The sequence below is a fragment of the Enterococcus sp. AZ140 genome, assembly GCF_051714405.1.
GTDB classification, from domain to species: domain Bacteria; phylum Bacillota; class Bacilli; order Lactobacillales; family Enterococcaceae; genus Enterococcus_B; species Enterococcus_B pernyi.
On sequence record NZ_JBIORU010000001.1, the window covers coordinates 1,676,885 to 1,792,227 of the forward strand.

At 38.6% G+C, this 115,343-nt stretch carries 82 protein-coding genes, 1 pseudogene and 1 other annotated feature (1 of these 84 cut by a window edge); of the genes and pseudogenes, 13 read left to right on the forward strand and 70 right to left on the reverse strand.

Features of this window, described 5'->3' with window-relative positions:
• A protein-coding gene (locus IGJ39_RS07830) for an alpha-galactosidase (RefSeq protein ID WP_019723380.1) crosses the window boundary here: on the reverse strand, positions 1–2,169 show its 5' portion. Its footprint begins 66 nt before the window's first position; the window shows 2,169 of its 2,235 coding nt (coding positions 1–2,169); it begins with the start codon at positions 2,167–2,169; its stop codon lies beyond the left edge, outside the window.
• 113 nt (positions 2,170–2,282) lie between these two features.
• Between IGJ39_RS07830 and IGJ39_RS07835 the strand changes: the two genes are divergently transcribed.
• Positions 2,283–3,311: a LacI family DNA-binding transcriptional regulator gene (locus tag IGJ39_RS07835; protein WP_019723379.1), complete on the forward strand. Its 1,029-nt coding sequence runs from the start codon at positions 2,283–2,285 to the stop codon at positions 3,309–3,311.
• 787 nt (positions 3,312–4,098) lie between these two features.
• Here the strand turns inward: IGJ39_RS07835 and IGJ39_RS07840 are convergent.
• Positions 4,099–5,229: a 5-methyltetrahydropteroyltriglutamate--homocysteine S-methyltransferase gene (locus IGJ39_RS07840; RefSeq protein ID WP_019723378.1), complete on the reverse strand. Its 1,131-nt coding sequence runs from the start codon at positions 5,227–5,229 to the stop codon at positions 4,099–4,101.
• Between the two features lie 83 nt (positions 5,230–5,312).
• Positions 5,313–5,544, reverse strand: a binding site (T-box leader).
• A gap of 45 nt (positions 5,545–5,589) precedes the next feature.
• Positions 5,590–6,354 carry a MerR family transcriptional regulator gene (locus tag IGJ39_RS07845; protein ID WP_019723377.1) on the reverse strand — a complete coding sequence of 255 codons (765 nt, stop codon included), beginning with the start codon at positions 6,352–6,354 and terminating at the stop codon, positions 5,590–5,592.
• A 97-nt stretch (positions 6,355–6,451) separates the two neighbouring features.
• Here IGJ39_RS07845 and IGJ39_RS07850 point away from each other — a divergent pair, with 97 nt between their 5' ends.
• Both IGJ39_RS07850 and IGJ39_RS07855 read left to right on the forward strand, forming a co-directional pair.
• Entirely contained in the window at positions 6,452–8,200 is a 1,749-nt protein-coding gene (locus IGJ39_RS07850; RefSeq protein WP_019723376.1) for an ABC transporter ATP-binding protein, read from the forward strand.
• Positions 8,187–9,974: an ABC transporter ATP-binding protein gene (locus IGJ39_RS07855; protein ID WP_195339208.1), complete on the forward strand. Its 1,788-nt coding sequence runs from the start codon at positions 8,187–8,189 to the stop codon at positions 9,972–9,974. Before IGJ39_RS07850 ends, IGJ39_RS07855 begins: the two co-directional genes overlap by 14 nt.
• A 65-nt stretch (positions 9,975–10,039) precedes the next feature.
• On the opposite strand, the gene IGJ39_RS07860 is transcribed toward IGJ39_RS07855, so the two are convergent.
• On the reverse strand, positions 10,040–13,057 hold the full coding sequence (locus tag IGJ39_RS07860) for a bacterial Ig-like domain-containing protein (protein WP_195339207.1): 3,018 nt from the start codon (positions 13,055–13,057) through the stop codon (positions 10,040–10,042).
• A 189-nt stretch (positions 13,058–13,246) separates the two neighbouring features.
• Between IGJ39_RS07860 and IGJ39_RS07865 the strand changes: the two genes are divergently transcribed.
• Positions 13,247–14,734, forward strand: coding sequence for a helix-turn-helix domain-containing protein (locus IGJ39_RS07865; RefSeq protein WP_019724168.1), 1,488 nt, complete (start codon positions 13,247–13,249; stop codon positions 14,732–14,734).
• Between the two features lie 315 nt (positions 14,735–15,049).
• Here the strand turns inward: IGJ39_RS07865 and IGJ39_RS07870 are convergent, their stop codons facing one another.
• The 11 genes from IGJ39_RS07870 to IGJ39_RS07920 form a co-directional block, all read right to left on the reverse strand.
• Positions 15,050–16,705, reverse strand: a complete 1,656-nt coding sequence (locus IGJ39_RS07870) for a DUF3114 domain-containing protein (protein WP_195339206.1) — start codon at positions 16,703–16,705, stop codon at positions 15,050–15,052.
• A gap of 201 nt (positions 16,706–16,906) precedes the next feature.
• Positions 16,907–17,266 (reverse strand): hypothetical protein, encoded by a 360-nt coding sequence (locus tag IGJ39_RS07875; protein WP_141566847.1) that lies wholly within the window; start codon positions 17,264–17,266, stop codon positions 16,907–16,909.
• A 19-nt stretch (positions 17,267–17,285) separates the two neighbouring features.
• On the reverse strand, positions 17,286–17,729 hold the full coding sequence (locus IGJ39_RS07880; RefSeq protein ID WP_019724074.1) for a hypothetical protein: 444 nt from the start codon (positions 17,727–17,729) through the stop codon (positions 17,286–17,288).
• A gap of 90 nt (positions 17,730–17,819) precedes the next feature.
• Positions 17,820–20,681 (reverse strand): HAD-IC family P-type ATPase, encoded by a 2,862-nt coding sequence (locus IGJ39_RS07885; RefSeq protein ID WP_438764420.1) that lies wholly within the window; start codon positions 20,679–20,681, stop codon positions 17,820–17,822.
• A 940-nt stretch (positions 20,682–21,621) separates the two neighbouring features.
• Positions 21,622–22,839: a PTS sugar transporter subunit IIC gene (locus IGJ39_RS07890; protein WP_019722701.1), complete on the reverse strand. Its 1,218-nt coding sequence runs from the start codon at positions 22,837–22,839 to the stop codon at positions 21,622–21,624.
• Positions 22,832–23,593: an HAD-IIB family hydrolase gene (locus IGJ39_RS07895; protein WP_019722702.1), complete on the reverse strand. Its 762-nt coding sequence runs from the start codon at positions 23,591–23,593 to the stop codon at positions 22,832–22,834. Before IGJ39_RS07895 ends, IGJ39_RS07890 begins: the two co-directional genes overlap by 8 nt.
• Positions 23,565–24,713 carry a glycosyltransferase gene (locus IGJ39_RS07900; protein WP_019722703.1) on the reverse strand — a complete coding sequence of 383 codons (1,149 nt, stop codon included), beginning with the start codon at positions 24,711–24,713 and terminating at the stop codon, positions 23,565–23,567. Before IGJ39_RS07900 ends, IGJ39_RS07895 begins: the two co-directional genes overlap by 29 nt.
• 12 nt (positions 24,714–24,725) lie before the next feature.
• The gene (locus tag IGJ39_RS07905; protein ID WP_019722704.1) at positions 24,726–26,000 is read right to left on the reverse strand and encodes a glycosyltransferase family 2 protein; all 1,275 of its coding nucleotides are present in this window, start codon (positions 25,998–26,000) and stop codon (positions 24,726–24,728) included.
• Positions 25,975–26,280, reverse strand: coding sequence for a nucleoside triphosphate pyrophosphohydrolase (locus IGJ39_RS07910; protein ID WP_019722705.1), 306 nt, complete (start codon positions 26,278–26,280; stop codon positions 25,975–25,977). The genes IGJ39_RS07905 and IGJ39_RS07910 overlap by 26 nt, the downstream gene beginning before the upstream one ends.
• Positions 26,273–26,896 carry a hypothetical protein gene (locus tag IGJ39_RS07915; RefSeq protein ID WP_019722706.1) on the reverse strand — a complete coding sequence of 208 codons (624 nt, stop codon included), beginning with the start codon at positions 26,894–26,896 and terminating at the stop codon, positions 26,273–26,275. Before IGJ39_RS07915 ends, IGJ39_RS07910 begins: the two co-directional genes overlap by 8 nt.
• Positions 26,886–28,097 (reverse strand): aminotransferase class V-fold PLP-dependent enzyme, encoded by a 1,212-nt coding sequence (locus tag IGJ39_RS07920; RefSeq protein ID WP_019722707.1) that lies wholly within the window; start codon positions 28,095–28,097, stop codon positions 26,886–26,888. The genes IGJ39_RS07915 and IGJ39_RS07920 overlap by 11 nt, the downstream gene beginning before the upstream one ends.
• 226 nt (positions 28,098–28,323) lie before the next feature.
• Here IGJ39_RS07920 and IGJ39_RS07925 point away from each other — a divergent pair, with 226 nt between their 5' ends.
• Positions 28,324–29,199, forward strand: coding sequence for an Rgg/GadR/MutR family transcriptional regulator (locus tag IGJ39_RS07925; RefSeq protein WP_019722708.1), 876 nt, complete (start codon positions 28,324–28,326; stop codon positions 29,197–29,199).
• A 483-nt stretch (positions 29,200–29,682) separates the two neighbouring features.
• On the opposite strand, the gene rlmD is transcribed toward IGJ39_RS07925, so the two are convergent.
• From rlmD to IGJ39_RS08015, 18 genes are all read right to left on the reverse strand, one after another.
• A complete protein-coding gene (gene rlmD / locus IGJ39_RS07930) occupies positions 29,683–31,047 on the reverse strand; it encodes a 23S rRNA (uracil(1939)-C(5))-methyltransferase RlmD (protein WP_019722709.1) in 1,365 nt (454 codons plus the stop codon).
• Between the two features lie 163 nt (positions 31,048–31,210).
• Entirely contained in the window at positions 31,211–32,257 is a 1,047-nt protein-coding gene (locus tag IGJ39_RS07935) for a diacylglycerol kinase (protein ID WP_019722710.1), read from the reverse strand.
• Between the two features lie 9 nt (positions 32,258–32,266).
• A complete protein-coding gene (gene gatB / locus IGJ39_RS07940) occupies positions 32,267–33,697 on the reverse strand; it encodes an Asp-tRNA(Asn)/Glu-tRNA(Gln) amidotransferase subunit GatB (protein ID WP_010735264.1) in 1,431 nt (476 codons plus the stop codon).
• Positions 33,694–35,166 (reverse strand): Asp-tRNA(Asn)/Glu-tRNA(Gln) amidotransferase subunit GatA, encoded by a 1,473-nt coding sequence (gatA, locus tag IGJ39_RS07945; protein ID WP_010735263.1) that lies wholly within the window; start codon positions 35,164–35,166, stop codon positions 33,694–33,696. Before gatA ends, gatB begins: the two co-directional genes overlap by 4 nt.
• Positions 35,166–35,471 (reverse strand): Asp-tRNA(Asn)/Glu-tRNA(Gln) amidotransferase subunit GatC, encoded by a 306-nt coding sequence (gene gatC / locus IGJ39_RS07950; protein ID WP_010735262.1) that lies wholly within the window; start codon positions 35,469–35,471, stop codon positions 35,166–35,168. The genes gatA and gatC overlap by 1 nt, the downstream gene beginning before the upstream one ends.
• A gap of 93 nt (positions 35,472–35,564) precedes the next feature.
• Positions 35,565–37,607: an NAD-dependent DNA ligase LigA gene (gene ligA, locus IGJ39_RS07955; protein WP_019722711.1), complete on the reverse strand. Its 2,043-nt coding sequence runs from the start codon at positions 37,605–37,607 to the stop codon at positions 35,565–35,567.
• A 20-nt stretch (positions 37,608–37,627) separates the two neighbouring features.
• Complete coding sequence (gene pcrA, locus IGJ39_RS07960) at positions 37,628–39,871, reverse strand: DNA helicase PcrA (protein ID WP_019722712.1); 2,244 nt, start codon at positions 39,869–39,871, stop codon at positions 37,628–37,630.
• 270 nt (positions 39,872–40,141) lie between these two features.
• The gene (locus IGJ39_RS07965) at positions 40,142–40,513 is read right to left on the reverse strand and encodes a hypothetical protein (protein ID WP_019722713.1); all 372 of its coding nucleotides are present in this window, start codon (positions 40,511–40,513) and stop codon (positions 40,142–40,144) included.
• 42 nt (positions 40,514–40,555) lie between these two features.
• On the reverse strand, positions 40,556–42,736 hold the full coding sequence (locus IGJ39_RS07970) for a hypothetical protein (protein ID WP_195339203.1): 2,181 nt from the start codon (positions 42,734–42,736) through the stop codon (positions 40,556–40,558).
• A gap of 705 nt (positions 42,737–43,441) precedes the next feature.
• Positions 43,442–45,634: a hypothetical protein gene (locus tag IGJ39_RS07975; protein WP_195339202.1), complete on the reverse strand. Its 2,193-nt coding sequence runs from the start codon at positions 45,632–45,634 to the stop codon at positions 43,442–43,444.
• A 223-nt stretch (positions 45,635–45,857) separates the two neighbouring features.
• Positions 45,858–46,109, reverse strand: a complete 252-nt coding sequence (locus tag IGJ39_RS07980; RefSeq protein ID WP_195339201.1) for an LPXTG cell wall anchor domain-containing protein — start codon at positions 46,107–46,109, stop codon at positions 45,858–45,860.
• Positions 46,110–46,127: 18 nt separating this feature from the next.
• Positions 46,128–46,739 carry a hypothetical protein gene (locus tag IGJ39_RS07985; protein ID WP_195339200.1) on the reverse strand — a complete coding sequence of 204 codons (612 nt, stop codon included), beginning with the start codon at positions 46,737–46,739 and terminating at the stop codon, positions 46,128–46,130.
• A gap of 28 nt (positions 46,740–46,767) precedes the next feature.
• Positions 46,768–47,232: a hypothetical protein gene (locus IGJ39_RS07990; protein WP_081308311.1), complete on the reverse strand. Its 465-nt coding sequence runs from the start codon at positions 47,230–47,232 to the stop codon at positions 46,768–46,770.
• Between the two features lie 65 nt (positions 47,233–47,297).
• Positions 47,298–49,454 carry a hypothetical protein gene (locus IGJ39_RS07995; RefSeq protein ID WP_195339199.1) on the reverse strand — a complete coding sequence of 719 codons (2,157 nt, stop codon included), beginning with the start codon at positions 49,452–49,454 and terminating at the stop codon, positions 47,298–47,300.
• A 731-nt stretch (positions 49,455–50,185) separates the two neighbouring features.
• Positions 50,186–52,117: a PTS fructose transporter subunit IIABC gene (locus IGJ39_RS08000; protein ID WP_019723909.1), complete on the reverse strand. Its 1,932-nt coding sequence runs from the start codon at positions 52,115–52,117 to the stop codon at positions 50,186–50,188.
• An 18-nt stretch (positions 52,118–52,135) separates the two neighbouring features.
• Positions 52,136–53,050, reverse strand: a complete 915-nt coding sequence (gene pfkB, locus IGJ39_RS08005) for a 1-phosphofructokinase (protein WP_019723908.1) — start codon at positions 53,048–53,050, stop codon at positions 52,136–52,138.
• The gene (locus IGJ39_RS08010; protein ID WP_195339197.1) at positions 53,047–53,799 is read right to left on the reverse strand and encodes a DeoR/GlpR family DNA-binding transcription regulator; all 753 of its coding nucleotides are present in this window, start codon (positions 53,797–53,799) and stop codon (positions 53,047–53,049) included. The genes pfkB and IGJ39_RS08010 overlap by 4 nt, the downstream gene beginning before the upstream one ends.
• 254 nt (positions 53,800–54,053) lie before the next feature.
• A complete protein-coding gene (locus IGJ39_RS08015) occupies positions 54,054–55,379 on the reverse strand; it encodes a hypothetical protein (RefSeq protein ID WP_066025343.1) in 1,326 nt (441 codons plus the stop codon).
• Positions 55,380–55,505: 126 nt separating this feature from the next.
• Here IGJ39_RS08015 and IGJ39_RS08020 point away from each other — a divergent pair, with 126 nt between their 5' ends.
• Positions 55,506–55,655, forward strand: a complete 150-nt coding sequence (locus tag IGJ39_RS08020) for an SPJ_0845 family protein (protein WP_019724257.1) — start codon at positions 55,506–55,508, stop codon at positions 55,653–55,655.
• A gap of 68 nt (positions 55,656–55,723) precedes the next feature.
• Here the strand turns inward: IGJ39_RS08020 and yihA are convergent, their stop codons facing one another.
• The 7 genes from yihA to IGJ39_RS08055 form a co-directional block, all read right to left on the reverse strand.
• Complete coding sequence (yihA, locus tag IGJ39_RS08025; RefSeq protein WP_029594239.1) at positions 55,724–56,311, reverse strand: ribosome biogenesis GTP-binding protein YihA/YsxC; 588 nt, start codon at positions 56,309–56,311, stop codon at positions 55,724–55,726.
• 115 nt (positions 56,312–56,426) lie between these two features.
• Positions 56,427–57,674 carry an ATP-dependent Clp protease ATP-binding subunit ClpX gene (clpX, locus tag IGJ39_RS08030; protein WP_065097099.1) on the reverse strand — a complete coding sequence of 416 codons (1,248 nt, stop codon included), beginning with the start codon at positions 57,672–57,674 and terminating at the stop codon, positions 56,427–56,429.
• Between the two features lie 187 nt (positions 57,675–57,861).
• Entirely contained in the window at positions 57,862–59,148 is a 1,287-nt protein-coding gene (gene tig / locus IGJ39_RS08035; protein WP_010735252.1) for a trigger factor, read from the reverse strand.
• 151 nt (positions 59,149–59,299) lie between these two features.
• Positions 59,300–60,235, reverse strand: coding sequence for a hypothetical protein (locus IGJ39_RS08040; protein ID WP_019724419.1), 936 nt, complete (start codon positions 60,233–60,235; stop codon positions 59,300–59,302).
• A gap of 88 nt (positions 60,236–60,323) precedes the next feature.
• Positions 60,324–61,001, reverse strand: a complete 678-nt coding sequence (locus IGJ39_RS08045; protein ID WP_066025367.1) for an RDD family protein — start codon at positions 60,999–61,001, stop codon at positions 60,324–60,326.
• 188 nt (positions 61,002–61,189) lie between these two features.
• Positions 61,190–62,215 (reverse strand): signal peptide peptidase SppA, encoded by a 1,026-nt coding sequence (sppA, locus tag IGJ39_RS08050; protein ID WP_195339196.1) that lies wholly within the window; start codon positions 62,213–62,215, stop codon positions 61,190–61,192.
• 11 nt (positions 62,216–62,226) lie between these two features.
• Entirely contained in the window at positions 62,227–62,517 is a 291-nt protein-coding gene (locus tag IGJ39_RS08055) for a hypothetical protein (protein WP_019724353.1), read from the reverse strand.
• Between the two features lie 391 nt (positions 62,518–62,908).
• Here IGJ39_RS08055 and glmS point away from each other — a divergent pair, with 391 nt between their 5' ends.
• The gene (gene glmS, locus IGJ39_RS08060) at positions 62,909–64,717 is read left to right on the forward strand and encodes a glutamine--fructose-6-phosphate transaminase (isomerizing) (protein WP_019724352.1); all 1,809 of its coding nucleotides are present in this window, start codon (positions 62,909–62,911) and stop codon (positions 64,715–64,717) included.
• Between the two features lie 94 nt (positions 64,718–64,811).
• Here the strand turns inward: glmS and IGJ39_RS08065 are convergent, their stop codons facing one another.
• Positions 64,812–65,570, reverse strand: a complete 759-nt coding sequence (locus IGJ39_RS08065; RefSeq protein WP_019724351.1) for an ABC transporter permease — start codon at positions 65,568–65,570, stop codon at positions 64,812–64,814.
• Between the two features lies 1 nt (position 65,571).
• Positions 65,572–66,501 (reverse strand): ABC transporter ATP-binding protein, encoded by a 930-nt coding sequence (locus IGJ39_RS08070; protein WP_195339195.1) that lies wholly within the window; start codon positions 66,499–66,501, stop codon positions 65,572–65,574.
• Between the two features lie 95 nt (positions 66,502–66,596).
• Between IGJ39_RS08070 and IGJ39_RS08075 the strand changes: the two genes are divergently transcribed.
• Positions 66,597–67,556, forward strand: a complete 960-nt coding sequence (locus IGJ39_RS08075; protein ID WP_019724440.1) for a helix-turn-helix domain-containing protein — start codon at positions 66,597–66,599, stop codon at positions 67,554–67,556.
• A gap of 74 nt (positions 67,557–67,630) precedes the next feature.
• On the opposite strand, the gene glmM is transcribed toward IGJ39_RS08075, so the two are convergent.
• From glmM to nifJ, 4 genes are all read right to left on the reverse strand, one after another.
• Entirely contained in the window at positions 67,631–68,986 is a 1,356-nt protein-coding gene (glmM, locus tag IGJ39_RS08080) for a phosphoglucosamine mutase (RefSeq protein ID WP_066025337.1), read from the reverse strand.
• A gap of 23 nt (positions 68,987–69,009) precedes the next feature.
• Entirely contained in the window at positions 69,010–70,185 is a 1,176-nt protein-coding gene (locus IGJ39_RS08085; protein WP_108145457.1) for a CdaR family protein, read from the reverse strand.
• The gene (gene cdaA / locus IGJ39_RS08090; RefSeq protein WP_010735241.1) at positions 70,182–71,066 is read right to left on the reverse strand and encodes a diadenylate cyclase CdaA; all 885 of its coding nucleotides are present in this window, start codon (positions 71,064–71,066) and stop codon (positions 70,182–70,184) included. Before cdaA ends, IGJ39_RS08085 begins: the two co-directional genes overlap by 4 nt.
• Positions 71,067–71,236: 170 nt before the next feature.
• Positions 71,237–74,914 carry a pyruvate:ferredoxin (flavodoxin) oxidoreductase gene (gene nifJ / locus IGJ39_RS08095; protein WP_195339194.1) on the reverse strand — a complete coding sequence of 1,226 codons (3,678 nt, stop codon included), beginning with the start codon at positions 74,912–74,914 and terminating at the stop codon, positions 71,237–71,239.
• 293 nt (positions 74,915–75,207) lie between these two features.
• On the opposite strand from nifJ, the gene IGJ39_RS08100 reads away from it, so the two are divergent.
• Positions 75,208–75,723 carry a DsbA family protein gene (locus IGJ39_RS08100; protein WP_019723107.1) on the forward strand — a complete coding sequence of 172 codons (516 nt, stop codon included), beginning with the start codon at positions 75,208–75,210 and terminating at the stop codon, positions 75,721–75,723.
• A 75-nt stretch (positions 75,724–75,798) separates the two neighbouring features.
• On the opposite strand, the gene IGJ39_RS08105 is transcribed toward IGJ39_RS08100, so the two are convergent.
• The 9 genes from IGJ39_RS08105 to uvrB form a co-directional block, all read right to left on the reverse strand.
• Positions 75,799–77,295 (reverse strand): hypothetical protein, encoded by a 1,497-nt coding sequence (locus IGJ39_RS08105; protein ID WP_438764431.1) that lies wholly within the window; start codon positions 77,293–77,295, stop codon positions 75,799–75,801.
• Positions 77,296–77,676: 381 nt separating this feature from the next.
• Positions 77,677–79,380 (reverse strand): hypothetical protein, encoded by a 1,704-nt coding sequence (locus IGJ39_RS08110; RefSeq protein WP_065096809.1) that lies wholly within the window; start codon positions 79,378–79,380, stop codon positions 77,677–77,679.
• 203 nt (positions 79,381–79,583) lie between these two features.
• On the reverse strand, positions 79,584–80,519 hold the full coding sequence (gene whiA / locus IGJ39_RS08115) for a DNA-binding protein WhiA (protein WP_010735234.1): 936 nt from the start codon (positions 80,517–80,519) through the stop codon (positions 79,584–79,586).
• A 36-nt stretch (positions 80,520–80,555) separates the two neighbouring features.
• Positions 80,556–81,551, reverse strand: coding sequence for a gluconeogenesis factor YvcK family protein (locus IGJ39_RS08120; protein ID WP_065096810.1), 996 nt, complete (start codon positions 81,549–81,551; stop codon positions 80,556–80,558).
• The gene (gene rapZ / locus IGJ39_RS08125; protein WP_010735232.1) at positions 81,548–82,432 is read right to left on the reverse strand and encodes an RNase adapter RapZ; all 885 of its coding nucleotides are present in this window, start codon (positions 82,430–82,432) and stop codon (positions 81,548–81,550) included. The genes IGJ39_RS08120 and rapZ overlap by 4 nt, the downstream gene beginning before the upstream one ends.
• A gap of 375 nt (positions 82,433–82,807) precedes the next feature.
• On the reverse strand, positions 82,808–83,512 hold the full coding sequence (locus IGJ39_RS08130) for an amino acid racemase (protein ID WP_019723110.1): 705 nt from the start codon (positions 83,510–83,512) through the stop codon (positions 82,808–82,810).
• Between the two features lie 3 nt (positions 83,513–83,515).
• The gene (locus IGJ39_RS08135) at positions 83,516–84,781 is read right to left on the reverse strand and encodes a D-aspartate ligase (protein WP_065096988.1); all 1,266 of its coding nucleotides are present in this window, start codon (positions 84,779–84,781) and stop codon (positions 83,516–83,518) included.
• A 262-nt stretch (positions 84,782–85,043) separates the two neighbouring features.
• A complete protein-coding gene (gene uvrA, locus IGJ39_RS08140) occupies positions 85,044–87,863 on the reverse strand; it encodes an excinuclease ABC subunit UvrA (RefSeq protein ID WP_065096989.1) in 2,820 nt (939 codons plus the stop codon).
• Positions 87,864–87,872: 9 nt separating this feature from the next.
• Positions 87,873–89,867 (reverse strand): excinuclease ABC subunit UvrB, encoded by a 1,995-nt coding sequence (gene uvrB / locus IGJ39_RS08145; protein ID WP_019723722.1) that lies wholly within the window; start codon positions 89,865–89,867, stop codon positions 87,873–87,875.
• Positions 89,868–90,162: 295 nt separating this feature from the next.
• Here uvrB and IGJ39_RS08150 point away from each other — a divergent pair, with 295 nt between their 5' ends.
• On the forward strand, positions 90,163–91,656 hold the full coding sequence (locus IGJ39_RS08150) for an amino acid ABC transporter substrate-binding protein/permease (RefSeq protein ID WP_081277475.1): 1,494 nt from the start codon (positions 90,163–90,165) through the stop codon (positions 91,654–91,656).
• A gap of 1 nt (position 91,657) precedes the next feature.
• A complete protein-coding gene (locus tag IGJ39_RS08155) occupies positions 91,658–92,395 on the forward strand; it encodes an amino acid ABC transporter ATP-binding protein (RefSeq protein ID WP_019723724.1) in 738 nt (245 codons plus the stop codon).
• A 60-nt stretch (positions 92,396–92,455) separates the two neighbouring features.
• Here the strand turns inward: IGJ39_RS08155 and IGJ39_RS08160 are convergent, their stop codons facing one another.
• The 5 genes and pseudogenes from IGJ39_RS08160 to lacG all read right to left on the reverse strand — a co-directional run bounded on the left by IGJ39_RS08160 (position 92,456) and on the right by lacG (position 97,537).
• Positions 92,456–94,087, reverse strand: a complete 1,632-nt coding sequence (locus tag IGJ39_RS08160) for a glycoside hydrolase family 53 protein (RefSeq protein ID WP_065096990.1) — start codon at positions 94,085–94,087, stop codon at positions 92,456–92,458.
• Positions 94,088–94,107: 20 nt separating this feature from the next.
• Entirely contained in the window at positions 94,108–94,506 is a 399-nt protein-coding gene (locus IGJ39_RS08165; RefSeq protein ID WP_396349502.1) for a lactose/cellobiose PTS transporter subunit IIB, read from the reverse strand.
• Positions 94,506–95,790: pseudogene (locus tag IGJ39_RS08170) on the reverse strand (PTS transporter subunit EIIC); the annotation flags it as partial. The gene IGJ39_RS08165 and the pseudogene IGJ39_RS08170, both read right to left, overlap by 1 nt.
• A gap of 18 nt (positions 95,791–95,808) precedes the next feature.
• Positions 95,809–96,120: a PTS lactose/cellobiose transporter subunit IIA gene (locus tag IGJ39_RS08175; RefSeq protein ID WP_010735223.1), complete on the reverse strand. Its 312-nt coding sequence runs from the start codon at positions 96,118–96,120 to the stop codon at positions 95,809–95,811.
• Positions 96,121–96,136: 16 nt separating this feature from the next.
• On the reverse strand, positions 96,137–97,537 hold the full coding sequence (lacG, locus tag IGJ39_RS08180; RefSeq protein WP_065096992.1) for a 6-phospho-beta-galactosidase: 1,401 nt from the start codon (positions 97,535–97,537) through the stop codon (positions 96,137–96,139).
• 226 nt (positions 97,538–97,763) lie between these two features.
• Here lacG and IGJ39_RS08185 point away from each other — a divergent pair, with 226 nt between their 5' ends.
• Positions 97,764–98,540, forward strand: a complete 777-nt coding sequence (locus IGJ39_RS08185) for a DeoR/GlpR family DNA-binding transcription regulator (RefSeq protein WP_023519826.1) — start codon at positions 97,764–97,766, stop codon at positions 98,538–98,540.
• A 10-nt stretch (positions 98,541–98,550) separates the two neighbouring features.
• Positions 98,551–99,249, forward strand: coding sequence for an HAD family hydrolase (locus IGJ39_RS08190; RefSeq protein ID WP_065096993.1), 699 nt, complete (start codon positions 98,551–98,553; stop codon positions 99,247–99,249).
• Between the two features lie 28 nt (positions 99,250–99,277).
• Here IGJ39_RS08190 and dnaJ read toward each other — a convergent pair whose 3' ends face one another.
• The 10 genes from dnaJ to IGJ39_RS08240 form a co-directional block, all read right to left on the reverse strand.
• Positions 99,278–100,444 (reverse strand): molecular chaperone DnaJ, encoded by a 1,167-nt coding sequence (gene dnaJ / locus IGJ39_RS08195; RefSeq protein ID WP_438764436.1) that lies wholly within the window; start codon positions 100,442–100,444, stop codon positions 99,278–99,280.
• A 354-nt stretch (positions 100,445–100,798) separates the two neighbouring features.
• The gene (gene dnaK / locus IGJ39_RS08200) at positions 100,799–102,628 is read right to left on the reverse strand and encodes a molecular chaperone DnaK (RefSeq protein WP_010735218.1); all 1,830 of its coding nucleotides are present in this window, start codon (positions 102,626–102,628) and stop codon (positions 100,799–100,801) included.
• 55 nt (positions 102,629–102,683) lie between these two features.
• Entirely contained in the window at positions 102,684–103,232 is a 549-nt protein-coding gene (grpE, locus tag IGJ39_RS08205; protein WP_010735217.1) for a nucleotide exchange factor GrpE, read from the reverse strand.
• Between the two features lie 79 nt (positions 103,233–103,311).
• Positions 103,312–104,355: a heat-inducible transcriptional repressor HrcA gene (gene hrcA / locus IGJ39_RS08210; RefSeq protein ID WP_023519830.1), complete on the reverse strand. Its 1,044-nt coding sequence runs from the start codon at positions 104,353–104,355 to the stop codon at positions 103,312–103,314.
• A 233-nt stretch (positions 104,356–104,588) separates the two neighbouring features.
• Complete coding sequence (gene hemW, locus IGJ39_RS08215; protein WP_065096995.1) at positions 104,589–105,770, reverse strand: radical SAM family heme chaperone HemW; 1,182 nt, start codon at positions 105,768–105,770, stop codon at positions 104,589–104,591.
• A 90-nt stretch (positions 105,771–105,860) separates the two neighbouring features.
• Complete coding sequence (locus tag IGJ39_RS08220) at positions 105,861–106,019, reverse strand: hypothetical protein (RefSeq protein WP_229048840.1); 159 nt, start codon at positions 106,017–106,019, stop codon at positions 105,861–105,863.
• A 117-nt stretch (positions 106,020–106,136) separates the two neighbouring features.
• On the reverse strand, positions 106,137–106,505 hold the full coding sequence (locus IGJ39_RS08225; protein WP_438764440.1) for a hypothetical protein: 369 nt from the start codon (positions 106,503–106,505) through the stop codon (positions 106,137–106,139).
• Between the two features lie 35 nt (positions 106,506–106,540).
• On the reverse strand, positions 106,541–111,919 hold the full coding sequence (locus tag IGJ39_RS08230; protein WP_438764442.1) for a QWxxN domain: 5,379 nt from the start codon (positions 111,917–111,919) through the stop codon (positions 106,541–106,543).
• A gap of 53 nt (positions 111,920–111,972) precedes the next feature.
• Positions 111,973–114,060 (reverse strand): QWxxN domain, encoded by a 2,088-nt coding sequence (locus IGJ39_RS08235; RefSeq protein ID WP_438765022.1) that lies wholly within the window; start codon positions 114,058–114,060, stop codon positions 111,973–111,975.
• Positions 114,061–115,152: 1,092 nt separating this feature from the next.
• Complete coding sequence (locus IGJ39_RS08240) at positions 115,153–115,314, reverse strand: hypothetical protein (RefSeq protein ID WP_171845032.1); 162 nt, start codon at positions 115,312–115,314, stop codon at positions 115,153–115,155.
• Positions 115,315–115,343 lie beyond the last annotated feature (29 nt).

Here is a 115,343-nt window from a genome sequence, read left to right on the forward strand (position 1 = left end):
TTGAAAATCTCCGTGAAAATCAGGGAGATAAAGCCCCATCGTCATTAACTCCGAGCCTGAATAAATCAATGAACTTTTACGTTCACGATACATCCCTTCCTCCAAACCAACCAAGCGGATCTCATGAAAAGGCGGTTGTCCAGAAGTTAATCGTCGTGCCATAAAGACAACGATCTCCTTTTTATTTGGAGAAACAAATTGCCACGCCGCAATGTTTTGTTCAAAGGGATTTTCTAAGCGGTCAAACTTTCCTTGTTGGATGGTTTGACGAATTTCTTTATACGTGCTGATCTGTTCTTTGATGATTCTCTTTTCTTGTTCGTCTAATGCGGTCAAATCAAGTTCATAACCAAATACCCCGCTCATCGCTACATCCCCGCGTGTCTTTAAATCTGTCACACGTCCACTTTGATGGTTAGGTGATGCGGAGACATGGGCACCCATGGATGAGATGGGATAGCCGAGACTCGTGCCATATTGGATATCGATCCGTTCCATTGCATCGGTATTGTCACTTGTCCAGGATTGTGGCATATAATAAAGGATTCCTGCGTCAAAACGGCCACCTCCACCTGAGCATCCTTCCCATAAGATATCTGGATAAGCTGTGGTCAACTCTTCTAAAAGGTCATATAATCCTAAAACATACCGGTGATAGACCTCTCCTTGATTCTCCACGTAAGCAGAGTAAACATCTGATAAGGAGCGATTCATATCCCATTTCACATAATCGAGCGGTACCTCATCCAAAATTTTTCGTAATTGCTGACTGATCGAATCTCGCACTTCTTTTCGTGTAAAATCCAAAACAAATTGCGACCGAGATGCCGCAGGCGTGCGTGCTGGTTCTTGCATCAAATAATCAGGCGTCTGACGATACAATTCAGAATCGATCGAAATCATTTCAGGCTCCACCCATAGCCCAAATTTTAGGCCCTTTTCATGGGCGTACTCTGCAATGCCTTTCAATCCATTCGCCAATTTCCCTTCATATTCAAACCAGTCTCCTAAAGAAGAAGTATCTGCATCTCTTTTTCCGAACCAGCCGTCATCTAAGACGAACATTTCCATACCTAACGCTGCTGCTTCATCGATCAGTGCTTCGATTTTTTTGCTAGTAAAATCAAAATAAGTCGCTTCCCAATTATTGACCAAGATCGGACGTGGTTCGTACTGATGTTTCCCACGTGCCACACGTTCTCGCAGCAGTTCATGATGTATGTGGCTCATGCCATTTAATCCTTCGTCTGAATAAGAAAGGATCATTTCCGGCGTTTGAAACGCTTCATCGGTTGAAAGTTGCCATTGGAACTGATACGCATTGATGCCACCAACAATTCTTAGTTGATCGATTTGATCTTTTTCGATCTCGAACGCATGATTGCCAGAATAGATAAACTGTAGACCGATGGCTTCCCCAAGACTTTCCGTCGTATGAGTATGTGTCAAAGCGATAAAATTGTTCATTTGGTGACTACTGCTTCCTCGTCGACTTTCAAATGATTTCACCCCCGCAGTGATCCGTTGTCTCGAAATCAAACGCTCTCTAGCGTGGGCGCCAGGTAAGGCGATCACTTCAGTAAATCTGCCTGAATTCGTCAAATCTAATTGAAAAGAAGCTGCTTTATCTAACCAGATCATTTGCTCCGTTTGATTGCGATACTTAGCGGAGCGGATAATGACCCCTCGTTTTTCGTAAATCGTATAAAAAAGATCCACATAGATCGGTAAATCTCGGTCTTTCAATGTGATACACAACGTTTGTGCTTCCTGTTCCTCCAATATATAGGTTTGTGGTAATCCTGTAAGCTTTGGTTTACCTTGGTTGATCTGGTACGTTTCATATCTTAAATCAAGCAAGCTAGAGCCATTCTCACGTGTGATGATCGTAGCTGGAATGCGATAATCCATACTTCCGTGTCCCGAAAATTCTTGTGGCAGCGTATCTTTTGAAAATGCCCGCTCATCATGCAAAGGAACATTTCCTGAAAAACCCCGATCTCTTCTTGGGTATTTTTTGTTATCGGTATAGTTACTCACTTTTTTACCAAAATGAACATGGGTCAACACACCAGATTCTTCAATTTTCATCACATAAGAAATCAATGGATTCGACAAATGAAAAACATTTGTTTCCGAATCGAATGCAATCAATGATTGTCTTTTCATTTCTTCACCTCACAAATTTTTAGAAACCGTTTACTTTTTAACTAACTCCTGTATACTGTTTACTAAACATATTTGTCAATAACTTTTTTTATATTTCTTAAAGGAGTGATTTTATGGTAGGGATTCGTGATGTCGCTCGAAAAGCGAATGTCTCTCCTGCAACTGTTTCACGCGTATTGAATCAAGATAAGACAATCCATGTCGCACCAGAAACAAAGAAACGGATTTTTGAAGTTGCAGAAAAATTGAACTATGATATCAATAAACGAAAATATATCAAAAAACGAATGCCATCGATCGGTGTGATCTCGACGATCAGTAAGGCAAGTGAAGCACAAGATGTCTATTACAAAGAATTACGTATGGGATTAGAAGAAGAAGCAAACCGCCTGCATATTGGCATGAATCGCATCTACAATCTCTCTGACAATCCCAAGGAATGGAAAGACTTAGATCAACTAGGAGCGATCATCGTAGTTGGAACAGTGACGAAGCAGTCGATCACTGATCTATTGGCACAAAATCAGCATTTGATCGTTGTTGATAATCCTGATATCCAACAAGAAGTCGATATGGTTTATGGAGATTTGGAGCGAATGACCAAAGCTGTTTTAGAGTTGTTTCTAGAGAGTGGGCATCAACGGATCGCCTATATCGGTGGCTATCAAGTCGATATGGATGAACGAGGAGGCAAGACGATCAATCCAGATGAAAAACGCATCCGTGCCTATTTGCATTTCATGTCTGATCACCAGTTACAAGATTACAGTACGCACTATCTGGGAAATTGGACCGAAGAAGACGGTGAACGATTAGCTGAAGAGCTGATCCAAAGCTCTGATCCACTTCCAACCGCACTCCTTGTAGGAAGCGATCCAATGGCAATCGGCGTCTATCGCACAATGAAAAAGCACCATTTGGCCATTGGTAAAGACATCATGATCGCCAGCTTCGACAACATTGAAGCAGCCAGTAAACTAACTCCTGGCTTGACCACCGTCCAAATCAATGCCAAATCCATCGGTAAAGCCGCCGTACGCTTAGCCGTCGAAAGAATCGACCAAGTCCGCGACGAACCCATAATTTTGACCTACCCCACCCGATTAGTGGTAAGAGAAAGCTTTGTGCCAAAGAGGTCGTGAAAGGCGCGTTCAGCACTGAAGCATAAGATAAAAAAAATAGAAAATGGCTCTTTCATTTTTTATTTTTTTGGCTTATGTCCGAAGTGTTGCGCCTTGAACACCGTTTATCAGAGGTTGTGAGAAAGCCGTTCAGCTCCCAGCAGTAAGGCGGAAATTGAGAAAATAGCTTCTCATATTTTTTCAATTTTCGACTTAATGTCGTAGGAGTTGGCTTTCGAACACCGTTTATCGAAGGTCGTGAAATGAGCGCTTTGACCTGAGCAGTAAGATAGAAAATCGGAAAATAGCTTCTCATATTTTTTGATTTTTTAGCTTAGTGTTGAAGGTCAGCTCATTGAACACCGTTTATCGGAGGTCGTGAAAGGCGCGTTCAGCACTGAGGCATAAGATAAAAAAAATAGAAAATGGCTCTTTCATTTTTTATTTTTTTGGCTTATGTCCGAAGTGTTGCGCCTTGAACACCGTTTATCATAGGTTGTGAGAAAGCCGTTCAGCTCCAAGCAGTAAGGCGGAAAATGGGAAAATAGCTTCTCATATTTTTTCAATTTTCGACTTAATGTCGTAGGAGTTGGCTTTCGAACACCGTTTATCGAAGGTCGTGAAATGAGCGCTTTGACCTGAGCAGTAAGATAGAAAATCGGAAAATAGCTTCTCATATTTTTTGATTTTTTAGCTTAGTGTTGAAGGTCAGCTCCAAGAATTGATTTTTTTCAGCAAAAAAACCGCTATGAACACAACTGAGTTGTTCTTAACGGTTTTTCTGAATACTTGGTTTATCGGCGTTTACTTAATTCCAGACCTCTTCTGCAATACTCTTGATCAACGCAATTTTCTGCCATTGCGCTTCTTCTGTCAAGATATTCCCTTCTTCGGTGGAGGCGAACCCGCATTGTGGGCTTAAACATAATCGATCTAAAGGGATGTAACGAGTAGCTTCATAAATACGTTCGATGATTTTTTGACGATCCTCAAGTTCGCCAGATTTTGAGGTTATCAATCCTAATACTACGAGTTTTCCTTCACTAACTTTCGCAAGTGGTTCAAAACCGCCTGAACGATCGTTATCATATTCTAAATAATAGGCATGAACATTTTCTTCCGTAAATAATGGCTCAGCTACAGCATCATACCCGCCAGCTGCCGCCCAGGTGGAGTGGTAATTCCCTCGACAGACATGGGTATTCAAAATCAAATCTTGTGGTTGATTTCCAAGAACCGCATTATTGATTTGTAAATAGGTCTGCGCCAACTCTTTGCGAATCTCGCTTTCCTCTTTATCACTCTCTGCTAAAAATCCTTCTGGTAAAGGTGCTACTAATACGCCCCACGTACAATCATCCAATTGGATCGTTCTGGCGCCTGCTTCATATAAATCCGCGATCACTTGCCGATAAGCTGTTACGATATCTTGAAAAAGTTCTTCGTTTGTCGGATAGATGGCACGAACATGAGGCAAAATGTCTGGACGTAACAACTCCACTAACAGTTGAGCTGGGGCTGGAATGGTTTGCTTTACTTCGACGCCCTCGGTCGTATGGGTACGTGTAAACCGAAAATGGTCCACAAAAGGATGGCTCTCTCCTGTGATTTTTTCTGTTACAATCACCGTTCCTGGACGTGTCTCTTCTCCGTGAAACTGATAACCACGCTCAGGTACAAAAAAATCGATACCTTGTAAACCAAAGAAAAAGTCCAAATGCCACCAACTCCGACGAAACTCACCATCTGTCACCGCATGTAAGCCAGCAGCTTCTTGTTTTTTGATCAGATCGATAATGGTTTCATCTTCTATCTCTTTCAAATCAGTAGCAGAAATAAGCGATTCGTTATATGCTTTTCGTGCTCTTTTTAACTTTTCTGGGCGCAAAAAGCTCCCGACGATGTCATAACGAAATGGGGATGTTGAACGAGTAGTCATAAAAAAATTCCTCCTTAGATTGCGTAGTAGATAAAGACCTGATGAAAACAAAAAAACACTCATCCCTTTTGCCAAGTCTTGACAAAAGGGACGAATGCGTCGTGTTACCACCCTTATTTGCATTATCCTCACAAATAATGCCTCAACGATACCATCAGATATCCGGCGAGTTAACGGTCGCAGTCCGGTTTTACTCATTTACTAGTAAAACAAGCTCCAAGTTCATCTTCACTAAGGTTTCTGGTCTCCTTTTTCACCCACCGGAGTCTCTTTTTACCGTTGACCGTTAGTTACTCTTCTCTTCTACGCTTTGATATTGTCAATTACTATCCCATGTTTACTTCCGAATGTCAACTAATCCTACTTCCCCTCACTCACTTCGATCCAAGCTCGGTAATATTCAAAGGAAATCTTTTCCTTTGTCGTATGGGTCAACAAGTATTGACCAATCGTTTGTCCTAATCGATAGCCTTGCTTTTGCAACCTGTCTTTTACTTCAGATAGATTATTATTTTTTGTGTTGTTCACTTCGACTTTTAGTAGAAATCGCACGTACTTTTTCGCAGGATCATTCTGCCAGATCGTCTGTGAACCTGGGAGTTCTTTCGTGTGCTCGTCCGTACAGAACCCATAAATACTGTTCTGATTATTTTCTGGAAAATAAATCACGAAACTTGAATAATTTTTTAGGTATTCCTTTGAATATAAGAGGTCATCAGATGCTGCCACGACGATTTTTTGAAAGGGAATTTCTTCTTCAGGAAATTTATCTGGTTCACTATCGATCATTTCTTTTAACTGTTTTTTTCTTGATAATACTTCTTTATGTTTTTGTTCTAAGATTTTTTTCTCATGATCCAAACGCTGTTCCGTTTCAGCTAAAATGTCGTACATCTCATTTAACGATTTACTATATAGATTTTTCATTTGCTTCATGGGAATATCGAGTTTTCGATAAAAATTGATGTCATAGACTTGAAAAATGGCATCGATATCAAACAACCGATACCCGTTTTCCTCTTCTCTTGCTGCATGGATCAACCCTTCAGCATCCCAATACCGAATGGTTGATCGAGGGATATCCAATAACTCCGATACTTCCCCAATCGAATACAATCGTTTCATACCTTTCACCTCAATGATAGTTTATGCTTTTTCTTCTTGACCTTCAAGTAACTTTAAGGTGTAGAATGCGTATTTGTCGGGAAAAGGAGGAAACATCATGAAACTATTAAAAATATCGATAAAAAACAATAAAGGAATTGCTTTACTTACTCTTTTATTTATCTGTTTACAACTGCTAGGAACCCTTGGTGTGCCAAAGTTAGTAGCTGATCTCATAGACACAGGGATTGCAAGTGGCGAAGTGAAACAAATCCAACAAATTGGAATTCAAATGTTACTTGTTGCTCTATTAGGCTCTTTTGCCGCAGTTGCCTCAAGCTACTGTTCTGCTTTGTTAGCCGCACGATTTGGCTATCAGACACGAGCAAGTTTTTTCAATAAATTCCAACAATTGTCGATGAAAGATGTCGATCAATTTAATACCGGTTCACTATTGACTAGGATGACCAATGACGTAGATAACGTCCAACAAATGATCGTCATGTTCTGTCAGATGATCATCCCTGCACCAATTATCTCATTATTTACGATTCTGATGATGTTGGAGCATTCCGTCAAGTTGACATTGATTACGTTAGGCTCGATCTTCATCTATGCGCTGATCACGTATTATTTGATGAAAAAAGGAACCCCTTTATCTTTGAGTATTCAACCGAAGATGGATCGTGTCACGACAACGTTGCGTGAATTCTTTACAGGTGTCAATATGATCCGTGCCTTCAACAATCAAGATTATGAAGAAAAAAGAACAAATGAAACCTTTGAAAATTACGCGCAACAGATGATCCGAGTCAATCGAATCTTTGCTTGGGTCACACCGATCGCCTTTTTACTTATGGGCATCGTTTATGCATCCATTTTGTGGTTTGGTGGCGGTTTGGTGGCTAATGGTAGCTTACAAATCGGTACAGTAACTGCCATTGTGGAATATTCGATGTTGACACTTGCCTATTTGATGATTGCCGCAATGGTTTTTGTTATCGTACCAAAATCAATCTCTTGTCTTAAACGAATCGAAGAAGTATTACAAGCTGAAATCGAAATCAAAGATCCCGACCAACCAGAAACTTTATCCTTCGATTCAGTCGATGATACTTTCTTATCCTTCGAACATGTGACGTTTCGCTACAACGAAAACGCCGATCCTGTATTGGAAGATATTGATTTTATTGTACCAAAAGGAAAAACGACAGCCATTGTTGGTGGAACAGGTTCAGGAAAAAGCACGATTGCAAAATTACTGCTACGTCTAAACGATGTTTCAAATGGACAAATCAAATTCGCAGGCACCCCGATCACAGAAATGAACCAAGAAACGCTTCGAAGCTATATTAGTTATGTTCCCCAAAAAGCATTTTTATTTAGTGGAACGATTCGCAGTAATCTATTGATGGGGAACGAACATGCGACAGATGAAGAACTAACCAAAGCAATTCGCATCGCACAATTGGATGAAGTATTAGAAAACCTACCGGATCAATTGGACAGCTTTGTGGCTCAAGGCGGAGATAATTATTCTGGCGGCCAAAAGCAAAGGATGTGTATTGCTAGAGCGTTAGTCAAATCTGCTGAAATCTATGTCTTTGATGATAGTTTCTCTGCATTGGACTATCGAACCGATGCTAAGTTACGTGGGGCGTTGCAACGTGAAATGGCAGATAAAACACTGATTATCATTGCACAACGTCTAAGTACCATCATAAACGCTGATAATATTATCGTTTTAGATGAAGGACGGATCGTTGGCCAAGGCACTCATGAAGAATTGTTGAAAAATAATCGTTCGTATCAAGAATTTGCGAAATCACAAGGTATGTTAAAGGAGGGAGTCGATGGAAATGACTAAAACAACGATAAAAAAACAAAGCTTGAAACGTTTCTGGCGAATGATCCAGCCTGAACATAAAATCTTCTATGGTTCGTTACTTTGCAGCTTGGTCGGTAATACATTAGTCGTTGCTATGCCACTAATCATGGGTATCGGGATCGATCAACTACTCGGGCGGATCAAAGAGGTTGGACTTAACCATATGACAGTAACAGATGTAAGAGAAACATTGCTTTTACCAGTGATCCTGTTGATACTCTTCTCCTTACTAAGTAGTATCACTTCCTTTATTCAAGAACGAGCGATGGCTTCATTAAGTGAACGAGTGACCTTACGTGTCCGTAAAGAAGTTACAAAAAAATTCAAAGCTCTTCCAATGGCTTTCTATGACCGTCATCAAGTTGGTGATATCATTAGTCGGACAACTACAGGTTTAAATCAGCTATCACAAGTATTGCTCACAGGGATCAATCAACTTTTCACCTCTCTTGTTACGATCCTGTTAGCTGGTATCATGTTGTTTTACATCGATATCAAATTGACTTTACTTGTTCTTATTTTGATTATGATCAGCACAACTGTCACAACAAAATTCGCAAACAAGAATAAACAAATTTCTGATCATAACCAAGAAGAACTGGGAGATTTGAATAATAAAGCAGAAGAATATCTAACTGGGAATTTGGTGATCAAAGCCTTCAACCAACAAGCATTAGCGATTGATGAAGTCAAGAAAGCAAATGAAAAACAATCACAAGCTTTCAAAAAAGCGCAGTTCATGAATTTTGCGATTTATCCAGCCATCCGTTTGATCAATCAATTAGCATTTATCGCAAGTGCGGTCATTGGGGCAATAGCCGTTTTATCTGGTGGGATCACCATTGGTTTCTTACAAGCGTATTTGCAGTATATCAATCAAATATCAGAACCAATCTCCACTGCTTCATATGTCATCAATTCCGTACAATCAGCCATGGCATCCATCGAACGAATCTTTGAGATCATGGATGAACCAGAAGAAGCAGTTGATCATGCAGTAGAAAATCCCATCATTGCACCACAAGGAGCAATTGAATTCAAACATGTTCGTTTTGGTTATACATCAGAAAAACCATTGATGAAAGATGTCAACTTCTCGGTCAAGCCACAACAAACGGTTGCCATCGTTGGGCCAACTGGTGCTGGAAAAACAACTCTTGTCAATCTTTTGATGCGTTTTTATGAAATTAATGACGGTCAGATTTTATTCGACGGTCATGACATCACCGATTTGCCGCGCCATGAATTACGGAATCTATTTGGCATGGTACTACAAAATACTTGGTTATTCGAAGGTACTGTTGCAGAAAATATTGCCTACGGCAAAAAAGAGGCAACCAGAGATGAAATCATTCAAGCAGCTAAAATTGCTCAATGTGATCATTTTATCCGTACGCTGCCACAAGGTTATGACACCATTATCTCAAGCGAAAATGGGTCGATATCTCAAGGGCAACAACAGCTCTTAACGATTGCACGAGTCATTTTAGCTAATCCTGCAGTCGTCATTTTAGATGAAGCAACGTCAAGTGTCGATACACGTACGGAAGCCTTGATCCAAGAAGCGATGGATGCTTTAACTAAAAACCGGACCAGCTTTGTGATTGCCCATCGTCTGTCAACGATTGAACATGCGGATATGATCGTAGTGATGCAAAACGGAGACATCATTGAAACAGGAACGCATACAGAGCTATTGCAACAACCGACACTTTATGCAAGCTTATACAATAGCCAATTTCAAAATAGTTGAGCGATAAAAAACCAACTTAGTCTAGGATCACTCCGAAACTAAGTTGGCTTTTTGATTTTAAAGAATCAATCTTTACGATTTTTCTTTTTCTTGTAGATATAGGTTCCGATTGCTCCTCCAACAAGAGCAAAACCAAGAACGGTTGCACTAGATCGGATCTCACCAGTTTTTGGTAAATTTTTTGCTGCATTTCCTTGGACTTGTTTTTTTGAGGTTGCAGAGGTGTTGGCTGTTTTCTTTTGCTGAGTATTCCCTCCGCCTGTGTTGGCATTTCCTCCGGCAGTCCCTCGTTTACTCACTGTCACTTGACTTGTTTCTGAAACTGAACCATTCGTGTAAGTGATCGTATAGGTTCCTTCTTTGTTGGTATCAACATCGCCTGACACCATATTCTGGTCAAATGCGAGAGCGAACCCTTCGCGATTTGTTGCGGAGACAAAGCCATCGCTTGGGTCCCACGTATCACCGATATATAATTGAAGATCCTTTGTTACAATCGTTTCTCCGTTTTCTTTTACAACCACCACAACTTCTTCTGTTGCTCGACCGTTGGTATAAGTCAACGGATAATCGCCAGCTTTAGTTGTATCTACCGTACCACTGACCATGCTTTCATCAAAAACGATCATTTCCCCATCTTTGTTTGTAGCAGATACAAATTGATCACTTGGCGCCCACTTATCACCGACATAAATGCTGCCATTTTTTGCTTGGATCGTTTCTCTATTTTCAACCACGGTCACTGTTATTTTTTGAGAGGCTTCTCCATTCGTATAAGTAATGATGAAGTTTCCTGTTCGTCCGGTGTCAACGGTGCCTGATACCATACTTTCATCAAATGGCAAAGTGTCACCTGCTCTATTGGTCGCTGAGATAAAATTATCGCTTGGATGCCAAACATCCCCTGTGTGGATTCTTGAATCGGTCGCCTTGATCGCTTCTTGACTAGCAATGACGGTCACTGTGATTTCACGACTGAGTCTCCCAAAAGTATAGGTGATCTTGTACTCACCTACTTGTGTCGTATCGACTTCGCCGCTGACCATATTTTCATCAAAGGCAACAGCTTCTCCCGTTTTATCAGTAGCGGAAACAAAATTATCACTTGGTGTCCAAGCATCCCCTACAATGATCGTCGAATCTGTGACTTTAAGGGTTTCTTGACTTTCTTCGACAGTCACATTGATCTGTTGACTCGCAGATCCATTGGTATAAGTCACTGGATAGACTCCTGCTGTCGTCGTATCCACTGTACCACTGACCATACTTTCATCAAAAGGAATTGATTCTCCATTTGGATCGGTCGCTAAGACAAAATTGTCGATTGGTTCCCAACTATCACCAACATAGATCGTTGAATCCATTGCGCGGATCGACTCACTAGCAATTGGTTGCCACACATAAGTATCCGCCATACTATTTTGATAAGTTGTCATCAGTGAAGAGGAGCTTAATACATATTCACCAAGTGGGACATCTTCTGTGCCAGATCCCACATTTTGCCAATACCCCGTATGCTCTTCTGTAGCGAGCAACTCAGGAATATTGGTATCAGTTAAAGAATAGAACTGGATACCTAAAGAAATTTTGGATAAAGAGGTTGTACCAGCAAACATCTCTTGCTGCAATTGCACCTTGCCAGTTTTAAAATGAGATAGATCCAATTCAGTGATCTTTTTGCAGTTTCTAAACATTCCTCGCATAAATCGAAGATTCTCCGTATCAAAACCACTGACATCGATTGCTTCTAAATTGAGACATTCTGCAAACATAAAACTCATTGTTGTCACGTTAGTTGTTGAAAAGTTCGTAACATCTAACGCTGTCAGACCGGAACAACCGAAAAACATATAGTACATAGAAGTCACGTTTGTCGTATCAAAGCGACTAACATCAAGTTCTGTCAAACCGGAACAGCCATGGAACATATAATGCATGTACATAACGTTGCTCGTATCAAAATGTGTCACATCTAACGCTTGTAATCCCGAACAGCCATGGAACATGAAGGACATTTCTGTTGCTTGACTCGTTACAAAACTAGAAAGATCCAGTTGAGCCAATCCGGAACAACCGCGGAACATATGACTGAAATTTGTCACGTTGGCTGTTTGAAAACCAGTTACATCCAGTGTCGTCAAGGCAGAGCAATCATAAAACATGTAGCTCATGTTCGACACGTTCATCGTGTTAAAACTGGATAAATCTAATGAAGTCAATCCGCTCATCCCATAAAATATATGACTCATTTCAGTGACATTCGCTGTATTGAAGTTGCTTAGATCGAGCGTGCTAACAGAAGACACCCCATTGAACATATAGTTCATCGAACGAACATTTTGGGTATCAAAAGCTGTAAGATCCAATGAGGTCAGCTGCTGGCACCATGCAAAGAAATAATCCATATTCGTGACTTGACTTGTATCTAGATTGGATAAATTCTCGATCGTCGTCAGCTGATTCATATCAAAAAATAGTCCTAATGAGTCAGTATTTGCTACCACAGGTCCAGTAAGAACGACTTTTTTGATGAGTGAACGGTGAGGAAACCAAGGTGCACGAGCCGCTGATGTTGTTTCTCCTAATGTCCCTGCATCTATGTACAATACACCTTCCTGGTCGATCCGCCAAGGACTGCTACCAAACACACCAGATGCTAATTGATCTTCTGTTCCTTGTATCTCAAAACATTCAGTCTTGGCATTTGGATCTGGAATAACTGGTTCACTTGAAACATCTGTCACTTCTTGTTCCACAGTGGTGGGAACTGTCGAAGCGACAGTAGATTGCTCTAGCTCAGCATTTCCATCTGGAGTTGTTTCTGTGGTGGGTTCTGTCGGCACTTCTGATGGAGCAGTTGCTGGGGATTCTGGCGTTTCGCTTGTTTGCTGTTCATCCATCGCTTCGTTTTCTGCTGTTTCCATCAGGCTATTCTCTGTTGGTTCTTCGATGGTCGAATTGACTAGCTCTTCTGTCATTTGTCCACTGTCTAAATGATCAGCAAATGTCGTGATACTCTGTTGGGATGCGTTCATAAGTAATAACATTGAAGCTGTCACTTTTACTATTTTTCTGTGGTCCATTCCTTATTCAACTCCTCAAATTATAGAAAGATAAAAAAACATCCAACTAAATTCTAACGTAATCTGTGAAAGAAAATTTTTTATTTTTTTTTTTTGAAAAAAATATTTGAGAATCGATTTGTATTTCCAAAATAAGAAAGATAAAATAAAACAATCGAATAAGAGTCACCCAAACGAAAGGAGCAATTAATGGAACCTTTTTTCAAACTACATGAAAATAAACAATTACATCGCCAAATCAAGATTCTTACTTATTTGAGAAAACGAAATGACATCACTTCGATCACAGAACTAGTTCAAGAAATAGGCTGTACACCTCCCACTCTACGTTCAGATATTCAAGCATTGCGTGCCAAATTACCACCATCGATTCAATTGCAATCAATCAAAATGATCGGTTACCGCTTAAAAATACCCGATGGGGAAACACTGGATACCTATCTTTTATCTCTTGTTAGAGAAACGATTACTTATAAAATCATTGACCGTAGCCTTAAGGGAAATCAACAATCCTTCGAAGCCATGCGCTTGGAGTATCATTTGTCTAGTTCGGCTTTACGCAAAATCATTCAACACATGAACAATGAGCTAAAAAACTACCGAATCCAACTCTCTCCCAAAAATGGTGATCTTGTTGGAAAAGAAAACGAGATTCGTTTTTTCTTTTTTAACTTTTATACGAGTTTTCGACGAACGATCATTATAGATCATTCCTATCTATTCTCTCAGGAGACATACAAAGTCATGTTCGCTGAACTAGAGCAAGTATTTCAGTCTCATTTACATATTAGTAATTTTCGCGCCACGTTATGGTTGTCCATCTTAAAAGAAAGATGGTTGCGTCGTAAACAAGGTGAAATCCCCTCAGAAACATTGAGTATGATCCAGTCTAGAAAAAGCTTCAAAAGGTTCTCAAAAAAAATCACTCCTTTTCTGAGAGAGATTCTTGGGATTCAACAGCTGTCTGTAAATGAACTAGTTTGGGCTTATTTGATTGCTTTACACTGTATTTCCTATAGCTCATCGAACTATCAAGAGACAAGATCGCATAAAGCGACCCATTACCAAGAAGAAGCACCAGCCAAAAAATGGATCAAGCAATTTTTACTCGACGAAGCGCTGATTGACGGTACAACAAAGGAAGGTATTGAGCAAATGAGTGCTTACTTAGCTAATCTACGCTTGCTTAATAAAATCACTGATGGTTTTGAGAATCACCCATTGTCGATTGATCATTTAGTCGATCCATCCTTTGAATTACTCTATCACTCCTGGCAAGACCGATTGCAGCAACTCAAATGGCAAGAGATCCTACCAATGACCTGCATAAAAGACGTTGCACTATCTTTAAGTATGATCCAATCCTCCTATCAGCAAATCCAAAGAAAGAAAAAGCAAACAATCGTCTTTACTTTTCATGGAGATGCTGGCTACGATAATTTTTTAATGGCTATGATCCAAAAGTGGCTACCTGAAACGTATCACCCTCTTTTTCTTTTTGATCAACCGATTACACAAACAAAGATCGACGAGTTAGAAGCTTGTCTCATCGTCAGCAACTATGATCTTACGGAGAAAATGGCCTGTGAAGTGATTCAAATTGCCCAAATACCGACCCATGAGGAGTGGAAAGACTTGAAACTACACTTGATTGAACGGGCTTCAAGTCATTCATAGCATAGTATCCAGGAACTACTCGATTTTTGCTGTAGACTTAGAGAGAAACGTCTAAAATTTCTCCCTAAGTCTAAGACTTGCGGCTATTCACAAATGAAGCTACTAGACTATGGATGCCAACCAAGGAAGGAAAAGAATCGAACTAAAACGAAGTGTGAGAGTCTTTCAAAATAGTTTAAGACAGCGAAACACTTGAAATAAATCTTCTTTGTGGTTACGTATAAGATAAACACTTAAAATGGTCACCACAAGCACTAAAACAAAGACATCGATCTGTTTATATGTTCTCGTCTGCATAGAAGGTTCTCTCTCCTTTCATCTGACTTTTTTGTTTATTGTTCTTTTTCTTTGTCTATGACAAAAAAGAACAAAAAAATGAAACGCCAAAAAGAGTAACAATCCAAGAATCATCGGCGAAATATTAGGGTGCCGATGGAAGTATTCTGTGATACTCGCGCTGATCCAACCTTTTTTCGCTTGTTGACGAACCTGATGATCAAGTTTTTTTGAGGGGGAACTATCTAAAAGTTTATGTAATCGATCATTTTTGCTGGCATAATTAAACGATTCTCCATCAAGTAATTCTTTTCGCAAGTCGAAATGAAATGAATAGTGTGCCGGGTTACTATCTACTCGATCATTTTCCATTTTTAATACATTCCAGCTACTAACAAAGTTCCCTTCAGGATTCAAGATAAATTCAGAGTGAAAGCCTCTATTAACCAATATTTTTCGGTTTTCTCTGCCGATGATACTTTCTTTGAATGTTTTGTTTTTAGGATATTTATTGTGAAATCGAGCGGGAGAATACTGCTGTTCCACTCCCCATCGTTTCCCATATTCCGCTAATGCCTCCTCGTCGGTCATTCCATTTTTTTTAAAATGATTACGGACATACGACAAATTTAGTTTATCTAGGTACATCCTTAGTTGATGGACAGATCGAACAAAGGAATGTTCTCCTTCTTCATAAGCTTTAAGTAACCCATTAGGGAAGGCTTCTTGTACTAACTCTGCGATATAGTGCAAAAAGAAACTATGCGGGGCTATAAACTCGTCAAATCGACGGAATTCATTTAATTGAAGCATATTAAATTCATCGATTGTTGCACCTAACTGTTCAAGAAGCAGCAGCAATTTTTCCTTTGCATCGCCTTCAGCCATCATCCATAACTGTGTGTAAATATTCGATCCAATCGGATACTCTTTTTGTGTCACAAATTCATCAAAAGCGACTAACGTCAGCTCATTCGTATCCGTTAGTTCTTTCATTAATGTGTGATATGACTCATCTGCAAAGATGATTTCTTGTCGAATTTGTTCCACAGGTAATTCTTTTTTTTCATTGATACTGTTGATTTGAACATCTTCATAGTAAATAAATTGATTGGTAGCTAACGCATCTTCTCGATCGAAATAACGAGTTTTTATTTCTTTTAAGAAACCTGATTCTCCAATTGTAAAAAACATCTTTAGATAGAGTGATTCATCGATCTTGAAATCAAAACTCAACTCAATCTTCTCCTTGTGGTCCTGACGCTGACTCTTCAAGATGGTCCAACCCTCTTGATTTTTCAATAGATTCCCCATAAAGGTTCCGGTATGCAATAAAAAGCGCTCATTGAATTGAAACGCATTGGTTGATTCATCTAGAATCGATTCCGTAATCAAATCTCCATCAATAAAACCACGATAGTAGACCTTGTTTTCTTGATTTTGTTCTACACTAGATCGTTGAAAGTGTCCATTTTTGTTTAAGTTTTCAGTGATGTAGCTATATTCTTCCTTCGTTTGTTGGTCACCGTATTGCCAGTGTTCTTTATAATATGTGACATGTAAATTAAAATAATCGACCATCTCATGATAGGTTGTTTCAGCCTCTTGATTAGGATATAGATCTTTCAAAGACGGTTGATTTTCTACCGTACAGCCACAAAAAAGAAGCAATAACATAAGGAATAGTAATTTCATAACGTCCACCCCTATTTTTCATCTGTCGATTTCATTCTTTGAACATACAATGAGCCAAGAACGAATAGATTGTTTCAATGAACATTCTTGACTCATGTCTGTTATCTAGCTATACTTAATGAGCAATGCGACAACGTTAGTGCTTATCCGCCAGATAATTTACTCAGTTGTCCCATTGTTTTTTTGTTTTCCAAATCTTTTTCATCTTTTTACAAAATGGGTGATGCCGCAACTGTAGACTAAAAATCCACCAACCAATAACAAAATGATCCCTGCGTAATTTATCGTCGTATGAACTTGGTGAATGATAATCACAGATTGCGCAATTCCCAGACCAATAAGAGTAAGAAAATGCGGCATGGACGATTTTTGTTGTTGTTTTATTTTATGCCAAGCATAGATCAACAGAAACAGGACAATGAAATTCATGCCATTCAAGATAATCGATATCGTACTATTCGTTTGCCCATCAACAATGACCCGAAATAATCTTCCGACTAGTAAAACCACACTAAATAACATTGCAGAGATTCCTGCTAATTTTTGAATTGAATTTTCCATCATTTTTTCACCATTCCTTTTAATTTGATTTTTTTGTATGTTCGAATCGCACCGCTTGAATGGATTCGATCGGTAATTCTTTAATCGGACCACTTCCTACAAAGCGACGTTCTTTTGTCAAATAGACATAGACTTTGCGACTATTACTTACTGTATCCTGCAACCATCTATCACCATCCACATTGATGATCACATCTCTTTCTGACAGTTGTCTCAAGAAAGTACAATCCTTGTTTTTCTTAATATCTTGTAACTTCAATTTGAGTTCAAGATCTCTCACCCCTTTTCCATAAATGACTTCGTCAACCCAATACTCCAAAGACGACAGGTCAGCAGCATCAATGATTCCTGAAAAATCAGCATTTTTATCAGTCAAATCATTCAAGCAAGACTCTTTCACATTGTAGGAACCAACAAATAGAAGCGTCAATGCACTGCTGATCAATAAACATCTCATTCTCATTTTTTTTGCTCCTTCACTAAAAGTTTAAATGGATCTTGTGTCAAAATCATTACTCACTCCATAAGCATCACCACCTTTCATTCGTTGCGATTATTCAATTAATTGCTTTTTTACTTCTGTGGGAACATCTTTAGCATCTACGATCACCCAACTATGAAGAGAGACGTTACTTGCCTCGGCTTTTACATATACTCCAGGATGCAGTGTCTCAGCTGGATTTCCTTCAACCATCGGTAAATTCAATTTTCGTTCAGTCCCTTGCTTATCAAACATACTCACATTAGGCAGAATCTCTAACTTTGCTAATTCTTCTCCTTCATAAGAAATCGAAACTGTTTGGCTTGCCCCGACTTCTAATTTATCGGTCAGCGGTTGGAGTACTGCTTTCTTCTCCGGATCGACAATCGGTTCAGTCAATGGGTCAAACGCTTCTGGGATTTTCCCCCAATAAGTGGTTGTCACAACGGTATCTTTATGAAGTTGTTGCAAATACAGACCAATTCCTGCAACTGCGGTGAACAAAAAGAATGTCAATAATAGAATCGTTGGGCTTTTCCATTGCGTACGATCTCTCAATATACGGCTAATGATCGTCAATAAAACAATAGATAATACGACAGGAACAAAAAATCTGAAAGAATGCACCGGCGACAAGCCAAAAAATTCATTCACAACAGGAATAAAGTAGCTCATAAAAAATAAAGCTAGAGAGAAAAACAAAATTTTGATCCGATAAACCGTTAGTGGGCGACAAAGTAAATACAATAAATAAAATTGAGTCAGCCCAATGATCAACGTGGCGTCAACGACAAAATCCACATATAATTGTACTTCGATATTTCCTACAAATTTCGAATAGATAGGCGCATAATATGTAATCATATACATGACCATGATGGTCAAACCAATCGTCACACCTACTGGAATAACATAGATTTTGATTCGTCGGAAGAAATCATCTTTGATTTTTTGGTCGTCATTTTCTAAAATCAACAATGCACAAGGTACACCGATTGCTAAAGAACTAACTAAAGCAAGATTGATCGATTCAATCGGAAACAGCTGCCTAGAAAAGGTCAATAATAAGATCAGAGTTAACGCATAGATCACACGTAAGATATTCATCCCAGCAACACGATTGATATTATTGATTACTTTTCTTCCTTCTCTGACAACTTGTGGCAAAACTGAGAAGTTCCCTTCTAGTAAAATAAAATGAGTCACTGATTTCACCGCTTCACTTGCTATCCCAAAGGTGATTCCACAATCTGATTTTTTCAGTGCCAAGATATCATTGATCCCATCTCCAACCATGGCTACTGTATGTCCATTTTCTTGCAAAGCTTGAACCAAATCTCTTTTTTGATCTGGTGTGATGCGGCCGAAAATACTAGTTTCTTCTACGATTTCTCGCAATTCATTTTTTGAATCAGGTATCTCTTTTGAACTGATTGCTTTTCCTTTGATCCCAACATCCCTTGCAATACCTGCAACGGTATCTGGATGATCTCCCGAGATGATTTTCACTTTGATTCCTTGTTCTTTGAAATAGGTAAGTATTTGTTTGGCATCTGATTTTGCTTTATCTTTGATCAAGATCAAGGCAATGATCTGACCGTCTTTCGGTACTTGATTATCCAGGATAGAAGAAGGCGTATGTGCGAAAGCAAGGATACGATAACCAGCTTTTAAAGCACTTTCGATCTCTACTTTTATTGATGTTTCGATATTATTTACAATCAAGTCGAAAGCACCAAGTACAAACGTTCCTTGACCGTTTATTTCAATCGCTTGCGATTTGCTCTCAGAAGAAAATGGCACATAGTTTTCTTTTTTGAACCGATAAGAAGCGTCTTCATGAAATACTTTCTTTAATGCTTCCGTGGACATATTTGATTCCGTATCTTGTTTGAGTAAAAATGCAATTGTGGCATCTATTTCTTCTTTCGTTTTATGATAATAGACCACTTCTTCAACACTCATTTTTCCTTCTGTGATTGTGCCTGTTTTATCAAGACACAATACATCGACTCTTGCAAGTGTCTCGATTGCCGGCAAACTTTGAGCTAAGACCTTGATTTTAGAAAGTTTGATCACTCCAGCAGCTAAAGCGACCGAAGTCAATAATACTAACCCTTCTGGAATCAAACTAGAAATCGCAGTCGTGCTACCAATAATCGCTAGTTTCCTGGACTCAACTATAGATAGATCCATGGCACTGAGAACAAATTGATTCAGCAGCACAAGCAGTGCAATAGGGATAATGCCTATCGCAATCACTCTCAAAATGCGATCGATGGCTATTTGTATTTTTGAACGCATTGGTTTAAACGATTTGGCTTCCTTCGTTAATTTTGCTATGTATGTTTCTTCACCCACCTGCGTAACAATTGATTTAATTTTCCCTTGCATCACTAAACTGCCAGAATAAATCGTATCCCCTCTCATTTTTTCGACTAGCTCTGATTCTCCTGTAATCATTGATTCATCGACGAACAATCCTTGAGAAAGCGCACAAACATCCACTGGCACTTGCATACCCTTTGCTAAAAACAGAAGATCATCTAAGACGATTTCTTCTTTTTTAATCGTCACCTCTTTCCCTTCACGCAAGACAGTCACTTGATTTTGCTTTAGAACACTCAGTTTTTCAATCGTTTTTTTCGCTTTGATTTCCTGAAATATCCCCATGGATGTATTGACTAAAATCGAAACCATAAAAAAGCTGTTTCTAAAGGACCCGATAGATATAACTGTAATAAACAACATGACATTTAAAAAATTAAATAAAGTCATACAATTTTTCAGAATAATTTCTTTTGTCGTTTTTCCAGCAGATTGCGTATCTAGTTGATTCGATTTGTTTTTTAAGATCCTTTCTTCGATTTGCTTCCCATTCAGTCCAGTTTTCTCATTTAATTCTTCAGGAATTATTGAGAAATATTCTTCCATTTTTTCTCCCTCCTATTTCATTATCAAATAATAATTTCTTTGAAAAGAAGATAACTCATCGTAAATAAAATAGGATTTAGTTATATTTACTCCTAGCTACCTTCATCAACACCTTAACATTAAATAACTTTATTTGAAACACATTTTTTTCTTCAAATTGAATTTCTTATGAAATAACCATGCGAATATAAATAAAAACATTATTAAAAAAGCTTTTTTCTGTATTTTTAATTTATTGATTATTTTATGTTAAAAAAGAACATATAATAAAATAACGATAACTATCGTTTTTTTCATTTCAATTAATGTAATTTAAAAAAATTAAAATAGATAACGTATTTTTTTCGAGTCATCCGTTCTCTCTACTTTTTTTTACCATTAATCCTTTATATTTGTATGAACTTTTATGTTTTTAAAGACCTACTTCTTTATTTTAAGACAAAAAAACACCAGTGATTAATCACTGATGTCAGTTTTTATTAACAAATAATTTAGCCGATACTCGTCAGACGTTTACTATTTATTATAGATTTTAGGTCCTTTTCTCATGTTACTACGATCATTCTTTGGCGTAGCCATCTTTTCTACTCGACCGCCACCCTGTTTCTTTTTGATTATTTCAAGCATTTTTTCTTTTGAATTCATCTGTTTCCCTCTTTTACTCTATTCACTTTTTTACTACTATGATACACACTTCGTTATTGTAACACATTTTCACTTGGAAACTTCAAACTTATTGATTTCTTTATGATTTTATCATAAAAGCGCACGGTTTTTGTGTGTTCATCACAGGATAAGATCACGTAACTTTTCTCATTATAAAAACCTAATACAAAAAGCAGATGAAGAGCACTAACTTGTTGCTGCCTGGAAGTTGATTGGTGCAATCGTGGCATGATGAGGAATCGCCGTAACAAAATTAAAGTACAGCATGTCGTGTTTACCCAATAAATGTTCCTTTATTTTTAGTCCTTATGAACGGCGCATATATCATGATGTTCAATACAATCAAAGCCATTTGCAAAAAGGCACCAGAAACTCCCGAGGCTAAGAATCCAGAAATAATAGGTGGTGTCGTCCATGGAATTTGGATGCCATTTGTTTTCGCTACAATTCCTATACTCATAGAAAAATAAGCAATAATTGTATTAACTGCTGGACAAAGAATAAATGGGATAAATACTCTAAAGTTTAGTAAAATCGGAAGGCCATAAATTATCGGCTCGTTTATGTTAAATAAACCTGGTATCAATGAAACTTTTGCTATACTTTTTTTGTCGTTATTCTTTGAGAAGAATAGTATTGCTAGAGTTAATGCTAGGGTACTACCACTTCCTCCATAATTAATAAATAAAGATTGGAAGGTTCCAGTAATAATATTTGGGGGAACTTCTCCATTTGTTATACTCAAAAGATTTTCCATATTTAATGAAAAATAAATCGGATTCATTACTGAATTAAATAGATAACTCCCATTAAATCCAAAAAACCATAATAATGTAATTCCCAGATTGATTATGATAACTGCTGGAAGAGTGCTACCTAAATTCGTGATCGGTACTTGGATCAATCCATTGATCATACTAGATGGATTTTCTATTTTAAAAAATACTAACACTAATTTTATCAAAAATAATACTACCGTGGTCGTAAGCAATGGTAACAAATATTCAAAGCTTTCTGCTACTTCTCTTGGAACAGAAGAATGTAGACTGATCTTTTTTTTCTTTTTAAAACTTACAGTTAATATACCGCATGTCATAAGAGCACAAAGCATCGAAAAGAATATACCATGTGATCCAAGTGAATCGATCAATTGATCTGGGGATTCAAGCGGCAAAAAAATAAAATAAGCGAATATTGTCGATGTGATGTACAGTATATAATCTTTCTCTTTTATTTTACAATAATTATAGGCAATCGATATTAAAATAAACAAACCTATCAAATTATTAAAAGCATTGGGAATTGAAGGAAGGGCAGTCGTCCATAATAAATTGAAATTTTTTTCCATAAATTTAGTAAAAGTTGGGATAGGAAAATTCACTATCAGAATAAAAAAAGAACTGATAATCGTAATTGGCATCAATGAAATAAAACTATTTCGCAATATTTTTAAAAGTAAATTATTTTCAATCGTACTGTATACTTTATTCATTTCGTTCTTCCTTTTTTAAGGAGATTTCTGTGAGTGAACTAATAATATTATTTGCTACAGTAAATAATTCACTATTTCCATTAACCATGCAGTAAGACTTTTCCGTAAGCATAAGCATCTCTTTATCATTTAATTCATCTCCAACAATGATTGAATTGCTGACGTCAATCTTAACTAAATTTCCTAAACAAATAATGGCACTAGCCTTCCCACTCCCAAGTGGTGAAATATCAATATATTTTTTATTCCTATTCACCTGAAAGCCAGTTTGTTCTATCGTTTTTGTAAAATTGTCTATTTCATCACTTAGACCTTTATAACTATTGACTTCTAATGTAATTGAGTTAGTTATTAATGGAATGTTGGATGTTTTATTCAAAAAGTTATTACTATGGATTCCTTCTAAAAAAATATTCTGTTGAAGATGACTAAATGTCATATTGATAATGATCTCTCTTTTTTCTAACATTTCTTGAACTAGCGGTAATATCATATTGGTTTTCATATTTAAGCTTACAAGTATTGAACCGTTTTTATCCATTACTAAAGCACCATTATTCAGTATACAATATTCATATTCAAAGCTATATTCTTGTATAAAACGATGGAACATTGCATAATTTCTTCCTGTAGCCAAAACAATTGGATACCTTTTAGATACAGAACTTAAAAAGAATAATTCCTCTTCTGTTACTTTTTTCTCTCTATAGATTGTTCCATCGATATCACTTATAAAAAAAATAGAATCCATCATTCTCTAGCTCCTTTTCACAAATTGTGATATATGTTCTCAATCCCCAATAATTAGGAATTGTTTCATAATAATGCGACTTGTAAAAGTCCATCTCTAATATTCCTTGAGTTGTAGCGATACCAAAATATGGATTGATTTCAAGCACGTGTTTAAAAAATGAGAGTGCTTGAAAATAGTTCTCAGAAAAAAAGTAGGTAAGCCCTATATTTATATATATATGTATACACAGAGGTGAAATTTCAAATGCTTTCTCGAAAAATTCCCTAGCAGTTTCATAATTTCCACAACAAAGTTCTGTTACTCCTAATGAATTTAAAGCCCTAGTATTTCTTGGATTAATGATTAGTACTTTTTTAAATTGGGCTTTTGATCGATGTATATTATTTTCACTTCTAAAAATATATCCTAAAAAGAGTTGAGCGATTTCACTATTTGGATTAGCTTCTGCTGCTTCTTGCGCATTCTTTTTTGCTAATTTTAGTTTTCCTGCATTTCTTTGAATGATTGCCAAATAAGATTTGGCTAATGTCTCTTTTGGGTTATTCAAAATTTGCTCATTCATTATTTGAATATACATTTCATTTTTTCTTTGACGTTCTTTGAAAGACCTCATATGACCTAAATGATTGAGTGTAACAGGAATATCATCCACACAAAAACCTTTACATTTTATTGATGGTTCTATTTTTTCGGTGGCTTTTTTATAATATTTAAAGCCACAATGATTCCGAAATAATTTTACCATTGAGTCAGAATACCACCCACCTGTTCCAAAAAAGTTATACCTTAAAAATCTATAGCCACCAATTTTACTATCATCACTATTACTTTCTATATATTGTCTAATTGTGTTCCAATCCGCTTTCAATAGTAGTTCATCTGCATCCAAGAATATTATCCAATCTTCTTCTACCTGCTCTAGCAAATAATTTCTCATAGCTGAAAAGTCATTATTAAAAGGCTTACTATAAATATTAGTTGTATATTTTTGCGCAATTTGAATTGATTTATCAGTTGATCCCGTATCAAGTACATAAATAGCATCAGCAAAGCAGTTTCGAAAAAAATTATCTAAAAATTCTTCTTCATTTTTCATCATTAAACATAATGCTAAGCTCATCCAAAGACCTCCTCAAATTTCAATATTTATTATTTCATCATTTACAAATTCCATTGTCTCTAATTTAAATTCTTCCAATGGATTAAAGAAAGGATCTTTAATAAGATATACTTCCGCTCCAATTCTCGATGCTTCTATAAAAATTCTTTTTTTCAAAGTTGGAATTATAGAAATCCCCGCATCAAAAAGAAACACGCAATCAAAATAGTTATTCTTGTAATCCGTAGAAACACCAAAATATTTAGACGTCTTGATCATCGGCAGATAATCATTAACAACTTGTTCAAACCTATCGGACCATACTAATATTTCTTGGGGCAATAACTGTTTTAATATTCCAAGTGAGTCAGTTCCTATAAATAAATTATTGCTTTTCATTTTTGACTTGATAGCACTCAAGTCATGGTGAGCATAAACTGGTGACATCGAACAAATAGCAGTTACTTCTAATTTATCGAGAACGTTATTCAAATTTATCCCTGTAACGTATTTATATAATTCACTTTCCATTGCTGGGTTCTTCATAAAAAGTTTGCACCTATTATTAAAATACTCCTTGGAAATATTTTTTGACTTACTTGCATGTGGATAATGAACTACCGGAGATTTTTCAGAAATTATAAAAGTGTTATTATTTAGAAATAATCGATAAGACAAATCCGTATCTTCTGCTCCCCAACCATTAAACGATTCATCAAATCCTTTCACTTTTTTAAATTCGAATTTATTACATGTGAAAGCACCACTCCATCCATATACCCAGGGAGCTCTCATCGTTGATAAATCATTTTTGTACAGTTGAAAAACATCTTTTCTGTAATCACTCCAGACGTCCTCATATGTTTTTAAAAACTGGCCAACATTCATCGGAGATATTTTTTCAAAAGTAGATCGATTAAGTAGAGTATCTTCTACATTAAACGCATAAATATAATGTAAAAGCACAGTTTTATTTGTAACTTTTTTCAATTTAAGAATAATTTCTTCTAAAAAATCTTGCTTAAATATCATATCTACGTCTATAAAAGTTATAAATTCTCCTTTTGCAAAATTAGCCCCATAATTTCTTAATTGAGAAATATTTCCTTGTGCATGTTCATAAATTGATACATTTGGAATAGAACTAGTTGAAATTAAGTCATTTGTTACAATAATCCATTCTAATTGGTAAAGATCAGGGCAAATCATCTTCTCGATATATTCCAATAATCGATTCAATTCTTTCGGTTTGTTCATTGCTACAGTTACAAAGGAATGGATATTACTGTTTCCAATATATTCCTTCATTAAACCCACCTCGTTCTTCGTACTTTTTAGTTTTAGCGTGCAATACATGTTCTTTCTTTAATAAGTCAAAACTATAAAATGCATCGATCACTTCTAAAATATCTGCCATCTCTTCATTTTTTTCATACACACTTTTAACCTCAATAAATTCTTGTACTTCCTCTAATAGCTTTTTTTTAAGTTCACTTTCTACTTCAATAGACGTTAAATCAATGAATGTAGCATTTGGATTAGTTTCAAGTATTTTTTCTCTTAATTTGGTTCTAATTAGTTTATTCATTATTTCCACCTATCATTAACTTTTTTTTCGCTGAGTAAAATTTATTCCACTCAGGATATTCTTGCCAGTTTGCTAATTCTGGTCTTCCAATTTTTATTGCAGTTAAAAATCGTAAATACTGTCTTTGTAAAGGTTGCGTTATTGGTACAAGGAACTTCTTTGAAGTTACATCTTCATAATATAAATAATGTCCATACTCCATATACGCCTTGAAAAATTCACGATCATCTTCTAACTCGATAGGAAATAATCCATCAGCTTTAAAACTTTCTAGTAAGTCAATCGCAACAGGTACCGCATGCAAGTGTCCATGGTAGCATAATTGCTCTCCAGGTTGTACATTACAATAACCTACACGTCCATGTTCATAAAAAATACACGCCCCATAATACTTAGTTAATAAATTTCGTACTTTTTGTTTTAATTGAAGATATTCTTTTTTTAAAATATCTGGCAGAGCACCAATACAATGATAATGATCATTAGGCATAATTAGCGAATAACCTTCAACAATTTGACCGATAGCTAACCAGACTGTAAAATTTTCAGTTTTGATATAAATTTTATCTTTTTCTTGAGAACAAAATGTACAAAAATCAATCGTTTTATTTTGCATTGAAATACTTCCTTTCTGGAATAGGCAATTCATAAACCCTTGGAAGCTTAATATTTTGATATTCTCCCACCTTGTTACATATCCCTTCCAAGATATCTATTAGTTTGTCTGTCTCTTCTTTTGTATTTGATTCAGATAAACTAATCCTTACACAACCATATACATTGTCATGGATATAATGGTGTAAAAAGGGTGCGCATAGTAAACCTGAGCGTGTCTTAATATTTTCTTTTTGAAGTAAGCTAGAAACTCGTGCAGCAATCATTCCCTTAATATTAAAAGAAACGATACCTAATACATTGGCATTGCTATAAATATCAATATTATGCATATCAGTTAACTTATTTATTAAATAATCCGTCAGAGTATATATGTATTCTTTTTTATTTTTTAAAGTCTCTATAGACATTTCTGATAAACTACAATACAAAGAGAAAATTCCTGGATAGTTCAATGTTCCTGATTCAAAGTAATAGGGGAGAGTCCTTGGCTGACTAAGAAGTTCTGACAAAACACCGGTGCCACCAACTTTCAAAGGAGAAATACTAGTATGCTTGGGGTTGATATAAAACCCACCAATACCGGATAACGCTTTCAAAGCTTTATGACCAGTAAAAACGATGAAATCTGCTTCAAGGTTATTATTATCAATTTCTATATGCCCTAAGGTCTGAGACATATCAATCAAAATAGGAATATCTCCTTTTTGTTTGACACGTTTACAAATCTCGGCGATTGGTTGTACTTGACCAGTTACATTTGAACCATGGTTCACTATAACAAGATCTGTTTTTTCATCGACAAAATCTATTAGTTCATCTACATTGATTAAACCATAGCGATCACATTTAGCCCAATCAACTGTTATATTTCTAATCTTTTGTAAATAGGTTAACGGACGTATTACCGAATTATGTTCAGTGACAGTAGAAACTATATTTGCGTTTTTATTTGCGAATCCTAAAATAATGGTATTCAGAGCTTCTGTTGCATTACTTGTAAATATAATATGAGTTGGATACTTTACTCCTATAAGCTCTGCTAGTTTTCTCCTAGTTTCAAAGATATAATCACTTTCTTCAGTTGATTCTGTACGATTGTAACTACCGTCAGTATTTTGTATAAAATCTGAAATACTTTCCAATACTTTTTTACTTTTAGGAAATGATGTAGATGCGTTGTCAAAGTAAATAGAATCCATAGAATCGCCTCCAATATTTTAATTCGTCATCATTTATTTTTTGAAACTTAAAAATATAAATTTTATTTTTTTCTCTTTGTTTTAACTATTGTTCTTTTTTATTTATATCAATCCCCTCTCTTCTATTTATTATTAGATACTATAGCTATCGCTAAAAATATTATATCTAGAATATGATATAATGTTTCCAGAATGTACAGATTTCCGTCAAGAGAGGTGGTTACCAATGAAACATCATGAAATAATAAAAAAATTACGCAAAGAAAGAAATATAAGTCAGAGAACTCTAAGCGAAGGGATTTGTAGCCGAACAACTCTTTCTTCTTTCGAAAATACTGGAACTAATATTTCTTTGAATTTGTTCCAATTGTACTTGGACAGATTAAATATTTCTGTTGAAGATTACTTTTTACTACATTTTAATGAAGAATGGCCAAATCAAACAGTCGCTACAAATAAGGAAAAAGCGAATAAAGTATTGGAAAAAGCCTATTATACGTATAACTGGACTGACTTAGAAGAAAAAATCAACCATACATATCAGCTATACCTGGAAAGTAATGATTTCTATTATTATTACCTATTTATCCAATACAAATTATTATTATATCGAAAAGTCAGAGCTAAAAAATTTATTATCAAAGAAAATGAAATCATAGTTATTAAAAACTATTTAAATGATGTAGAGGTATGGGGAGCATTCGAATTAAATTTATTCTCCAACTGTCTCTCGCTTTTTAATGATGCTTATATTTTTTCAAAAGTAAAAATTCTTCGAAAAAAATATCGGAATGTGCGTGGAAGTTTTAAATTTTACAAATTATATAGCTTCTTTATAATCAACGTTATCATGTTGAAATTTGAAAGAGATGAACTTGAAAATATGAACTTCTATTTAGCCGAACTAAAAAGTTTCAACACGATCAATTATGTAAGAGAACGTATTTTATATAATATTTTTACTGAGATCTTAAAATGTAAGTATGATCCTACTGTCAAAAAATTCAGCACGATTGATTCATTTATCGATATGTTTAGACGATTGGATTTTAATGATTATGCTCAAGAAATGGAAGCGTTTGTAAAAAATATCCTTGGCTGAGTTAATTTTTATAGAGATTTTCTCGTTGTTTTTCCATTTTCCAATCATAGCGCCAGTGCTTAGGTACCAAACCGCCTGTCACGAGAATGTTGCAGTAAAAATATCAACAAAATGCTGATACTTTGCATCTATAAAACTACTAAAAGTTTGTAAACTTTATACACCAAATTTTTTAATAATCTTTTGCTAGTTGTCAAAATCCATACTCTATTTGTATCAAGGATATCTAGTTTATCTTCTCCATCTTTAATGTGAAGGTTTAGTAGATAGCCTTTCTAAAAGTGAAAACTATATGTACGTTACTCATTGTAAGTAACAACTCGGTTCTCTTCTTTCTATTTTGAGTACGATACCATTTTTAGAAGAGTTCTCCTTGATAACTAATATTATCACTCACCTGAAAAAAGACGTTTCTTTTGACAGAAACGTCTTCTAAAATGAGTGTATAGGATATAATGCCTTGCGCTCATCTATTTAAATCACTTACCCTTTGCGTAATAATCCGACACATTCTACATGGTGTGTTTGTGGGAATAAATCAACTGGTTGGACTTTTTCTAACTGATAACCATCTTCTGCAAACAACTTCACATCTCTAGCAAAAGTTGCAGGATTGCATGAGATATAAACGATTCGCTCAGGAGCCATCTCGATTGCTGAATCAATAAAGCGTGCGTCTAAACCTTTTCTTGGAGGATCGACAACTAAAACAGTTGGTTTGATTCCTTTTTCTTGCCATTTTTTCATGACTGTTTCCGCTTTTCCAACTTCATAATGCGCATTTTCGATTTTATTTGTCAATGCGTTGAACTGCGCATCCTCAATCGCTGCTGGTACGATTTCCATGCCATAAACATTTGCTACTTGATCCGCTATGGATAAACCAATCGTTCCAATTCCTGAATAGGCATCAATCACGACATCCTCTTTTTTCAATTCAGCAAATTCGATCGCTTTTTGATACAATACTTCGGTTTGTAATGTATTGACCTGATAAAAGGATTTAGAAGAAATACGATAGGTCTTACCAAGTAGCTGATCTTCGATATATGATTGACCAAAAAGAACTTTTTCTTTTTCTCCTAAAATGACATTCGTTTTTTCTTCGTTGATATTTTGGATCACTGACACTACTTCCGGTAAAGCTTCATGGATCGCTTCAGCGATTTCTTTCGATTTGAAGAATTTTTCTTTTCGAGTGACTAAAACCACCATCATTTGATGCGTGTAATGACCTCTACGAACAATGATATGACGAATTTGTCCTTCATTTTTTTCTTCATTGTAGCCACGTACTTGGAAACGTTGCAAGATGTCTCTTACCTTGATGATGGCTTGATCGATTTGTGGGTCTTGGATGAAGAAATCTTCTATTTCCACTAAGTCATGACTATTTTTCTTGTAAAAACCAGTCACTAATTCGCCTTCGACGCGACGAACAGGAATCTGTGCTTTATTACGATAGCCTGTAGGTTCTTCCATACCGATTGTTGGTTGTACTGTGACTTCAGGCATTTTAGCGATTTTAGCTAAAACATGTTCGACTTGTTTTTGTTTGAATACTAATTGTTGCTCATAACTTAAATGGGCTAACGGAGCGATTCCTGTACGCAATAGAACATTACTAGTGATTTCTTGACGGTCTGGTGACGTCGTCAACCAGTTTTCGACCTTACCGTAGCCAAATTTATTGCCTGCTTTTACGACAAGGATCTCCACTTGTTCACCTGGCAAAGCATTTTCAATAAATAATGGATAGCCATCAATTTTCGCAACACCTAATCCTTCGTAACTTAAATCGATGATATCAACAGTATAGCGTTCATTTTTCTTAATTGTTTGTGTCATTTCATTACTCCTATTCTTTTGAATGGTTTCTAATTTTGTCCGTTCAACAAAGGAAAGAGCTGGGAGATCCATTCATTCCCAGCCCTTTTTTCTTCAGTCTATTGGAAAAAACAAGTAATCCTATGATCTTTGCTTTTTCCTTCTAATAGTCGTCCAATCCTGCTCAGTTCTGATCCTTGTCAGCAATTTTGCCATCGCCATCGATATCTTCATCCGTCAAACGTTCTACTTCTTTGACGAATTCTTTGCTAACTTCTTCTAGCTCTTCTTCCTCAAAACCAGTGATTGCCTCATCTGGAATTTGATCTGTGTTTGCATAAAACTCGATATGCTGATGAAGATTTTGAAAATGCATCGGCGCATTTCCACCGTATTCGCCATCTAAATTGATCATGACAGGGCGATTCGCATTATCTTCGGTTTCAACATAAAGAGAACTTGTTTTCGTATAGATGACTCTTGGATCATCGACATGCTTCCCTCCATTGAGCATTAAGGCAGCAATGTGGAGGATCTCAAAAATATTCGCCGTTTTGACGATGATCAAAGAGAATTTTCCATCATCTAGCTTTGCATCAGGCGCAATTTGTTCAAAGCCACCAACGGAATTCGTCAACCCTAAAAAGAACATCGAAGCATTGCCATTATATTCGCCTTCGTCATACTTCAAGTGCATCTTGATCGGTTTGACACGTGGTAACATTTCTGCTCCTTTTGCCAAATATGCAAGATAGCCAAAAATACTTTTCAATTCGGAAGGAACTTCGTAGGTCAATTCTGTCAAGTAGCCACCAGCTGCAATATTGATGAAATAGCTATTATCGGATTGACCGATATCCATTTTGACTGTTTGATTCTTTTTGATGACTTCTGCTGCTGCCTTGATATTATCTCTAGGAATCTTCAAGGCGCGAGCATAGTCATTGGTCGTTCCCGCTGGAATGATCGCCATTTTAGGTCTAACTTTCAATGAGGCGATACCATTAACGACTTCATTGATCGTCCCATCGCCACCAGCAGCAACGACAAGATCAAAACCTAACTCAGCGACTCGTCGTGCTTCATTTTTTGCCGAGTCCTCTTCCGGAGTCGTTGCATAAGCACTTGCTTCATAGCCCGACTCCTCCAAAGCTTGGAGGATGTCGGCAAGATTACGTTTTAACAATTCTTTACCAGAGACCGGATTATAGATCACACGCGCTTTTTTCATAGCATCCCTCTATCGTTTCGCTAATTCTTCATTTAGCAATTTGTTGACCACACCTGGGTTTGCTTGTCCTTTAGTAGCTTTCATGATTTGTCCAACTAAGAAACCGACTGCACGGTCTTTTCCGTTTTTGAAATCATCAACAGATTGTTGATTGTTATCTAAGATTTCATTGATGATCGGTAATAACTTCGCTGGGTCAGATAATTGGACCCAACCGTTTGCTTCAACAACACTTTGTGCATCTCCGCCATTCATGATCAACTCACGAAAGACTTTTTTCGCAATTTTAGAGCTAATCGTGCCATCTGCGATCAAAAGAATCATACCCGCTAAGTTTTCAGGTGTTAGTTTCGTTTCAGCTAATTCCAATTTCTCACTGTTTAAGTATGCTGATACTTCACCCATCAACCAGTTGGAAGCTTGTTTGGCATCTGCTCCGTTTTCCAATGTTGCTTCAAAGAAATCAGACATTTCTTTTGATAGCGTCAATACTTTCGCATCATACTCTGGTAAGCCTAATTCGCTGATGTAGCGTACACGACGAGAAGCTGGCATTTCTGGTAAGCTTGCTTTCACTCGTTGGATCCATTCGTCATCGATCACGAATCTTGGAATATCAGGTTCTGGGAAGTAGCGATAGTCACTTGACCCTTCTTTGACACGCATCAAGATCGTCTTATTCGTTGTTTCATCAAAGCGACGAGTTTCTTGTTGGATCTCTCCACCAGATAATAATACTTTTGCTTGGCGTTTTTCTTCAAATGCTAAACCTTTTTTGACAAAAGAAAGGGAGTTCAAGTTTTTCAATTCTGCTTTTGTCCCAAATTCTTCTTGTCCATAGGGGCGTAAAGAAATGTTCGCGTCACAACGCATTGAACCTTCTTCTAATTTCACGTCACTGACTTCAGTAAATTGGATCACAGAACGTAAAGCTTCTAAATAAGCATAGGCTTCTTCTGGTGAACGCATGTCTGCTTCTGAAACGATCTCGATCAATGGTGTTCCTTGTCTGTTTAGATCGACATAAGAGTATCCACCGATGCCGTGCATATTTTTCCCTGCATCTTCTTCTAAATGCACACGTTCAATGCGGATTTTTTTCTTTTTACCTTCTACTTCGATCTCGATCCAGCCATCATGACCGATTGGTTGATCGAATTGTGAGATTTGGTAAGCTTTGGGATTGTCTGGATAGAAATAGTTTTTGCGGTCAAAATGAGTATCTTTCGAAATTTCGCAATTCAATGCTAACGCTGCACGCATCCCAAATTCCAGCGCTGCTTTATTCATTACTGGTAAAACTCCAGGGTATCCCCAGTCGATCACATTGGTGTTGCTGTTTGGTTCAGCACCAAAATGCGCAGGAGCTGGAGAGAAAATTTTTGAGTTGGTTTTTAATTCCACATGGACTTCAAGTCCAATGACTGTTTCAAAATTCATTCGGCTTTCCCTCCTAAAATAGCTGGTTGTTGACGATGGAACTCTGTCGCTTGCTCAAACGCATAAGCTGCTTGATACATGGTTTTCTCTTCGAAATAATTACCGATGATCTGTAAGCCAACTGGTAACCCTTCCGATAAGCCTGCAGGTACTGACATACCTGGTAGTCCTGCCAAGTTCACTGGGATCGTCAAGATATCACTCATATACATCGTGATTGGGTCGTTGATATTTTCACCAAGACCGAACGCAACTGTTGGTGAAGAAGGGCCGATGATCAAATCATAATCCGCGAAAACTTTTTCAAAGTCACGCTTGATCAAGGTACGGACTTGTCCTGCTTTTTTGAAATGCGCGTCATAGTAACCTGCACTCAATGAGAACGTTCCTAACATGATCCGGCGTTTTACTTCTTCTCCGAAACCTTCAGAACGTGAATTGACATAAACGTCATCCAAGTTCTTGACATCTTCTGAACGATATCCATAACGAATACCGTCAAAACGTTGCAAGTTCGAACTAGCTTCAGATGAAGCAATGATATAGTAGACAGCCACGCCATATTTTGAATGAGGTAAGCTAACTTCTTCTACTGTTGCACCTAATGAACGGAATGTTTCAGCTGCTTTAAGAATTGCTTCTTTCACGCCTTCATCGACACCTTCACCTAAGTATTCTTTAGGTAAAGCAATCTTCATTCCTTTAATATCACCAGACAAACCTTCTGCAAAGTTAGGGACAGATACACCAGATGAAGTACCATCTTTTTCGTCGTAGCCACTGATTGCGGTCAATGCTAATGCGTTATCTTTGACTGTCCGGGTCATTGGACCGATTTGGTCTAAAGATGAAGCAAATGCAATCAAACCGAAACGGGAAACACGACCATAAGTTGGTTTCATTCCTACGATTCCATTGAAAGCGGCTGGTTGGCGGATACTTCCACCAGTGTCACTACCTAGAGAAACTGGCACTTGTCCTGCGGCAACTGCAGCTGCTGAACCACCAGATGATCCGCCAGGAACTTTTGTTTGATCCCAAGCGTTCTTTGTTTTTTTGAAGTAAGAAGTTTCGGTACTTCCGCCCATTGCAAATTCATCCATGTTCAATTTACCAACAGGGATCATGTCTGCTTCGTATACTTTTTCCATGACTGTCGCATCGTAGATCGGTTCAAAATTATAAAGGATCTTTGAAGCTGCTGTCGTTAAAAGATCTTTCGTCACGATATTGTCTTTGATACCGATCGGGATACCTGAAAGAACATTGTTTTCGTCGATACCTTTTTCGTCCAAAGCTTTGGCTTGGGCTAAAGCTTTCTCTTCATTCAATGTGATGAATGCATCGATCGCGGGTTCTGTTTCCTTGATGCGATCAAATGTAGCTCTCACTAAGTCTTGTGCAGTGATTTCTTTTGACACTAATAAGTCGTGTAGTTCTTCTAATGAACGATTGTATAATTCTGTCATTATGCGCCAGCCTCCCCATTATCGATGATTGCTGGTACTTTGATGAAACCATCTTCTTTTTCTGGTACATTTTTTAATAATTCATCTCTGCTCCAACCTAGTTGTGCACGGTCTTGTCGCATGACGTTGACAGTCTCAACGACGTTTGATGTAAATGGTACGCCTTCTGTGTCTACTTCTTCCAGCATTTCTACCATGTCAATGATTTTTCCTAATTGGTCAGTAAAACCTGCGCGTTCTTCGTCGGCAAATTTCAATTTGGCTAACTTCGCTACATGTTTTACTTGTTCTTCACTAATCGCCATAGTACCCCTTCTTTCCTAAATGAAAACTTTGCTTCTTATTTTAACATAAGAAATTCGCATTCTGAAATTCTTTCTTGAAATTTATCTGAAAAATTATTCTGCTCCTTCGGCAGGATGACTCTCTGCTAACGCTTCAGCCATCTGATCTTCCGTCCAAACCTCGACCCCTAACTCTTGGGCTTTCGTTAATTTACTACCTGCATCTTCGCCAGCGACAACGATATCCGTTTTTTTAGAGACGCTGCCAGTGACTTTTCCACCAAGGTTTTCAATCGTTTCTTTGGCTTCTTCTCTTGTGAATCGAGTTAATTTGCCTGTCAACACGATCGTCTTGTTTTTGAACGGCGATTCTACTTCTTTCAGCTGTGTCGAACGAATGCCTTTGTATTCAAGGTTGACACCTGCTTGTTTAAGTTCTTCCATCAACTCGTGGACTTCTTCGTTGTCAAAATAAGTCACTACACTATCTGCAATGATATCCCCGATCGTATCTAATTGGATGATCGATTCAAAATCGCTGCGACTCAACGTTTCTAAATCGCCAAAATGCTCCGCTAAGATTTTCGCTGCTTTTGCGCCAACATGACGGATACCTAAACCAAAGATCAAACGTTCTACCGAGTTCTCTTTGCTATTGTCGATCGCTGTTAAAATATTATTCGCTGATTTTTCTTTGATTTTATCTAACGTCAATAATTCTTCTTCTGTTAGTTTATAGAGATCAGCAACATCAGCGACTAACTTCTTGTCATACATCTGTTCCAAGACTCTTGGCCCTAAGCCATCGATGTTCATCGCATTTCGGGAAACGAAATGGTTCAGTCCTTCTTTCATTTGTGCGGGACACTTTGGATTGATGCAACGCAAGGCAACTTCTTCATCTAAATGAACCAACTCACTGTGACAGACAGGGCAATGTTCGGGCATTTTATAAGGCTCGCTGTCTTTTGGACGTTGATCTAAAATGACTTGTGCGACTTCAGGGATGATATCCCCTGCCTTGTAGATTTGGACAGTGTCATTCAAGCGGATATCTTTCATTTGGATATAATCACCATTATGCAGACTAGCACGGCTGACTGTCGTACCAGCCACACGAACCGGTGTCATGATCGCTGTCGGTGTCACTACCCCCGTTCTGCCGACCGTCCATTCGATTTCTTCGATGACCGTCTCTACTTCTTCAGGCGGAAACTTATAGGCAGTCGCCCAACGTGGGGCTTTGACTGTAAAACCTAATTGGTCTTGCAATGAAAAATCATTGACTTTAATCACGATCCCGTCAATCTCGTAAGGGAGATCTTTACGTTTCTCATGGTATTCTTCAATGAACGCCCAAACTTCGTCGATTGAATGACAAAGACGTTTTTCATGGTTCGTATGGAAACCGATCTTGTCTAATTCTTCTAACGCTTCGTATTGCGTCGTCGCTTGCATCGGTCCAAAATCTGCTACGGTATATAAGAACGTATCAAGATTTCTTTTCGCTGTGATCTTGGAATCTAACTGGCGCAATGAACCTGCTGCTGCATTACGGGGATTGGCAAAGACTGGTTTGCCTTCTTCTTCATTTTTTTGGTTCAATTTAACGAATGAACGTTTTGGCATAAAACATTCACCACGTACTTCGATACTCATCGGTTCTTTTAATTTGATTGGAACAGAACGCACCGTTTTTAAGTTTTCTGTGATATTTTCGCCGACCGAACCATCTCCCCGAGTCGCTCCACGTACAAACTCACCATTCTCATACCGTAAAGATACCGATAGTCCATCGATTTTCAGTTCACAACAATAATCGACTGGACGGCCGATTGCTTTTTGGACACGTTGATCAAATGCTAAGAGTTCTTCTTTATTGAAGACATCGTTCAAACTATATAATGGAATGTCATGTGTGACTTTTTCAAATGAGGAAAGAATCTTTCCACCTACTCGTTGGGTCGGTGAATCTGCGTTGATCAGATCTGGATATTGTTCTTCGATTGCCACTAATTCGGCATAGGTTTTGTCGTAGATATAATCTTCTACCGTTGGTTGGTCCAACACATAATACTCACGAGACCAACGATCTAACTGCACTCTGAGTTCTTCTGCTTTTTTTGTCGCTTCATCGATCGTCATTTCGTGTTCCATCTTTTTCTCCCCCTATTGAACTAAACTTTTTCGATTGGTGCAAAAGCGGCTAATACACGTTTGACTCCTTGACTTGGAAATGCAATATCAAGCTCAAGGTCTTTTGCATCACCACTAACTCTAACCACTGTACCAGGTCCCCATTTTTTATGTTTGACCTTATCTCCTGGCTTCCAACCACCTGTTTCGCCACCTGTAGCGACTTTTGCTGATACACCTGTTTTTGTCGGCTGTTGGTACTTAGGTGTCGCGTTATTCGCACGAAAAGGCGACGGTTGAGAGGCATTGGATGTTGGTCGCATCCCGTGGATATCTAATAATTCTTGATCGATTTCTTCTAAAAATCGTGAAGGTCGATTGTATTGCGTACGACCATATAAAGTCCGTGAAAACGCATTGGTCATAAATAATGCTTCTTCTGCCCTGGTGATCCCTACATAGGCCAAACGGCGTTCCTCTTCCAGTTCACTTTCCTCCATCAAGGCACGAGAAAGTGGAAAGACACCTTCTTCTAGACCGATCAAAAAGACGACTGGAAACTCTAGACCCTTCGCAGCATGTAAGGTCATCAATGTCACTTGCTTCGTTTCTTCTTCTAAGCTATCGATATCTGATACAAGTGCAAGGTCATTTAAAAAGACGACCAGCTTGTCCTCTGGCGAATCAGCATTCTCTAGCCCTTCTTTTTCAAATTGTTTATCAAATTCTTGAGTCACCGTCAAAAACTCTTCTAAGTTTTCGATACGTGCTTGGGATTCTAACGTATTTTGGATTTTTAGATCATCCAAATAGCCACTACGGTCTAAGACTTCTTTGGTTAACTCTGTAACGGTCAAATAAGGGATCATTTCAGTCAATTGATGCATCATCTCGCCAAAAGAGCCTAACTGTGTTCCTGCTTTTCCACCGATGTTCGCTAACTCAACATTTCTTGCAGCCTCTAGCAACGGCCATTCGTGCATCGTGGCAAAGCTACGAAGTTTTTCCACCGATCCTGGTCCAATCCCACGTTTTGGTGAGTTGACGATCCGCTCGAAACTCAATGAATCTTGAGGATTTGCCATCACATTAAGATACGCCAAAACATCTTTGATTTCTTTTCGATCATAGAATTTGTGACCTCCAACCATTTTGTACGGAATATTGGCTTTCAGTAAGGTTTCTTCCATGACACGCGATTGGGCATTTGTTCGGTAAAGAATAGCAAAGTCTCCATAATTGCGATGATTCGTCTGGATCTCTTCTTGCATTCTTTCTACAATAAAACGTGTTTCGTCACGCTCATTGTCTGCTCGATAGTACGTGATTTTGTTACCGTCTTGGTTTTCTGTCCAAAGATTTTTGGGTTTACGATTGCGGTTGTTTTCGATGACTTGATTCGCTGCATTCAAGATCGTTTTCGTTGAACGATAATTTTGTTCTAACAAGATCACCGCAGCATCTGGATAATCTTTTTCAAAATCCAAGATGTTTTGCATATCTGCTCCGCGCCAGCCGTAAATACTTTGATCTGCATCCCCAACTACACAAAGATTTCTGAACCGTCCAGCTAATAGATTGACTAGCGTATATTGTGCGTGGTTCGTATCTTGATATTCATCTACATGGATGTAATGGAATTTATTTTGATAATACGTCAATGAATCTGGATGCTCGTCAAATAAACGGATCGTATTCATGATCAGATCATCAAAATCCATACATTGGTTGTATAGGAGTTCCTTCTGGTATGCTGCATAACATTTTGCGGCAATTTCTTCATAATAACTGCCTTGCATTTTGGCAAAAGCCTCTGGTGACAACAAACTATTTTTTGCTTGCGAGATCGATCCTAACAAGCTTCTTGGATCGTATTTTTTAGGATCAATATTCAACTCTTTCAAAATTCGTTTCATCAATGATAATTGTTCCGAAGAATCAATGATCGTAAAGTTTCGATTATAGCCGATATAATCCACATCTCGTCTTAAAATACGGACACACATCGAGTGAAAGGTAGAGACCCAGACATCTTCACCACCTGTTTCTAAAATGGCATTGACCCGTTCTTTCATTTCTTTCGCCGCTTTATTGGTAAAGGTGATTGCCAAAATATTCCATGGATTCACTTCTTTTTCTTCAATCAAATAAGCGATTCGATGAGTCAAAACACGTGTTTTTCCACTACCGGCACCAGCCATTAATAAAAGCGGGCCATCTGTATGTAGAACCGCTTCTTTTTGACGAGGGTTCATTCCCTTTAATAAGTTTTCTTTGGATGACATTCACAACATCCTTTCTATTATCAATCCTTCTAATTATAGCATTATCACGATAGGCAATAAAGTGAAGTTTCTTGATCTTGAAGGAAAATATCTGTGAACGGGTAAATACTTCCGAAAGTACACTTGCTGGTCCGATGATCCGCGATTTTTGATCGCGAAAGTATCAAACTAACATGACGGACTTATCATCAATCAGCTAACCTTCGAAATCCATAAAAAAACTGAGACATTGAAACACGTCTCAGCTTTCACTTTATTCAGTCCACTCGTTCATTTATTCATCTTACGATCAATGATATGGTAGCTAATGACTGCAATCACTAGGAAAATACCTACCCATGTAACAAATAAAGGCTCGGTTTGCTCATTCGTTTTTGGAAAATAATCGATTGTTTGTGTTTCTACCTTGATGGGGACTTGGTTATTACTTCGATTATCAATTCGAACGACCGCGCTGGTGTCTTTTGTTTGTTCACGTTGTTCAGAGGAAGACGTTTGATCTGTCGTTGATGTGGTCTCATCCGAAGAACTACTTTCTTCAGTCGGTGGTTTGCTCTCATCAGGAGGAGGTTTGCTTTCTTCAGTCGGCGGTCGACTTTCTAAAACGCCTAGCTCCCCTTTCAGTTCTATATTCGTATCCATATTATCCCTTACCTTTCTATAGTCACGAGCGTTCTGGTCGAATTAACGTGGCGTCAATTGATACGTGAATTTGTAGGTCACGTCATGGCGTCCGTCAATTGGTCCTGAATAATGTCCTTTCAAATAGAGTTTTAATGGATCATCTAAAAATGGTAGTACTTGAATCGCATTTCCTTGGTTGCTTCCCACCGTTAACGGTCCTGTATGTTGTCCATTGGTCGCGGCCAAGCGAAGTTGTAAATGTTTGAATGCGTCTGTCATCGTACTATTGACCAAGGTAACTGCGGAATCGGTGCTTTGTTCCACGACATCTGTGACCTTAAAATCGATTGGGAAATTACTATGGCTTATAATTGGTAAGGCATTGGCAGTTTCATCAAATTCGCCAATCTCGCGAACTCTGAAAAATTTCTCTAGTGGCACTTCAACAGACATTGGACTTTTTGGTACTTCAATCACGATTTCGTGCCAAAGGCTTTCACTTAAATATTTTTGTAGCTCTGGATCGTCCTGCATCACACCAGTCACTCGAACATAGGCATAGTAGGTTCCAGCAGTCAGTTTTTCTTTTTGCCATGAAGATTCAGTCTCAGAAGATTCAATTGCTAAGACTCCATTTGTGGCTAGAGTAGCATTGCTTATCACTCGCTGAGTATTTAGAGAATTTATTGTTGGGAATAGAGTGGAAGGTGTCCATAGCCTAGTCCTACTCAGTTTCAATTGATACCTAGTGAGCGGGCGACCTACCGGTTCCACGGCATTGATCGAAGTCGTTAGACGACTGATGCCTACGTCGACTTCGGGTACAGCCTCTAATTCATCAATCGCAAATTTCCGCTGATAAAGAAATCCTTTTCTATTCGTTCCATAAAGCATTGTACCTCCACCGAATGATCCTCCTCCTGAAACTTCACTAATAAATATTTGACCAGAAACATCTATACTAGTTACCTGATATCCACCAGTTTCTCCACTGACTCCATCTAAACGCTTCATGGTTGCATTATTAACCGATGTAGTAGGAGTATTATCCAAAGCTTCCATTCTAAAATATTTGGGTTGGTCGACGTTTATAGTTAAATTATTTAGCCTGAAATTTGATTGATTTACAATATCTACTACTGCATTTTGATTTACATTTAAAATCGCTGTTCCCTCAGCCGAAACACTCTGGCGTATTATACTCATGTTACTCGTACTACTACCTCTTACAGATAACTCTGCTTCTTCTCCAATCGTCATTGTTGCACTATCAATAGCATAAGCAAGGACTTCTTTACCCGTTATAATCTCTACTTTTGCATTATTTTTTTGCTGAATATTTAAATTCCCGGTACCAAGTTCCGGAAAGAGAGGATTTCCTGATACATAAAAAATGTATAATCCAGGACCACACTCGATATAAGTAGATGAATCCTCTTCAAAAATTATATTAGGACTAGAGATTATGGATGATCTACTATTGATGAAGTCAAAGATAATCTGATTATCTCCTCTGAAATGAAAGTACGATTCGTCATTATAACCCTTCCATACCGCTTCCGCTAAGCCATAGTTCGTGTAAAAATTAATATTTTCCATTGTCATATTAAAGTTTAGTGAATAGTCATTTATAGAACTTATTATCCCGTACATCCCCTGTCTACCATATATGATCCCATTTTGATCTACTAACTGATTACTCCCAAAATTAATGTTTTGAAACGTTAGATGTATTCCATTATTTCGCGTTTCGAAGAAACTATAATAACTTCGTGAATCATTTTGAATCAATAGATGATAGCCTTGACCATCAATCACCGTATCTTTATAGAGATTAAATCGATCTACTCTGGTACCAACAGATAGCATGGGTACATTATTACGTAAAACAATATCAGCTGTTAAATGTATATGAAATGGTCCTGCACCTGGTATCGTCTTGATCATCTCCGTTACCGTCTCCAACTCCGCAGCTGTCCCCGCCGTAAAAGGATCTTGTTCCGTACCTGTACCAGAAAATGCAGCAATCCCTTGGGTTTCATCGTCCAGTTTTATAGAAGGGGATCGTAATTCTTCTGAGGAAACTTCCCGTGGTGAGGCTTCTGTTGGTTCGTCATTGTTGATCAACTGATCCAATTTACCTACGCCTAACGTTGAACTTTCGGTAGTCATCTGAATTTCTTCAGCGACAGGTAGGGACGTTGCGATTATTACTTGCTCTGCCAATGCACTAAATATCAATAAAAATAAAACGATAGATATGTTTACCTGCTTTTTCATATTCAGCCTCCTTATGTTTTTAGATGTACGTGCCCGTTCACCAATCGTCTATATCAGACATTCTTCTTTATCACATGAATGAATGTATCCTCACTATTGCGTGTCATCAACTATGCTTCGTTACTTATCCCATTGAAAAATTCGTTTCATCGATTGGCTACTCTCCTTCACAAAAAATTAAATTAAGATTAGGTTAAGGTTACAAAAAAATGATAATATATATTTTTGTTTTTAGTCAAAATATACTATAAGCCACTCCTTGAATAACGCTTTTTATATAAAATCGCCTTTTAGATCAATATTTAACATGTATGATAAAGGTAGCTCCGCCACTCTATAAAACGTTTACAACACTTGGCAAATCAAATGTCTACTGTTTTTAGATTGTTTATTCTCAATCAAAAAAAAACGGATAATTATTTAGTATCATCTATGATACTCCCTTTTAAAAGTACAAAATAAGCGTTCATAGAGGCGTGTGATGTTGATTAACCTATGAAGATCATTACAGCAAATAAAGATACTCTATGTTGGACTTTCCACAAAAAAATACACAAAAAAAGCAACCACCAAACAAGTTGGTTGTGGTTGCTTATCGATTACAAACGATTTGCTTGTAGGAAGTGAAATTGAAGTTCACTTAGATTTTACTAGTTCAAACTTTTTCTACTGTACTGTCAGTAGATACGTGAACAGGTAGCTCGGTTGATGCCTGATAACAATCGGTCCTGAAAATTGTCCACTGATATAAAGATCATGACTCGTTTCCCAGAATGGAAGAAGTTCCATTGCATCCGTATCATTTACACCAACGAGCATAGGGCCTATGGATTGTCCATCGGTTTTTGATAGGTTTAGTAACAACTCGTTTTCGCCATTCACAGATAGCTGATCGACTAAAGAAATCGTTGCTTCTTCTGATTGATCCGTTACTTCTGCAATCGTGAAATCAATGGCGAAATTGCTTTGGTTAACGATTGGTTGTGCATGTTCAGTTGCACTGAATGCACCTGTTTCTTTCGTCCCAAAGACTAATTCCAAAGGCACTTCTACACTGAGGGTGCTTTTTGGTATCACGATCTCTGCTTCGGCCCACCTGCTCTTTGTCGTGTACGCTTGTACATCTGGATCATCACTGATGATACCAGTAAGTTTCACGTACACGTAATACGTCCCTGCCATTAGATCTTCATTTACCCATACTTGTTCTTCAGACGTCTCGACTGCTAGGACTCCACTTGTCGCCAGTGTTGCGTTTTCGATCTGTGATTGCGCTTGTGCATCATTGATGTCAGATCCGGTCCATAAACTTTTGTCACTTAACTTGTACTCTACCGCAGTCACTTGTCGTGCAGGCGGATCATAACGATCGATCGTCGTCGTCAACTCGCTTTTGTTCACTGCTACATCCGGTTCATTGCTCCAATCCATCACTTCGATTCTTTTTTGGTAGATCGCTTGCTTTAGTGAAGGATTGCTGAAATAATTGTTGTTCAATGTGTTGGAGGATACCCCAGCTATTTCTTTTTCTTGCAATTGACTACTTGCATTTAAATAGCTAAAGCGATAATCACCAGTCACGCCAGCGGTGCCATCTTCGCGAACGAAGGCTATATTTCTTGTAAATAGACCTGTTCCTGTTGTACTGGTATTTTTGAAACGAATGTAATCAGGTGAGTCAACGTAGAAGGTGAGCGAACTACTGAGCAAATTTGCTGGCGCTGAATTGAATGGTCCCGTGTTGACAAAGGAAACTTGAGCATCGTTGCCAACAGTGATGTTCATCTCCACCATATTCGAAAAGTACATCGCATCCGTTCCTACGTGGGTGTAATAAAGTCTTGCACCTTCCCCAATGGTAAAATCGACCCCAGAAGAAATAGCATTATACGTAAAAGAGGGTTTAGTCGAAATAATATCCACTTCCGCATTTTCCTCAATTGTGATTCGCAAACGACCATCTGTTGAACTACCCGTTCCAAAAGCATAAAATAATCCTGTATTACTAGTTGTCTGATGGTCGATCGTTGTTTTCGATCCTTCTGCAAAAATGACATTATAGCCTTCTAAAAATTCCTCGCTAGCTACTCCAGCTCTTGCAACAAATGCATTCTCCCCTTGGAATGTAAACGTTGACTGTTGATTCCATGAAATGAAAGGCTGTGCGCCAGTTTGGGCATAGTAATTGACATTGTCCATGATCGCATGAAAGGTGGTTGAATCAGCGATAGCCCCAATGATGCCATAATAGGTGCTGTTATCATAAACCTGGTTACTGCTATCCATCAATGTATCACTACCGAAGTTGATATTTCTTAACGTTACCGTCACGCCAGACGTTTTAACCCGAAAGCCAGTATCCAACGCAACGGGACTCGAACTGTTGGAATACAGCATATAAAATCCTTGACCATCAATAACCACATCTTTATTGATACTGAATGAATGAGAGTCTTGGTAGACGATATTCGCTGTCAATTCGATATAATAGGGCCCTGGAGTTGTTGCACTTGTGATGGTTTGTAAGACGGTGATCAGTTCTGCTACTGAACCCGCGGTAAAGGGATCGGCAGATGTTCCCGTACCACTATAAGCAGAAATCATCTCTTCATTTGTTGGTTCTTCTTCTGGTAGGACGACTGAATCAGCGTATTCCTCTAATCTGTTGACTTCTTGTACCTCTTCCTCTGCACTCTGCTCGTCCTCGTTAACATCATCATCAGTCGAACTGTCTTCTGCCATTACTTCTAACTCAGAGGCCTCGATCTGACTTTCGACATCTGCATAGACTAGAGGATATGGAAACAAACTACTCCATATAAAAATGGAAAGCAACAGGATGTTTACTATTTTTTTCATGATACCCTCCTTTTTGAGGTTAGGTAATAAGCTTGTCACGATTTTTACAGTATTGTAAAAATATAGTTGGAAACATTTGATAAAAAATCAGGATGGAAGATCAATGAAACTATGAGATAATCATTTTAGAAAAAAGAATCAACCTAAGCCTAGGCTTAAATTGATTCTTTCTTTTCTCTCTACCACAAAACGAGCGGAATGGCTCAGTTGGATTCTTTCTACTTCAACTGTTGATATGATGGGCTTTCAGGTTGCGTCTGATCGACCATGTGTAACATACAAGTAGAATGAGTATCAATCCTAATAGCGAGAGATACAATCCAGTTTGATCATTTGTTTTTGGTAAAGGATTGATCACCTTCACTTCGGAACGAATCGTTGAATTTGTTTCAGGGGAAGGTGTTTCTTCTTTTGGTGTTGGCGCTTGCTCTGTGACTCCTAACATCCCGTTCAATTCAATCGTTGTCGTACTCATAGTGTATCCCTTCTATACTTAGTTGGTTGTAAATTCAACTGCGTCTAATTGAAGTGTCAGTGTGAATGTTGGATTTATTGGAGTAATATTATCTGCTGTTACAGAACCTTCATACTTGAATGTCGTAGCATTGCTACCAGTCGAAGTACCATCTGCTGTCAGGTTCCCAGCACTATTTGACAAAGTAAAGAGTTCAGCTGGTGTAGTGAAAGTTTCAAGCACGCCACTAGTGATCAGCGGCTGATTTACATTGGTTCCATCTAAACTTGAAATAAAATTCAAGCCACTAATGACAGCAAGGTCAGAACCGTCCGTTTGAGCAAAGTTCTGAACGGATACCTTTACCGGACGACCTGAGTTATTTGCGATGTTGTAAGTCGGTGAATTAATATTCGTTGTACCAGAAACGTTATAGAAAATAGTTGCCGTATCTAGTGTTACGTTGATCCAATCCGTTTGTCCTTCATCGATTTCTTCGTTTGGATCGGTATTATCGACCCCTAGAGATCCATTAATCGTAATGTCTGCCGTTGGTTCTCCAATAACATCCGTTGCTAAAATCGTCGTTGGCGAGAACGCTCCCGCAGTTGTTCCTAAAACGAATAAACTTGCTAATAATTTCTTTTTCATCCTAATATTCCCCTGTCTATTGTATTTTTTATTCGATGATTAGTGTTACTCCAGCTGCTACTTGTCCTTTTTTCTGATTCGTATCTGGATCGTACAAGCTAAACATTGCTACAGATGGATGTTCTCCTTTCTCCAGTGACTGTTCAAGTGTCACCTCTTTTATTTCATACCCTGGCTGGATTGCGCCAGATGTATAAACAAGTTCATCGTTACTCTGTTTTCGTATTTCCACATTGATGGGATGGCCATTTTCAAGTGGGTTCTTGATCATCAATTCACCTTGCAGCGTTCGGTGATTAAACGTCGCCTCTGGTGAAATCATTAGATTGAATTTACTTCTATCAACTGCTGTCTGCGATAATTCTAACAACTCTTCTTCTGAGATTCGTTGCGCATCTTTTCCATCTGGAAGGAATTCCCCACTAACAAGTGTCACTGGTTCAGGCGTTTCTTGTGAAAAATGGCGGTAAAGCAGCCAACCGGCAATTACCATTAAGAAAAGTATAAATATGATGATGATGATTTGTTTTTTACGTTTTTGATCCATTTCTTCTTCCATTAATCCTCATCTCCTTTTGCTGATAGCGTATAAGTTAGTCGAAAATCTACTTCATGCTTTTTAAATATAGACCCAGAAAATTCACCCTTTAAAAAAAGTTCCAGTGGATCAGTCAAAAAGGGCTCTAGGACCATCGCATCAAGTTTGTTTTCACCTATCATCAATGGTCCTAATTTCTGTCCATCAGTTGCTCCGATATTAAGTAATAAGTGATCCTCCTCATTCGCTTCAGTAATATGATCCACTAAAGCAATTGTCGGGTTGGCTGAATAGTTTGCGACATAAGTGACAGAAAAATCGATAGGAAAGTTACTATGACTAATGATCGGTTGACTATGCTCAATCTTATAAAAAGTCCCTGATTCACGAATATCAAACAGCTTCTGCAAGGGAACTTCCACATGGATCGGACTTCGGTCAATCGTAATTTGCTTTTCTTCCCATAGACTCTCACTTGCAAAAAGTTGCATTTGCGGATCGTCATTGACCGCTGCAGCGACCTGAACATAGACATAGTATGTTCCAGCCCGTAACTGACCATTGTGCCATGACAAGTTCGTAGATTTTTCAGCGGCGACAACACCTGATGTATCAAGTGTTGTCTGGTCGATGGCTGCTTGTGCGCTATCCGATGTAATTGAATCACCGCTCCACAGACGCTCTGTACTCAACTTATAATTCACTTTTGTCAAGATACGTCTAGCCGGTTCATAGGAATCGATCTTAGTGAGTAATTCGCTTTTACCAATACTAACATCCACCACATTGTCCCAAGTCACTTGGATACCTTTTTGATAGACCGCTTGTCGCAAGGCAGTATGGCTAAACTGGTTGTCCGCTAATGTTTGAGAAACTCTTCCAGGAACTTCTCTTCTTTGTAAGTTTTGTGCTTGATTTAAATAATAAAACTGATAGTCACCAACCTCACCCAAAATTCCATCTAATCGATTGAATGCCATATTTCTTGCAAATAACCCATTAGTATTTCCAGTATTTTGGAAACGAATAAAGTCCGGTTCGTTAACATTAAAAGTAACATTCCCTCCTGAATTGATTCGACCATGACTTAAAAATGTAGCTTGTGCATTTTTTTCGATATTGATCGTGGTAGATCGCGCATTGGAGAAAATCAAAGGACGGTTAGCTGCTTGTTGATAAAAGAACTTCGCACTGTCTGCTATCGTAAAAATGACATCTGCCCCAAAAGTAAAGTTTTGCTTGGAAGAGATAATATGGACTTCTGCATTTTCTTCTACTGTAATGCGTAAACGACCATCGCTACCAGCCGATCCCCCAGTTCCAAAGGCAAAAAAGAATCCGGTATGTAGTTCTGTTTGATGGTCGATTGTCGTTTTTGAGCCTTCGGCAAAAATGACATTATAGCCTTCCATAAATTCCTGACTACTCGTACCAGCTCGACTTGTAAATGTATTTTCTCCTTTGAATATAAACCTCGATTGCTGATTCCATGTTAAAAATGGTTGAGCGCCCGTACGTGCGTGATAATTTACGTTTTCTAAAATTGCGGTAAAGATGATTCCTGTCGTTCCTGCTGAACCAATGATGCCATAATACGTGTTGTTGTCATACACTCGTCCCGACGCATCTGTCAAGGTATCACTACCAAAATTCATATTTCGTAATGTCGCTTCTATCCCTGAAGCCCTGATGCGAAACCCTGTATTACTTGCAATCGTACTTGCATTATTGGCATATAACATATGAAACCCTTGTCCGTCGATCACTACATTCTTATGGATGTCGAATACATCAGAGGCATTATAAAAAATATTGTTTGTTAACACTACGTGATAAGTCCCTGTTCCTGGATCAGTTCGAATCGTATTCAGGACGCTTTTTAATTCAGTTGCTGTTCCAGCGAGAAATGGATTTTCTTCTGTTCCCTGTTGATCAGATCTTAAATGATATTCTTCTATTTCTAGGATGTCCTTCCTTTCAATACTTTCTTCGTTCTCTCTTTCATACACATCCTCTTTCTCATCCTCGTAGTGTTGTATTATATCTTCATCATTTTCTAATTTTAGTTCATCTTGATATACATTTTCAATAAAACTATCGCTTTCAATAACTTCGAAATAACTATCATCCGCATAATTATTTGTTAATGGAACAAGAGAAAAGCTTAAAAAACCCATAAAAAAAAGGAATTTTATCAAAAAAAATTACCTCCCTAAATTAATATATTGAAATAAAATAATGCGTAAAAGATTAAAATAATATGATAAAACGATAATACTATACACTTGTTAAAAGTGTCAATAAATAACTTTCGTGTTTTTTTATAAGAATTACAGTAGATTTTTTAACGATGGCATGTTCAAATTTTCACATATATGCTTATGTCCTCTGAATTGACTACTTACAGGCTATCTCCTGGTTTCACCAATTCAGAACGTCTTGGCGACACTATTCTTCTGTCACTAGAAATGATTGTTCAACCTATTGAGAATCTCAGACCAATTATATCTTAGCGAATCAGATTTGATCATCTACTAACAAAAGTTGAAAAAAAGGAGTGGAACATTCGTTCTACCTACACCTATAACCGAATAAACGGTGGCAACAGAAGTAACCTCTTCGAAAAAATAAGGCGCCATCCACAAAAATTTGAAGAACAATTTTCGTGGATGACGCTTTATTTCTCGAGGCTGAACAATTCTGTCCCGACATCTTTTATTATTTGATTGAAAGACCTTCACTGATTCATTCCGATTTGACTTCCCTTTACACGGACTCGAAGTCCATGAGATCATGTTCGAGCTTCCTTTCACTCTCACTATACTTGATTACAAGAAAATAGTGAGTAAGATATTCCGTCGAATACCTTACCCACTATTCTTAGTCTGTTTTATATTTTTAATAAAGATTAGGCTACTTTAACTGCATCTGGTGATTTTCTTAAAGCACCATAAATTACTCCAGAAACAATTGCACCAATTGCAATGAATACAAGATACATAATCGGATGACTTAGTAAGAAGACAACGAAGATCCCGCCATGTGGTGCTAACAATTTGATACCAAACGCTCCCACTAAACCACCTGTCAATGCAGAACCAATAATGAAACTTGGAATGGCTCTGATTGGATCAGCTGCGGCGAATGGAATCGATCCTTCGGTTACGAAGGAGAGCCCCATAACAATGTTTGTCAAGCCAGCATCTTGGTCTGTTTTACTGAATTTATTTTTAAACAAACGTGTTGCAACGAAGATAGCTAATGGTGGAACCATTCCTCCTGCCATAACGGAAGCCATCACAACACTACCACCGGTTGCGACAGTGGTTGCTAATGTTGCTGTACCGAACACATATGCTGCTTTATTGATTGGTCCACCTAGATCGGCAGCCATCATCCCAGCAAGTAACGCACCTAATAATGCAGCATTTGAACCGCTAAGTCCAGATAAGAAACTATTCAAACCATCATTCAGTGCTTTCATCGGTACATTGACCATCAACATCAAGAAACCGGTAATCAATAATCCAAAAACAGGATAGAATAGAATCGTTTTGATTCCTTCCAGTGACTTAGGCAAGTTTTTAAACAATTTACGTAAGAAGACGATCACATAACCTGCTAAGAAACCACCGATCAAGGCACCTAAGAACCCAGCACCGCCAGTATTTGCTAATGCTCCCGCTGCAAAACCAACGATCAATCCAGGACGGTCACCAATACTTGAAGCAATGAATCCTGCTAAAACTGGTAACATAAAGCCAAATGCAGCTTGTCCAATTTGATTGAACCAGCTTGCTGCTTGGTTGTAATTCCCAAGGTTTGCTAATTGATCTTGTGGTACACCCATGAATTGATCGACCATGAATGATAATGCAATAGCAATCCCACCACCGATAACGAATGGTAACATGTGAGAAACACCGTTCATCAAATCTTTATAGATTCGTTGGCCGATCGTTCCATCTGCACTTCCTTCGTCAGAAGAATTTTCTTTTCCATCACCATGGAAAACTGGTGCTGAGCCACTGACAGCTAAGTTAATCAATTCTTCAGTTTTTCGAATACCGTCACTTACTGGACGATTGACTAATTCTTTTCCGTCAAAACGATTCATTTCGACTTTTTTATCAGCCGCAATGATGACGCCATCTGCACGAGCAATATCTTCAGCAGTCAAACGATTTTTGATTCCTTCTGAACCGTTTGTTTCAACTTTGATCTCAACACCCATCTCTTTGGCTTTTTTCTTCAGCGCATCTTCAGCCATGTAAGTATGGGCGATCCCTGTCGGACATGCAGTAACTGCAACAACAAATTTTTTATTAGATGAAGCCGCTGTTTGTGCTGCTTCTTCTTGTTCTGCTAACGCTTCTGCTTCTTTTTGTTGTTCAGCTGTTTGGAACAATTCTTGGACTTCTTCCGGTGTTCCTGCTTCTTTTAATTTTCCAACAAAATCTGGATCGATCAATAAACGTGATAAGGCAGCTAATGCTTGCAAATGTGTGTCGTTTGCTCCTTCTGGTGCGGCGATCATAAAGAATAAGAAAGTTGGTTGACCATCTAGTGCTTCATAATCTACGCCTTTCTTGCTTTTCGCAAACAAAACTGTTGCTTCTTTGACAGCAGCATTCTTCGCGTGTGGCATCGCAATGCCATCGCCTAGCCCAGTGGATGTTTGAGCTTCACGAGCTAAGATCCCTTGTTTATAAGTTTCGATATCTGAGATACGACCTGCATCATACATTTTTTGGACCATTTCATCGATGGCGCCTTTTTTATCAGTTGCCTGTAGATCCATGATCATCGCATCTTTGATCATTAAGTCTTTGATTTCCATGATTTATCCCCCACGATATTAATCAATTTTTGTTATTTCTACTTCTGGTAACAATTCATCAATGAATGGGCGAACCGCTAAATCATCCGAAAAAGCAGTTGCACTTCCACATGCCACACCCCACTTGAACGCTTCTACCGCATCTCTATGTTTGCTATATGAACCGATAAAACCAGCAATCATCGAGTCTCCGGCACCCACTGAATTTTTCAATGGTCGAACTAATACATTGGAACGGTAGGTTCCTTCTTTTGTGAACAATAAAGCACCATCCCCAGCCATTGAAATCAACACATTTTTTACTCCTTCTGCCAATAATTTCTTGCCGTAAGGAATGATATCTTCAACGGAATGGAATGTCACATCATACAATTCAGCTAATTCGTGATTGTTTGGTTTGATCAACAACGGTTCCTTTTTTAATGCTTCTTTCAAATCATCGCCGGTAGTATCGATCACAAACTCAGCACCTTTTTCACGGATGATCTCAATCAATTCTTGATAGAATCCAGCACGTAAACTCGCAGGTGCGCTTCCTGATAATACCACGATATCGTCTGCTCCAACAGTTGCTAATTCTGCTTTCAAACGTTCAATGGCTTGATCCGAGATTGTTGGTCCTTGTCCATTGATCTCTGTTTCAGAATCAGACTTTAATTTGATGTTGATCCGAGTATCTTCTTCCACTTGTGTAAAAGCTGTTGCGATTTGTTCTTCTTTCAACCAGTCAGAAATAAAATTCCCAGTGAAACCACCAAGAAATCCTAAAGCGGTCGAATCAGAATCGATGCGCTTCAAAATACGGGAAACATTGATCCCTTTTCCTCCAGGGACTTTGAAATCTTCGGTCATTCGATTTAAATCACCGAGTTTTAATCCATCTACTCGTACGATAAAATCGATGGATGGATTAAGCGTTACTGTATAAATCATTGATTTGCCTCCTTAATTGTCGTCCGTTCACTGTAGTCGTCAAGAAATTCTAGTGGACAACGCTCGGTTATGATCGTGGCATCTTGCAGTGGTGCAACAGAAACAAAGGTTTGCTTATTGAACTTCGTATGGTCAAGTAAAACATAACTATCTTGGGCATTTGTAATGGCTAAGCGTTTGACCGCTGCTTCTTCTGGATCTGGGGTAGTGAATCCACGTTCAAGATGAACGCCATTCATTCCCATAAATGCTTTATTAAAATGGTAAGCCTGTAATTGGCTAAGTGTATTAGCTCCTAAAACTGCATTCGTTGAGAGTTTCACTTGGCCCCCTAGGACGATCGTTGAGATTTGTAGATCAACTAGCGCGGCAGCATGTTTCACTGAATTGGTCACAACAGTGATCTGTTTATCTTTTAAAAAAGGAATCATCTCTAACGTGGTTGATCCTGCATCAAGATAAATGACTTCTTCATCGTTCACTAGTTCCGCTGCTAATCGTGCAATCATTTGCTTTTCACGAACGTTTTTGAGCGTTTTTTCACTCATGTTTTGTTCAAAACCTAAAAGATCCTCTTTTTTTGCTCCTCCATGGATACGTTGCAATAAACCTTCATCTTCTAACTCTTGGAGATCCCGTCTAATCGTTGATTCAGAAGCATCTAACAAGACTACTAACTCTTGGGATTTGACAATTTTATGTTGTTCCAATAGTTGTAGGATTTTCTGTTTACGTTCTTCTGTAAGCATTTCCACGATCACCTCACGATAGATTCTAGCATATTTTTATTCAACATTCAACAAGATTCATTCAAAAACATTCAAAAACGATAAAAATCTTGAATACACACGTAACTTTAACTACAAGTAAGAAAGCATCCACAAAATCATACTTCAATTTTTGTGGATGCCTTTTGATATTTTAGATTTTAAACTACTTTACCATTTCACTTTTCCGATCATCTAAGTATGATCCAGCTTTTCTTGCAAATGATTGAAATCAGCTAATTTTTCTGCATCAATAGATTCCCAGACAATTCCGCTTGATCTAACAAGACGACCCGAAGACGTTTTTTTCCTTGAACTGCATCAAAGCTTAAACGTCCTCTTCTCTTGCGTATTCGTTTGAATTGGATCTCTGATAATCGATTGCGGATCTCCTCAATGGGAAAATCAGCTAAAAACTTAGTCGGCAAGTAAATACGCAATGAGGTCAAATAGTCTTGGTACATTTCATCGGGGGCTTCGACATTCAAGTATTCATTAATATAATAACTATAAGCATCGATTCCCTTGTCTAACATGAATGTTGGATCGATCACTTTATAGCAGATCAACTGGCTATGGCTTTCATCGACCCAAGGAAAAAATGCTTGACGATTCAGGACACCTCTCGCTCTTTTTTCTTTGTAATCATAAGTAGCAAAATCATAGCTTCTTGTTACGAAAAATGTTGCTTTCTTCTTTTCTGTTGGTTGCATCAAATGATTTTGATACTGGACCGCTTGCAAGGAGTCCTGAGTATAGGCATACTCGACAAATGGCTCTTTCAGTAAACCAACACCGTTGTCCCACGACAAATGATCAAAGCCTAATTGATCTCGATAGTATTGTTGAAATTTTAAATTCGCTTCACTTTGCCAACGAAATGGCTCGCGATACAACTGGATACCAATGACTTGATTCTCGTATTGGGTGATTTCCTCCACCTGTTGCATTTCCAAAAAAATCTCTTTAGGGATCAGTCGATAATAATATTGACTATAATACATTTCCCAACAAGAAGTAAAACAACGCCCTTCTACGATTAGATCATAACCGGGAAACTGGTTACAATCTACCTCAATCTGCCCATTTCGACCTTTGATTTTAGGCAACTTCTCGATGTTCTCGGCAGATTCAAAGGATAAACGATTTTCGATTTCTTTCGTATTATGATATAAATATTCTTCGACACTTCTCATATAAGCAAAAATACCATTTTTTTGCATTTTTGTTTGAAGATAGTTTCGAATCACCGATTCATTTTTTTGAAATACCTGCCACAAAAACTGATAATCAATTTGGAGATGATGATAGCCAAATTCGAAACGGCAAGTGAGATCATTCTGATAAATTTCAAACCAACCGATCTCTTCATCAGAGATTTCTTCTAAGGCTTTTTTTAGTCCAATTAAGGTATATGGTTCTTTCGTATGACGAGAGGATTGGAAAAAGTCAGGGGTAAGCAAGATACGAGTCAGCATGGACCAATCATAGGCTTCTTCTTTTTCGTTCGTACGATCTCTGGTCAAGACGAGACGGAACATCATTTTTTCTTTCGACACCATATTTCTCACCTCTCTCAAATCTATTTATAATCAAATTATAACGAATAATAAAAAAAAACTAAAACTTTTCGTCTTATGCCACCGATTGTGGGGTAGCATGTTAAAATAAAGAAAGAGGTGATAAACATGGGATTGAAATTTGAGCGTACAGATAATTTCGACAAACTATTTGAATCTTTTGGTGTTGATCCGGAAAAGACCGTTGCTCCAAAAGAAGACATTGACCGCTTTTTAAAACCAAAAAGCGAACCAAAAAAAGACAAAAAAAAGAAATAAACAAAAAAGACTTGATGCCTTAGCTTTTGAAAGTTTGCCTTTCAACCTAAGTATCAAGTCTTATTTGTTTACTCGCTGATCGCGTCTTCGATCGCTTTCCATGCTTCTTCTTTTCCTTGTTTAGTTACAGAAGAAAATAAAATGAATGTGTCATTGCGATCGAAATTCAACGCTTTTTTAATTTCGCTTTCGTGTTTGTTCCATTTTCCACGAGGGATCTTATCTGCTTTTGTCGCAACAACGATCACTGGGATATCATAGTATTTTAAGAATTCATACATTTGGATATCTTCTTGCGATGGTTTATGGCGAACATCCACCAGTGACACCACTGCTTTTAATTGTTCTCTCGATGTCAAATAAGTTTCGATCATCTGTCCCCATTTCGCACGCTCAGTTTTAGAAACTTTCGCGTAACCATAACCTGGAACATCGACAAAATGCAACGCATTTTCGATCAGATAAAAATTCAGGGTTTGTGTTTTCCCTGGTTTACCTGATGTACGTGCGAGATTTTTTCGATCGATCAGCGTATTGATAAAGGAAGATTTCCCGACATTTGAGCGACCTGCTAAGGCAATCTCTGGTAGATCTGTTTCTGGATATTGTTTCGGTGCAACCGCACTGATCACAATATCCGCATGATGGACTTTCATATGCTCTCTCTCCTTCAAAGCGGCAAAGCGGCTCAATCCCTCTCCACTTTCTTCGACAGAATGAAAAGGAGTAGTCGAAAAAGCTGCTAAAACTTTCACGACTGCTCCTTTCATTTTATCCCGCTTTTTTTTCTGAGTCTTTGTAAATAACTGTTGGTTTGCCGGTAAGTTCGGCAGCTTCTTTTGTAATGATCACTTTTTCGATCGTTTCATCAGAAGGAATATCAAACATGACATCCATCATGATTTCTTCGATGATCGAACGCAAACCACGTGCACCAGTATTACGCTCAATTGCTTTTTTCGCAATGGCTTTTAGTGCTTCTGGTTCGAATTCTAAAGCAGTGTCATCTAGTGAAAGTAATTTTTGGTATTGTTTCACTAACGCATTTTTCGGTTCCGTCAAGATACGAACTAAATCGTCGGTTGTTAGCTTTTCTAACGCAGCCATTACAGGTAAGCGTCCGATAAACTCTGGGATCAAGCCGAACTTCAATAGATCTTCAGGAATGATATGTTGCATGACACTTTCATTTTCTGAAAGTTTTTGGTTTTGTGTACCGAAACCAATCGTTTTCTCGCCCATACGATTTTTTACGATTGTTTCGATGCCATCAAACGCACCACCGACAATGAACAACACATTCGTCGTATCGATTTGGATGAATTCTTGATGAGGATGTTTGCGTCCACCTTGTGGCGGCACACTGGCAACTGTTCCTTCCAAGATTTTCAGTAAGGCTTGTTGTACGCCTTCCCCTGATACATCGCGTGTGATGGATACATTTTCGCTTTTACGTGCAATTTTGTCGATCTCATCAATGTAGATGATTCCTTTTTCCGCACGTTCAACATTGTAATCAGCAGATTGCAAAAGTTTCAATAAGATATTTTCGACATCTTCACCTACATAACCCGCTTCTGTCAAACTTGTTGCATCAGCAATGGCAAATGGTACATTCAATGTTTTTGCTAATGTTTGCGCTAAGAATGTTTTACCTGAACCAGTTGGACCGATCAGGCAGATATTGCTTTTTTGCAATTCGACATCATCGCTGTCTTGTGCTTCTTGATTGACACGCTTATAGTGATTGTAAACAGCTACAGCCAATGAACGTTTTGCACGTTCTTGTCCAATCACATAATTATCCAATACTTCAAGAATCTCAGAAGGTTTCGGTACTTCAGTAAACTCTCGTACTGCTTCTTCATAGAATTCTTCATCAATGATTTCTTTACATAGGTCGATACATTCGTTACAGATGTAGACCCCCGGACCTGCTACGATTTTCTTTACTTCTTCTTGTGTTTTACCACAAAAAGAACAGCGTACAGTCTCATTACCACTTGGATTATCATACATGGTCTTCACCCCTTAACTTGCGTTGATTCGCAAGAAACTATCAAAGACTTTACAGTCTTTCCCTATCATACCATAATTTAAAAAAAAGCAAAAGTATCAAAGAAGTTTAAAACAAAACGAAAGAGTCTAGGCTTCATCTAAGCGCCTGGACTCTTTCATATAGATGCAGATCAACAATTCTATTCGCTTATTCTGCTTCTTTTGCTGTACTTGTAATCAATTCGATTGCTTTTTTCATGATCACATCATGTTTTAGCATATCTTCTGTCAATACACGTTTGATTTGGTCAATCGGCATATTGTAAGTTTCTGCTAATTCTTGGATCTCTGCAGTGATTTCTTCTTCTGTTGCATCTAAGTTTTCAGCAGCTGCTACAGCTTCGATCACAAGGTTTGTTTTTGTACGCATTTCTGCTTCTTCTTCAAACTGTTTGTGCAAGTCTTCTTCTGTTGAACCAGTTAATTGGTAGTACATTTCTGGTGAGATTCCTTGACGTTGCATGTTGTTCAAGAATTCGTCCATTGAACGGTGAACTTCATCATGGACCATAACATGTGGAAGATCAACGATTTCCGCATTTTCGACTGCCAATTTGATTGCTGCTTCATCTTTTGCATCTTCTGCAGCTTTTTCTTTCGTTTCAGTCAATTCTTTCATGTATTTTTCTTTTAATTCTGCTAATGTAGATACTTCATCGTCTACATCTTTAGCGAACTCATCATCTAGTTCAGGTACTTCTTTTGTTTTTACTTCGTGGATCGTTACTTTGAAGACTGCTTCTTTACCCGCAAGATCTTCTGCTTGATAATCTTCTGGGAATGTCACAGTAACATCTAAGTTTTCGCCTGATTTGTGGCCAACTAATTGGTCTTCAAAACCAGGAATGAATGAACCTGATCCTAATTCAAGTGAATGATTTTCGCCTTTTCCGCCTTCGAATGCTTCATCGTTGATGAAACCTTCAAAATCGATGACAACAGTGTCGCCATTTTCAGCTGCAGCATCTTCTTTGATGACTAATTCAGCTTGCGCTTCTTGTTCACGTTTAATACGTTCTTCAACGTCTGCTTCTGTTACTTCACGGTCTTGTTTTTCAACCACTAAGTCTTTGTAATCACCTAATTTTACTTCAGGTTTTACAGTTACTTCTGCTGTGATCGTCCAGTCTTGACCTTTTTCCATGCTTGCTACATCGATCTTAGGTTGAGAAACTGGATCGATTGCTGCTTCTTTAACAGCTGCTTCATATGCTTCAGGTAAGACAGCGTTCAATGCATCTTCGTACAATGCTTCTTCTCCGTACATACGGTTGAATACTTGACGAGATACTTTTCCTTTACGGAATCCAGGAACGTTCAAGTTTCCTTTTACTTTATTAAAGGCAGTTGTTAATCCTTTTTGAATTTGATCTTGCCCGATCGTAAATGTTAAAACACCATCATTTGTGCCTTTTTTTTCGAATGTTGCAGTCATTTATTTCCCTCCGAGTTTAGAAATTCATTTGATACATCAAAAACGTTTCATGCATACCTTTAAATAGTACACTAACCCTTCCAAATTGTAAACATATTGAACGAGGGGAATCCACGTTTTTCATGACTTTTTTATCTTTTCCTCTGTTTTTTTACGTATTGAATAATAATAGTTCTGTCATTATTTTATTTCTTTTTTCAGTGAATTCGTGTTGTTCAGATGCCAAAAGATCCTCACACGGCTGATTCGTATAGGTTGCTACTGTTTGTTTGAACCATTTGTCAAGATTTCCAATGTAGCTATCATAGATCGGATAAACGATCGCCGATTGCATCGCAAACTCTTCTTTCAAGTTCTCACTCATTAAGGCGTCTTCTCGCTCATATGCTTCCGCCATTTGTTTGATTCGTCGATAGGAGGTTTGCTCTTCTGGACGCACCATTTTCTTTGGTATCACTTCGATCAACTCTTCCTCGATCGTCAAGTATGCAACCGGTGCTGCTTCTTTGACTTGAACGAGCGACTCAAGCAACTTGGCCCTTACAAGAACATGGACCGTTTTTAAAACGATCAACTTTCTAGCGGTCTGGATAAATTCGTGGTAAGGCAGTTGCTCGATTTCTTGGATATAACTCAACTGGGTAGTCGGTTTTTCAAAAGGTAATTTTTCGACCAGTTGATAGATTTCACGAATCTTCTGTCTTCGCATCTGTCCGACTAATTCTTCTGATTGTTGGATTTTTAACAAAACTGCTTGCTCAAAATCATCGGGAAAATCAGCACTTGCAATCAATTTTCGTGCATATAAAAAATCTTTTGCTGTAATCAGTAGATCAAAGTAAAAAGTAGCCAATTCTTCATTCATCAAATACTGTTTTTCATGCAAAAGTGCTTGATGAAGTGCTTCTTCCCACATATCCAATTCTGATAGTGCCAACACGTATAACGTATTCGCTTCAAATGTTGCTTCAAGTTCATATGCACGTTCAAACAGCTCTTTTGCTTGACTGTACTGATGATCTGTTAATGCCTGTTGGCCAATACGCATCAAATTGTCGTATTTATCAGGAAAATCGATCGGTCTCACTTAGGTTCTTCCCTTCACTGTTTTATCATTTGTCTGACACGACTTATTGAATAATAACCATATTCAGCCATTTTCTCTACCTAAAGCATCAAGCATTCATCTCTTGATTAAATGCTTTGATCATATTGATGGTTACTACACTCGTATTTGAGAAATAATCACCGATGTGTTGTTTTTTCTTACTAAAGATGACTGGGAGATAGCCGATAAAAAGTAACGGAAATCTCAAAATGAAGCGACAAGCGCCCTCACGGACTAATACTGTACTCCATGAAAGTTCCTCTTCATCAAAACTGATCACTCGAATACCAAAAATCATTTTTCCAATCGTCTGTCCGTGATTCCATTTCGTCAATAAAATAAAATAAGCTAAATAGGCGATCAACGACAAACTACCATAGATACTCAAATAAGAATCAGAAACTTGAAGCCATCCTAGGTTCACTGCGATACCTAACGTTAAGCGAGTGATTGACCCAATACAAATCAGATCAACCAAAAACGCAGCAAAACGAACCCAAAAACCGGCAAAGAAATAATAAGGAAAACGATTGATACTTGGTTCCTCGGTTTTCTGTTCTGTATATTTTTTCCATTTTTTCTGATTTTCTTTGATCTCAGTTTCTGACAGTGGTTTTTCTTCAAAGGAACTTAGCACCTTTTGAGAAAATCCCGGATCTGGTCCTACAGCCGGTTGGTCATTTTTTGCTTGTGCTGCAAACTCAAGTTCTTCCGACGAGCTACTTGTGTTTTTGTCAGCTGTAATTTCGTCTTTAGGAGCAACTGAAGCGTCTACTGTATCCTGGTTTCTACTAGTAGGATCTACTAATTTATTTTCTTCTACCTTAAAAACTTGTTTAGATGATCCCTCTGTACGTTCAGCTACTTTCGGTTCCTCATTGGTCTTTGAGCGTTCTTCGGGTGTTGACGCGTTCGTTGATTTCTCATTCATGCTTACTCACCTCCATATAGATACATTGCTCTTGGAGATTCTGCTGTTCCTAGACTTTCAAGTAACGACAAGATCTGACTTGTTTCAGAAGCTTGCAACCCTTGTAATTCTGCTAATTTTGCACCAAACCAAGTATTGCCAAATCCAGTAGAACTAGTTGAGTATTCGACTAACTCAGCATCTTGTAGATCAAGATCTTTTCTCATCGCAGCTAAAGCATCTGTTGGATAGCCGATTTCGTCCACCAAACCTGCTTCTTTCGCTTGTACACCGTCGTAAATACGACCATCTGCGACTTTTTTCACTTCATCTTCTGATTTGTTTCTTCCTTCACTAACGACTTTAACAAAACGATTATAGGCGTTATCGATGTAAGCTTGCAACACTGCATGATCTTGCTCAGTTTCAGGTCGAGTAGCCGATCCCATATCTTTTAGTGCGCCACTTTTTACTGTTGTATCTTCGACACCGATTTTTTCAAGTAAGCCCGAATAGTTGAGTCCGGACATGATGACACCGATTGAACCAGTCACTGTTTCTTCCGTTGCAAAGATTTTATCTGCTTGTGCGGAAATATAGTAACCACCACTGGCAGCCATATTTTTCATGCTGACATACATCGGTAGATCACGTTCTGCTCGGACCTCGTTGAGTAAGTTGGCAATTTCTGCACTTTCATAAACCCCGCCACCCGGAGAATTGACTTCCAACAAAATCCCACTGACACGTTCATCGGCTTTGATCGCTTCAATTTGTTTCAAGAAGTCTTCATGATTATAACTCTCAGTAGCAAATAAACCAGAAGAGCCTCCACTAGCTATGGCACCATCAACGGACAATTTTGCAATCCTTCCCATGCCACTGCCTTCTTCAAGTACCACCGGTGACATTTCATCGTCCCCATATAACCAACTATTGATGTTCCCCATCTGCACCTCTTCTTGCGGTTGCGTCAAACTTGATGATACCAACGAAACAACCAATAAGCCGGCAGCAATCAGTACTGCTATCCAACGTTTCTTATTCATTTTACACGCTCCTAATATAGATTTCTAATCACGATCACCGTTTCAGAACCAGGTATCGCATTCATCTTTTCTGCTTTTTCTTCAAGGGTGTAACCAGTAAACTGTTCGTGGGTCAATTCATCTTCAACGACAAACTGTTGCGCACGTTCGATTTCGAACGCATCAGGGGCGATTTCTTGGATACTGTCCCATCCGGTATCCAAAAAGATTTTAGTGTCATCCGTCACGTGTTCTGTTTTTTCAAATGCTGCAATTTGTTTTTTTAACATCCCCAACGTCATGATTTCTATCTTCTCTTCCATCTTTCATCCTCCTTCTATCTATAATTATTGTACCGAACTACAAGAAAAGATGATAGTCGAATTTGATATTTTTCTTTCGTTCATCCCAATTAGATATATACCAATTTATTTTTTTGTCTTTTTTATTGACAAACCTCACACATTAACGTTATGATTTTAGATGTTTCCAAAGAAAATAATAACAGGAGGATAATTAGACCAATACGGAATAGCGCCAGGTCTGTTTTAACAGATGACGAGGAAAGGGTTGATCGAAGGATTCGGCGGATGGCCCTAGGGACTGCACCCTAAAAAGAAACATAAAAACTATCTGTGAAGGTAGAACAAAAGGTTTCTTACGCAGTTGGAAACGCTAATATCAAGTTTATAACAGAAAGTAGGATGTTTTTTTATGTGCGGAATTGTTGGAATGATTGGATTAGAGAACGTGACACCAGGGTTGATCAATGGTTTAGAAAAATTAGAATATCGCGGGTATGATTCGGCGGGTATCTTTGTCTCAAATGGAAAACAGGACCATTTAGTCAAAGCACGCGGTAGAATCCAAAACCTTAAAGATAAATTATCTCCAGAAACAACTGGTACAGCAGGTATCGGTCATACAAGATGGGCAACTCATGGGGAACCCGCTGAGAAAAATGCGCACCCCCACCACTCACAAAGCGGACGTTTTGTTTTAGTCCACAATGGGGTGATTGAAAATTTTGAAGAATTGAAACAACAATACGTAGCCACTGATGACTTCATTGGCGAAACAGATACGGAAATCGTTGTTCATTTGATTGAAAAATTCGTGGGAGAAACGCAAGATACACAAGAAGGATTTAGAAAAGCGCTAGAAGTCATCGAAGGTTCTTACGCTTTTGCCTTGATGGATCGCACAGCTCCTGAAACAATTTTCGTTGCCAAAAACAAAAGTCCTTTATTGATCGGTAAAGGCCAAGGATTCAATGTGATCGCAAGTGATGCGATGGCGATGCTTGCTTACACTAAAGAATTTATTGAAATCGAAGACCAAGAAATGGTGATCGTTCAAGCAGATGATATCACGATCCAAACAATGACTGGTACGATTATAGAACGTGATTCTTATGAAGCACAAGTAGACGCTTCTGACATTGAAAAAGGAACATACCCTTACTATATGTTGAAAGAAATCGATGAGCAGCCGATCATCATGCGTAAAATCGCGCAAACCTATGTGAATGAGGACAATGAAATTCCTTTAGATCACAAATTGATGGACGAACTGTTAGCAAGTGACCGTATTTACATCGTGGCATGCGGCACAAGTTATCATGCGGGATTAGCGAGCAAGCATTCCTTCGAACAAATGACTGACATTCCAGTAGAAGTCCATTTGGCCAGTGAGTTCGGTTATACCATGCCTTTATTATCGAAAAAACCATTCTTTATCTTTTTAAGTCAAAGTGGCGAAACCGCTGATAGTCGTCAGGTGTTAGTCAAGATCAATCAATTAGGCCATCCTTCATTGACGATCACGAACGTTGCTGGTTCTACGTTATCAAGAGAAGCCGGCTTCACTCTGTTGCTACATGCAGGTCCGGAGATCGCTGTTGCTTCAACTAAAGCCTATACTGCTCAAATCGCTGTACTAGCTTTACTTGCAAAAGCAGTCGGTGATCAAAAAGGCAATAAACGTTCATTGACATTTGATGTAGCGCATGAATTGAGTATGGTAGCGAATGCGATGGAAACAGTAATTACCCAAAAAGATGAACTCCAAGAACTAGCTGCGGAATTCTTGAATGACACGCGCAACGCTTTTTATATCGGCCGTAGCAACGATCACGATGTCGCTTTAGAAGCTGCTTTGAAACTAAAAGAAATCAGCTATATCCAAGCAGAAGGTTTTGCTGCCGGTGAATTGAAACACGGTACCATTGCACTGATTGAAGAAGGCACACCAGTAATTGGAATTATTAGTGAGGAAATCACAGGGGCTCATACACGTGGCAACTTAAAAGAAGTTGAAAGTCGTGGTGCCAAAACCTTAGTGATCGCGGCACATGGATTAGAAAAAGAAACGGATCAATTAGTGATTCCTGCTGTCCATCCATACCTTTCTCCTCTTGCCATGGTCATCCCGACGCAATTGCTTGCTTACTATGCGACATTGCTACGCGGCTATGATGTGGATAAGCCAAGAAACTTAGCTAAATCAGTAACAGTTGAGTAATCTCTCGGCTACTGCTAAATAAAATACCGTTCAAAAATCCCTGTAAGAAATGCACTACCGTTTCTTGCAGGGATTTTTGTAACAAGAAAATAAACTACTTCTTTCTCACACGTCCGTTGAAAGCCACTATCGCTAAGAACTTAAAAACAAAAATCAAGCTAATACTCCACAGAAACGCTAACCCTAACGGTGGATTTGGCACACCTAACAATAACCCTCTAAGCGCTTCGATGATTGGTGACATCGGTTGATACTCGGCAAACAGTCGTATCGCTGTAGGCATGTTGTCAGTCGGCGCAAAACCAGCACTTAAGTATGGTAATACGGTGGTCAATACAGTAACTAAACTTGCCATTTCAGCTGATTTTGCTAATAATCCAAACAAAACCGAGATCCAAGTAAACGCAAGAATAAAACAAAAAATCAACAGCCAAGCAATTAGCCATTCTGCAAGATTGGCACTGGGACGAAAGCCAATGAGCCCAGCCACAAGTAAAACGATGAAGCTACTCATCACACTTCGAAGCGCAGCCGCGAATACATGCCCATTTAAAAATGCTGACTTTGATAAATTCAGCGTCAAGAGTCGCTCGACCATACCAGAATGTACATCCTGATTTACTACTATCCCCACAACAGAGGAACTTTGAGCAATACATTGGACTAATACACCTGGTAAAACAAAATCAACATAAGACAACTCCCCCACATCCATGGCTCCGCCAAGTACATATACAAAGAGCAACATCAACAGTACCGGTAGCAATAGCCCACTCATGACCGTTTCTAGGCTTCGCAATGATAACTTCAGATTGCGCTTGAATAATGTGTTCGTTTCGCTAATGGTTTTCATTTTAAACTCCTCCTTGTACTAGCTTTAAGAAGATATCTTCTAATGAGGCATTTCTCAGTTGGAAATTTGTGATCGTAATCGGTATTTCTCTTAATTCGTCCAGAAGATCAACCGAATCGTTGAAAGCATTCCCTACATTGACAGTCACAGAAAGTTTTTCTTCATCCTTTGATAATATTCGACGATCCAAATGTGCTAAAAGTTGATAAAAATCACTTTTGGTCAACACATTGATTGCCATTGATTGGCTGTCATATGTGTTTTTGACTACTTGTGGTGTAGCATTCAAAATAATTTTACCTTCATGTAATATAGCTACCTTGTCTGCTAGATATTCGGCTTCCTCCAGATATTGTGTCGTTAAAAAAATCGTTCGTCCTGCTGTCGCTGTTTCTTTGATTAGTTGCCAAGTGGCAATGCGATTTTGTGGGTCTAAGCCTGTTGTCGGTTCATCGAGAAAAATCACTTGAGGGTCACCGATAAAACTCATGGCGATATCTAAACGTCTACGCATCCCACCCGAATAATTTTTAACTAGGACTTGGCTGTGTTTTTGTAAATCAAACCGTTCTAATAATCTCTCGACAACCTTTTCTTTCTCTTTCACATGGCGAAGCTCAGCGATCATTTTCATATTTTCATAGCCGGTCAGCAGCTCATCCACTGCTGCGAATTGTCCTGTCAAACTAATGGTTTCTCGCACCTTAGCACTCTCTTTTTTTAGATCATACCCGTTGATCCAAACTTGCCCATCATCAAATGGCAGGATCGTTGTCAACATTTTAACAAGTGTCGTTTTTCCTGCTCCATTAGAACCTAATAGCACAAAAACTTCTCCACGTTCAACTGTAAAATCAACTCCTTTTAGTACTTGTTTTTCAGCAAACCTTTTTTTCAAATCGATAATCTCGATTATTTTCTTTTTTTCCATAGCTTCTTCCTCGTTTCTATAAGATAATTTAACTATATAAAAAATTTCATTCCTTGTTTCTTACAGTTCAATATATTGAAAAAGAAGGTGTGTTTATGAAAACTTATGGAAGAACAATGAAAGAGATCCGCTTAAGTAAAGGGATCTTACTCAAAGAACTAATCGATGAACAGCTTTCGATGTCGCTGCTTTCTCAATTTGAAAATGAAAAAACGACGATTTCATGCGAGAGATTTCATCGTTTATTGTCGAAATTAGAGGTTACCTTTGACGAATTTATCTGGATACAAACTGGCAACATCTTTTCTGCTTCTCAGCTAGAGATTATCGAATATGTCGAATATATGGATATCGAATCCATCACAGAGTGGGCAAAGTTGGAGGCAAAGTATCATGAATTACAGAACTATTATCATGACAACTATTCTTTAGAACTGGATCATTTGTTACAGTTGTTTCGTTTTGATCTAGCCATGAAAAAGGGGATCATAGAAGGCACCCCTCTCTTGACATCCTACCAAAAGCATAGCCACTACCTCGATTCCGCAAAGCACTATTTATTGAATACGGAGACTTGGGGCGTTTATGAGCTGAAATTATTTACACGAATCGCAGTCGGAATGGAACCTGCACTTTTGTTTCGTTGTTTGAAAATCGCCATAAAAAAAGGACAACGCTTTGCCAAAATCTCAGGAAACAAGGATATTCTCTATCAAACTTTTCCAACGATATTTTCGGCTTTTTGTTTAGTAAAAGAAGTCGCTTATGCTAAGAATACATTTGAGTTATGGAAAACACGGGTCTTTGAGGATGAACATATCGAACAAGCCGTCTTTCTGCCATTTTACGAGGGTTGGATCGCATTTTTAGAAGATGATCTAGCGCTTGCTCATCGATTGATGGACCAATCACTGAATCATTTAGAAACATTGGGTATGCTCAAGTCGTTAACAGGCTATCGGAGATTCAAGCAGCTCATCCTAACAAATGAATTTCCGGGAATCATTGTCAATGATCCTTTATTTGGTGAATTTTTTGATGTGAAAAATTACTAAGAGTCCTTCGCTTGAACATAAAAAAAAGAGAATCAACTCCACTTAAGGATTGATTCTCTTTTGCATCGTGTATTTTATTCGATCCCAATCTCAGCTTTGACAACTGCTGCGATTTTGTCAACATAATAGTTTACTTTTTCATCAGATGGTGCTTCTGCCATCACGCGTAGTAATGGTTCTGTTCCGGAAGGGCGAACTAAGATACGTCCTTCACCGGCCATTTCAGCTTCTGCTTCTTCAATGACTTGTTTGATTGCAGGAACTTCCATTGCACCGTTTTTGTTGCTTACGCGGATATTGACTAATTTTTGCGGATAGATCGTTACTTCTGCTGCTAATTCTGATAATTTTTTACCAGTTTGTTTCATGATATTCAACAATTGGATACCAGAAAGCATACCATCCCCAGTTGTATTGAAATCTAAGAAGATCATATGACCAGACTGTTCGCCACCGAAGTTGTAGTCATTTTTACGCATTTCTTCGACCACATAGCGGTCGCCCACTTGTGTCACGACATCTTTCAAACCGATTTCTTCGACCGCTTTATGGAAGCCGAGGTTACTCATGACCGTTGTAACGATCGTATCTTTTTTCAGACGATTTTTAGCTGACAAATATTTCGCACAGATAAACATGATCTTATCGCCGTCTACGATATTTCCTAATTCATCCACCGCAATGATACGGTCGCCGTCGCCGTCAAAGGCAAGACCGACGTCTGCTCCTTTTTCTACTACCATTTCTGCTAGACGCTCAGGATGCGTTGATCCGACACCGTCATTGATGTTCAAGCCATTCGGATTTGTTCCCATCGTGTAGAAATCAGTTTCCAAATCAGCAAACAAGCGATTGACAGATGTTGCTGTTGCACCATTTGCCGCATCTACACAGACCGTTAAGCCTGAAAGATCGCCGTTGATCGTCTGTACTAAGAATTGTGAATATTTCAGCAACCCTTCTGGGAACTCTTCGACTGTACCTAATCCCTCAGCAGATGGTCGTGGTAATTCATCGACTTCCGCATCTAACAATGCTTCGATTTCTAATTCTTGGTCATCGTCTAATTTAAATCCATCTGCACCAAAAAACTTGATGCCGTTATCTTGAGCTGGATTGTGTGAAGCAGAAATCATGACACCTGCGCTTGCTTTTTGTAAACGTGTCAAGTAAGCCACTCCTGGTGTAGAGATCACACCTAATTGAAAAACTTCGATCCCGACAGATAACAGACCAGAAACTAACGCTTCTTCAAGCATTTGACCTGAAATTCTTGTGTCACGTCCAACCAATACACGTGGACGTTTTCCATCTTTCTCATGTTGGCTCAGTACATAACCGCCGCAACGTCCTAATTTGAAGGCCAATTCCGGTGTTAGTTCTTTATTCGCTTCTCCACGGACACCGTCCGTTCCAAAATATTTACCCATAGCTGTAAATTTGCTCCTTTAACTTAATTTTCCGATGAATCCTCTTGACTATTCGGTTGACTACTTGATTGTGTTGTCTCACTTGATGATTCATTCGACCCTGCACTCGATGTTGACTGCGTCTCTTCAGACTGACGTGTCGTCGATGACGAAGAGTTCGCAGGTGTCGACCCTGCACCAGAAGTTGTACTTCCTCCCGAATTTCCGGAATTTCCCGAATTAGAACGGCTAGTGTTTTCCGTGCTTGTTTTCAGGACCGGTGTGATCTCAACATCGATTGAAGGTGGTGTGATACTAAGTCCACTCTCTACCGGAATATCAATATTTCTTGTCGTCCGGTGGACGATCCCAGAAATATCGATTGGTATCGTGATGCTATTTCCTAGTTGAGCCAGTTGACTCTCTGAACCAGTGACTTCTGCTTCAATGTCAGAGAAACTGAAATCGTAACTCTCCACATTATCTGCGGGGGTCCCTTGTGCTGTTCCATAAAGTCGAATCGTTTTCGTAGGCTTTGTTACCGTTGCTTTTGCAGTGACTTGCACTGGATCTGAAACAATACTTAAAGGTTCTCCTGCACTATTCAATGCTTGTACAGTGACTCTCGTGTCGACCCCATCGTCCGTGATCATCGCAGGTTCGATCCTCGCTACGACCTGTTGGATCTCTTCTAGTGTCTGATCGCCAGTCGTGACCGTCACTTTTTTTGGTGATAACTCAAGGTCATTCAATTCGAATCCAGCTGGAGTTGATTCTGTTGTGAGTAAAGGCGTGACCTCAAATTCTTTTGTCACTTTTTTCTCGATAGTCACTGTGATCGTATCCGGCTCTAGTTTTGCTTTGACTGCACTGCTCAGATTTCTGATTTTCAATGGTACTTCATGTGTTCCCTCACCTAAACCAGTGAGATCTGCTGTCACCCGAAACATTCTTGTATCTTCAATTGCTTCGGCATTCAACTGAACACGATTGGCACTGGACAACTTCGCTGTGACCGTACTCTCATATCCATGGATATAATATTGATCCGTGTCGTATAAAAGTTGTACTGACACATCAGAAACGTTTTGCGTATAGGCTTCATTTCCTGACAACGTATCTTGGACAGATTGTCCATTCGCATTAAAATACAGCACAATACTGAATAATAACGCAACAAACGCATATAAGATACTTTTACGCCTCTCTTTTGAGATCATTTGTGATCCCCTCCCTTAGTCATCACGTCTAAGAAGGTTTGGAGCGTATTTTTATTTTTGTTTTTTTCTTCGACGATCAAATTTTTACGCAAGATCGTCAAATATTCTTCTTGAGATAAGCCAGGCATCAATTGGTTATCCAACGTAATGCTGACATCTCCTGTTTCTTCTGAGACAACGATCGTAATCGCATCGCTCGCCTCACTGACTCCGACAGCCGCTCGGTGACGGGTTCCGAATTCTTTCGGAATCAACATACTTTCAGATAAAGGCAAGTAGGCACTGGCTACTGCAATTTTTCCATCTTTTACGATCACTGCACCATCATGCAGCGGTGTATTCGGAATAAAAATATTGATCAGTAATTCGCCAGTGATATCGGCATCTAAAGCAATCCCTGTTTCGATATATTCATCCAAACCGGTGTGGCGTTCGATCGTGATCAAGGCACCGATTTTACGTTTGGACATATATTGGATCGCTTTGTCGAAAGAAAGGATCATCTGTTCATCTTCTTGCTTCTCACTCTTCGATTGTTTGAAAAGTGAGCTACGACCGAGGTGTTCTAATCCACGCCGTATCTCTGGTTGAAAAATGACGATAGCCGCAATCACACCATACGTGATCACTTGATTCATCAACCAAGATAAGGTATGTAGACCAATAATCTCGGCTAAGATCCGAATAACAACAAAAATCCCTACCCCTTTTAGCAATTGGATTGCTTTTGTTCCTCGCAATAGTTGAATGAGTTTATAAACTAAATACCAAACAACCAATACATCGAGTATGTTCACCAAAAAATTCTGAGAAAACAAGTCACCGGAAAACATTTGTCGCCAATAGTCTAAATTAAAAAGTTCTCCGATTTGAAATGACATAGACAGCCTCTCTTCTCTTTTGAGATTTCCTCTTTAGTATATCATATGTTTCCCCAGAAGAGACTTATCTGCTTGGAATTTCCTAACAAAAACCAATTTTTTTCAAGAAATTTACATTTTCCATTTATTCACCAATAAGTTATTCTATTTCCTTGGATCGTTTCGTTTTATCATTCTTTGGTTTTTCTTCGTTCCGCTCTAGCGGCACGTCTGGCAGCACGTCTAGCTTCTGCTTCCGGATCAACCGTTCGTTCTTTTTTGACTCTCGGTTTTTCGATCTCTGGACTTTCAGTACCTTCTGTCGGTTCGATCTTCGCTTTGATTTTTTCTAATTGACCAGTCATCGCCGCATAGTTGTAAAACCGTTTTTTCGCATCTTGGATCGTTTTATTGAATAACTGCTCCGCTGCCTGCGGGTGGATCGTTTCAAGCGATGAAAAACGGACTTGCTTGCGCATGAAGTCAGCCATCATTGTAAAATCAGGCTTTTTATAGTCTAGTGTCATCGGCGTTTTATTCTTTTCGATCAATTCAGGATTATAGCGATACAACGACCAATAGCCTGAAGCCACTGCTTCTTTTGCTTCTTTGATCGATTCTTTCATTCCACCTAGTAACCCATGAGCAATACATGGCGTATACGCAATGATCAACGATGGTCCAGGGAATTTTTCTGCTTCTTCAAATGCTTTGATCGTTTGCATTTGATTCGCACCTGAAGCGATCTGTGCCACATACACATTCCCATACGTCATCGCCATCATGCCTAAGTCTTTCTTGGAGGCATATTTCCCATTTGCTGAGAATTTAGCGATTGCTGAAGCAGGTGTGGCTTTTGAGACTTGTCCACCTGTATTGGAATAGACTTCATTATCCATGACTAAAATGTTTACATCTGCGCCACTTGCCAAGACGTGATCGATTCCGCCAAAACCGATATCATACGCCCAGCCATCACCACCGATCATCCATTGACTATTTTTGACAAATAGATCTTTTTCTTGGTAGATCGTTTGTAATTCAGGAACAGCTTCAAGCTCATTTTCGATTGCCCCACGTAATTTAGCTGCCCGTTGTTGGGTTCCTTCGCTTTCAAACATATGCGCCAACCAATCTTCCATCAATTCACGTAGTTCTAAGGAGACTTTAGGCATCACTTTTTTCATCGTCTCTGCTAAAGCTTCTCTTCTTGTTTGTGCGGCTAAAAGCATCCCATAACCAAATTCAGCATTATCTTCTAATAATGAATTTGACCACGCAGGTCCTTGCCCACAATTATTTGTGGTAAATGGTGAAGCCGGCACTGCTCCGCCCCAAATAGATGAACAGCCTGTCGCGTTGGCGATCATCATACGGTCACCGAACATCTGTGTCAACAGCTTCACGTAAGGCGTTTCCCCACAACCGGAACATGCGCCTGAAAATTCTAATAAAGGTTGATTGAATTGGGTCGATAACACTGTATTTTTTCCTTTGATCGGATTTTCTTTTTGTCGCAAGGTCATCGCAAATGCCCAGTTGATTGCTTGTTTCTTTTGTTCTTCATAGGGCTTCATCACTAGTGCTTTACCTTTTGCTGGACACGCTTCGACACACAAGCCACAACCGGTACAGTCTTCGACAGACACTTGGATGCGATACTTCAAACCATCTGGCCCACGCATTTCTCGAACAATGAACCCTTCCGGTGCTTCTTCTAGTTCTTCCTCATCGGCTAAGAATGGTCGAATCGCTGCATGAGGACAAACGAACGAACATTCATTACACATCGTACAGCGCTCACTGATCCATTCAGGTACTTCAAGTGCTACCCCGCGTTTTTCGTAAGCAGCGGTTCCTAAAGGCATATCGCCTCGTGTCATTCCGTTTTCTGCTAAGGTCCTCACTGAAAGCTGATTTCCTTCTTGAGCGTTGATTGGTTCAAGGATGTCTCTGATATAGCGATTTTGAGTATTTTTCTCCTTATCAGGAAGCACCAATGTTGCCCATTCAGCCGGCACTTCGACTTTATGCAACAATTCCACTGTACGATCTATCGCTTTGATATTTTTTTCAACGATCGCCATTGATTTATGACCATAACTCTTCAAGGCTTCCTCTTTCAAAATCGGTAAGACTTCTTCGAATGGTATGATATTCGCCAACTTGAAAAATGCTGTTTCCATCGCCGTATTGATCCGCCGACCTAGACCTACTTCTTGCGCCAAGCGCATCGCATTGATCGTATAAAATTGGATCTCATTTTCAGCTAAATATCGTTTTAAATGGGTCGGTAGATGCGTAGCTAGTTGTTCGTCTGACCAAAGTGTATTCAATAAGAAAGTCCCTTTAGGTTTCAATCCTTTGACTAAATCATAGCTGTGAAGATAAGCAGGGGTATGACAAGCTACAAAATCGGCATGTTCGACTAAATAGGTCGAACGGATCGGTGTATCGCCAAAACGCAAATGAGAAACAGTCAGACCACCTGATTTTTTTGAATCATAGTAAAAATAGCCTTGTGCGTATTTGTTTGTATGGTCACCAATGATTTTGATCGCTGATTTATTTGCTCCAACTGTTCCATCAGATCCAAATCCCCAGAATTTCGCTTGGTAAGTATTCGCTTCAGTCAAATCAAGTGATGGGCCAACCTCCAAAGAACAGTAAGTTAAATCATCAATGATCCCGATCGTGAAACGTTTCTTCATGTCCGTTTTTTCTTTTTTCAATTCATCATATACCGCTACAATCTGATCAGGGGTGACATCTTTTGAACCAATGCCATAACGTCCGCCGATCACTTTCAGATGACGTTCTGCATCATATAACGCACTTTGAACGTCTAATAATAAAGGTTCTCCCCCTGCTCCCGGCTCTTTACTGCGATCTAGAACAGCAATTGCCTTTACGGCATTCGGTAGTTTTTCAATCAATGTTTCAATTGGAAACGGACGATATAAGTGGATATTCAAGAAGCCGACTTTACGACCGTTTTGGTTCAAGTAATCAACTGTTTGTTGGATCGTTTGCGCAACTGATCCCATTGAAATAATGACTTCTTCTGCGTCAGCCGCTCCATAATAAGTGACCAGATCATAAGAAGTTCCTCGAAGTTCATTGATTTTATCCATATACTTTTTCACGATTTGGGGCAAACGATCATAGTATCGGTTGATCGTTTCTCGTTGTTGAAAGTGGATATCAGGGTTTTGATTCGTCCCACTGGTCGTCGGCCGATTAGGATTCATTCCACGTTCACGAAAGGCCTCCAATTTTTCTTGAGGAATCAAAGGAGCTAATTCATCATATTCCAACACTTCGATTTTTTGGATTTCATGACTCGTTCGAAAACCATCAAAAAAGTTGACAAAAGGGATTTCTCCTTCTAAGGAAGCTAGATGCGCAACTGGCGCTAAATCCATCACTTCTTGGACGCTGCTTTCCGCAAGCATCGCAAATCCTGTTTGGCGAGCGGCCATCACATCGCCATGATCACCAAAAATATTCAACGCATTCGTCGTCACCGCTCGACTAGCTACGTGAAAAACACTAGGTAAAAGTTCACCGGCTATCTTATACATATTTGGGATCATCAATAATAATCCTTGTGAAGCAGTGTACGTTGTTGTCAATGCTCCGGTTTTTAATGACCCATGTACGACACCAGCAGCACCAGCTTCTGATTGCATCTCTACGACTTTCACTGGTTGTCCGAAAATATTTTTTTTACCTGAGGCTGCCCATTGATCAACCAGTTCAGCCATTGTTGAACTAGGCGTAATTGGATAGATCGCTGCTAATTCTGTAAAGGCATATGAAATATATGCCGCAGCAGTATTCCCATCCATCGTCTTCATTTTTCGCATGTTTCATCACCTTTGCTCAATTTATCTAAATAATCTTTATTATTATACCGTAAACGAACAAAGAAAACCTCCTAATTTTGAAAGAAAAATCACATGCTAAAGATATGACAGAAATGCTTCGACCAGAATCGACAGGTAGAAAATAAAAAAATAGCTTTTCCTTTCTTACAACTTTTAGCTTTTTAATCTAGGAAATGAGAGATTAACGATTCACACACACATTTATTTCTTTGAACAAATCATTGTCTTTTTTAGGGTAAAGTTATTACAATAGAATAAAGAGGTGTTAAAAAATGGATATTTCAATTATTGATGCAACAAAAACAAACAAAACTACTGGAATCATGTACGGAAACGAAGATGCACCAAAACAAATGATCGAATTTGTTAATCTTGCTTGTCCTTATTGTCGACAATGGTTTATCGAATCTTATGACATTTTAGAAGAGGCGGTTCAATCTGGAAGACTCTTACGAATCATCAAATTATTCGACAAAGAAAAACCTAGTTTACAAAAAGGAAATGTGATGCATCATCATATCACTACGACGGATGGAAAAGTCGCATTAAAACAAATCAAAGCGATTTTCGATGCGCAAGATGAATGGAAACAACTTGATTTAGACGGCATTGCCGAATATGCAACAGAAACACTTGGTTTAACCGAACAAGAAGACCAAGCAACTACTCAAGCAATCATCGATGAAGCAAATGCTGCTCACATCCAATTCGTCCCTACTGTAATCATCGATGAACATATCTTTGATGAATCGATCACACCAGAAGAATTGAGTGAATTGGTTAAATAATTCATCATTTGATCATTCCTTGATGGTTAAAATCAAAAATAGACCGAAAAGCGATTGGCTTTTTCGGTCTATTTTTTATCGTTGTAGTAACGAAGTATGTTTGGTTGAACGAAACTGTTGCGGCTTTTCTTGGAGGACCCGCTTGATATTCTCTACTTTTGCTTGTCGTTTGATTTCTTTTTCTATTTCCTTGAATTTTTTTAGTTTCTCCACATCATTTTTTCGTTCACTGATTTTTTTTATGCTCATTTTATTATTGCGCTTCGAGATGATTCGAACTGACTCTATGCTTACCCCATGTTTCATGGCATTAGTGACCTTATCGAGATACCTAGCATCTGCAAGGATCGCTGATTTTTGTTCATCTGTAATTCTATGCTTTTTGTTAGATAATCTTGTCAGTCTTTTCAATGATCGCCTTTTACTGATGACTAATGATTTTTTTACCGAAAGTAGCTGCGCAATTTGGCTGTTTGTTTTTCCTTCCCCTATCATCCGCTTAACATCCTGCGTTTGTTGCTCTGTCAAATAACTATTTGTCCGTTTTTTGATATTGGGATAGTTTACTAGATCCGCTTGAAACGTGATTTGATAGATGTTGGTCAAATTCGTATTGAATTGCTTTGCGATAGCTTCTGTTTTCTCCCCGTTATTAAGCTTCGTTAAAATCAGGTGATTTCTAATTGCACAAGTTTTATGGTGATCCAAGTTAAGAGAGAGACCAATTTCGGCCATTGATTTCCCTTTTTTTAATTCCTCCATAAATTTGGCACATGCTTCAACTGAAAACGACGTTAGTGGCTCAGTTTTATTCTCTTTCTTATCTTTTTTCATGGGTTGTTGTACTGCCTGATTATGATAAACGACTTTCTGTAGGGCAGTAGTTTTCATATTGAACTTTCTAGCTAAGATACTTGCTTTGATTCCATCCTCGCGATAATACAAAATCCGCTGATTCCTAAGTTTTCTTAGTTCATCCACAGGTGTATAAAATCGTTTGCTGATTTCTGCTAGTGGCTGCTTTTGCTCGAATGCTTGTTCAATATGACGCGTACGTGTCCGAATCACAAATTTTTGGTTGATATTCAATTGCTGGGCAACGATTCTTGTTGGCTTTCCTTGTTCTAAGCTCGCGACAATTGCTTGTTCTTGTCGATTGATATTTTTTAGCCATTTCTTACTTTCTTTTGTGACATGACCTTGCAAGGCAAGTGGTTGGCTAATTTTCTGACGAATACGTAAAACATCTTCAACGGATAATCGAAAAGTAGTGGCAACATCTTCTGGATGAGTCATTTGTAATCGTCTTAAAATGGCTTGTTCTCGTATCTTTTCTACACTACTCTCTGCCAATTTCCACCTGTGCGCAACTTCTTTGATGGTCAATTTTTGAACTAACTTTTTCTCGATCATATGATTTCGAATAGTAAGTATCTGTTGATGCTCCATATGTAGCTTTTTAGCGAGATCATTCTTTGAAGCACCGTTTATTAGATGATGTTTGATATAGTTATTGCGTACCTCTCGAATTTGATCTAGCGACATATTCAATCGGTGAGCGATTATTTCCATACGCGTACCTTTTTTGATCTGTCGTATAATTTCTCTTTTTATAACGAATCTGACCTGCCAAAGAGTAAGGTGATGTTTTTTTATGATATATACGTTCGTTTTGCGATGTCTTATTTCCGCTAATACGTCTTGTTTTTTTTCAATTGCTTGCGTACGTATTTGAAATCTTCTTTTGGATGTCACTACCTGTTTTTCATAATCACTCATTTACAGTTTCCTCCTAACTTGTTTGTTTCATTCTCTCGTTATAGGAGTATTTCTTTGATCGATCTTTCTTTTTTTTAACATATGCTAAAAAGAGATTAAGGGAATGATTCTACTTCGTCTTGATCAAAAAGAGGGCTAATGCTCTTTAGAATACTGTCCATTACTCGTATCTATTTATTCACGTTGTGTCATCAATTTCGTTTTTGGCATTTTTTCTTTTTGAATAATTTGCTGAATATTGCGGATTTTCGCTTCTTCTTTTACCTTAGTAAGTAGTTCATCCATCTTTTGTAGTGCCTTCATTTTTGCTGTTTTTCGTTTTTCTTGGATTTCTCTCCCCTTGATTTCTTCAAACCTAGTAGCCAAAACGCGGATGGTCGACTCACTAACCCCTGATTTCGAAGAATTCACAAATGGAGTCATGTAGTTTAGGTCTTGCATGATCTGCTTTTTTTGTTCTTTTGTGACTCGATGCTTCATCTTGATTGTTCCTTTTTGTGATTTCATTTTTGTTTGCACACATCTGACCAGCGAGTCTTTGATTCCTAGTACTTCAGAGATTTCTCTGATCGTCATCTTGCGATTGATGCAGTTTCTAACTGTTTGCACTTGTTCAGGTGTCAAATAATCTAAAGTACGTCGCTTGATATTGGGAAATTCTGCCAAATTTGCTCGGAAAATAACTTCACGAACATTTTTGATATCCATTTTGAATTCTTCTGCGACCGCTTGAGTGGATTCTCCACTGTTCAATTTTGTTAATATCCCATGATTTCTCACTTTATAGATCAGGGGGACGATTACTCCTAATTCTTTTCCCAAAGCCTTCGTTATTTTTGTTTCTTTGATTCGTTTCAGAATTTCTCGTCTTGTCTCATCAGATACTATTGAAATATCAAATGTTTTTCGAGAGCTTGCTGTAGTATGATCAAGCTTATTAGAAGCATTATTCCGACACAAAATCGATCCAACTCTGGATAATGACACGTTAAATCTTTTTGAAAGAAGACTACTCGTTTTCCCTTGATCGCTTTGTATCAATAGACGAACATCTCTTAGTCGATAGAGTTCCTCGATTCCAATGTGGAATCGCTGACTGATTTCTTGGCCAGTCTGTCCAGCTTCGAATGATTTTTCGATTTCACGATTACGGATATCGATGACTGCTCGTTGACTGATCTTTAATTCTTGTGCTACAACTTTTGTTGTTTTGCTTTCTTCAAGTAAACTTAGTACCTTCGCTTTGCGTTCCTCTAATTGATCCAAGAGATTTTTGTTCGCGGGAGACAACTCTTTTGTCTTATTATTTGATTCTAGCGAACGTTGCTTGATCAAAAATACTTGTTCCATTGATAAATTGAAATCTCTGGCAATTTCTTCAGGATGTTGTTCTTTCAATCGTTCGATAATCTGTTCATTTCTGATTGAACGAATTTTATTGACTGATAACTGTGAATCTTTTGCTACTTCTGTTACACTCGATCCTTTTATCAATTCAGTGGCAATCCTTTTATTGCGAATCTGCAAGATTTGTTTTTCACTCATCTGAAATTCAGCTGCTAATGCTGCTATCTCTCCGTTTTTTGCTAATGCGGTATAAATATAATCATTTCGATACTTACGAACTTGTGAGACTGTCAATTTCAACCGATAGGCAATTGTTTTTTGGCTTTTTTGCCCGATAATCTCTTGGATTGCCAGCTTTTTCTTGGTTGTATAGAGGCGCTCTCTGCTGATTTGATACTTGTTCATGATGTCTTTTTCCAACTGACCTGATATTAACTCACGATAAATGGCTTGATCACGCTTTTCTTTTAGGTCTCTTGTAGGATATAGTTCATCTATTTTACGTTTCTTACTTTTATGTGCTTCCTCCATAATGCAATCTCCTCCTCACTATCACTAATTTACATTCATTATAAGTACCTAAACTTTAGATTCATGCCCATTTTTAAGAAAAAGAAAAAAAAGTGGTCTGACATCTATCCTCTTGCTTCGATGAACCCTAAAAGCAAAAGACAAATTAGTCAAACCACAATATGTTTATATTTCGATTTAATGAACAATAAATTCATTATTCATTAGGATGCTTGTTCTTTTAATTTTTCAGCAAATTCGTTGATTTTTCGAATCCGATGATTGATCCCTGATTTCGAGATTGCTCCGGATGGGATCATTTCTCCTAGTTCTTTTAAACTGACTTCAGGATGTTGCAAGCGTAATTCAGCAATCTCTTGTAACTTTTCCGGAAGTGCTTGTAAACCCACTCGTGCTTCGATCAATTCAATATTTTCAATCTGTTTTGATGCTGCATCAATGGTTTTGTTCAGGTTAGCCGTCTCACAATTGACTAACCGGTTCACTGAATTTCTCATATCACGCACGATCCGCACATCTTCAAAGCGCAACATCGAATTTGTTGCCCCAATCAGAGTCAAGAAATCAGCAATTTTTTCGGCCCCTTTTAAATAAGAGATATAGCCATTACGTCTTTCTAGTGTACGCGCGTGTAAACCATAGTAATTCAACATATTACAAATATCTTGGTTATGTTGTTCGTAGATCGAATAAATCTCTAAGTGATAACGGCTTGTTTCCGGGTTATTGACTGAACCCGACGCCATAAATGCGCCACGTAAATACGAACGCATCTTTTGCGCATTTCCCATGATCTCATCGGAAACATGCCCATTGAACATCATACCATCCATGATATCCAGATCCATCAATACATTTTTCGTTCCTTGTTTCAAGCGAACGATGTAGACATTATTCTTCTTTAATTTCATTTTCTTACGTACGAGCAGTTCGCTTCGTACTTGATAATGATCTTTTAAAAGTGAGTAGATCCGTCGAGCAATTGCGGCGTTTTCTGTCTGTACGTTCAAGATGAATTGCTGGTTGACGATTCCAAGTGAGCCATTCATTCGTAATAATGCGGCTAATTCCGCTTTTGCATGTTCTCGATGGACTTCCAAACCAGTCAATTCCTTCTTGACTTCAGCTGCAAATGACACGTTATCCACCTCCTTTTCACAAAATTTTTCCTTTAATTACTTTGAGCCAAAGACGATGCGGAATAGTTCTTCGACTACCTTTTCACCATCATGGAAGACTCCGCCATTTTTCAACTCTAAAAAGTCAGTCGAGATGACCCGACAATTTTCTTCTCTTAAGCCATTAAAATCATGTGCTACTTGGACAAGGTATTCATCGTAGATTTCCGGGTCCATGTAATCTTTTGGTACTTTTTCTGTATTGACTAAGACAGTATCAATAAAGGGTTGGTCTAAATGTTGATGCAACACACGAATATGATCTGCATCTGAAAAATGTTCTGTTTCCCCTTTTTGTGTCATGATATTACAGATGTATACGACCTCTGCTTTCGTTTGAAGCATGGCTTCACCAACTTCTGGTATGACTAAGTTAGGAAGAATACTCGTGAACAAGCTTCCCGGCCCTAAGACGACCATATCTGCTTCCATGATCGCAGAAACAACTTTGCGCCCTGCTTTGGCTTCACTTTCGTCTTCTGTATTACGTACGAATACCCGATCGATCGTTTTGCGGTCAACAGCGATTTTAGATTCTCCGATCGCTGTCGTTCCATCTTTGAAGACCGCATGTAAGGTCAACGGCGTTTCAGAAGAGGGATAGATGTGTCCATCCACGTGCATCATTCGAGACAATAGTTGTACTGCTTCATAAGTACTCCCTCTCATTTCAGCAACTGCCGCAATGATCAAGTTACCAATGGTATGATTGGCTAAAAATTGGTCTTCTTTTTTGAAACGGTACTGAAAGATATCTTCGTAAAATTGAGGCATATCAGATAGCGAGACTAACACATTTCTTAAATCGCCTGGAGGAGCCATCGCAATCGACTGGCGGATCTCACCGCTACTACCGCCATCATCTGCGACGGTCACGATTGCCGTGATATCGGCTCCTTGATTACGTAGACTTTTCAAAATAACAGGTAAGCCTGTACCGCCTCCGACTACAACGATTTTGGGTTTTCGAATTCGGTAAGTTTTCATTTTCATGAGCGGTTCACCGTCTCTTTGCGCTTATCTTTGTCACGATGAGTTACATTGACTTTATATGTTTCACTAAGCGCTTGAGATAACCTTTCTGTTAAAGCAACTGAACGGTGTTGTCCACCCGTACAGCCAATCGCTACAGTCAAACTGCTTTTTCCTTCTTTGATGTATCCTGGCATGACTGTTTTTAATAAATCAAGGAATTTCAAATAAAATAATTCTGTTTCGTCAAAGGACATGACGTAATCATAGACTGGTTTATCTTTCCCAGTCAATGGTCTTAAATCAGCGATATAATGAGGGTTCGGTAAAAAACGAACATCCATCACAATATCTGAATCGATCGGTAACCCGTATTTGAAACCAAACGAAACAAACTCAATGCGGAATCCTTGATCATCTTTTGTTTTAAATGTTTGATTGATTTTCTCACGTAGTTGTCGTGGAGTTAAAGTCGTCGTATCAATAATGACAGAAGCTTGTGCTTTGATGTCATTTAAAATCGCCCGTTCTTTACGGATGCCTTCCGTTACTAGTCCATCCATAGCCATCGGATGGGTTCTTCTGGTTTCTTTGTAACGAGCAACCAACTCTTCGTCAGAGGCATCTAAAAATAAGACAGAGGTATCAATAAAATTTGTATTTTCGATCTCGATCAACATACTTTGGATCTCTTCAAAGAAAGAGCGTGAACGTAGATCCACACCAAGTGCCATTTTTGTGACTTTCCCCGATTCCTTGATCAGTTCCCAGAATTTTGGGATCAGTGTTGGGGGCATATTATCGATACAAAAGTACCCCATATCTTCAAAACTTTGAATGGCCACAGTTTTACCTGCCCCGCTCATTCCTGTAATGATTACTAGTTCTAAATTATCAGCCATCCGTATGGCCTCCTCTCTCGTTCTCCTATAAAATTATATCATCCCGGGCGTATCATTGCTAGTTCGAATTCGATTTCTTTGGTTTTTATTCAAAGGCTGTAAAGCAAAATCAAACGACTTCAAAATAAGCGCGAAAAGTGAGGGGCACATTAGTCCTCTCGCAGATTCTAACACTGAATAAACGATGGAAACAAAAGTAACCTCTTCGGAAATAAGGCGCCATCCACAAAAATTTGAAGAACAATTTTCGTGGATGGCGTCTTATTTCTCGAGGGGAAACATTTCTGTCTCTAACTCTTTTCGCGCTAATTTATAGGAGCTGAACCCCTGTAGATCAAACTCAGCCCACAACTATTATTACACTAAAAACGTATCTTACTTTCGAGCAGATAGTGCCATCTCGATTGTTCGATCAGCTAGTATCGACTGCGCATCGATCACAGGATAAGGATTATCGGAGGCAACTTCTTGCATCAAAGACAATTCTGTACAGCCTAAGATGATCTTTTCACACGCCAAGCGTTGAACAACTTCTTCTAGAATCTCAAAATAAAGTTCTTTATTCAACCGATCCGCTTCTTTGATTTCATGATAAATCAAGTAGTTCACTTTTTCTTGTAGTTCTTGGTCAGGAATCACCACGTCAAAACCTAATGCTTTGATCTCTTTTTCGTAAACACCGGCAAGAATACTTCCTTGAGTTGCTAAAACAGCTACTTTACCCGTTGTTTTTTGACGGACAAGCTCTTTTGCCGCTTCTCGTGGCATATGCAAAATCGGAATCGTCGTCTCTGCCTGTAAGTCATCAAAAAAGTAATGAGCTGTATTACAAGTCAAAACAATGAAATTCGGTTGTAGTAAATTTTGTTTTTTGACATCCTCTACTAAATAAGGGACAGGATTTTCTTTCGTTTGATCCAAAATGTAGGCCGTTCGATCAGGAACTGTCGCATGATTGAACAATACATAGTTCAAGTAATCCTGATCTTTGGCAGCTTTGACACGATGATTGATCAAGCGGACAAAGCTTTCCGTTGCCATCGTTCCCATCCCACCTAAGATACTGAAAAAATTCTCCATGAACTAGCCTTCTTTCGAATGAAAGTATTTTTTAAATCTTGGAATATAGTTTCGGAACATATAAGTCATCAATACCCAGCGTTTAAGTGAGTGATCTTTCTCATAAAACACAGTCGTTCCATAGCGTTTTTCTTTGATCAACTGCAAGGCACGTTGTTTTTGTTCGTTCTCTTTGGCATAAGTCAAAAAGACTTTTTTAGGCACGCCAAGCCATAGCTTCGCTTGGTCTGATTGGTTCGTTCCGTAGGTCGTTTGCACGAACGGCACACCAAAGACACGGTCTTCTGTTAGAAAACGTGCTAAATTCAGGCCATTGAGCGTAACAAAGAAACTACTTCTTCCTTGACGAAGATTGATCTCAAATAATTTATATTCGCCATCTCGTGGGTCATACTTCATGTCAAAGTTTGCAAAGCCAGTGTACTCGATTTTTTCTAGAAATGCTTTGATCGTTTGGTAGATCTTCTCGTTATAGTCAGGCATGATCACGACATAGTTTCCGATAGACGCTGGTGTTGGGTCTTCAAGTAATGGATGTCCTAGACACATCATTCGTACTTGATGCTGGTCATCAACGTAGGCATTCAAGACCCGCATATTGCTGTCATCCCCAGGAATAAAGTCTTGTGCGATCATTTCGCTCGTATAGCCCGCTTCATAGATCCGACCTAGCATCAAATCAAATTCCTCGCGATTATCAATAATAAACGCTTTTTTTCGTCCCTCAAATTGGACAGATAAATATTCCACACTATTTGCCGGTTTTAGTGCTACAGGAAAATTGAAAGGTAACTCTTGTTCTAAGCGGCCATTGTTCAACATTTCTTTTCGAATGATCAATGTTTTGGGATAAGGTAACTGATATTCTTCACATATCTCATAAAAACTCACTTTATTCACTAATCGCTCGAAAAGTGAATAATCGATATAAGGACATATAAAAGTTTCAGACAGCTCCTCTTTATGCTGAGAAATCAACTCAGCATATCCGTCGCCACAAGCTATCAGTAAATATTTTTTATTTTTATCCGTATATTTTTCTTTTGCTAAACGTCTCATCGTCTCTATAAAGACCGGATCTTGATCAAATCCTGGAATCACTTCAACGTTTACGATTTTGCTATAGCGGGTAGGCGCTAATTGATTCGACGCATAGGATTGACAAACTGTGCCATATGCCTCGTGAAATGAACGGGCCATACCATAAACGTTCATATCGCTACCTAATAAAATAGGGATAAATTCATTTTTTTCATTACTGTTCATCATTATCTCTCACTAACTTAATAATCTCTTGTTTTTTCTTTTACAATTACACAAGGAATATCATACCATAAAGAAAAAAGCAATCAAAGGAATCTCCTCCGATTGCTCAATTCTTTTTTGAACGGATTGAACTTATAGGAAGTTTTTATCTATACCAATAAGTGTAGAAAGAACTACCATATAAAATATTCTAGAATACTCATGAAAAGAAAACAATACATATTGTATTCTTTTAATATTTTTTTAACTATCATCATCACTTTTATTATTTTTCCATGATTTTTTTCAAATAATGTCCTGTATAGCTTTCTTTGACTTTCACTAATTCCTCTGGTGTACCAGTCGCTAGGATCGTACCGCCACCTTCGCCACCTTCAGGTCCTAGATCGATCAAATGATCCGCTGTTTTGATGACGTCTAAATTGTGTTCAATGACTAACACAGTATTCCCTGCATCAACCAATCGTTGCAAAACATGCAATAAACGAGCAATGTCATCAGTGTGAAGCCCTGTAGTCGGCTCATCTAAAATATAAAAATTCTTCCCATTAGAAATTTTGTGCAGTTCACTCGCAAGTTTCATTCGTTGCGCTTCTCCACCGGACAATGTCGTTGCTGGTTGTCCCATCGTGACATACCCTAAACCAACATCAACGATCGTTTGTAGTTTTCGATGGATCTTAGGGATCGGTTGGAAAAACTCAACGGCATCTTCAACCGTCATCTCTAAGATATCCGCAATACTTTTTCCTTTGTAATGAACTTCTAGTGTTTCTGAGTTATAACGTTTCCCATGACAGACTTCGCATGGGACATATACATCTGGTAAGAAATGCATTTCGATTTTGATGATCCCATCCCCGCGGCAAGCTTCACAGCGTCCACCTTTCACATTGAAGCTGAAACGTCCTTTTTTATAGCCACGCATCTTCGCTTCATTGGTTTGAGCAAACAGATCACGGATATCATCAAAGACACTCGTATAAGTCGCCGGATTACTTCTTGGTGTCCGACCAATCGGGCTTTGATCGATATCAATGATTTTTTCGATTCCTTCATAACCAGTTATCGTTTTGAACTTTCCTGGTTTAGCTGAATTACGATTGATTTTTTGTGCTAATGCCTTCTTCAAGATACTGTTCACAAGCGTACTTTTCCCTGAACCAGAGACTCCAGTGACCGCCACGAACTCACCCAAAGGAAACTCGACGGACACGTTTTTCAAGTTGTTTTCTGTCGCACCTGTGATCTTGATCGCTTTTCCTGTACCTTTTCGTCTTGTTTCAGGAACAGGGATCGATTTTTTGCCAGACAGATATTGTCCGGTCAATGAATGTTTATCCTTCGCAACTTGAGCTGGCGTTCCAGCAGAAACGATCTCGCCACCTTGATGTCCCGCACCAGGCCCAACATCGATCAAATAATCAGCTGCACGCATCGTATCTTCATCATGTTCCACAACCACTAAGGTATTGCCAAGATCACGCATTTTCTTCAATGAACCGATCAAGCGATCATTGTCCCGTTGATGCAAGCCAATGGAAGGCTCATCTAAGATATAAAGAACTCCCGATAGATTTGAACCGATTTGTGTGGCTAAACGAATCCGTTGCGCTTCTCCACCTGATAAAGTGCCCGAAGCACGACTAAGTGTCAAATAATCAAGACCTACATTTTCTAAAAATGACAAACGATCATTGACTTCTTTTAGAATCGGACGAGCGATGACTTTTTCTTGCTCTGATAACGTTAGATTTTCAAAAAATTCAACGGCATGTTGGATCGACAACTCATTCGTCTGACCAATATTTGTACCATTGATCTGTACGGATAAAGCTTGTGGATTCAATCGGTAACCGTCACAAGTCTTACACGTCAATTCTGTCATGTAAAGACGCATTTGTTCTCTCGTAAAATCGCTGTTCGTATCATGGTAGCGACGTTTGATATTGGTCATCACCCCTTCAAATGACGTTTCAACATCTCTCACTCCGCCAAAATCATTTTCGTAGTGGAAATGGAAGGGCTCTGAGGTACCATTCAACACGATTTCTTGATGTTCAATAGGTAAGTCTTCAAATGGTGTATCCATATCGATGCCATAACTTTCGCAAGCTTGAGCCAGCATTTGTGGATAATATTGCGAACTGATGGGATTCCAAGGGATGATTGCTCCTTCGTTCAATGTTTTTGTTTTATCTGGGATCACTAGATCGATATCGACTTCTAATTTGACACCCAAACCATCACAATCCGGACATGCGCCAAATGGTGCATTGAAAGAAAATAAGCGCGGTTCTAATTCTCCCACTGTAAACCCACAGTACGGACACGCATAATGTTCGCTAAAGAGCATTTCTTCTTCCCCGATCACATCAATCAGTACATAGCCATCCGCTAAACGAAGCGCTGCTTCGATAGAGTCGAATAAACGAGAGCGGACGCCTTCTTTGACCACGATTCGGTCAATCACGATCGCGATATCGTGTTTTTTATTTTTCTCTAATTCAGGTACTTCGCTAACGTCATAGGTTTCTCCGTCTACACGAACACGAACATACCCTTCTTTTTGGACACGTTCAAATACTTTTTTGTGTTGTCCTTTTTTCTTTACCACGATCGGTGCTAAAATTTGGATCTTCGTCCGATCAGGCAGTTCTAGCACTTTGTCCACCATTTGTTCGACGGATTGACTGGTGATCTCGATATGGTCATTTGGACAGATCGGATGACCGACCCGAGCAAACAACAAACGTAAATAATCATTGATCTCTGTGACTGTCCCTACGGTAGAACGAGGGTTTTTACTGGTTGTTTTTTGATCGATCGAGATTGCTGGGCTAAGTCCATCAATACTATCGACATCCGGTTTATCCATTTGCCCCAAAAATTGACGGGCATACGCAGATAAACTTTCGACATATCGGCGTTGTCCCTCTGCGTATAATGTGTCAAAAGCAAGTGAACTTTTCCCTGAACCGGATAATCCGGTGACGACCACGAATTTATCACGTGGGATCGTCACATCGATATTCTTCAAATTGTGCGCTCTTGCGCCATGAATAATAATTTTATCGTTAGCCATGTTTACCCCCTACTCAGATGCTTTTAATTCAAGAATCATATCACGCACATTGGCTGCGGTCTCGAAATCCAATGCTTTCGCTGCATCTTTCATTTCTTTTTCTAGTTTCATCAATAGTGTTGCTTTTTCTTCTCTTGTCATCTCTTCATAAGAAACTTGTACCGTTTCTTTTGCATCATCTTCTGACTCTTTCGTAATCGAGATCAAGTCTCGGATTTCTTTGATGATCGTTTTCGGAACGATACCATGTTCCTCATTGTATTGTTGCTGGATACTACGACGTCTTGACGTTTCGTCCATGGCCAAACGCATAGAATCAGTGACTCTGTCCGCATACATGATGACTTTACCTTCTGAGTTACGTGCCGCACGTCCGATAGTTTGGACTAACGAACGTTCACTTCGTAAGAACCCTTCTTTATCGGCATCTAAAATAGCAACTAACGATACTTCAGGGACATCTAATCCTTCACGTAGTAAGTTGATACCAACTAATACATCGAACTCACCTAAACGAAGGTCGCGAATGATCTCTGTTCGTTCTAATGTTTTGATATCACTATGCAAGTATTTCACTTTGATCCCTAGCTCTTTGAAGTAATCGGTCAAGTCTTCTGACATCTTTTTCGTCAACGTGGTCACGAACACCCGTTGATCTTTTTCGACCCGTTCATTGATTTCACCTACTAGATCATCGATTTGACCCATGATCGGTCGTACTTCGATGACTGGGTCTAATAATCCTGTTGGTCGAATGATTTGTTGGACCACTGTATCTGTTTGTTCGTACTCATAAGGTCCCGGAGTAGCAGAAACATAGACGATCTGATTGACATGTTTCTCAAATTCTTCTAGACGTAAAGGACGGTTATCTAGTGCAGATGGCAAGCGAAAGCCATAATCGACTAGCATTTGTTTTCTCGCACGGTCTCCGTTATACATTCCACGGATCTGTGGCATCGTCACATGAGATTCATCAATGACCATCAGCGCATCCTCAGGGAAGAAATCTAATAACGTATAAGGCGGTTCGCCTTCTTTACGACCATCCATATGACGTGAATAGTTTTCGATCCCAGAAGTATAGCCCATCTCTAACATCATCTCGATGTCATAGTTCGTCCGTTGTTCTAAGCGTTGCGCCTCTAGTAATTTGTTCTCATTACGTAACACAGTCAAGCGTTGTTCCAGTTCTGCTTTGATATTTGCGACCGCATGTTCCATATGATCGTCATCGGTCACAAAGTGAGTGGCTGGGAAAATAGCGACGTGTTCTGTTTCGCCTAATACTTCACCTGTCAACGCATTCACTTCACGGATTCTTTCGACCTCATCACCAAAAAATTCCACGCGTAATGCTCGCTCATCACGTGAAGCTGGAAAGATCTCCACGACATCACCACGCACTCGAAAACGACCGCGCTGAAAATCAATATCGTTTCGCTCAAATTGGATGCTGACTAGATCTCGGATCAATTGATTACGGTCCATCTCCGCACCTTGTCTGATCGACACGACTTGTTTTTGATATTCGAATGGTGAACCTAATCCAAAAATACAAGAAACCGAAGCAATCACGATCACGTCATTTCGTTCTAACAATGAACTTGTGGCGGAATGACGCAATTTATCGATTTCATCGTTGACACTTGAATCTTTTTCAATGTACGTATCACTCGAAGGTACATAGGCTTCTGGTTGATAATAATCATAGTAAGAAACAAAATATTCGACCGCATTATTCGGAAAGAACTCTTTGAATTCCCCATATAATTGGCCAGCTAGTGTCTTATTATGTGCAATGATCAAAGTTGGTTTATTTACTTTTTCGATCAAATTAGATATCGTATAGGTTTTCCCTGTTCCGGTCGCACCTAATAAAATCTGCGCTTTTTTACCCTCATTTACACCTTCGACCAACTGCTTGATCGCTTCTGGTTGATCGCCGGCTGGTTGGTATTTTGACACCAACTCAAAATGACGGGAGGTATCTCTTTCAATCATTGTTCGTCCTCCTTTTCGTTCATTCCTTCTCTCATTTCATCAAAAAAAAGAAAAGGAAAGCAAAGGCATTCCTTGTTCTTCTATTATATCACGGCGAACATACTTTCGCCAATTGAAAGTTTCAGATCTTAAAGGTCATCTCTTCCTTTTATCGTATGTCATATTTTCTTACATACCATGTAACAAACCGCTACTTTTTTGAATTATTTTTTCTTGGAATCTTGTGTTAGGAATATCTTTTCGCCTATAATAGTTAAATATTGGAAATTATCGAAATTTATATAGGAGGTTATTTATGAAAAAAAGAAACAGGTTACAGACATTCCTTTTCATAATGACAGGACTTGTTACATTCGCTCTGCACACGCCTGTGCAAGCTGATGAGACGCAATCGACTACAGCAACTAGCGAGACAATGCAAAAAATAGAACCTAAAAAAGACGTTTATGTGATTGCAAGTGATTCGGCCTTCGCTCCATTCGAGTATCAAAATGCGGATGGCGAATATGTGGGGATCGATGTCAGCTTAATGGAAGCTATATCAGAAATGCATGGGTTCAATATCCGCATGGACTTCCGCGGTTTCTCTGCTGCGTTACAAGCATTGGAATCTGGACAAGCAGATGGAATGATCGCGGGGATGACGATTACCGATGAACGTAAAAAAACGTTTGATTTTTCAGACCCTTATTTCCAAAGTGGTATCCAAATCGCAGTCAAAAAAGGCAATACTTCGATCAAGTCTTATGAAGACTTAGATGGAAAAACAGTCGGTGCGAAAGTCGGTACCGAAAGTGCAGATTTCTTGGTCGCTAACCAAGAGAAATATGGCTACGAAATCAAATATTTCGATGCTGCAGATCAGCTATATGACAGTTTGAGAGTCGGAGCAATTGACGCAATGATGGATGACTATCCAGTAATCGGTTATGCGATCAAAAATGGTCAGGAATTAGAAACGCCGATCGAACGAGAAACTGGTGGCTCTTATGGTTTCGCAGTGAAAAAAGGAGAAAATCCTGAATTATTACAAATGTTCAACGAAGGATTAAAAGAATTAAAACGAACAGGTCAATATGACGAGATCATCAATCAATACATCTCTACAGACGAAAGTGCAGCAGCACCAGCTGTTGATGAATCGACATTGACTGGCTTGATCCAAAACAATTACAAAGCGCTATTGAAAGGCTTATGGCAAACGATCCTATTAACCTTGATTTCATTTGCACTAGCTTTAGTTGTCGGCGTAATCTTCGGTCTTTTCAGTGTTGCACCGATCCGCGCCTTACGAACAGTTGCCAGCATCTATGTAGATATCATTCGTGGAATCCCGATGATGGTACTTGCTTTCTTCATCTTTTTCGGTCTACCAAGTATCGTCGGCTTTACGATTCCTGACTTTATTGCAGGGATCATCACATTGACCTTGAACGCGAGTGCCTATATCGCCGAAATCGTACGCGGCGGGATCAACGCTGTTCCTACAGGACAAATGGAAGCTTCACGAAGTTTAGGTCTGTCTTATAACCGTACGATGCAAAAAATCATTTTACCACAAGCATTTAAAATCATGATTCCATCGTTTGTCAACCAATTCGTGATCTCATTGAAAGATACGACGATCATTTCAGCGATCGGTGTGGTCGAGTTGTTACAAACTGGACGAATCATCGTTGCTCGGACCACTCAAAGTACGTATGTTTACTTGATCATCGCAGTAATGTACTTGATCTTGATCACTGCATTGACGAAATTCGCGAAAGTTTTAGAAAAGAAGGTGAAATAAGATGACAGAAAAAATCTTAGTCGAACATCTTGTAAAAAAATATGGAGACAACACTGTCTTGAACGACATCAACGTGTCGATCAATGAAGGCGATGTTGTTTGTGTGATCGGACCTTCTGGTTCAGGTAAAAGTACTTTTTTACGTTGTTTGAACCGTTTAGAAGATCCGACATCCGGTGATATCATCATTGATGGTGCTCATTTGATGGATAAAAACACAGATATCAACTTAGTAAGACAACATATTGGCATGGTATTCCAGCATTTCAATCTTTTCCCACATCTTTCTGTGTTGGAAAACATCGTTTTAGCACCGATGGATCTAAAGAAACTCTCTCGTGAGGAAGCAGAGAAAAAAGCAATCAAATTATTAGAAACCGTTGGCTTAGAAGACAAAAAAGATATGTACCCAGATAACTTATCTGGTGGACAAAAACAACGGGTTGCTATCGCTCGTGCATTAGCTATGAATCCCGATATCATGCTCTTTGATGAACCTACTTCAGCCTTGGACCCAGAAATGGTCGGCGATGTATTGAATGTCATGAAAAAATTAGCGAAACAAGGAATGACTATGGTCATCGTGACACATGAAATGGGCTTTGCTAAAGAAGTCGCTAACCGTGTCATGTTTATAGATGGCGGCAACTTCCTTGAAGATGGCACACCACAACAAATCTTTGAAAATCCGCAAAATGAGCGAACGAAAGATTTCTTGGATAAAGTATTAGATATCTGATCGACTAAAAAAAGCCTCTAAGAACGTCTGGAAAAACCAAGCGTCCTTAGGGGCTTTTTACTATTGATTTTTAACGAATGTTACATGATCCACCGATACCCATCCTTGCGCTTTTGTATCAACATAAATGCCAATCTCACTCGTGCCGGAAGTAACCGGGATATCTTTGATCGTTACCTTCGTCCACTCGACACTTTTAGTGATCGAAGCCTTCAGTTCTTTCCCACCATGATTTTTGACATACACCTGACTAGTGGTCAAATCGCCGCCTGCCATAGTATAAGCAGTTAATGTGTAGGTTCCCTTGCTTAATCCATTAACCGTTTGATATATCGACATTTGATACGCTTGATCATCCCAAAAGGTTGCTTTATACGTTCCGGAAAACCCACCAGTTTCAGTTTTCAATGTATCGATTGCTGCGCCATTGCCTCGCCACACCGACCAATTGGACGGTGCGTTCGTGAAACCGTCATTTTCAAAACTAGGATTTTTCAGAAGATTTTGCTGTCTCCCTGCTTCTTGAAATGCCTTTAAGCTAGGAAGTGCTTGCCCATTGAAATCAAACATCGCTTGGTTGTCCCACTCATTGCCTGTTTGAGATTGTACGCCTAAATAGTTCATTCCAGCAGCTGTTGCCCAAGAGACATTGCCGTTATACCATAGAGGTTCCCAGTAGAAGAATCCGTTTCCTTTCTCATTTGGTACGGTTTGGATACGGGTCACCAAATCATTCAAATATTCTCTTTGACCTGCTGGTGTTGCCGCATAGCCTCCTGCAATTTCCTGTTCAGGCCCAAAAGCATTGGGCATACTATCCGCATTGGCAGTTGTGTGTCCATACGCAGTCTCAACCACATTGACTTCTTTATCATATCTGGCACTGATCGTGTTCATTGTCGTTTGCAAGGCATTCATCGAGCCATGCCAATAAGGATAATAGGACAGGCCGATCAAATCGTAATCTACCCCACGTTTTGTAATCTCATCAAACCACCAAGTAAAGACATCTGTATCTCCACCATCAGCTAAATGTAGCATGATTGGCGTGTCGACTGGTTGTGTTTCTTTTACTCCCCGAATCCCAGACTTCAAGAAAGTGGCTAATCGATCAAACTCGCCACCACCTTCACCCCATGACTTCCCATAAGGCCAAAGCATGCCGCTGTTCAATTCATTGCCTATCTGGACCATATCAGGATATACGCCATTGTTTTTCATTTCTGTCAATACACTTTTCGTATAACCGTATAAGGCTGCATCAAGTTGCTCTAAGCTAAAGTTTTCCCATGCTTTCGGTAGGTTTTGTTTGCCAGGGTCCACCCAGAAATCACTATAATGAAAATCAAGTAACACTTTCAATCCTAGGTTTTTCGCACGTTTCGCCAAAGCAATCGTTGTTTTCAAATCATTCGTGCCTGCACCATATGAATTCCCTTGATCATCATAAGGATCTTGCCATAATCGCAAACGAACATAGTTGACGCCATTGTTCTTTAGAATCTGTAATGCATCTTTTTTCACACCATTTTCGTAATATCCTGCACCAGATTTTTCCATATCTGCTAATATCGAGATATCTGCTCCTCGTATCAATTCCTTTGCCTCCACTTGCCTCGAACCTAATGCCACACTGACTAATGAAACAAATAATCCGACAACCAACACTCGCCAACCTTTTACTTTGTTCATTTAACGATCTCTCCTTTGATTTAAAATTGATCTAAAACAAACCGAACAGCTTTCTCAGGATCTCTTGTCAAACCAATGTATTCTGCACCTTTTGTGGCAACCAATTTAATCCCTAAACGATCTGTGTCTTCCTTGATATCCTCATAGTAAGATTGGACTTGCGGCGCCAAGACGATCATATCAAAGTCTTCCATCATCTCGTAATGAGAACCATAAGCACCTGCTAAAGCACTGATTGGTGCATCAAATTCTTTTGCTCCTTCTTTCAAGGCATTTGCAAGCATCGCACTTGTACCTGCACCTGCGCATAAAACTAATACATTGATTTCTTTACCTGAATCAGCCAAAGAACTCGCTTCTGTTGCCAATCCTTCATTCGCCGGAATCGTCACAGTCACTTTTGTTTCGTTTTCTTGCATGGCTACTTGTTCTGCTTGTCGTGCTTCTTGCTCGACTAACGTTGCATCATACGCCTTACAGAATGGGAAGTAGATTGCAAAGTCGACGAGAATCAAGACGGCGGCTAATACAAACGCCAAAACCCCCATGCCGGTTCCTAAGACTAGTCCAATCGGCGCTGGCGTTGCCCAAGGTAAGACATACATGAAACTATTCATTCCAAATACATCAACAAAAAACTTGAACAAGCAAACGTTTACAATCGGTGTCAATAAAAACGGAACAAAGAAATACGGATTCAAAATCATCGGTGCCGCAAACAACAACGGCTCATTCACAGCAAAGCTGACTGGAATAACTGAAGCTTTACCGACAGCTTTTAACTGTTTGGATTTTGCAAACAGCAAAAAGATAAACGGAACGACTAAAGTCGCACCTGTTCCACCCATCGTTCCGACAAAATTTCCTAAACCAACAGTCAATACATGTGAAGCTTGTTCCCCAGAATTAAACAGTTGTAAATTGGTTTCGACATTCGCATAAATGATCGCTGCAATCGCTGGTTCAACAATCGATGGGCCATGCACACCAACAAACCAGAAAAATGCCATAGCACCCCAGATCACGGCTATCCCCAAATAGCCATCTGCTGCTGTAAATAGCGGTTGTAATAAAGTGATGATAGCCTCTGCAAAAGAGATACCAAAAAGACTACGTGCAGCTAAGTCGACCAAAACGGCGGCAAAGACCGAAAATGAAAATGGAAAAATATCGCGGAACGTTTGAGAAATCGTTCCTGGTACCTCTTTTGGCATCTTGATCGTAATATCTTTTCGTACACAAAACTTATAAATGTTTACAGTAATAAATGCAGCGATGAACGATGCAAGTAATCCTTTCGTCCCCATATATTCCGTTGAAAAACCACCTTCGATCGGTGAGACACTCAACAATAAGAAACTAACTAAAGAAGCAAGCATCACCGATGTGGTATTGATGATTTTATTTTTCGGCATTCTCCGATTCATCGATTCAGCTAAACAACGTGCAGTCGTTGTAGAAACTAATATGCCCACGACCCCCATCGAATAATTGTAGATTTTCCATAACCAGGTCGATACTCCTTCTGGCCATTGAAAACCAAAAATCTCAGGAACTGCCGCAATCAAAATAAAGATACTTGAAAATAAAATTGCAGGCATAGCCGTCAAGAATCCATCTCTGACCGCACCTAAGTATATATTACGTGAGATTTTTTCAAAGATCGGTTTGCCTTTTTCAATTTGCTTGATGATCCCATTCATGCTTTTCACTCCTAGTGATTATTTGTTTTTATATAACTCAATGAAATCTTGGATCAAATCTCTTAGCAATAAAGTAGTCATCAAGTGATCTTGTCCATGGATAAAAATAAATCCCATATCCATATCTTTTCCTGAAGCTTCTTCTGCTAAGATCTTTGTTTGTGAATTATGGGCTAATGTCAAATTCTCATCTGCATCCTTCAAGGCTTCTTCCACACGATCAAATTTCCCTTGACGTACTTCTCTTAATAATGTGAGTAACGTACTACGTGCATCCCCTGAATAAGCCACGATCTCAAAACCTAACATTTGCAATTCTTCTTTATTCATCTTCCATTCCTCCAACTTAAATGATTGTTTTTGTTTCACTGACGAATTTGTACCAATAGGCGGACTCTTTAGGGTAACGTTTTTGTGTTTCGAAATCGACATAGAAGAGTCCGTATCGTTTGTTGTAACCATTTGACCAAGAGAACAAATCCATTAACGACCATAGGAAATAGCCTTTCACGTTGACTCCAGCAGATATAGCTTGGCTCAATGATTCTAAATAAACTTTCAAATATTTGATCCGTGGTTGGTCCATGATCACACCATCATCGAACTGATCTTTGAATCCCATCCCATTTTCAGTGATGTAGATTTTATTGTAGTGGGGATAATCTTCCTTGATACGTAACAATAGATCATATAACCCTTCTGGATAGATCAACCAGTCCCAATCCGTTCGAGGGATTCCTTCTTTATAGATCCGTTCCCCAATTCCTTTTACTTTATAAACAGAAGTTCCTTTGTCCCCTGTGCCATTATGATGAATTGCATTCTCTCCATGATACGCTTTGACAAAGTGGCATTGATAATGGTTGATCCCCAAGTAATCATTACGATGTGAGGCACGCTTCATCTCCGCCAGATCCTCTTCAGGAAACTCATAGCTTGCGTCGTTCGCTTCACAAATCTCAGCAAGTGCTGACAATGTTTCATCAGAGTAATATCCTAAATAAGTGGCATCTAAGAGAAAACGGATCGACAACGCATCATCTAAGAATGCTGCATGTTGATCTTCCAAAGCGTCCGATGCAGGATATTTCGTTTCCAAGGAATGAACCACACCAATTTCACCGGCGTATCCCTCGTCCTTGAACAAGTTCACCACTCTTGCGTGCGCATACATCATGTTATGCAAACAAGCAATGATTTTGGTAAAATCATAGGTGATTCCTGGTGGGAAAATCCCTAATAAATATTGATTCGTTGCCACTGGATAAATCTCGTTGAAGGTACTCCAGTAGCGCACTTCTTTAAATTCTTCAAAGCAAAATTTTGCATATGCAACAAATGCTTCTATATTGTCTCTATTTAAAAAATCACCTTGATCAAATAAAACTTTCGGAGTATCAAAATGATGGAGCGTCACAAAAGGAAGTACACCATGTTTCTCACAAGCTGCAAAGACCTTATGGTAAAATGCCACACCCTCTTCATTGACTTTCCCAGTTCCATCAGGAAAAATACGACTCCACGCAATGGATAAACGTAACCCATTCACACCAAACTTCTCACATAATTCAATATCTTTTTCATATTGATGATAGAAATCACTTGCCGGATCAGGACTGAATCTTCCTTGTTTCTCTAAAAACTCGTCCCAAGCAACTTCACCTTTTCCGCCTTCTTTTGTTGCACCTTCTACTTGGTATGCCGCTGTTGCTCCGCCAAAAATAAAATCTTCTGGTAATTTCAGCATCTCTTCCCCTACCTTCTTGTCTACTAATTTATATAACAACACGAATTGTAATCGCATTCAAAACATTTGTCAACAAAAACAAACAAATTCAATCAATAAATTGCATTTATTTGAAATAAAAGTGGCAATTGTTTGTTTAGGTTGATTATTTTTGTTTGTACATGTTTGTTTTTGTTGACCTCCATTCTATTCTATGGTAGATTATTTGTGAATTGGGAGTGATTAGATGTTAAAAAGAGAGCGCTTACTAACAATTAGTGAGATGGTGAATAAAAAAGGAATTTTAACGGTCAGTGAGATCATCGAACAATTGAATGTCTCTGATATGACCGTTCGTCGAGATTTGGATGAGCTAGAAAAGTCAGGAAAATTATTGCGTATCCATGGCGGGGCCCAAAGTCTTACCTATACCCTCGACCAAGAATTATCACATACAGAAAAATCAGTCATGCAAATCAAAGAAAAGCAACAGATTGCAGCAACTGCTGCACAGTTGATCAATGAAGGTGATACAGTCTTTTTGGGCCCAGGCACGACGATCGAGTTATTAGCTTCTCACTTGATCCACAGAAAACTACGGATCATTACGAATAATTACGCCGTTTTTGAAGTGTTAGCCCAAGCAGAAGTTCCCGAAATTTTGTTGATCGGTGGCGATTTTCGAAAAAACACTGGTGCATTTGTCGGCCCCATCACCAACGATAACCTCAGAAAACTGAAGTTCACCAAATCTTTTATCAGCGCTAACGGTGTGCATAATGAAGCAATCTCAACCTATAGTACTGAAGAAGGCGAAGCCCAACAAATTGCATTGAACCATTCGAAAAATAAATACTTATTAGTGGATCACCAAAAATTTAATCGCGATGACTTTTATATCTTTTATCAATTACATGATTTCGATTTATTGATTACTGATCCACACATCAAGTCACATGTGAAAGATCATTATTCGCAATATGTCCAAATAAAATTAGCGGAATCGCTAGAAAATGAACTTTAGGAGTGAACGTATGAAAGGAATTATTTTTGATTTTAACGGGACGATGTTCCAAGACTCCCATTTACATGAAGCAGCTTGGGTCCAAATGATCCATCATTATTCTAAAAAAGAGCTTTCTGATGAAGACATTGTTAAAAATATCCATGGACGTACCAATAGCGAGATATTGAATTATTTTATCTCACCTACTCTATCTAAGAAAGAAGTCGAGAAACTATCAAACGAGAAAGAGGCATATTATCGCACTCTTTGCTTAGAAAAACCGGATGATTTAGTGCTTACGCAGGGATTGATCGGTACTTTGGATATATTGAAAGAGGAGGATTTCCCGATCACGATCGCTACAGCGACAGTCAAAGATAACGTTGAATTTTATTTCGAGATTTTCGATTTAGCACGATGGTTTGAATTTGATCAAGTCGTTTACGATGATAATACTTTTCCAGGTAAACCACAACCTGATATCTTTATCAAAGCTGCCCAAAAATTGGCTCTTGAACCAAAAGACTGCTTGGTCATTGAAGATGCTTATTCTGGACTTTTAGCAGCCAAGCGTGCAAATATCGGTACGATCATCGCCATTGATCCATTTGGAAAAAATCGCCAGTTATTCTCCAATAAAGAACTAAGAAAAGATGGTGTGATAGAGAATTTTGATGATTTCTATCTCAATTTCTTCTCCACTGCAACTTCACCAAAAAAAAGATAGACGTATGATCGTCTATCTTTTTTTGTATTTATTTACGTTTTTTTCCGCCAAACGCATCTTTTACTTTATCAAAAAAACCATCTTCTTGTTGCTCTTGAACATGCATGCCGCCTGCTTTAGCAAACGCACGTAAAGCTTCACGCTGTTCCTCATTAAGGTTTTTAGGTGTAATCAATTTCACACGTACATGTTGGTCCCCTGTAGAACCACCACGTAAACGCGGCGCTCCTTTGCCACGTAAACGGAAGTTCGTTCCCGTTTGCGTACCAGCAGGGATTTTCAATTTGACATCCCCATGAACAGTTGGCACTTGTACTTCATCGCCTAATGCTGCTTGCACGAAGCTTAATGGTAACTCATAATAGATCTCTGAGCCATCGCGATCGAAGATATCACTTTCTTCTACTCGGAAGACCACGTATAAATCTCCGAATGGGCCTCCATTTTCGCCTGCTTCACCTTGTCCTGCTAAGCGCATTTGTTGTCCTTCTTCCACACCGGCTGGTACATTCACTTTGACCGTATGTGCTTTCTTCTCATGACCAGAGCCATGACAAGTTGGACATGGTTCTTTGATTTCTTTCCCAGTGCCTCGACACACATCACAAGTTTGGCGGCTCATCACACGACCAAGTGGCGTTTGACGTTCCACATTGATCGTTCCAGAACCATGACATTTATGACAAGTCATTGGTTGTGTTCCTGGTTTTGCACCATTTCCGCTACACGTGTGACAAATTTCTTCACGATTGTATTTGATTTCTTTTTCTACCCCAAAGATTGCTTCTTCAAAGGATAAATTGACTGTATATTGTAGATCTGATCCTTGACGAGGGGCATTTGGATCAACAGATCTTCCACCACCGCCAAAAAACGAATCAAAAATATCTTCAAATCCACCAAAGCCAGCTCCACCACCGGAGAAGCCGCCAAAGCCACCAAAGCCGCCGCCACCAGCGCCATAATTAGGATCAGTTCCGGCATGTCCGTATTGATCGTAAGCCGCACGTTTTTGTGGATCACTTAAAATCTCATAAGCCTCGGAAACTTCTTTGAATTTTTCATCAGCATCAGGCTCTTTATTGATATCTGGATGGTATTTCTTTGATAACTTTCGATAAGCTTTTTTTATTTCGTCTTCTGAAGCTCCCTTTGATAGCCCCAAGACTTCGTAATAATCACGTTTTGTTGCCATAGGCTTTCCTCCTATTGGTTCTCTTCATTTCCACGTCGTTTGTTATCATATCACACTTTGATCGAAACAAAAACCGGAAATTTCGAAGTATCGACTAAAGAAGAAAAAATCGATCATTGATTTCTATGGCATGAAGAAAAGAAAGCATTTCTCTTCTTGATCCAAAGAAAAATCATAACTGATGACTTGTTACTTTACCCTAGTGATGCTTCTAAACTGTATAAAATAAAGTGATACAAGATTATTCCCTCGGAAATAAGCCGAAGAATCGCGAAAATATGAGAAGCTATTTTCGAATTCTTCGGCTTATTCTAAGCGGGACTTGATCTCTTTAAGTGAAACTAAATGAACTGATTATTTTTTGTCGTCATCGACTTCTTCAAAATCAGCATCTACGACATCATCCGCTCCGCCTTGGGCAGCTTCAGGATTTTCTTGAGCTTGTTGTTGTGCCGCTTGTTCATATAATTTAACTGTCAAGTTTTGCACGATTTCGTTCAACGCATCACGTTTTGTTTTCATTTCTTCGATGTTGTTTGCTTCTACTGCAGCTTTCAACTCGTCACGAGCTGCCTCAGCTTTTTTCACTTCTTCTTCGTCAACTTTACCTTCTAATTCTTTCAAGGTTTTATCAACTGAGAATAGCAATGCATCGACATCGTTACGTAGATCCACTTCTTCTTTACGTGCTTTGTCTGCTTCTGCATTAGATTCAGCATCTTTCACCATACGTTCGATTTCTTCGTCTGTTAGACCTGAAGAAGATTTGATCGTGATTTTTTGTTCTTTTTGTGTACCTAGATCTTTGGCAGATACATTTACGATACCATTTTTATCAATATCGAATGTTACTTCGATTTGAGGGATACCGCGTGGTGCAGCTGGAATATCTGTCAATTGGAAGCGACCTAATGTTTTGTTATCCGCAGCCATTGGGCGTTCCCCTTGTAATACATGGATATCTACCGCAGGTTGGTTATCCGCAGCTGTTGAGAATACTTGTGATTTACTTGTTGGGATTGTTGTATTACGATCGATCAATTTTGTAAATACGCCACCCATCGTTTCGATACCTAATGATAATGGTGTTACGTCTAGTAAAACAACGTCTTTTACATCACCAGTGATCACGCCACCTTGGATTGCCGCACCCATCGCTACAACTTCATCAGGGTTTACTGATTTGTTTGGTTCTTTTCCTGTTTCTTTTCTTACAGCTTCAACAACCGCAGGAATACGCGTTGAACCACCGACTAAAATCACTTCATCGATTTCTGATTGTGACAAACCAGCATCTTTCAATGCTTGACGTACAGGAACTTTCGTACGTTCCACTAAGTCAGCTGTCAATTCATCAAATTTTGCACGAGTCAATGTCATTTCTAAGTGCAATGGACCAGCATCGCCAGCTGTGATAAATGGCAAGCTGATTTGAGTGCTTGAAACACCTGAAAGATCTTTTTTCGCTTTTTCAGCAGCGTCTTTCAAACGTTGTAAAGCCATTTTATCTTGACCTAAATCAATGCCATTTTCTTTTTTGAATTCAGCAACCATATGATCAATGATTTTGTTATCAAAGTCATCTCCACCTAAATGGTTGTCTCCAGCAGTAGATAATACGTCGAATACGCCATCGCCTAATTCAAGGATCGATACGTCGAATGTACCACCACCAAGGTCAAATACTAAGATTTTTTCATCGCGATCTGTTTTGTCTAAACCATAAGCTAGCGCTGCCGCAGTCGGTTCATTGACAATACGCTCTACTTCTAAACCTGCAATTTTACCAGCATCTTTAGTTGCTTGACGTTGTGCGTCGTTGAAGTATGCAGGAACAGTGATAACTGCTTTTTCTACTTTTTCGCCTAAATAATCTTCTGCGAATCCTTTGATGTATTGTAAGATCATTGCAGAGATTTCTTGTGGTGTATATGATTTACCTTCAACATCCACTTTATAACCAGCTTCACCAATATGGCGTTTGATGGAAGAAATCGTATTAGGGTTTGTTACTGCTTGACGTTTTGCTACTTCCCCTACTTGGATCTCCCCATTTTTAAATGACACAACAGAAGGTGTTGTACGGTTTCCTTCTGGGTTTGCAATGATTTTTGCTTCATTTCCTTCTAATACAGCTACTGCTGAGTTTGTAGTACCTAAGTCAATTCCGATAATTTTACTCATAATCAACGTCTCCTTATCTTATTACTAAGTTGTTTGTTTCTATTCCATCATGACTTTATTGCGCAACGATAACCATTGTCGGTCTCAATACGCGGTCATGTAATTTATAGCCTTCTTGTAACACTTCAACGATCGTATCAGCAGGTAATTCATCTGTTGCTGGTACGGTCTGAACTGCTTGATGCAATGTCGGATCAAAAGGTTCACCTTTTGCAGGGATTTTTTCGATCCCCTCTTCCTTCAATGCATGTTTCAAACTTTCAAGAACCATCTCGACACCTTTTTTCAAACTTGCACCTTGTTCGTCAGATACTTCTGTCGCTAAGGCACGTTCCAAGTTGTCGATCGAAGGTAATAATTTTTTGGCTAAATCTTGTGAACGATATTTTTGCAATTGCTCTCGTTCGTTTTTGCCACGATTCGCCATATTAGCGATTTCTGCTCTCGCACGCAAAAACTTGTCTTCCATTTCATCAAATTCAGCTTGGAGATTTGCAAGTTCATTTGCTTCTTCTTCCACTTCTGAAACTTCTACTTCTTCCGTTTCTGGATCTAGCTGCGTATCATTCAATTCCTGATCTAATTCTTCATGGTTTTCTTTCATGATGCAGTCTTCCTTTCATTATTCAGTCAGATGCTTGATCGCTCAAATCGAAAAAACGATCAGTCACTTTTGTGATTGTTTAAAAATCCGAGCGATCAAGTGTGCGATAATAATCAGCGAGTTTGTGCGCCAATTCTTTTCGATAGACATCGACAAGGCCTAACATTTTGGAATATGGCATACTCGTTGGTCCTAGTAATGCGATGGTTCCACGTCCATGGCCGACGATTTCATAACTCGCTTGGATCATACTCATATTTTGCAATAGGTCATTGCCTATTTCCGAACCGATTTTGATATGTATCTTGCTATCCATCGGTACGATCATCTGTGTCAGTTCATAGGAATCTGTCATAAATGAAAACATTGACTTGAACTGATCCACATCTTGCAGTGGTTCATAATCCAATAAGTTCATTTGGCCACTCACATAAACTTTATCTTCAAACGCATGACTCAATACCGTATCAAAGAGATTTGACATCCCTTCCGTTGTTTGAAAATATTTATGCAAGATCATCGGGATCTCCGTGCGTAATTTGTTGTATACCGTCACTAACGGATCACCTACCAAACGGTCATTGACAATACGAACCATTTTTTCTAAGTCCTGACTACCTAAGTTTTCAGGAAGAGTAAAAACCTGACTTTCAACGTTCCCATTATCAGTCACCACGATTGCAATGACCTGACGACTGTTCAATGGCACGATGCGAAAACCGGTCAAACGGCGATCTTTAATCTCGGGTCCTAACGAAAAAGTAGTGTAACTAGTCAACTCAGATAAAATCTCAGCTGATTGTTTGATGATTTCGTTGATTTCATGGAATTCCTTGTTTAAAGACTGTCGAATTTGGTGCAAATCATCATTTGCTACACGAGCAGGTCGTAACAGATGATCCACATAATAACGATAACCTAGCGCAGACGGTATACGTCCAGAAGAAGAATGTGTCTTTAAAAGTAGACCTTCATCCTCTAAAGCTTTCATATCATTACGGATCGTCGCTGGACTTGCCTCGACTCCTTCCGCCATTAACGTTTTGGAACCAACGGGCACCCCACTACTCGTATAGTTTTGGATGATCAGACGTAAAATATCACTTTGTCGCTGTGTTAACATCTTTCTCACCTCTCATTAGCACTCTTAGCTTCTAAGTGCTAACCCACTTATAAATATAGCAAGAAGACTAAAAAGTGTCAAGGAAAAGAACCCACTTTTTTAGCACTCTGCCACCGAGAGTGCTAATCAATTGTCAACTTGCTTAAAATACCGTCATATCAGTCTTTTAATCATAAAAAACTTGATCAAAATCGTTTTTTTATTTCGTTGTTATAAAAAATTTAAACAATCATTCAGTCGTTTATCAAGTCCTTATCCAATAAAAAACGTTCGAAGACATTATTTCCCAAAAAAGTTCCTTTTTGTGTCAAATATACTCGGTCTTCTTCATTCACTAACAACTCTTCTGCTACTAACTCATCTAGGACAGATTGATACAACGATTCAATCGATCGACCATAACGCTGTAAAAAGTGTTGCTTCTTAATGCCCACCTTTTTTCTTAAACCAAGAAACATCTCTTCCTCGATTTGATTCTTACGAGATAACTCTTCACGTTCTAATACCGGTAGCTCACCTTCACGTAACGGACGCAAATAATGTTGGATCGGACCTTTATTTCGATATCGCGTATGATCCAGATAGCCACTTGCCCCTGCGCCAAAACCGAAATAGTGATCATTATTCCAGTACATCAAATTGTGTTGCGATTCATGACCAGCTAAACCAAAGTTACTGATCTCATATTGATGACGTTGGTGTTTTTCCATCGCCGCAATCGTTTCTTCAAACATCCGTGTCTCCGTCTCTTGATCTGGCAACTGCAACCGACCTTGTCGAACCCAATTCATAAACATCGTTTTATTCTCTAAAATCAATGAATAAAGAGAATAATGAGGTAAGTCTAAGGCTAATGCCCGCTCCAAAGTATCAAGATAGCCTTCTAACGTCTGCCCAGGTAACGCATAGATCAAATCAATGCTGACATTTGAAAAATTTTCCGCCTCTAAAAATCGCATCGTTTCATAGACATCTTCCGCCGTATGTTTTCGACCAATTTTCTTTAATAAGCGATTATCAAAGGTCTGGACCCCCATCGATAAACGATTGACCCCATAATTCTTCATTACTTGTAGCTTTTCCCTGGTCAAATCACCAGGATTCGCTTCCACTGTAAACTCTTTTCCTTCATTAAAAGGTAAGATCTCTCTGGCACCAGACAATAGTCGATCGAGCTGCTTAGCCGATAAAGAAGTCGGCGTTCCACCACCAACATACAGTGTCTCCAATTCATTCACCGGACGACGCTCCATCATGATCGCCATTTCCTTTAGTAGCATTTCGACATACTCATCCACTGGTTGACCTTCCAGAAACACTTTATTGAAGTCACAGTAATAACAGATATGTTCACAAAATGGGATATGGATATAAGCAGAAACCTTATGTTCTGCGGATTTGTTTGTTTCTTTCATTAGTTTTTCTTTCTCCTTACGTCAAAAAGTCGTACCGCTTTTCGACCACTCTTATATACGCATACTATACGTATTTAACAAACAAATCCACTAAAAAATCCAAGAATCGATTTCTTGGATCAGTTTTTCTTTAGTTGTCGTGGAGACTTGGTTGTAAATTTCCAGTGTGGTTTTCATGTTGGCATGCCCTACACGTTCCATGATTGCCTTGAGCTGTATGAAAACAGCAACGATGATTATATTTCCCATAAATTTTCCGTCTAGTTTAATAGTATGTATAAATCCTTATCCGTATTATTTAGCTAATCCTGCTAATTTACGTTACCTCTATTTGCCCCTTTGCCACAAGCAAAGCTTCTATATCACTTATATGTTCAACTCACTTCTAAGTTGTTGTTTGAACTGCTTACCAGTATACATGCTATTTTTAATCTTACTGATTATCTTCCCCCTATTTACAAGGGTCGCAAAACTTTTTTTGTCACTATTTTGTGAGGGGGCTGTTAAAACATTTTCTGTTGTTGTTTCTTTTGGTCTTTCTTTTGGTCTTTCTTTTAATGTAACCTTTTTTTCAAGATTTTCATAATTCCATAGATGCATCATTACTTGAAACATAAACATAAATCCGTTTCCTAATTTTGAATGATCGGCACTTCTTTTAAAACGTGGTCGTATGTCAAACTCATTTCCTTGTGCAATATCTCGAATAATGACCATTACCATTTCTGCATCCATTAATTGAAAATTACTTCGCAACATAGAATCTACTTTTAGTGCTTCAACAACAGTATTTTTAGATAGATTCGGTTTTTTTCTTCCAGAGCTAGTCTTTTAACAAACCCCTCAAAGGACTCCGACAGTACAAAGCTAGGATAATAACGTAGAAACTCATCTCTCAAGTCTTTTCCGCTTCTTCTTGTCCCTTTTTCAGGTAAAGAATAGGCTATGATGTCATCTGTCGATGATGCAAGATGTGTTGCTTCATGCATAATCGTTTCCTCTGAAGCTGTTTTTAACTGTTCTCCTGGAGAAATAGCTGGCTTTAAGTGAAAAGCATCTGCCATAATAATGATTCGACATTCGCCATCTTGTTTAAATACAAATGCATACGCATTTAAATATTCATTATACTGTGAATAATAGTTTTGTGTGATTTCATCTCGAACAAGGTCAGACGAGACGATCCACATGTTTTCAAATCCCCAATCTGCTGACTGTCGAAGAAACAACTCCCCTTTTTCTGCGATCGACAGGACTCTTTTGACGATTTCTCTTAAAACCTGTTCTTGGTTCGTTGCTTCTGCTAAGTCAAACATTTGAATCAAATATTTCCCTACTTTTGTTTCAGCAATTGTAGAATGTTTTAATAAGTTCGTACAAATTTCTTTGGCTTTGCTGAAATTTTCTACTGCTTTATAAAACTCTTGGGATAATTCTTCGATAAATGGTTTGAGAAAGTCAGGAACCTTTGTGGCATCAAAGCCCACAAATACTCGATAGTCAGCTCGAAAGTTTGTGGGACCTTCCTCCTCTATTTGACTAGTCAACTCGTTTTCTTTTACGAATTCAATTTCCCCTTCATTTGGATTACCGGGTTGTTCAGGTACTATGTTAGGCGCTACTTCTTCAATATTTTGAGCAATAGACTCCTCTACCCATCCTTTCATAATCTCTAAATCTTCGTCTGTAAATAGAGGCTCTGGTGGTTGATTGAGTGGCACGTCTTCATTAGGAAATGATGTTTCTACCCATTCCTCTAATTCTGTTAAGTCGCTAGTTGCCACAACAGGGACATTCGAAGGTCCCGCATCTAATAGATCATCAATTGCTTTTGATATTGCTTCACCTAGACCCTCTTCTTCAGGAATTACCTGATGTTGAGAAACTTTCTTAGTCAACAGATCATTAATTGTACGAGACAATGCGCTTTCTACCAAAGCTTGATCTTGTATATAATAATTTTGTGGCTCCGAAATAAAGCTAGTTAATGGTGTAAGTGCCACATCATTATCTTCATATCTTGGAATTTGATAATCATTTGGAGTGACTACTGCTTGTCTGAATTTATTCCACTCACTTATTTTCCCTGCCACTGCAGGGATTGTATTATATGGTGGGAATATGCTATTTTTAGAGGTCTCTTCCTGTGGTGCGCTCGCGATACCTGCCTTTGAGGTACTAGCCTTCTCATATTTCCCACCAGTTTTTGACACGGCACTCATATGATCAACAGTGACTCTCTCTAAATGAGTCTCAAAACGAAAATGTTGAACGCTAGAATCAAATCGTAATACAGTGAGCGGTTCTAGAATATTCTTTTTTACTAAATGGTATCGATTCTCTTCCATGTCCAACAAAATCAATGGAATGTACCGATGTGTGATTTTTATAAACGTTCTTCCTGCTGCATCGCTCATCAACCCATACGCATTTGGAGCGGAAAGACCAGTTGGATCTAGTAACACTTCAAATCGGTTGATTTGACTCTCAACAACGGTTGTTACTTCTTTAGAAAGAAGGGGTGACGTCCCTGGCTCAAAATACCATTCCACCCCGTTGAAATTGACTGGAAATATCTCATTTCCATCGATAACATCGTAACGTACCCCATGGCCTTCTACTGGCTCAATTCTGATAGGTATAATTTGGTCATTCATTTTTATACCATAAGAGAGTGATTTATCTTTATTTTCTATGGTATAAACTATCCCCTCCCCATATCCCTTTGGATAAACATTCGCTTCTTCCACAAACGGAACGTCCTTATCTACTTTCTTTGTTAAGCGATCAATCAATGCTTTTTGTTCTGGCGTAAAAGATGCTGCCCCTTCAAATTCTCTTAGTTGATTGCCTCTCAAAGTAAAGTATTTACCAGAGACCTCTCCATTTTTTAAATCTGTCACCTTCATATATAATTTATTTTTTACCCATTTCACTTGAACTTCTGGACCATTTCTTGGTAAATGTGTACGGATGTATAGGTTAGACCAATCTGTTGTTTCTTTTTGTAACTTTTCTAGTTTTAACAAGATTTCTTTGATACTATGGTTTAAAAAATTTTTATTTTTTAATGTCACTAATCCTTTTATGACTAATTGACTCCCACCTACAACTGACTCAAAACCGGGATCAATATAACGTGCCACACCTGCTATGAGAGCTCTCAGTTCTGCTGGATTAGGGATTACGTGCGCACTGTTCATTATTGCATTCCTTATTCCACCTCGTGCAATTGCTCTTGCTACGCCCACAACAAACTTCGTATTCAAAGCAGTCACCGTTCCAAACAAAGGAATCAGCAGAACAACATCAATTAGACAAGAAGACACGGCCTCACCCACTTGTCCATTTATACTACTTACCACACAATCGTAAAACGGAATAATATGCTTCACCATGTCCCATATTTTTTCAGTTGTCGCCTTGTCATTTCCTGACTCATACAGTTGTCGGTAAAATGCATCACGGTGCTTACTGCTGATATTTTCGACGAATGTCTCTACGTCAGTACCACGAGATAATTCTTTATCGCGATGGACTTTAACAGTAAATGTATAGTGTTTTTTATTTATCAAGACCCCATCACGTTCTTTTTGAAAACCTTGATTCCAAATATACTTCTGATCAAACAAACCATATTTAAGATATAATAATGGATCAGTATCGACACGATATAACATATACCCACCGTCTTCATCCAATGCTTTTAATGCGTAAAAACGTTCTTCATTGTTGCAAACGGCAACGAACAGATTGGTGTTTTCTAACTTAAGGATCGTATCGAGCCAATCCACGCGTTTTGTAAAGGAAACTGGTAGCATACCTGGCGCACCTGCACCTCCTCCGACATAAGGAGCTTCATTTTTCAACTGCGCCGAAGCTTCGTAAATTTTGGTATCAGCCGAAAATATAAAGCTAAGCTCCTCAGGAATGACTATTTTTAATGCCAGTTCAATCAACTTCTTATTGAACGAGTGATAGGCATTCGAAACAGCTTTAGTTAGGTGTGTATATTTTTCATTAATATTTGGCAACTCCAAAAGTTTAGGACATGGATTTTTCCCCTTAAGATATATCTGATCAAAACCTCTGACATCTTTTACTCCCTTTTGTCTACATTGTTCGGCTACTTCTTTTGCCAACGCTTGCTTACGACGCCACTCCCTGAATGCTTTTTCATACATTTGATAAGAAGCATGTATCGTTTTATGTAGCTCTAAAATTTTGAAATAACCTTTCTGTCGATAACCTATGAAAGTGCTTAAGGCAAACTCTTTATGGTTTCCTTTTTCTAATGCTTCACTTAATCCCTTCGGATCGAGTTGAGCAATGGCTAGTAGTGCTGGTGTGATTAGATATTGCAACTGATCAAGTGAATCGACGCCTTGTTCACTGACTGTCTCACAAAAAAACTCACCAAACGCTCGAATTTCCGTTTGGTTGAACTGTTTGAGATATCCTGCATCTTTTAATAACATTGAACCTGTTAACTGCATTAATGTATCATAATCAGAAATCGGTAAATCATCCGATAGATTACTCGCCTCTAAAAGATAATTTGGTAATACGCGATCGACTAGATGGATCCATAAACTCTTTAAATTCGCTTGTTCCTCCTCTTGTTTTCGTGAATCAGCAAGTGTATGTGCTCGAGGTGGAGTATCGATCAGTCCTGATTTTTTCAACTCCTCTAGCTCAAACAGCTTTCTGAGCTGTCCAATCGTATAGGATGATGGATCTGAAGATGCAAGTATACTTTTAGCTATGTATGCTTCGATTGAACTTTCTAATAAATTTTCAACAGCCCATTTGGAAACCGTAGCTTCTGCAAGATTATCGGAGATTTTTTCTTCTAATTCTCCACCATATAAGTTTAACTCTTTAAGAATGATCATCGCGATTGCTTGTAAGTTTTCATGTATGATGACTCGTTTGTCACCACTTCGTATCAACCATTTTCCCATTACACCGAATAGATCTTCTTTCGTTGCTTCATTTGCTAATAGGCCTTTATTGTAAAAAAAACGTTTCACCTGTTCCATTACTCGTCCCTCACGCCATTGATCCCCGTCACTAGTTGTTTTTAAACTAATGATATTTCCTAAGATATCTCGTTTATCTGTAGGTATATCTGCAAGGGGTACAGATGCATTCGAACTAGTTGATTGTTCAACTATACTAGATGTTCTATTTTCATTTAAAGAAGTGACATCTTCAATCGTTTGAGAAAGCCAAACAATGAAAGTCATTTTTGCCTCCATGTCTGAGATCACTCCATCTTGTTCTTCACCAATAATCAATCGGGCGATTTGTTTCACTTTCACCATATCAATTGTTTCTTGAGTAGTATCTTCGAGTAATGTCCATTCTGACACCTTTTCAACTAACAAACGAAGATCAGAGATATCGCAAGGAATCCCTTCTGTCGTTAAAAAAGTGGCAATTCTTTGATTGATTTGTTCTTTTTGAGTAGCATCGATTCCATTTTCGAAATGGTTCTGTAATTCGTTGGTTACTTGTTTGGCTGGATCAATATGATTTTCATTCAGAAATGCTTCAATTTTTCCTTTCGTCTCTTTCTCTCCCTCTATCTCTTCAGTGATCACCCCAACAAAACGACGTTCACTTTCTCTGAATTCCTTGTAGAAATATCCTTTCTGTGCGTTATTGTTTTCCCATTGGAGAAAAATCTTTCTTGCCTCATCAATGGTAATAAAAGTTTCTTTCATACCATAATTTTTAAGGAGGAGATTGGCTACCTCTTTTTCTCTTTTGATAATCAAATCATATGTATCAGCTGATAAAGTCCACTCGCGCAATTTTCTGACTAATTCACTCGTAGATGAATTAATAAAATGGGCATTTTGCTCATGGAGAAACGTCCTGACTGCTTCGTTCACTTTAGAAGTCTTGGTGCGATTTTCAAAAAGAGCAAAGTGGTAACAGACAAGAAGGATTGGTTGTGTATTAGGTATAGAAAGCGGTCGATCATTAATAAAGTCGGCATAAAGTTGATCACTATGCTTTCTTTTTTCTAGGAAATGACTCATCACGGATGTTTCCGGCTGAGCTAGTTGATAAATGTGCGTTTGATTCGTTTGATTTTTGTATGTATTCCCCTCTAAAATCGTATTTGTTTTCCATTGCATAAAAATTGCCTGTAATTGAGTCGCAGAAAGAATATCTCCCAACCTTACATTTTCTACGCCATACGTTTTGAGTAAAAAAAAGCTAAGGTTGCTAACTTTTCTGATATAACTGATACTTCATTTTTTTCACTTATTCCTACCCAATCTTGAAGTCTCTTTATCAGTTCTGTGTCAGTGACAGAATCACTCAATAATCCTTGTTTGATGCACCAATCTTTTAAATGTTTATTTACCGTTTTTGTGGCGTTTCTTCTTAAAAAAAGAAGTTCGTTATAATAAAAAATCGGCAATGGTTGATCCTGATCGATTGCGGGAAAACGATTTGCCGCAATCGCTTCAGTCACTTTAGATAATAATGTGAATTCAGTCGCATTCATTGTAGCTTTATCTTGATTCATCTGGGTGTCCATTAGGATTGTTTGGTTCTTCATCAAAGCAAAATTTTTATTTATTGAAAATGTAACGTTTTTAAAAATATTATTATTTCGCCACTGGAGAAATACTTCAATGGCTCTACTATCAGTCAGATGTTCTTCGGAAAGATCATAAGCTTTCAAAATGATTCGAGCAATTTGTTTTCTTTTATCCAAAATATCTTGATTCGTGTTCCCTCTATTTCCCCAGTATTGGATTGCAAGAAACAACTCTCTGAGCGATGAATCATTCGACAAACACAATTCCTTATCATACTGGCACACACGGTCAATAATCACTTTATTAACCGTCTCCGTCTCATCACGCTTGCTAAAAACCGCTAAATCAAACCATACTGGCCGCAGTGATTCAACTATTTGTTCTGAAGAAAGTTCATTTTTCATATAAGACGAAATCGTAGACTCGATTTTTTTTAGTGTATGATCCGAAAAGTCTTCATATGATTTCAGTGGAATGTTCACACTTCTATCCAATGGTAATATTTTTTTTCTACCATCGGATAATTTGACAGGAATCGTTGCTGCTTCTGCAACTCTTACTCTTAACGGATCCCATCTTTCAAGGAATCGGTCAACGCTTTCCGTTGCTTTCTCCATTAATGTCCATACCATATTAAATTGTTCTTTTACTATTGAGCTGTTATCTAGATGTTTAGTGAGTTGAAATAAGTAGGAGAAGAAATGTTGTATTGGATGTCTGATATTCTTTCTAACTTGGGTAGTTTCCAATTTTTTTGTTTCATAGTAGGGAGGAAAAGTTTGCTTGAAAAAGGGGAAATAATAGTCAATTACAAGGTATCCATTTGCATTTTCTTGTTTTTCTGTAAATATATTATTTAAAAATCCACTAAAATAAATGGGAAATAAATCAATTTTCCCTATCGGAAATTCTTCTACATTTGATACTGCTCCTTCAATCGCATTTTCTGAAAAAGATTTATTGGTCGAAGAATATAAATCTTCCATGTGGAATTGAAAAACAGTTTTTAATGTTTCCGTCATATCCTTTCCAATAGAAAATGGCAAGTCGTTTTCTGTGCTAGTTTTTTTAAAGTAAAACTTTCTGATGTCGATTGGGCGGTATGTTTGTTGGCCTAGTCTTTCTTGTGAATTGATGATGGCTCTCTGACAAATTGTTTTAAAATGAGATTGTGTATGATCGGGAACTTCCCACAGTCCCCAATGTAGTCGATAGGTGAACTCACTATTGGTTGTACAATTTTCAAGTTTCGAAATCCCATGAATTGCCTGATGAATATGGATACTCCATTGATGCGCTTTTTCAGCTAAGTACATCATCGGAGGATTATTAGAGTTCCCTTCAATGATTGGTCCGACTATCGTATTGTTACCTGTTTCTGCCTGAAAATGCACCCGGTTAGAAGTAGAAGTTGAAACAAAAGATTGAACTGTGAGAAATTCCTCTTGATTGCGCACTTCTATGAAGGTGTCTATTTCAAAAGTGGGAGAAGATCCCTTACCTCTTTGTTGAAGATTGGGTGATACTTCATCGGATAATCGGAAATTCCCTAATACACTTAATAGATAAAGGAATCCTAGCGGACTGTGAAATCCCTTGGGGCTGAGCGTCTGTCCCATACTATTGGCTAAAGCGTTCAACCATCTTTGTTCTGCCTTCTGATTATATTTCTTTTGACATTGATAATAAAATTCACCATTTTTTTTCCTATAAACTTCTATTATCATTTTTTTCACTCCTTCATCTGTTTTAATAAAAAAACTTATGTAATAATCATATTTTTAATCATAGAGAGTGTTAAGTCTAGATACCGAAATAAAGGAAAAGCATATCGTCAATAGGAATTAAAAAACTAAAAAAATTTATTTTTATATACGTCAATTGTACAAAAAATATGACTATCCAATGTGACTTTATTTGAATGATTGATGAAAAAAATGGTCGAGTGATAGTGATGACAGAAATGCTCACTAAAGAAGTATGAATATAAGCAGAAAACTTATATTCTGTAGATTTGTTTTCCCTTCCTTTAATTTTTCTTTAGTTGTTGTCGAAACTTAGTTACAAATTACCATTGTAATTTTCATATAGAAACGTTCGACACACATCAGGTTAACCATGATGACATAGCTACTTTAACAAAGGATATGATTTATCTTTTCTGTTGTTACTGAATATAAAAACATCATAACAATGAAGTGCGCCCCCTAAGTTAGACCGAAAAAATCTAACTTAGGGGTATTTTAGTGACTGAATACGATTACGCACTTAAAAAACAGATAGTTGAAGCTTACCAAGGAAGTGAAGGTGGTTATAAAACATTGACGGATCGGTATAGTATTCCAGCCTCCTATACAGTTAAAAACGGATTAAGACAGTTGAAACGCTCGACTTTGCTGCTTTTCACAAGAAAAAAACGAAACAAAGTTACTCTTCTCAATTCAAACAACATGTTACACACTATTATTCGAATAGCGATAAATCTTATCTTGACAATACCCTGAAATACAGCTGGTCCTCCAACGGTCTAGGTCTTTTATTGGCATCAATCATTCCTCAAACAAGGCATTTAAAGTCTTTCACCGAAACCGAAAGTAAAATTCTCATGGAAAGCCAATCATCAAAAAATTATATCTTAGCACAATCCATTGGCGAGTGGATGAAGTATTAGAATCATCTGCGCAGCAAAACGAAACTCGACTGCAATCCTGTTCAATATCGTAAACGAATGGCAACATAAAAATACCGACAAGATTTCTCCAGTCGGTACTTGGCCTAACTATTGGATCTCTCTTCATAAAGAGTATGGTTTACAAAAATTATTTATCTAACCCAGTTAATTTACGTTGTTTTCGATTGGATTCATTTGCTACATACTGAAGAACGGTCATAAATTCTTTTCTAGTTGCTTTTTTATTGAGATTACCATAGCTACGGTTATATTTTTTCATAATTGCTTCTGCTTTTTCTTTATCAGTCATATAGCTTCCCCTCCCACTCTTCTTTCGTA

Excerpts from the sequence above, each read along its gene's own strand:
- IGJ39_RS08015 (WP_066025343.1), bottom strand. The coding sequence starts at position 55,379 with ATGGTGTCGAAAGAAAAAATGATGTTCCGTCTCGTCTTGACCAGAGAT.
- hemW (WP_065096995.1), bottom strand. The coding sequence starts at position 105,770 with ATGAAAGAAACAAACAAATCCGCAGAACATAAGGTTTCTGCTTATATC.
- IGJ39_RS08075 (WP_019724440.1), top strand. The coding sequence starts at position 66,597 with ATGAAAACTTATGGAAGAACAATGAAAGAGATCCGCTTAAGTAAAGGG.
- IGJ39_RS08100 (WP_019723107.1), top strand. The coding sequence starts at position 75,208 with ATGGATATTTCAATTATTGATGCAACAAAAACAAACAAAACTACTGGA.
- IGJ39_RS08150 (WP_081277475.1), top strand. The coding sequence starts at position 90,163 with ATGAAAAAAAGAAACAGGTTACAGACATTCCTTTTCATAATGACAGGA.
- IGJ39_RS07925 (WP_019722708.1), top strand. The coding sequence starts at position 28,324 with ATGAAACATCATGAAATAATAAAAAAATTACGCAAAGAAAGAAATATA.
- IGJ39_RS08055 (WP_019724353.1), bottom strand. The coding sequence starts at position 62,517 with ATGGAAGAGAAGATAGAAATCATGACGTTGGGGATGTTAAAAAAACAA.
- uvrB (WP_019723722.1), bottom strand. The coding sequence starts at position 89,867 with ATGATTGAAAGAGATACCTCCCGTCATTTTGAGTTGGTGTCAAAATAC.
- IGJ39_RS08120 (WP_065096810.1), bottom strand. The coding sequence starts at position 81,551 with ATGAAAATGAAAACTTACCGAATTCGAAAACCCAAAATCGTTGTAGTC.
- IGJ39_RS07895 (WP_019722702.1), bottom strand. The coding sequence starts at position 23,593 with ATGATGGATTCTATTTTTTTTATAAGTGATATCGATGGAACAATCTAT.
- IGJ39_RS08105 (WP_438764431.1), bottom strand. The coding sequence starts at position 77,295 with ATGGAAATAATCGCTCACCGATTGAATATGTCGCTAGATCAAATTCGA.
- IGJ39_RS08230 (WP_438764442.1), bottom strand. The coding sequence starts at position 111,919 with ATGCAATGGAAAACAAATACGATTTTAGAGGGGAATACATACAAAAAT.
- IGJ39_RS07915 (WP_019722706.1), bottom strand. The coding sequence starts at position 26,896 with ATGCAAAATAAAACGATTGATTTTTGTACATTTTGTTCTCAAGAAAAA.
- pfkB (WP_019723908.1), bottom strand. The coding sequence starts at position 53,050 with ATGATTTATACAGTAACGCTTAATCCATCCATCGATTTTATCGTACGA.
- glmS (WP_019724352.1), top strand. The coding sequence starts at position 62,909 with ATGTGCGGAATTGTTGGAATGATTGGATTAGAGAACGTGACACCAGGG.
- IGJ39_RS08085 (WP_108145457.1), bottom strand. The coding sequence starts at position 70,185 with ATGATCTCAAAAGAGAGGCGTAAAAGTATCTTATATGCGTTTGTTGCG.
- gatB (WP_010735264.1), bottom strand. The coding sequence starts at position 33,697 with ATGAATTTTGAAACAGTCATTGGACTTGAAGTCCATGTGGAATTAAAA.
- pcrA (WP_019722712.1), bottom strand. The coding sequence starts at position 39,871 with ATGTCATCCAAAGAAAACTTATTAAAGGGAATGAACCCTCGTCAAAAA.
- dnaJ (WP_438764436.1), bottom strand. The coding sequence starts at position 100,444 with ATGGCAACAAAACGTGATTATTACGAAGTCTTGGGGCTATCAAAGGGA.
- IGJ39_RS07850 (WP_019723376.1), top strand. The coding sequence starts at position 6,452 with ATGAAACTATTAAAAATATCGATAAAAAACAATAAAGGAATTGCTTTA.
- uvrA (WP_065096989.1), bottom strand. The coding sequence starts at position 87,863 with ATGGCTAACGATAAAATTATTATTCATGGCGCAAGAGCGCACAATTTG.
- IGJ39_RS07910 (WP_019722705.1), bottom strand. The coding sequence starts at position 26,280 with ATGAATAAACTAATTAGAACCAAATTAAGAGAAAAAATACTTGAAACT.
- IGJ39_RS07935 (WP_019722710.1), bottom strand. The coding sequence starts at position 32,257 with ATGAAAAAAGCGCGTGTGATCTATAATCCGGTCTCTGGTAAAGAATTG.
- IGJ39_RS07890 (WP_019722701.1), bottom strand. The coding sequence starts at position 22,839 with ATGAATAAAGTATACAGTACGATTGAAAATAATTTACTTTTAAAAATA.
- yihA (WP_029594239.1), bottom strand. The coding sequence starts at position 56,311 with ATGAAAGTCCATCATGCGGATATTGTGATCAGTGCGGTTGCACCGAAA.
- gatA (WP_010735263.1), bottom strand. The coding sequence starts at position 35,166 with ATGACAGAATTATACAATCGTTCATTAGAAGAACTACACGACTTATTA.
- IGJ39_RS08165 (WP_396349502.1), bottom strand. The coding sequence starts at position 94,506 with ATGCAAGAAAACGAAACAAAAGTGACTGTGACGATTCCGGCGAATGAA.
- IGJ39_RS07835 (WP_019723379.1), top strand. The coding sequence starts at position 2,283 with ATGGTAGGGATTCGTGATGTCGCTCGAAAAGCGAATGTCTCTCCTGCA.
- IGJ39_RS08225 (WP_438764440.1), bottom strand. The coding sequence starts at position 106,505 with ATGGATGCAGAAATGGTAATGGTCATTATTCGAGATATTGCACAAGGA.
- gatC (WP_010735262.1), bottom strand. The coding sequence starts at position 35,471 with ATGGCGATTAGTGAAGAACAAGTAAAACATGTAGCGAAGTTAGCCAAA.
- IGJ39_RS08220 (WP_229048840.1), bottom strand. The coding sequence starts at position 106,019 with ATGGGAAATATAATCATCGTTGCTGTTTTCATACAGCTCAAGGCAATC.
- rapZ (WP_010735232.1), bottom strand. The coding sequence starts at position 82,432 with ATGGCTGATAATTTAGAACTAGTAATCATTACAGGAATGAGCGGGGCA.
- IGJ39_RS08020 (WP_019724257.1), top strand. The coding sequence starts at position 55,506 with ATGGGATTGAAATTTGAGCGTACAGATAATTTCGACAAACTATTTGAA.
- IGJ39_RS07880 (WP_019724074.1), bottom strand. The coding sequence starts at position 17,729 with ATGAGAATGAGATGTTTATTGATCAGCAGTGCATTGACGCTTCTATTT.
- IGJ39_RS07905 (WP_019722704.1), bottom strand. The coding sequence starts at position 26,000 with ATGAAGGAATATATTGGAAACAGTAATATCCATTCCTTTGTAACTGTA.
- grpE (WP_010735217.1), bottom strand. The coding sequence starts at position 103,232 with ATGAAAGAAAACCATGAAGAATTAGATCAGGAATTGAATGATACGCAG.
- sppA (WP_195339196.1), bottom strand. The coding sequence starts at position 62,215 with ATGAATAAGAAACGTTGGATAGCAGTACTGATTGCTGCCGGCTTATTG.
- lacG (WP_065096992.1), bottom strand. The coding sequence starts at position 97,537 with ATGCTGAAATTACCAGAAGATTTTATTTTTGGCGGAGCAACAGCGGCA.
- IGJ39_RS07855 (WP_195339208.1), top strand. The coding sequence starts at position 8,187 with ATGGAAATGACTAAAACAACGATAAAAAAACAAAGCTTGAAACGTTTC.
- IGJ39_RS07975 (WP_195339202.1), bottom strand. The coding sequence starts at position 45,634 with ATGAAAAAAATAGTAAACATCCTGTTGCTTTCCATTTTTATATGGAGT.
- IGJ39_RS07860 (WP_195339207.1), bottom strand. The coding sequence starts at position 13,057 with ATGGACCACAGAAAAATAGTAAAAGTGACAGCTTCAATGTTATTACTT.
- dnaK (WP_010735218.1), bottom strand. The coding sequence starts at position 102,628 with ATGAGTAAAATTATCGGAATTGACTTAGGTACTACAAACTCAGCAGTA.
- IGJ39_RS07840 (WP_019723378.1), bottom strand. The coding sequence starts at position 5,229 with ATGACTACTCGTTCAACATCCCCATTTCGTTATGACATCGTCGGGAGC.
- IGJ39_RS08110 (WP_065096809.1), bottom strand. The coding sequence starts at position 79,380 with ATGGAGGAAGCACATAAAAGTAAGAAACGTAAAATAGATGAACTATAT.
- ligA (WP_019722711.1), bottom strand. The coding sequence starts at position 37,607 with ATGGAACACGAAATGACGATCGATGAAGCGACAAAAAAAGCAGAAGAA.
- IGJ39_RS08175 (WP_010735223.1), bottom strand. The coding sequence starts at position 96,120 with ATGAATAAAGAAGAATTGCAAATGTTAGGTTTTGAGATCGTGGCTTAT.
- IGJ39_RS08185 (WP_023519826.1), top strand. The coding sequence starts at position 97,764 with ATGTTAAAAAGAGAGCGCTTACTAACAATTAGTGAGATGGTGAATAAA.
- IGJ39_RS07980 (WP_195339201.1), bottom strand. The coding sequence starts at position 46,109 with ATGAGTACGACAACGATTGAATTGAACGGGATGTTAGGAGTCACAGAG.
- IGJ39_RS07865 (WP_019724168.1), top strand. The coding sequence starts at position 13,247 with ATGGAACCTTTTTTCAAACTACATGAAAATAAACAATTACATCGCCAA.
- cdaA (WP_010735241.1), bottom strand. The coding sequence starts at position 71,066 with ATGTCATTTCAAATCGGAGAACTTTTTAATTTAGACTATTGGCGACAA.
- IGJ39_RS08235 (WP_438765022.1), bottom strand. The coding sequence starts at position 114,060 with ATGATAATAGAAGTTTATAGGAAAAAAAATGGTGAATTTTATTATCAA.
- IGJ39_RS07870 (WP_195339206.1), bottom strand. The coding sequence starts at position 16,705 with ATGAAATTACTATTCCTTATGTTATTGCTTCTTTTTTGTGGCTGTACG.
- IGJ39_RS08070 (WP_195339195.1), bottom strand. The coding sequence starts at position 66,501 with ATGGAAAAAAAGAAAATAATCGAGATTATCGATTTGAAAAAAAGGTTT.
- IGJ39_RS07900 (WP_019722703.1), bottom strand. The coding sequence starts at position 24,713 with ATGAGCTTAGCATTATGTTTAATGATGAAAAATGAAGAAGAATTTTTA.
- IGJ39_RS08160 (WP_065096990.1), bottom strand. The coding sequence starts at position 94,087 with ATGAACAAAGTAAAAGGTTGGCGAGTGTTGGTTGTCGGATTATTTGTT.
- IGJ39_RS07920 (WP_019722707.1), bottom strand. The coding sequence starts at position 28,097 with ATGGATTCTATTTACTTTGACAACGCATCTACATCATTTCCTAAAAGT.
- IGJ39_RS07885 (WP_438764420.1), bottom strand. The coding sequence starts at position 20,681 with ATGGAAGAATATTTCTCAATAATTCCTGAAGAATTAAATGAGAAAACT.
- IGJ39_RS07845 (WP_019723377.1), bottom strand. The coding sequence starts at position 6,354 with ATGAAACGATTGTATTCGATTGGGGAAGTATCGGAGTTATTGGATATC.
- IGJ39_RS08240 (WP_171845032.1), bottom strand. The coding sequence starts at position 115,314 with ATGACTGATAAAGAAAAAGCAGAAGCAATTATGAAAAAATATAACCGT.
- IGJ39_RS08190 (WP_065096993.1), top strand. The coding sequence starts at position 98,551 with ATGAAAGGAATTATTTTTGATTTTAACGGGACGATGTTCCAAGACTCC.
- glmM (WP_066025337.1), bottom strand. The coding sequence starts at position 68,986 with ATGGGTAAATATTTTGGAACGGACGGTGTCCGTGGAGAAGCGAATAAA.
- tig (WP_010735252.1), bottom strand. The coding sequence starts at position 59,148 with ATGACTGCAACATTCGAAAAAAAAGGCACAAATGATGGTGTTTTAACA.
- IGJ39_RS08135 (WP_065096988.1), bottom strand. The coding sequence starts at position 84,781 with ATGATGAACAGTAATGAAAAAAATGAATTTATCCCTATTTTATTAGGT.
- IGJ39_RS08010 (WP_195339197.1), bottom strand. The coding sequence starts at position 53,799 with ATGCTTACAGAAGAACGTAAACAGAAAATCCTACAACTATTGGAACAA.
- IGJ39_RS08130 (WP_019723110.1), bottom strand. The coding sequence starts at position 83,512 with ATGGAGAATTTTTTCAGTATCTTAGGTGGGATGGGAACGATGGCAACG.
- rlmD (WP_019722709.1), bottom strand. The coding sequence starts at position 31,047 with ATGACACAAACAATTAAGAAAAATGAACGCTATACTGTTGATATCATC.
- IGJ39_RS07875 (WP_141566847.1), bottom strand. The coding sequence starts at position 17,266 with ATGGAAAATTCAATTCAAAAATTAGCAGGAATCTCTGCAATGTTATTT.
- hrcA (WP_023519830.1), bottom strand. The coding sequence starts at position 104,355 with ATGTTAACACAGCGACAAAGTGATATTTTACGTCTGATCATCCAAAAC.
- nifJ (WP_195339194.1), bottom strand. The coding sequence starts at position 74,914 with ATGCGAAAAATGAAGACGATGGATGGGAATACTGCTGCGGCATATATT.
- IGJ39_RS08065 (WP_019724351.1), bottom strand. The coding sequence starts at position 65,570 with ATGAAAACCATTAGCGAAACGAACACATTATTCAAGCGCAATCTGAAG.
- IGJ39_RS08000 (WP_019723909.1), bottom strand. The coding sequence starts at position 52,117 with ATGGAAATCAAAGACTTAATGATCAAAGATGCGATGATCATGGATCTA.
- IGJ39_RS07995 (WP_195339199.1), bottom strand. The coding sequence starts at position 49,454 with ATGGGTTTTTTAAGCTTTTCTCTTGTTCCATTAACAAATAATTATGCG.
- IGJ39_RS07965 (WP_019722713.1), bottom strand. The coding sequence starts at position 40,513 with ATGGATACGAATATAGAACTGAAAGGGGAGCTAGGCGTTTTAGAAAGT.
- IGJ39_RS07990 (WP_081308311.1), bottom strand. The coding sequence starts at position 47,232 with ATGGTAATTGCCGGTTGGCTGCTTTACCGCCATTTTTCACAAGAAACG.
- IGJ39_RS08155 (WP_019723724.1), top strand. The coding sequence starts at position 91,658 with ATGACAGAAAAAATCTTAGTCGAACATCTTGTAAAAAAATATGGAGAC.
- IGJ39_RS07985 (WP_195339200.1), bottom strand. The coding sequence starts at position 46,739 with ATGAAAAAGAAATTATTAGCAAGTTTATTCGTTTTAGGAACAACTGCG.
- clpX (WP_065097099.1), bottom strand. The coding sequence starts at position 57,674 with ATGTATGATAATCCAAGTGGTAATGAGACTGTACGCTGTTCTTTTTGT.